The 115,343-nt window shown below is 39.6% G+C and carries 105 protein-coding genes and 1 other RNA gene (1 of these 106 running past the window's edge); 40 read left to right on the plus strand and 66 right to left on the minus strand.

The annotated features are described in order from the left end of the window. Nucleotides 1-289: 289 nt before the first annotated feature. From I6F40_RS02890 to I6F40_RS02915, 6 genes are all read left to right on the plus strand, one after another. Nucleotides 290-490, plus strand: coding sequence for a hypothetical protein (locus I6F40_RS02890; protein ID WP_166377969.1), 201 nt, complete (start codon nucleotides 290-292; stop codon nucleotides 488-490). A 14-nt stretch (nucleotides 491-504) separates the two neighbouring features. Then, nucleotides 505-813: a hypothetical protein gene (locus I6F40_RS02895; RefSeq protein ID WP_166377967.1), complete on the plus strand. Its 309-nt coding sequence runs from the start codon at nucleotides 505-507 to the stop codon at nucleotides 811-813. Between the two features lie 305 nt (nucleotides 814-1,118). Beyond that, entirely contained in the window at nucleotides 1,119-2,267 is a 1,149-nt protein-coding gene (locus I6F40_RS02900) for a hypothetical protein (protein ID WP_197192455.1), read from the plus strand. Between the two features lie 578 nt (nucleotides 2,268-2,845). Continuing rightward, a complete protein-coding gene (locus I6F40_RS02905) occupies nucleotides 2,846-3,211 on the plus strand; it encodes a DUF4124 domain-containing protein (RefSeq protein ID WP_197192456.1) in 366 nt (121 codons plus the stop codon). Between the two features lie 78 nt (nucleotides 3,212-3,289). Beyond that, a complete protein-coding gene (locus tag I6F40_RS02910) occupies nucleotides 3,290-4,336 on the plus strand; it encodes a nucleoid-associated protein (protein WP_197192457.1) in 1,047 nt (348 codons plus the stop codon). Beyond that, on the plus strand, nucleotides 4,333-5,523 hold the full coding sequence (locus I6F40_RS02915) for a hypothetical protein (protein ID WP_197192458.1): 1,191 nt from the start codon (nucleotides 4,333-4,335) through the stop codon (nucleotides 5,521-5,523). The genes I6F40_RS02910 and I6F40_RS02915 overlap by 4 nt, the downstream gene beginning before the upstream one ends. Before the next feature lie 789 nt (nucleotides 5,524-6,312). Here the strand turns inward: I6F40_RS02915 and I6F40_RS02920 are convergent. The 8 genes from I6F40_RS02920 to I6F40_RS02950 form a co-directional block, all read right to left on the minus strand. Then, nucleotides 6,313-8,571: an ankyrin repeat domain-containing protein gene (locus I6F40_RS02920; RefSeq protein WP_197192459.1), complete on the minus strand. Its 2,259-nt coding sequence runs from the start codon at nucleotides 8,569-8,571 to the stop codon at nucleotides 6,313-6,315. Next, nucleotides 8,564-8,779 carry a hypothetical protein gene (locus I6F40_RS19650; protein WP_033017078.1) on the minus strand — a complete coding sequence of 72 codons (216 nt, stop codon included), beginning with the start codon at nucleotides 8,777-8,779 and terminating at the stop codon, nucleotides 8,564-8,566. The genes I6F40_RS02920 and I6F40_RS19650 overlap by 8 nt, the downstream gene beginning before the upstream one ends. Nucleotides 8,780-8,827: 48 nt before the next feature. Then, nucleotides 8,828-8,983, minus strand: a complete 156-nt coding sequence (locus I6F40_RS02925) for a hypothetical protein (RefSeq protein WP_008166284.1) — start codon at nucleotides 8,981-8,983, stop codon at nucleotides 8,828-8,830. A gap of 641 nt (nucleotides 8,984-9,624) precedes the next feature. Next, nucleotides 9,625-9,909, minus strand: a complete 285-nt coding sequence (locus I6F40_RS02930) for an addiction module antidote protein (RefSeq protein ID WP_096793685.1) — start codon at nucleotides 9,907-9,909, stop codon at nucleotides 9,625-9,627. A 335-nt stretch (nucleotides 9,910-10,244) separates the two neighbouring features. Continuing rightward, on the minus strand, nucleotides 10,245-13,136 hold the full coding sequence (gene gcvP, locus I6F40_RS02935) for an aminomethyl-transferring glycine dehydrogenase (protein ID WP_197192460.1): 2,892 nt from the start codon (nucleotides 13,134-13,136) through the stop codon (nucleotides 10,245-10,247). Between the two features lie 161 nt (nucleotides 13,137-13,297). Then, on the minus strand, nucleotides 13,298-13,687 hold the full coding sequence (gcvH, locus tag I6F40_RS02940; RefSeq protein ID WP_024592874.1) for a glycine cleavage system protein GcvH: 390 nt from the start codon (nucleotides 13,685-13,687) through the stop codon (nucleotides 13,298-13,300). Nucleotides 13,688-13,760: 73 nt separating this feature from the next. Next, the gene (gene gcvT, locus I6F40_RS02945; protein ID WP_121955113.1) at nucleotides 13,761-14,843 is read right to left on the minus strand and encodes a glycine cleavage system aminomethyltransferase GcvT; all 1,083 of its coding nucleotides are present in this window, start codon (nucleotides 14,841-14,843) and stop codon (nucleotides 13,761-13,763) included. A gap of 117 nt (nucleotides 14,844-14,960) precedes the next feature. Next, the gene (locus I6F40_RS02950) at nucleotides 14,961-15,560 is read right to left on the minus strand and encodes a hypothetical protein (RefSeq protein WP_197159609.1); all 600 of its coding nucleotides are present in this window, start codon (nucleotides 15,558-15,560) and stop codon (nucleotides 14,961-14,963) included. 126 nt (nucleotides 15,561-15,686) lie between these two features. Between I6F40_RS02950 and I6F40_RS02955 the strand changes: the two genes are divergently transcribed. Together I6F40_RS02955 and I6F40_RS02960 are read left to right on the plus strand one after the other, a co-directional pair. Further along, the gene (locus I6F40_RS02955) at nucleotides 15,687-16,538 is read left to right on the plus strand and encodes a LysR family transcriptional regulator (RefSeq protein ID WP_007579940.1); all 852 of its coding nucleotides are present in this window, start codon (nucleotides 15,687-15,689) and stop codon (nucleotides 16,536-16,538) included. Nucleotides 16,539-16,726: 188 nt separating this feature from the next. Beyond that, nucleotides 16,727-18,883 (plus strand): TonB-dependent receptor family protein, encoded by a 2,157-nt coding sequence (locus I6F40_RS02960; RefSeq protein WP_197192461.1) that lies wholly within the window; start codon nucleotides 16,727-16,729, stop codon nucleotides 18,881-18,883. A 630-nt stretch (nucleotides 18,884-19,513) separates the two neighbouring features. Here I6F40_RS02960 and rlmB read toward each other — a convergent pair. The 5 genes from rlmB to I6F40_RS02985 all read right to left on the minus strand — a co-directional run bounded on the left by rlmB (nucleotide 19,514) and on the right by I6F40_RS02985 (nucleotide 25,869). Beyond that, nucleotides 19,514-20,257: a 23S rRNA (guanosine(2251)-2'-O)-methyltransferase RlmB gene (rlmB, locus tag I6F40_RS02965; RefSeq protein WP_007378377.1), complete on the minus strand. Its 744-nt coding sequence runs from the start codon at nucleotides 20,255-20,257 to the stop codon at nucleotides 19,514-19,516. Beyond that, nucleotides 20,254-22,749, minus strand: a complete 2,496-nt coding sequence (gene rnr / locus I6F40_RS02970) for a ribonuclease R (protein WP_197192462.1) — start codon at nucleotides 22,747-22,749, stop codon at nucleotides 20,254-20,256. The genes rlmB and rnr overlap by 4 nt, the downstream gene beginning before the upstream one ends. 405 nt (nucleotides 22,750-23,154) lie before the next feature. Then, complete coding sequence (locus I6F40_RS02975; RefSeq protein ID WP_197192463.1) at nucleotides 23,155-23,892, minus strand: enoyl-CoA hydratase/isomerase family protein; 738 nt, start codon at nucleotides 23,890-23,892, stop codon at nucleotides 23,155-23,157. A gap of 262 nt (nucleotides 23,893-24,154) precedes the next feature. Further along, on the minus strand, nucleotides 24,155-24,769 hold the full coding sequence (locus I6F40_RS02980) for a response regulator transcription factor (RefSeq protein ID WP_197192464.1): 615 nt from the start codon (nucleotides 24,767-24,769) through the stop codon (nucleotides 24,155-24,157). Further along, nucleotides 24,769-25,869 (minus strand): sensor histidine kinase, encoded by a 1,101-nt coding sequence (locus I6F40_RS02985; protein WP_197192465.1) that lies wholly within the window; start codon nucleotides 25,867-25,869, stop codon nucleotides 24,769-24,771. Before I6F40_RS02985 ends, I6F40_RS02980 begins: the two co-directional genes overlap by 1 nt. A 327-nt stretch (nucleotides 25,870-26,196) precedes the next feature. Between I6F40_RS02985 and I6F40_RS02990 the strand changes: the two genes are divergently transcribed. From I6F40_RS02990 to queG, 4 genes are all read left to right on the plus strand, one after another. Further along, nucleotides 26,197-27,063, plus strand: coding sequence for a DMT family transporter (locus I6F40_RS02990; RefSeq protein WP_197192466.1), 867 nt, complete (start codon nucleotides 26,197-26,199; stop codon nucleotides 27,061-27,063). Continuing rightward, the gene (locus I6F40_RS02995; protein ID WP_197192467.1) at nucleotides 27,060-27,764 is read left to right on the plus strand and encodes a glycerophosphodiester phosphodiesterase; all 705 of its coding nucleotides are present in this window, start codon (nucleotides 27,060-27,062) and stop codon (nucleotides 27,762-27,764) included. The genes I6F40_RS02990 and I6F40_RS02995 overlap by 4 nt, the downstream gene beginning before the upstream one ends. 45 nt (nucleotides 27,765-27,809) lie before the next feature. Then, complete coding sequence (locus I6F40_RS03000) at nucleotides 27,810-29,030, plus strand: methyl-accepting chemotaxis protein (RefSeq protein ID WP_197192468.1); 1,221 nt, start codon at nucleotides 27,810-27,812, stop codon at nucleotides 29,028-29,030. 66 nt (nucleotides 29,031-29,096) lie between these two features. Further along, a complete protein-coding gene (gene queG / locus I6F40_RS03005; protein WP_024592883.1) occupies nucleotides 29,097-30,230 on the plus strand; it encodes a tRNA epoxyqueuosine(34) reductase QueG in 1,134 nt (377 codons plus the stop codon). A 46-nt stretch (nucleotides 30,231-30,276) separates the two neighbouring features. Here queG and I6F40_RS03010 read toward each other — a convergent pair whose 3' ends face one another. The 3 genes from I6F40_RS03010 to I6F40_RS03020 form a co-directional block, all read right to left on the minus strand. Beyond that, a complete protein-coding gene (locus tag I6F40_RS03010; RefSeq protein ID WP_197192469.1) occupies nucleotides 30,277-31,404 on the minus strand; it encodes a response regulator in 1,128 nt (375 codons plus the stop codon). Nucleotides 31,405-31,458: 54 nt separating this feature from the next. Beyond that, nucleotides 31,459-33,453 (minus strand): hybrid sensor histidine kinase/response regulator, encoded by a 1,995-nt coding sequence (locus tag I6F40_RS03015; protein WP_197192470.1) that lies wholly within the window; start codon nucleotides 33,451-33,453, stop codon nucleotides 31,459-31,461. A 120-nt stretch (nucleotides 33,454-33,573) separates the two neighbouring features. Next, nucleotides 33,574-34,059, minus strand: coding sequence for a GNAT family N-acetyltransferase (locus tag I6F40_RS03020; protein WP_166376997.1), 486 nt, complete (start codon nucleotides 34,057-34,059; stop codon nucleotides 33,574-33,576). A gap of 81 nt (nucleotides 34,060-34,140) precedes the next feature. Between I6F40_RS03020 and I6F40_RS03025 the strand changes: the two genes are divergently transcribed. The 6 genes from I6F40_RS03025 to I6F40_RS03050 all read left to right on the plus strand — a co-directional run bounded on the left by I6F40_RS03025 (nucleotide 34,141) and on the right by I6F40_RS03050 (nucleotide 39,597). Then, the gene (locus tag I6F40_RS03025; protein WP_024590220.1) at nucleotides 34,141-34,716 is read left to right on the plus strand and encodes a glutathione peroxidase; all 576 of its coding nucleotides are present in this window, start codon (nucleotides 34,141-34,143) and stop codon (nucleotides 34,714-34,716) included. Nucleotides 34,717-34,802: 86 nt separating this feature from the next. Further along, on the plus strand, nucleotides 34,803-35,084 hold the full coding sequence (locus I6F40_RS03030) for a peptidylprolyl isomerase (RefSeq protein WP_002958009.1): 282 nt from the start codon (nucleotides 34,803-34,805) through the stop codon (nucleotides 35,082-35,084). 64 nt (nucleotides 35,085-35,148) lie between these two features. Beyond that, on the plus strand, nucleotides 35,149-35,727 hold the full coding sequence (locus I6F40_RS03035; RefSeq protein WP_197192471.1) for a glutathione S-transferase family protein: 579 nt from the start codon (nucleotides 35,149-35,151) through the stop codon (nucleotides 35,725-35,727). Nucleotides 35,728-35,744: 17 nt separating this feature from the next. Continuing rightward, the gene (locus tag I6F40_RS03040) at nucleotides 35,745-36,095 is read left to right on the plus strand and encodes a DUF2750 domain-containing protein (RefSeq protein ID WP_165740589.1); all 351 of its coding nucleotides are present in this window, start codon (nucleotides 35,745-35,747) and stop codon (nucleotides 36,093-36,095) included. A 99-nt stretch (nucleotides 36,096-36,194) separates the two neighbouring features. Next, nucleotides 36,195-36,875, plus strand: a complete 681-nt coding sequence (locus I6F40_RS03045; protein WP_101164452.1) for a hypothetical protein — start codon at nucleotides 36,195-36,197, stop codon at nucleotides 36,873-36,875. A gap of 148 nt (nucleotides 36,876-37,023) precedes the next feature. After that, complete coding sequence (locus tag I6F40_RS03050) at nucleotides 37,024-39,597, plus strand: M1 family metallopeptidase (RefSeq protein ID WP_197192472.1); 2,574 nt, start codon at nucleotides 37,024-37,026, stop codon at nucleotides 39,595-39,597. Between the two features lie 76 nt (nucleotides 39,598-39,673). On the opposite strand, the gene I6F40_RS03055 is transcribed toward I6F40_RS03050, so the two are convergent. Together I6F40_RS03055 and I6F40_RS03060 are read right to left on the minus strand one after the other, a co-directional pair. After that, a complete protein-coding gene (locus I6F40_RS03055; protein ID WP_024592890.1) occupies nucleotides 39,674-40,039 on the minus strand; it encodes a hypothetical protein in 366 nt (121 codons plus the stop codon). 75 nt (nucleotides 40,040-40,114) lie between these two features. After that, a complete protein-coding gene (locus I6F40_RS03060) occupies nucleotides 40,115-40,990 on the minus strand; it encodes a hypothetical protein (protein WP_197192473.1) in 876 nt (291 codons plus the stop codon). A 157-nt stretch (nucleotides 40,991-41,147) separates the two neighbouring features. Between I6F40_RS03060 and I6F40_RS03065 the strand changes: the two genes are divergently transcribed. The 3 genes from I6F40_RS03065 to yjjG all read left to right on the plus strand — a co-directional run bounded on the left by I6F40_RS03065 (nucleotide 41,148) and on the right by yjjG (nucleotide 43,347). After that, nucleotides 41,148-42,047, plus strand: a complete 900-nt coding sequence (locus I6F40_RS03065; protein WP_166377003.1) for a phosphoribulokinase — start codon at nucleotides 41,148-41,150, stop codon at nucleotides 42,045-42,047. Nucleotides 42,048-42,113: 66 nt separating this feature from the next. Continuing rightward, on the plus strand, nucleotides 42,114-42,659 hold the full coding sequence (gene yjjX, locus I6F40_RS03070; RefSeq protein ID WP_166377004.1) for an inosine/xanthosine triphosphatase: 546 nt from the start codon (nucleotides 42,114-42,116) through the stop codon (nucleotides 42,657-42,659). 13 nt (nucleotides 42,660-42,672) lie between these two features. Further along, complete coding sequence (gene yjjG / locus I6F40_RS03075) at nucleotides 42,673-43,347, plus strand: pyrimidine 5'-nucleotidase (RefSeq protein WP_166377005.1); 675 nt, start codon at nucleotides 42,673-42,675, stop codon at nucleotides 43,345-43,347. A gap of 92 nt (nucleotides 43,348-43,439) precedes the next feature. Here yjjG and lpxC read toward each other — a convergent pair whose 3' ends face one another. The 16 genes from lpxC to mraZ form a co-directional block, all read right to left on the minus strand. Further along, nucleotides 43,440-44,351 (minus strand): UDP-3-O-acyl-N-acetylglucosamine deacetylase, encoded by a 912-nt coding sequence (lpxC, locus tag I6F40_RS03080; RefSeq protein WP_007582940.1) that lies wholly within the window; start codon nucleotides 44,349-44,351, stop codon nucleotides 43,440-43,442. A 106-nt stretch (nucleotides 44,352-44,457) separates the two neighbouring features. After that, complete coding sequence (gene ftsZ / locus I6F40_RS03085; RefSeq protein WP_166377006.1) at nucleotides 44,458-45,705, minus strand: cell division protein FtsZ; 1,248 nt, start codon at nucleotides 45,703-45,705, stop codon at nucleotides 44,458-44,460. Between the two features lie 21 nt (nucleotides 45,706-45,726). Then, nucleotides 45,727-46,959: a cell division protein FtsA gene (gene ftsA, locus I6F40_RS03090; protein WP_010554299.1), complete on the minus strand. Its 1,233-nt coding sequence runs from the start codon at nucleotides 46,957-46,959 to the stop codon at nucleotides 45,727-45,729. After that, on the minus strand, nucleotides 46,956-47,735 hold the full coding sequence (locus I6F40_RS03095; protein ID WP_166377007.1) for a cell division protein FtsQ/DivIB: 780 nt from the start codon (nucleotides 47,733-47,735) through the stop codon (nucleotides 46,956-46,958). Before I6F40_RS03095 ends, ftsA begins: the two co-directional genes overlap by 4 nt. A gap of 1 nt (nucleotide 47,736) precedes the next feature. After that, nucleotides 47,737-48,657, minus strand: coding sequence for a D-alanine--D-alanine ligase (locus tag I6F40_RS03100; protein WP_166377008.1), 921 nt, complete (start codon nucleotides 48,655-48,657; stop codon nucleotides 47,737-47,739). Beyond that, entirely contained in the window at nucleotides 48,654-50,105 is a 1,452-nt protein-coding gene (murC, locus tag I6F40_RS03105; protein ID WP_197192474.1) for a UDP-N-acetylmuramate--L-alanine ligase, read from the minus strand. The genes I6F40_RS03100 and murC overlap by 4 nt, the downstream gene beginning before the upstream one ends. Continuing rightward, nucleotides 50,106-51,182: an undecaprenyldiphospho-muramoylpentapeptide beta-N-acetylglucosaminyltransferase gene (murG, locus tag I6F40_RS03110; protein WP_166377010.1), complete on the minus strand. Its 1,077-nt coding sequence runs from the start codon at nucleotides 51,180-51,182 to the stop codon at nucleotides 50,106-50,108. After that, nucleotides 51,179-52,354, minus strand: coding sequence for a cell division protein FtsW (gene ftsW / locus I6F40_RS03115; RefSeq protein WP_166377011.1), 1,176 nt, complete (start codon nucleotides 52,352-52,354; stop codon nucleotides 51,179-51,181). Before ftsW ends, murG begins: the two co-directional genes overlap by 4 nt. Continuing rightward, nucleotides 52,351-53,685 carry a UDP-N-acetylmuramoyl-L-alanine--D-glutamate ligase gene (gene murD, locus I6F40_RS03120; RefSeq protein ID WP_197192475.1) on the minus strand — a complete coding sequence of 445 codons (1,335 nt, stop codon included), beginning with the start codon at nucleotides 53,683-53,685 and terminating at the stop codon, nucleotides 52,351-52,353. Before murD ends, ftsW begins: the two co-directional genes overlap by 4 nt. Beyond that, on the minus strand, nucleotides 53,686-54,768 hold the full coding sequence (gene mraY / locus I6F40_RS03125; RefSeq protein ID WP_197192476.1) for a phospho-N-acetylmuramoyl-pentapeptide-transferase: 1,083 nt from the start codon (nucleotides 54,766-54,768) through the stop codon (nucleotides 53,686-53,688). Then, on the minus strand, nucleotides 54,768-56,150 hold the full coding sequence (locus I6F40_RS03130; protein ID WP_166377014.1) for a UDP-N-acetylmuramoyl-tripeptide--D-alanyl-D-alanine ligase: 1,383 nt from the start codon (nucleotides 56,148-56,150) through the stop codon (nucleotides 54,768-54,770). Before I6F40_RS03130 ends, mraY begins: the two co-directional genes overlap by 1 nt. Continuing rightward, nucleotides 56,147-57,625 carry a UDP-N-acetylmuramoyl-L-alanyl-D-glutamate--2,6-diaminopimelate ligase gene (murE, locus tag I6F40_RS03135; protein WP_166377015.1) on the minus strand — a complete coding sequence of 493 codons (1,479 nt, stop codon included), beginning with the start codon at nucleotides 57,623-57,625 and terminating at the stop codon, nucleotides 56,147-56,149. Before murE ends, I6F40_RS03130 begins: the two co-directional genes overlap by 4 nt. Beyond that, entirely contained in the window at nucleotides 57,618-59,435 is a 1,818-nt protein-coding gene (locus I6F40_RS03140; protein ID WP_166377016.1) for a penicillin-binding transpeptidase domain-containing protein, read from the minus strand. Before I6F40_RS03140 ends, murE begins: the two co-directional genes overlap by 8 nt. Then, nucleotides 59,432-59,758: a cell division protein FtsL gene (gene ftsL, locus I6F40_RS03145; RefSeq protein WP_007582915.1), complete on the minus strand. Its 327-nt coding sequence runs from the start codon at nucleotides 59,756-59,758 to the stop codon at nucleotides 59,432-59,434. The genes I6F40_RS03140 and ftsL overlap by 4 nt, the downstream gene beginning before the upstream one ends. Continuing rightward, nucleotides 59,755-60,693 carry a 16S rRNA (cytosine(1402)-N(4))-methyltransferase RsmH gene (gene rsmH / locus I6F40_RS03150; protein ID WP_166377017.1) on the minus strand — a complete coding sequence of 313 codons (939 nt, stop codon included), beginning with the start codon at nucleotides 60,691-60,693 and terminating at the stop codon, nucleotides 59,755-59,757. Before rsmH ends, ftsL begins: the two co-directional genes overlap by 4 nt. Before the next feature lie 28 nt (nucleotides 60,694-60,721). Further along, nucleotides 60,722-61,180, minus strand: a complete 459-nt coding sequence (gene mraZ / locus I6F40_RS03155; protein ID WP_166377018.1) for a division/cell wall cluster transcriptional repressor MraZ — start codon at nucleotides 61,178-61,180, stop codon at nucleotides 60,722-60,724. A gap of 495 nt (nucleotides 61,181-61,675) precedes the next feature. On the opposite strand from mraZ, the gene I6F40_RS03160 reads away from it, so the two are divergent. Genes I6F40_RS03160 through I6F40_RS03170 form a run of 3 tightly spaced genes read left to right on the plus strand, consistent with a single transcriptional unit; the run spans nucleotide 61,676 to nucleotide 62,720 of the window. Continuing rightward, nucleotides 61,676-62,014 carry a DUF883 domain-containing protein gene (locus I6F40_RS03160; RefSeq protein WP_166377019.1) on the plus strand — a complete coding sequence of 113 codons (339 nt, stop codon included), beginning with the start codon at nucleotides 61,676-61,678 and terminating at the stop codon, nucleotides 62,012-62,014. A gap of 6 nt (nucleotides 62,015-62,020) precedes the next feature. Beyond that, a complete protein-coding gene (locus I6F40_RS03165) occupies nucleotides 62,021-62,467 on the plus strand; it encodes a threonine/serine exporter (RefSeq protein ID WP_166377020.1) in 447 nt (148 codons plus the stop codon). A 10-nt stretch (nucleotides 62,468-62,477) separates the two neighbouring features. After that, the gene (locus tag I6F40_RS03170) at nucleotides 62,478-62,720 is read left to right on the plus strand and encodes a hypothetical protein (protein WP_166377021.1); all 243 of its coding nucleotides are present in this window, start codon (nucleotides 62,478-62,480) and stop codon (nucleotides 62,718-62,720) included. Between the two features lie 3 nt (nucleotides 62,721-62,723). On the opposite strand, the gene I6F40_RS03175 is transcribed toward I6F40_RS03170, so the two are convergent. Both I6F40_RS03175 and I6F40_RS03180 read right to left on the minus strand, forming a co-directional pair. Continuing rightward, nucleotides 62,724-63,698: a glutathione S-transferase family protein gene (locus tag I6F40_RS03175; RefSeq protein ID WP_166377022.1), complete on the minus strand. Its 975-nt coding sequence runs from the start codon at nucleotides 63,696-63,698 to the stop codon at nucleotides 62,724-62,726. A 21-nt stretch (nucleotides 63,699-63,719) separates the two neighbouring features. Beyond that, entirely contained in the window at nucleotides 63,720-64,562 is an 843-nt protein-coding gene (locus I6F40_RS03180; RefSeq protein ID WP_197192477.1) for a pirin family protein, read from the minus strand. Nucleotides 64,563-64,763: 201 nt separating this feature from the next. Between I6F40_RS03180 and I6F40_RS03185 the strand changes: the two genes are divergently transcribed. Together I6F40_RS03185 and I6F40_RS03190 are read left to right on the plus strand one after the other, a co-directional pair. Next, nucleotides 64,764-67,868 carry a bifunctional diguanylate cyclase/phosphodiesterase gene (locus tag I6F40_RS03185; protein WP_166377024.1) on the plus strand — a complete coding sequence of 1,035 codons (3,105 nt, stop codon included), beginning with the start codon at nucleotides 64,764-64,766 and terminating at the stop codon, nucleotides 67,866-67,868. 89 nt (nucleotides 67,869-67,957) lie between these two features. After that, nucleotides 67,958-68,845, plus strand: a complete 888-nt coding sequence (locus I6F40_RS03190) for a LysR family transcriptional regulator (RefSeq protein WP_166377025.1) — start codon at nucleotides 67,958-67,960, stop codon at nucleotides 68,843-68,845. An 8-nt stretch (nucleotides 68,846-68,853) separates the two neighbouring features. On the opposite strand, the gene I6F40_RS03195 is transcribed toward I6F40_RS03190, so the two are convergent. Further along, a complete protein-coding gene (locus I6F40_RS03195; protein ID WP_166377026.1) occupies nucleotides 68,854-69,807 on the minus strand; it encodes a YihY/virulence factor BrkB family protein in 954 nt (317 codons plus the stop codon). 117 nt (nucleotides 69,808-69,924) lie between these two features. On the opposite strand from I6F40_RS03195, the gene I6F40_RS03200 reads away from it, so the two are divergent. Then, nucleotides 69,925-71,004: a mechanosensitive ion channel family protein gene (locus I6F40_RS03200; protein WP_166377027.1), complete on the plus strand. Its 1,080-nt coding sequence runs from the start codon at nucleotides 69,925-69,927 to the stop codon at nucleotides 71,002-71,004. A gap of 75 nt (nucleotides 71,005-71,079) precedes the next feature. Here I6F40_RS03200 and rnpB read toward each other — a convergent pair. Both rnpB and rsmI read right to left on the minus strand, forming a co-directional pair. Then, an RNA gene (gene rnpB / locus I6F40_RS03205) (RNase P RNA component class A) lies at nucleotides 71,080-71,442 on the minus strand. 42 nt (nucleotides 71,443-71,484) lie between these two features. Beyond that, nucleotides 71,485-72,342, minus strand: a complete 858-nt coding sequence (gene rsmI / locus I6F40_RS03210; protein ID WP_024607458.1) for a 16S rRNA (cytidine(1402)-2'-O)-methyltransferase — start codon at nucleotides 72,340-72,342, stop codon at nucleotides 71,485-71,487. Between the two features lie 61 nt (nucleotides 72,343-72,403). Between rsmI and I6F40_RS03215 the strand changes: the two genes are divergently transcribed. Genes I6F40_RS03215 through dolP form a run of 4 tightly spaced genes read left to right on the plus strand, consistent with a single transcriptional unit; the run spans nucleotide 72,404 to nucleotide 75,857 of the window. Then, on the plus strand, nucleotides 72,404-74,281 hold the full coding sequence (locus tag I6F40_RS03215; protein ID WP_166377028.1) for a penicillin-binding protein activator: 1,878 nt from the start codon (nucleotides 72,404-72,406) through the stop codon (nucleotides 74,279-74,281). A 19-nt stretch (nucleotides 74,282-74,300) separates the two neighbouring features. Next, complete coding sequence (locus I6F40_RS03220; RefSeq protein ID WP_166377029.1) at nucleotides 74,301-74,672, plus strand: YraN family protein; 372 nt, start codon at nucleotides 74,301-74,303, stop codon at nucleotides 74,670-74,672. A gap of 32 nt (nucleotides 74,673-74,704) precedes the next feature. Further along, a complete protein-coding gene (locus I6F40_RS03225; protein WP_166377030.1) occupies nucleotides 74,705-75,298 on the plus strand; it encodes an SIS domain-containing protein in 594 nt (197 codons plus the stop codon). Then, nucleotides 75,291-75,857 carry a division/outer membrane stress-associated lipid-binding lipoprotein gene (dolP, locus tag I6F40_RS03230; protein ID WP_166377031.1) on the plus strand — a complete coding sequence of 189 codons (567 nt, stop codon included), beginning with the start codon at nucleotides 75,291-75,293 and terminating at the stop codon, nucleotides 75,855-75,857. Before I6F40_RS03225 ends, dolP begins: the two co-directional genes overlap by 8 nt. A 129-nt stretch (nucleotides 75,858-75,986) precedes the next feature. Here dolP and I6F40_RS03235 read toward each other — a convergent pair whose 3' ends face one another. From I6F40_RS03235 to zapE, 8 genes are all read right to left on the minus strand, one after another. Further along, nucleotides 75,987-76,424 (minus strand): ClpXP protease specificity-enhancing factor, encoded by a 438-nt coding sequence (locus tag I6F40_RS03235; RefSeq protein ID WP_024593995.1) that lies wholly within the window; start codon nucleotides 76,422-76,424, stop codon nucleotides 75,987-75,989. Beyond that, nucleotides 76,424-77,050, minus strand: coding sequence for a stringent starvation protein SspA (sspA, locus tag I6F40_RS03240; protein ID WP_002957965.1), 627 nt, complete (start codon nucleotides 77,048-77,050; stop codon nucleotides 76,424-76,426). The genes I6F40_RS03235 and sspA overlap by 1 nt, the downstream gene beginning before the upstream one ends. 80 nt (nucleotides 77,051-77,130) lie before the next feature. Beyond that, nucleotides 77,131-77,880, minus strand: a complete 750-nt coding sequence (locus tag I6F40_RS03245) for a cytochrome c1 (RefSeq protein WP_002957964.1) — start codon at nucleotides 77,878-77,880, stop codon at nucleotides 77,131-77,133. Further along, nucleotides 77,877-79,142: a cytochrome b gene (locus I6F40_RS03250; RefSeq protein ID WP_007580335.1), complete on the minus strand. Its 1,266-nt coding sequence runs from the start codon at nucleotides 79,140-79,142 to the stop codon at nucleotides 77,877-77,879. Before I6F40_RS03250 ends, I6F40_RS03245 begins: the two co-directional genes overlap by 4 nt. Continuing rightward, nucleotides 79,142-79,732, minus strand: a complete 591-nt coding sequence (petA, locus tag I6F40_RS03255; protein WP_007580333.1) for a ubiquinol-cytochrome c reductase iron-sulfur subunit — start codon at nucleotides 79,730-79,732, stop codon at nucleotides 79,142-79,144. The genes I6F40_RS03250 and petA overlap by 1 nt, the downstream gene beginning before the upstream one ends. A gap of 580 nt (nucleotides 79,733-80,312) precedes the next feature. Further along, nucleotides 80,313-80,705 carry a 30S ribosomal protein S9 gene (rpsI, locus tag I6F40_RS03260; RefSeq protein ID WP_024590200.1) on the minus strand — a complete coding sequence of 131 codons (393 nt, stop codon included), beginning with the start codon at nucleotides 80,703-80,705 and terminating at the stop codon, nucleotides 80,313-80,315. Nucleotides 80,706-80,713: 8 nt separating this feature from the next. Further along, the gene (rplM, locus tag I6F40_RS03265) at nucleotides 80,714-81,142 is read right to left on the minus strand and encodes a 50S ribosomal protein L13 (RefSeq protein WP_007378318.1); all 429 of its coding nucleotides are present in this window, start codon (nucleotides 81,140-81,142) and stop codon (nucleotides 80,714-80,716) included. A 285-nt stretch (nucleotides 81,143-81,427) separates the two neighbouring features. Beyond that, nucleotides 81,428-82,516, minus strand: a complete 1,089-nt coding sequence (gene zapE, locus I6F40_RS03270; protein WP_121953721.1) for a cell division protein ZapE — start codon at nucleotides 82,514-82,516, stop codon at nucleotides 81,428-81,430. 134 nt (nucleotides 82,517-82,650) lie between these two features. Between zapE and I6F40_RS03275 the strand changes: the two genes are divergently transcribed. The 3 genes from I6F40_RS03275 (at nucleotide 82,651) to I6F40_RS03285 (ending at nucleotide 85,768) form a co-directional block, all read left to right on the plus strand. Next, nucleotides 82,651-83,094 carry a YhcB family protein gene (locus I6F40_RS03275; protein ID WP_007580324.1) on the plus strand — a complete coding sequence of 148 codons (444 nt, stop codon included), beginning with the start codon at nucleotides 82,651-82,653 and terminating at the stop codon, nucleotides 83,092-83,094. 136 nt (nucleotides 83,095-83,230) lie between these two features. Beyond that, the gene (locus tag I6F40_RS03280; protein ID WP_166377092.1) at nucleotides 83,231-84,583 is read left to right on the plus strand and encodes a Do family serine endopeptidase; all 1,353 of its coding nucleotides are present in this window, start codon (nucleotides 83,231-83,233) and stop codon (nucleotides 84,581-84,583) included. A 102-nt stretch (nucleotides 84,584-84,685) separates the two neighbouring features. Then, complete coding sequence (locus I6F40_RS03285; RefSeq protein ID WP_166377032.1) at nucleotides 84,686-85,768, plus strand: trypsin-like peptidase domain-containing protein; 1,083 nt, start codon at nucleotides 84,686-84,688, stop codon at nucleotides 85,766-85,768. Nucleotides 85,769-86,195: 427 nt separating this feature from the next. Here the strand turns inward: I6F40_RS03285 and I6F40_RS03290 are convergent, their stop codons facing one another. From I6F40_RS03290 to I6F40_RS03305, 4 genes are all read right to left on the minus strand, one after another. After that, on the minus strand, nucleotides 86,196-88,835 hold the full coding sequence (locus I6F40_RS03290; protein ID WP_197192478.1) for a DUF2339 domain-containing protein: 2,640 nt from the start codon (nucleotides 88,833-88,835) through the stop codon (nucleotides 86,196-86,198). A 127-nt stretch (nucleotides 88,836-88,962) separates the two neighbouring features. Continuing rightward, complete coding sequence (locus tag I6F40_RS03295; RefSeq protein WP_197192479.1) at nucleotides 88,963-90,324, minus strand: hypothetical protein; 1,362 nt, start codon at nucleotides 90,322-90,324, stop codon at nucleotides 88,963-88,965. Nucleotides 90,325-90,488: 164 nt separating this feature from the next. Next, entirely contained in the window at nucleotides 90,489-91,394 is a 906-nt protein-coding gene (locus I6F40_RS03300; RefSeq protein ID WP_197192480.1) for a GGDEF domain-containing protein, read from the minus strand. A 97-nt stretch (nucleotides 91,395-91,491) separates the two neighbouring features. Further along, a complete protein-coding gene (locus tag I6F40_RS03305; RefSeq protein ID WP_010554604.1) occupies nucleotides 91,492-92,076 on the minus strand; it encodes a YqaA family protein in 585 nt (194 codons plus the stop codon). 195 nt (nucleotides 92,077-92,271) lie between these two features. On the opposite strand from I6F40_RS03305, the gene I6F40_RS03310 reads away from it, so the two are divergent. Continuing rightward, entirely contained in the window at nucleotides 92,272-93,507 is a 1,236-nt protein-coding gene (locus I6F40_RS03310; protein WP_166377036.1) for a TMEM143 family protein, read from the plus strand. Between the two features lie 85 nt (nucleotides 93,508-93,592). On the opposite strand, the gene I6F40_RS03315 is transcribed toward I6F40_RS03310, so the two are convergent. The 5 genes from I6F40_RS03315 to I6F40_RS03335 form a co-directional block, all read right to left on the minus strand. Then, nucleotides 93,593-96,739 (minus strand): efflux RND transporter permease subunit, encoded by a 3,147-nt coding sequence (locus I6F40_RS03315; protein WP_166377037.1) that lies wholly within the window; start codon nucleotides 96,737-96,739, stop codon nucleotides 93,593-93,595. 8 nt (nucleotides 96,740-96,747) lie between these two features. Then, on the minus strand, nucleotides 96,748-97,995 hold the full coding sequence (locus I6F40_RS03320) for an efflux RND transporter periplasmic adaptor subunit (protein WP_166377038.1): 1,248 nt from the start codon (nucleotides 97,993-97,995) through the stop codon (nucleotides 96,748-96,750). Further along, a complete protein-coding gene (locus I6F40_RS03325; RefSeq protein ID WP_166377039.1) occupies nucleotides 97,992-99,245 on the minus strand; it encodes a TolC family protein in 1,254 nt (417 codons plus the stop codon). Before I6F40_RS03325 ends, I6F40_RS03320 begins: the two co-directional genes overlap by 4 nt. A 150-nt stretch (nucleotides 99,246-99,395) precedes the next feature. Continuing rightward, complete coding sequence (locus I6F40_RS03330; protein ID WP_007378232.1) at nucleotides 99,396-99,716, minus strand: hypothetical protein; 321 nt, start codon at nucleotides 99,714-99,716, stop codon at nucleotides 99,396-99,398. A gap of 80 nt (nucleotides 99,717-99,796) precedes the next feature. Continuing rightward, nucleotides 99,797-100,615 carry an AraC family transcriptional regulator gene (locus tag I6F40_RS03335; protein ID WP_007587199.1) on the minus strand — a complete coding sequence of 273 codons (819 nt, stop codon included), beginning with the start codon at nucleotides 100,613-100,615 and terminating at the stop codon, nucleotides 99,797-99,799. A gap of 112 nt (nucleotides 100,616-100,727) precedes the next feature. Here I6F40_RS03335 and I6F40_RS03340 point away from each other — a divergent pair, with 112 nt between their 5' ends. After that, complete coding sequence (locus tag I6F40_RS03340) at nucleotides 100,728-103,814, plus strand: beta-galactosidase (RefSeq protein ID WP_197192481.1); 3,087 nt, start codon at nucleotides 100,728-100,730, stop codon at nucleotides 103,812-103,814. Between the two features lie 48 nt (nucleotides 103,815-103,862). Here the strand turns inward: I6F40_RS03340 and I6F40_RS03345 are convergent, their stop codons facing one another. Continuing rightward, complete coding sequence (locus I6F40_RS03345; protein ID WP_166377042.1) at nucleotides 103,863-104,324, minus strand: DoxX family protein; 462 nt, start codon at nucleotides 104,322-104,324, stop codon at nucleotides 103,863-103,865. A 217-nt stretch (nucleotides 104,325-104,541) separates the two neighbouring features. Beyond that, nucleotides 104,542-105,687 (minus strand): iron-containing alcohol dehydrogenase, encoded by a 1,146-nt coding sequence (locus I6F40_RS03350; protein ID WP_007587207.1) that lies wholly within the window; start codon nucleotides 105,685-105,687, stop codon nucleotides 104,542-104,544. A gap of 184 nt (nucleotides 105,688-105,871) precedes the next feature. On the opposite strand from I6F40_RS03350, the gene I6F40_RS03355 reads away from it, so the two are divergent. After that, nucleotides 105,872-106,756: an AraC family transcriptional regulator gene (locus I6F40_RS03355; RefSeq protein ID WP_024594102.1), complete on the plus strand. Its 885-nt coding sequence runs from the start codon at nucleotides 105,872-105,874 to the stop codon at nucleotides 106,754-106,756. A gap of 22 nt (nucleotides 106,757-106,778) precedes the next feature. Here I6F40_RS03355 and I6F40_RS03360 read toward each other — a convergent pair whose 3' ends face one another. From I6F40_RS03360 to I6F40_RS03395, 8 genes are all read right to left on the minus strand, one after another. Continuing rightward, nucleotides 106,779-107,351, minus strand: coding sequence for a hypothetical protein (locus I6F40_RS03360; protein WP_231609292.1), 573 nt, complete (start codon nucleotides 107,349-107,351; stop codon nucleotides 106,779-106,781). Between the two features lie 682 nt (nucleotides 107,352-108,033). Further along, nucleotides 108,034-109,293 (minus strand): UDP-N-acetylglucosamine 1-carboxyvinyltransferase, encoded by a 1,260-nt coding sequence (murA, locus tag I6F40_RS03365; RefSeq protein WP_166377043.1) that lies wholly within the window; start codon nucleotides 109,291-109,293, stop codon nucleotides 108,034-108,036. Between the two features lie 13 nt (nucleotides 109,294-109,306). Continuing rightward, complete coding sequence (locus I6F40_RS03370; RefSeq protein WP_002957953.1) at nucleotides 109,307-109,564, minus strand: BolA family protein; 258 nt, start codon at nucleotides 109,562-109,564, stop codon at nucleotides 109,307-109,309. Between the two features lie 5 nt (nucleotides 109,565-109,569). After that, nucleotides 109,570-109,863, minus strand: coding sequence for an STAS domain-containing protein (locus I6F40_RS03375; RefSeq protein ID WP_024599262.1), 294 nt, complete (start codon nucleotides 109,861-109,863; stop codon nucleotides 109,570-109,572). Further along, entirely contained in the window at nucleotides 109,856-110,536 is a 681-nt protein-coding gene (locus I6F40_RS03380; RefSeq protein WP_166377044.1) for an MlaC/ttg2D family ABC transporter substrate-binding protein, read from the minus strand. Before I6F40_RS03380 ends, I6F40_RS03375 begins: the two co-directional genes overlap by 8 nt. 5 nt (nucleotides 110,537-110,541) lie before the next feature. Then, nucleotides 110,542-111,090, minus strand: a complete 549-nt coding sequence (gene mlaD, locus I6F40_RS03385; RefSeq protein ID WP_002957950.1) for an outer membrane lipid asymmetry maintenance protein MlaD — start codon at nucleotides 111,088-111,090, stop codon at nucleotides 110,542-110,544. Between the two features lie 13 nt (nucleotides 111,091-111,103). Continuing rightward, nucleotides 111,104-111,883 (minus strand): lipid asymmetry maintenance ABC transporter permease subunit MlaE, encoded by a 780-nt coding sequence (mlaE, locus tag I6F40_RS03390; protein WP_002957949.1) that lies wholly within the window; start codon nucleotides 111,881-111,883, stop codon nucleotides 111,104-111,106. After that, complete coding sequence (locus I6F40_RS03395; protein WP_076915496.1) at nucleotides 111,883-112,698, minus strand: ATP-binding cassette domain-containing protein; 816 nt, start codon at nucleotides 112,696-112,698, stop codon at nucleotides 111,883-111,885. Before I6F40_RS03395 ends, mlaE begins: the two co-directional genes overlap by 1 nt. 255 nt (nucleotides 112,699-112,953) lie before the next feature. Here I6F40_RS03395 and I6F40_RS03400 point away from each other — a divergent pair, with 255 nt between their 5' ends. The 3 genes in view from I6F40_RS03400 to kdsC are tightly spaced (at most 3 nt apart) and all read left to right on the plus strand, a layout consistent with a single transcriptional unit that may run on beyond the window. Next, entirely contained in the window at nucleotides 112,954-113,922 is a 969-nt protein-coding gene (locus I6F40_RS03400; RefSeq protein ID WP_024607453.1) for a calcium/sodium antiporter, read from the plus strand. Nucleotides 113,923-113,925: 3 nt separating this feature from the next. Then, nucleotides 113,926-114,897 carry a KpsF/GutQ family sugar-phosphate isomerase gene (locus I6F40_RS03405; protein ID WP_166377045.1) on the plus strand — a complete coding sequence of 324 codons (972 nt, stop codon included), beginning with the start codon at nucleotides 113,926-113,928 and terminating at the stop codon, nucleotides 114,895-114,897. After that, nucleotides 114,898-115,343, plus strand: partial view of a 3-deoxy-manno-octulosonate-8-phosphatase KdsC gene (gene kdsC / locus I6F40_RS03410; protein WP_166377046.1) — the 5' portion only. It continues 106 nt past the right edge of the window; the window shows 446 of its 552 coding nt (coding positions 1-446); the start codon lies at nucleotides 114,898-114,900; the stop codon falls past the right edge of the window.

Genomic DNA, 115,343 nt, shown 5'->3' on the forward strand with positions numbered 1-115,343 from the left:
ACTCAGTAGTAAGGTGTAATTCTTTAATAAATTCAGACATAAAAATAGGCCACAACTTCTGTTGTAGCCTATTATGAGCCCTTTGAAAGATCGTTCAATTAGCTTAAACGATCTGCATTATCCCTATTGATACCTCTTATAAGTATTAAACGTAATACGGTGAGGCTCAAAAGGCGGCTTGCGACAGCTACTTCTGTGTTGTCGCAAGCAACTTAAAAAACCTCAAACAAGGTTATTTAATTATAGAGTTAAAACACGTTAATATTAATGTCCAAATTAAGGCCCTGTGATGAAGTTTGAAATGTCGGATGGCACGGCTGCGCAGCTTATCCGACCTACGCAAATTAGAAAAGCCAAAGGCGCCTTCCAACATCACCTCCAGATTTTAAGCAGATACACTCTATTAAGTATTAACTCCCTTTCAAAGTTGTTGCCTGCCTACAAGCTTGCGTATAATGCACGCATTCCGGCTGCATTTTTTAGCCGCTAACTTGGATTTTAATAATGAAAAAACTCTCTGCAGTGCAAATAAAGCAGCAAGCACTTGTACTTAATACTGCTGAAAAATTAGAAGAACAAGGCCGCGCTGAGCTCCCAGGCATGCTGCAATGCTGGTTTGATGTTCAATATCACTTATTTCCAAGTACACTACTGCTGTGCTTTCAGTTTGAAAACGAGCAAGCATTAAAAGCCGCAGAGCCTGATTTATTAAAATGGCAAAAGCGTTTAAGCGGCGCAATGCTTAAAAAAGGCGTTATTTTAAAAGATATGCGTAAACATTTAAAATTTACGCTCAAAGGGCCTGATGATTAATTAGAAAGGTTTAAAACTATATTTTAGCTTACGCTCGTATTACCGAAGCGCATAAAACCACAACGGAAAGCCGCTGCATTACTGCAACGGCTTTTTACTTTTTATTAGGACCGAAAGTAGAACCCATAAAGGTCAATTTCGACTCAGGGGTTTTTATTAGCCGATAATGCTAATTGGCCTGTTAAACAAAACGAATGCTCGGCAAAAGCAAATTTCAGTCGATTCAACGTTAATTGGTTGCCCTAAGTTAGCAATAGTAGGATAGTAAATTACATATAAAACAATAGCCTTATATTAGGAATATTATGATCAAAGTATTATTAGCGACCAGCTTAATTGCCTCTTCATTCGCTGCTTTAAGTAATCCTTTAACTGTTGAAGAACAGCGCATCAACAAAGCCCAATCGACAATGCCAAATGTTTTAAATGCATTTACCCCACAAGTATCAAGTTTTGAGCAACAATTTAAAGAATTAAACGACTTTAAAAGTGCAAAAATATTAGTACAAAGCTTTAGCTTTGAACTGTGGGAAAACGCAAAGCAACGCATAGTAAAAACCAATAATTACGACGACCGCGAGCTCTACTGGGCACGCCTGCTTTCAAGCAAAGTAATACGCACAACATCGCCTAAATTTTCAATTACGCAGGCTCAACTAAATACTTTACTAACCCTACTTGAGGAAGGCAGCAGAGGCCGTACCGACCTCACTTTTTCATCAGGCAGCACTAAAAAAATATTACTTACGGGCTTTGACCCATTTTTACTCGATAGAAACATAAACCAAAGTAACCCCTCAGGTGTTGCGGCGTTATTACTCGACGGCCAAGTTATTAATTACAACGGCGTGAGCGCAGAAATTAATACCGTTATGGTGCCGGTGCGCTACGAAGACTTCGATCAAGGCATAATAGAGTCACTACTTGCCCCCTACTACGCACTTAATAATGTAGACATGGTAGTAACTGTAAGTATGGGCAGAACAGAATTTGATTTAGAGCATTTCCCGGGTAAACGTCGCAGTGTAACCGCCCCCGATAATGCCAATATTGTGTTTGGCGGAACGCAAACAAGCCCAGTGATACCAAAACTTAATGGCCGACCACTTCCAGGCAACGAGTTTGTAAAATTTAGCTTGCCTGTAAGTTACATGCAAAACGCCAAAGGCCCTTATAAAATTATCGACAATCATGAAGTCACCACGCTTGAAAAAACCTATAAAGCAGGTTCGTACGGCGAGCTTAAAAATAATATTGCGGTTAATGGCGGCGGTGGTGGTTACCTATCTAACGAAATATCGTACCGAAGTATTCGCCTGCGCGATGCGCTTAATTCAAGTATACCTACAGGGCATATTCACACCCCACGTATACAACAATTCGAACCTGAAACAGAAGCTAAAATAGTAAAACAAATAAAGGCAATGCTAGAGCAAAGCTTAGTAGCGCTATAGTTTATAAAAACAAGTTTAAGCGCATAATAAAGGGCAATAATATTGCCCTTTATTTTCTCATGCTATAAAAATAATTAACCCCTCGCAGGGCGCTGAGCTTACGGATAGCGGGAGGGGTGTTGTTGATGTCAATAATAGAGATTAAAAGTATAATTTCAAGATATTTATAGTTTGGGCTGATATTGGTACTAAGCGACGACTGAGGCGAAAGCAGAGGTGCATATTGATACAAATCGACGTGATTACTACTTGGCCTTTTCGAATAAAGAGTTCAAGAAAACACAGCCGTCTGCTTAACCGTAACTTTCTATTGGGCGACCTCATTGGTTTTTTCTAATGGGTGCCCTACAGGTATTTTTAAAATGACATTTATGTTATAGACTTAGCTAGTTACCTACTGGTAAAGCGCCTACAAAAAAATTTAAAGGCGGTATTAAATACTGTCAGACAACCCAATCTACGAGGCTCAACTCGTACCACAAGAAAGCTTAGAACAACTACACATAGTTGGCCGAGTTGTGTGGATGGGGGAATATTTGTAATACTGATTTATAAACAACTATTTAAAAGGATTTTAAGTGAAACGGATTTTATTATTTGCACTAATAATGAGTGCCCAACTCAACGCAGCACAAGTATACAAATACACTGTAAACGATGTAATCACATTCAGTGTTCAGCCTTGTAGTGCTGATGTCCAAATAGTCAAACTACAATCGGGCAAAAGTAATGCTACAGCGAACCCCTGCCAACTAGTTAACCAATGCTTAAAGCAAGTAAAACAAACTAGGTCATGGAAAGATCCCGAATCTGTTAAGGTTGTTAACCACTTTAAGCACTGGGAACAGTACGACAGCGGCACTAGGAAGCTTTTATTTTTAGAATTAAAAGCTAAAAATAGCTATGTGCCTATGATGGTACAACCTTCTCTGAGTGCTTTTTAGACCATATCAGTACTGGACTCAGTACTGTTCAATATTTCATAAGAAAATAAATCTAATAAAAATAAATAAGGTATAACAATGGCAATCAAAAACGTAATTATTCATCAAGTTAGACGTGACAAGACAGGTGAGAAACTAACAGTTCAACTTCGAGATACCGAGAATAACATTGACGGGCTGGCGGCTGTATTAACTGAGGATTTGCTAGACCTATTTAGCAATGCAAGTCTCAGTATCGGTGAATTTCAAGTACTTGATGATAAAGAAGCTCAGCCTGTTTTTGAGCAAAAATTAAAAAAATATTATGATGATGATGCCGAATGTGCTGATTTTGCAGGTCTTACTAAAGAACTATCAAAACGCTTTGAAAGCATTCTAGTAAGTAAGCAATTAACTTCAGTAAAAGGTGGCTTTTTGGTTTTTTATCAATATGAAACAAGAGGTAATAACTGGCTTGCTGTAGCTATATTAAATAAAACAGACGGTATTGATGTTTCAAAAAAACTAGATGTTATTGCTAGCCAAGTACTAGACTTAAAAAAACTGCACTTAGGGGCAGCGATTAACCTTACTCAATGGCAAACAGAAATGAATTCAAGGTACATTCGATTCAGAACTGGTTTAGCCGTTGAAGTACGAGATTACTTTGAGGAATTTATTGGCTGTCAACGAGACAAAGAAGCTGCTAAGCATGAAACCAAAGAACTAAAAAAAGCTATACGTACTTTTGCAACAAATAATTATGAATTTACTGAAGATCAAATATCTGGAAAAGTTAATACTGCACACGACTTTATTACTGAACAGCAAAAAGAAGGTAATCAAATATTATTGAGCCAAATTGCGAATAGAGTTTTTCCTGATCAGCCTGAAGAGTTTGTAAAAGAGGCACGAGAGAACTTCAATTTACCTGAAGATATTGCAATTCATAAAGCAAGTTTAAGAGCATATAAAAAGATATCAGGCCGTGGTAACGGTATCGCTATTAGTTTTGATAGTGATATGCTCGGCAGAGAAGTTGAATACAAAGACGGAGTTCTTTCTATAAAAGAAATTCCAATATCTCTAAAAACAGCTCTTGAAGAAGAGCTTGCTGCCAGAAAGAAAGATCTAGATAAAGAATGAGCTCAAAAATAACAGAAACATACAGTAAGATATTCAGTCAGCTAGAAGATTTACAAGCTGATAGTAATTCTATTGAAGGCTTTCTTCATTTAACAGATGAGATCGTTGAAGACTTACGTCGATTAGAAAATGCTGGACTAACTTCTGGAACATATGAGTTTTTAAAAGGTAATAAGCCTATCGGTCCGCAAGATTTAGATTCAATTAATGAAAAATTTCTTGCAGATGATGTTTTGTGTAACGTTGATTTAGAAACAAAAAAAATTCATTCTAACTTTGTGGTTTGTCTGGATTGGGACGATTTACTTTCATATGAAGACTCAGTGAAAGCACCCGTTGAGAGCGTGTTCTTTACCGCAACTGGTGAGTGTATTTCTGACAACTCAAGTTCAGACAAATTTACCAATTATCAAAATATAAGCAAAGTTTTTCAATTAATACAAAAACTAGCTAATGAAACTGAAGGTGGCGAACGAACTATATTTTATGAAAGAGCCTTAACTTTTGATTTTACACTCTCAGAATCAGACTTAGAGCACGCTATTGATCTTGAGGTATTAAATAAAATACTAAATAAAGATTTACATAAGGAAGCAATTACTTGTTTACTTTGCAAGGAATTGGTGAGCTTCTTAAAAGATGTTGATGTTAAAAAACGTTTTAGTTATTTGATACAACATTTGAGTTCGTTAATATTTAATGTCCAACTGAGCTACCAAGGTTATGTTGAAAACTATACCTTTGATAAGGTTAGAAAAGAATATCAAGAAAAACGTTCTGAATATATCAATAAAGTATATGATAAATTTGATAATGTTGCGACGAAACTGTTATCTCTACCTGCTGGTATTTGGTTTGCAACAACACAGATTGAACCAAGTACCTTTGGTAGTATGGAGTTTGCAAAAAATGTGACTGTGTTAGTCACAGTGGCTTCTCTTGTCGTGATCTTAGTATTCAGCCTATACAGCCAGTACTCAAACCTAGAAATACTTAAAAAAGAATATGTTAGTGTATTTGATCAACTAGCAGTAAATTTTGAAGATGAAGCTGCTGATATTCGCAAAGCAAAAGAAGAGATTTTAAGTGCAGAAACAAAAGTGCTATTAAAATTAGGCTTTTCTATATTTATTGCACTTGTTTTATTTGGCTTAACTTTTTGGTTGTTCTGTAAAGCATATAACTAAATTTTTAATCCAGTTTAAAATTCACTCCTTCTAAAACTTGGCACTCTGGCGCAAACCTTAACAGGGTTGAGAAAAATAAAGAGATCAAATACAGAGGGTCAGGTCTTGTTTCTTGCTAAGACCGAACACTAACCTCACGTTTAAAACCCTTCCCCGTCATCACGCCCTGAAAATAAGTAATTGATGAGTAATGTCGCGCATGGATGCGCGATAAGGCGAAACTAGGCCATGGATGGCCTATCTTTGCCGTTTACGTTCACATCAATTGTGGTTTGAAGGATTAAGCGTGATGCTCGGGTGCGCTGAGAGTGTCCAGAGAGGGACCAGCGGCAGCCCCTCTTTGGCTGCCGTCGCCAGCGCGACAAAACCTTGAATAAGGTTTCTAATTTCTAGAAGTGCCAAACGTATTCGCGTTACCTGTAATAGTAATTCCAAGCACCTATTCAAATACTTATTCGGGCTGCCGCCCGCGCGTCAGCAAGCTAAACGCCTACAATAAATAACACATACTCTTGGCTTTTGAGCGAGTAAGTATATTTGTGATTTGTTGGGCTTCGTTTCACTCTTCCCAACCTACGTACATATAATTTATGACTTATCACCACACACAAAAAAGCCGTTGCATTGCTGCAACGGCTTTTATAATTTTGATACATCACCACTCTACAATGGAAATTTTTCGGGTTAGCGGTAATAGAAATTGTGACTAGAGCGGCTAAATTTTAAAGCTAATTTTTACACTGATCTTTAATAAAGTTTGTGATCAATAAATCGATATTACGTTTATGCTCATTTCTGTTGTAAAACTAAGTACCTTAATACTTTATTTGATTGATGAGCAAAAGCAATATGCTTACAATCTAATGGCCTCCCTGTTTCAGGATGCTCAGCAGTTATTAGTGGATCTCCGTTTTTCTGAATCATAGCTTCAAATAATTCAACTTCATCTAGCTCAGCTGCCAGCATCAAAGGTGTAAACCCATTAATCCTAGTTTTATGACCGGCATTAGCGTCAGATCCTGCATTTATGAGCAATTGGGCTATTTTTCTCATGCCATCTAATGTCATAAACTCTTTAACTCTATCTGCCATCAAGTTATGCCCTGAATCTGTGATTTTTTGAAAGTTTGGATCTTGTAATTGTTTCTCATAATTTCTTTTAACTTCATCCAGAGTAGCCCCCATTAGGCCGTTAGAATGTCGCTTTAAAGTGTCTAGTAATTCATCGTTCAGAGGATGATTTTTTATCAAGTCCTTCCAAACCTCTGGTCTTTTTATAATTCCGATTTTACATAAAGTTGCGAAGAGTGCTGATTGTTTATCAGTATTCCCTCTAAAGTTAACGTTTGCTCCCATTTCTATGACCTTGGCTACGACTTCTGGCCTGCCTGTATCAACGGCACATACTAGAGGTAATAATTCTTTTTTGGATGTTTTCGTATTAACAACACCTTCACGATGTTTAATAGAGCTTATTAACTTAAATAACCTATCGTCCATGCTTGAACCATGATCCAGTACATCCATTTGCAAGATAGAAAAAAGTAATGCAGATTCATCGGAATCAGATAGTGCATTTACATTTACACCTTTATTAATCAACTGAGACACTGTTTCCACGCAATTCATCCATGAAAAGTAGACTATTTGAGGCATCTGCTTACCCCAGGTATCCCCAACCACTATTTTTTTATTTGGGCTTCGGAAGTTTGGCTTAATGCTTTGCTCAAAAAAACTAAGTAATGGTCCTATCCGTTGTGCCTCAGTTGAGGAACTGACATTAAACTGTAAAGCCGGTGGAAAATGCTTATGAAATGTTGCTGCATATAATTTTAATTCCCAATCTTCAACAACACTATCAAAGCGATTAGCTTTTAATTGGTTTTTATTTTCCTTATGCAAAGGTATCTCAATACCAAATAGGATTGCAGAGTTTTTCAACCTTTTAATGAAAGCTTTATCTGGTGTAGGTTTAAGGCTAGAAGCAATACTAAGGGCTTCTTTAATAATTTCAGGTATCGATGGCCCAGCAAAAAATAAAGCTTGTTCAAACGTTGCTTTAAAATGGCTATTTGCTTCTTTAAGCTCCCCATTCAGAGCATGCCATCGAGCGCGATACCAGCTCAGCCAATATCCCATATTAAATTTGGGGTGCTTAAAAGTTGAGACTTCAAGCTCGTCAATCAACGTTTTTGAGCACTGTTTTCGATCTGCATCAGAAAGTTCTTTATTTTCACCCTTTTTATAAAAAATGTAATCTATCTCTAGCCCTTGCTCCCCTAGCAATTTGAGCCAAACTTGATTGCTACTCTTTAAATGCCATATATATTGTTCAACTTGACTTAAGCTCAGTACATCAACATTGACTAATTGCTCTGGGTAAATATCGGCATAATTTCGCTGTAAATTATCGATAAAACGGGCTGCTAAAATAACAACTTTAATCTTTTCCCATTCATACCCCTCTACTTCAGAATTAGGAAGGTAATCTGAAATATTTGTTATATTAATTAGCTTTGGCAGTTCATCATTACTTTTCCAAAGCTTGAAGCGATGACGCTTTTCTTTTGGAATAAATTTAAGAAAGCTATCCCACCACTCAATATTTGAAGATAACCAATCAAACGCCTGGGTTATCCCATTAGGATGAGGGTTATTTCTCATTAAATAATTTGGTCCCTCAATTACTTTTCCCATAAAAAGATTGAATTCAACAGCAATTGTATCGAGGATCCACCGGGTAAGAATTGCTTCAGTCTCTACTCTGGTTATACCGTCCATAGAAGTTGAGTTTACCAATTCAATATATTCCCGCATCATTGATTCAAATTTAGCTTCTAATTTTTTAGAAAAGCCTTTATTGATGAACTTAGATAGAGGAACTGAAATAGATTCCTTGAATAAATTTGAAGCTAAGGTGTAGGGCTGGTCATATTTGAAAGCAAAAGTGTCTAGCTGTTTATTCGATGCTTTAACTCCTATTGCACTCGCGATAATGCGTACTATTTCAACAGGTGTCATAAATGGTTGGCGCTTTTCTTTAAGCATAATCAACTTCCATTGTCATAATTCTTTTAAGGTTTCGTTTAAAGTTAAGATGTGAGCGTCTATCACTCGGCGTACAAGGAACTGCAATGCGACCACCTTTAGGCGCATATATCAAGCCGTGCTTCTTTCCTTGTTTGAACACCCAACCAGATTTAATTAAGTGTTTTACCAACTTACTAATTTCTTTATCTTTACTATATGCAGACATAATCAAAATAAAGGACTAGGAAGTCAACAACTTCCTAGTCCTGACTCCTTAATCGTTTTTGTTATTATTAGCGGCAGCACGAGCTGCTCTTGCAGCAAAGCCTTTTGATGAAACTTGGCCGCCATTTGCTTTTGCCTCACCACTTTGAATACGAGCAACAGCTTTTGTGGTCATAGGTGCTTGATTAGATTTTGACTTAGACATAATTTTCTCCGAAATGAATTAACCCTGTATTGGGTGACAAGTAATTTACAAAGAAAATGACTAACCGTCAGTTATGTAACTCGCTGAGAAATTTTTATTTTTGTATTGGCGTATTTTTATTAATATATTTCATTGGAATTAAAAAGGGGTTAAATCTCGACTTCATACATTAAGGTGTTAGCTGATAAATCTTGTATTTATCTAAGACCAAACACCAACCTCACGTTTAACACCCTCCCCCGGTCATCACGCCCTGAAAATAAGTAATTGATTAGTAATTTATTTCATGGATGAAATGAAAGCCATGCTTGCACATGGATGTGCTTTCATGGCGTTTACGTTCACATCAATTAATTATTTGAAGGAAATAGCGTGATGCTCGGGTGCGCTGAGAGTGTCCAGAGAGGGACCAGCGGCAGCCCCTCTTTGGCTGCCGTCGCCAGTGCGACAAAACCTTGAATAAGGTTTCTAATTTATAGAAATGCCCAACGTATTCGCGTTATCGGTAAATTCAAATACTTATTCGGGCTATCGCCCGCGCGTCAGCAAGCTGTACGCCTACAACTAATAACATATACTCTTGGTTTGTGAGCGAGTAAGTATAGTTGTGATTTGTTGGACTTCGTTTCACTCTACCCAGCCTATGCAACTTGTGTTGTAAGGCGAAAGTTAAGTGCTTTCATCACTTTAAAAATAGTTTCCCAACGTGGCTTGGTTTTACCGTTAACTGCTTTATATAAGCTTTCACGGTTTAACCCCGTTGCTTTAGCAATATCACTCACGCCATGTTTTTTAACTAATAAGCCAAGTGCTTCAATAAAGGTATTTGGATCGTCATCAGCTAAACACTCTTCTAAAAATGTATTAATTTCTTGCTGTGTTTCCATATAGTCAAACGGATTAAAATCTGATGTTTGTAGCGTCATAGTAATTACTCCAATTTATTCAACTTACTGACCAAATGTAGCCCAAAGGCTACAGTCGCACAATGTTATTTATAACTTTAAGGCTGCCGCCCGCGCGTCAGCAAGCTAAACGCCTACGATAAATAACACATACTCTTGGCTTTTAAGCGAGTAAGTATATTTGTGATTCGTTGGGTTTCGTTTCACTCTACCCAACCTACGCCCATATTATTTATGGGGAATCACCACACAAAAAAAAGCCGTTGCATTGCTGCAACGGCTTTTATAATTTTGATAAATTCCCAAACTATAACGGGACTTACTACCCATTAAAGGTCAAAAATCAGTCTCTGCTATTAGTCGCGGTAAGTATCAACCGGTGGGCAAGCACACACTAAGTTACGGTCGCCGTATACGTCGTCTATACGTGTAACGGTTGGCCAAAACTTGTTTTTAGCTACTGCAGGCACTGGGAATGCAGCGTAAAAACGATCGTATGCGCGGTCCCATTCGTTACCTAACACGTCGCCTTGTGTATGCGGTGCAAACACTAGCGGGTTGTTTTCGATTGACCATTCGCCAGAGATTACTTTTTCAATTTCGCCTTTAATTGACACCATTGCTTCGATAAAGCGGTCAATCTCACCTTTTGATTCAGACTCAGTTGGCTCAATCATTAATGTACCAGCTACTGGAAACGACATAGTAGGTGAATGGAAGCCGTAGTCTTGCAAGCGCTTAGCTACGTCCATTTCAGTAATGCCTGATTGCTCTTTAAGCGGGCGTAGGTCAACAATACATTCGTGAGCAACACGGTTGTTACGACCACGGTATAAAATTGGGAAGTGCTTGCTTAGCTCATGCGTTAAGTAGTTAGCATTAACGATTGCCATTTCAGTGGCTTGTTTTAAGCCCTCGCTGCCCATCATGGTGATGTAAGCCCATGAAATAGGTAAAATAGCGGCTGAGCCGTAAGGCGCTGCCGATACCGCACCGTTACCAATGTTAGTACCTGGTACGTTAATTACGCTATGGTTTGGCATAAATGGCGCAAGATGCGATTTAACACCAATTGGGCCAACACCTGGACCACCGCCACCGTGTGGAATACAAAATGTTTTATGCAAGTTTAAGTGCGATACGTCTGAGCCAATAAAGCCTGGGCTTGTTACGCCAACTTGCGCGTTCATGTTTGCGCCGTCCATGTAAACTTGGCCGCCGTGCTCATGAATAATGTCACAAATTTCGCGAATTGTTTCTTCGTATACGCCATGCGTAGACGGGTATGTGATCATGATACACGATAAGTTTTCAGACACTTCCTCAGCTTTCGCTTTAAGGTCAACCATGTCTACGTTACCGTTTTTGTCGCAGTTAACTACCACAATTTTCATGCTTGCCATTTGCGCTGATGCAGGGTTAGTACCGTGCGCAGAGCTTGGGATTAAACATACATTACGGTGTGCATCGCCGCGTGACTCGTGGTATTTACGAATCGCGATTAAGCCTGCGTATTCACCTTGTGCGCCAGAGTTTGGCTGTAGTGATACTGCATCGTAACCGGTAATGTTTACTAGCCAGTCGTGTAGCTCGCCAATCATTATTTGGTAACCTTCTGCTTGGTCTAGCGGGCAGAATGGGTGAAGGTTTGCAAACTCAGGCCACGTAATTGGGATCATCTCGGCGGTCGCGTTTAGTTTCATGGTACATGAGCCTAACGAGATCATTGAGTGATTAAGCGATAAGTCTTTGCTTTCTAGTCGCTTAATGTAGCGAAGCATGTCTGTTTCGCTGTGGTAGCTGTTAAAGTTTGGATGCGTTAGTACTTCGTCATCACGTACTAAACTTGCAGGAATTGACTCACTGCCATTTGTTTCAACGTCGGCTGCAATAGTGTCAACACTTAGGCCATGGCCTTCGCCTAAAATAATATCGAATAACTCAGCTACATCGGCACGTGTTGTTGTCTCTGATACCGAAATTGAGTACTCGCCTTCGTGGTTTGTAGCAAAGTTTACGCCTTTTGCAATTGCACGTGCTGTTACGTCGTTTTTGCTGTCGCTTACTACTGTTAGCGTATCAAACCACGTGCTGTGCTTAAGTGCGATGCCTTTAGCTTTAAGACCACTTGCTAAAATATCAGCAAAGCGATGTATACGCTGCGCGATAGTTTTTAAGCCTTGTGGGCCGTGGTACACCGCGTAAAACGCTGCCATGTTGGCAAGTAATACCTGCGCTGTACAAATGTTTGAGTTGGCTTTGTCGCGGCGAATATGTTGTTCGCGCGTTTGCATTGCCATACGTAGTGCGTCGTTACCTAAACGGTCTTTAGATACACCAATAATACGACCTGGTAATGAACGTTTGTATGCGTCACGTGTTGCAAAAAATGCAGCGTGTGGACCGCCGTAACCCATAGGTACGCCAAAACGTTGAGCCGAACCAAGTACTACGTCTGCGCCTAGTTTACCCGGTGCTTTTAATAGTAATAAACTCATTATGTCGGCAGCAACACAGGCAATGGCCTTCTTGCTTTGTACGCCAGCAATTAGGTCTGTTATGTCTACCACTTCGCCTGATGTAGTTGGGTATTGGAACAATGCGCCAAAAATATCAAAGTTAACGGCATCTTCTGCTTTACCTACAATTATTTCAAAACCAAACTGCTCGGCACGCGTTGTTACTACGTCGATTGTTTGTGTGTGTACGTCGTCTGCAATAAAAAAGGCATTGGCTTTTTTAGCTTTTGATACGCGTTTTGCAAGGCCCATAGCCTCTGCAGCGGCTGTTGATTCGTCAAGTAGTGATGCGCTTGCTAAATCAAGACCGGTTAAATCTAGGGTCATAGTTTGGAAGTTTAATAATGATTCTAAACGCCCTTGAGCAATCTCTGGCTGATACGGTGTGTACGCTGTATACCAACCTGGATTTTCTAGTACGTTACGTAAAATTACGTGCGGTACGTTAGTTGGGTGGTAGCCTTGGCCAATGTACGATTTGAAAACTTTATTTTTGCTGGCTACTGATTTTAGGTAGCTTAGTGTTTCAACTTCAGTACGGCTTTCGCCAACTGTTAGCGGTTGTTCTAGACGAATGCTAGCCGGTACAGTTTGGTCAATGAGCTCTTGCACACTCGATACTTCTAAAGCACTTAGCATATCGCTTACTTGTGCTGGGCTTGGCCCAATATGGCGGCGAATAAAATCTTGCTTTTGCTCTAGTTCTTCAAGAGATTTGGCGTTTGACATGAATCCAGATTCCTATGATCCTAAATGCTAATGGGTAACTAGCATTAATTAAAATATTTGACGATTTAACAGTTCACTCAGTATGGGGTGGTGAGCTGTAAAATCATAAAAGCCCCATTTTTATACATTAAACGGGGCTTTTAGTTATCTTCAAAAAATGATTATTCTTCGTCGATAGTGTGCGAGTAACCTTCAGCGTCTAATAAGTTGTCTAGCTCAGACTCGTCAGATGCTTTAATACGGAATAACCAACCGTCGCCGTAAGAGTCACTATTTACCGTTTCTGGTGAATCTTCAAGCTCTTCGTTAATAGCAACAATTTCGCCACTGATAGGTGCGTAAATGTCTGATGCTGCTTTAACTGACTCTGCTACTGCACAGTCTTCGCCAGCGTCTACTTCGTCGCCAACTTCTGGTAATTCAACAAATACCATGTCGCCAAGAAGTTCTTGTGCATGCTCAGAAATACCAACAGTAAATGTACCGTCGCCTTCACTGCGAACCCACTCGTGTGAAGGTGCGTATTTTAACTCGCTAGGAATGTTGCTCATTTTATTTGTCCTTTGGTTTATATTGGGAGGATACCAATCACAATAATTATTGTGATTGGTATAACCAAATTATTTAAATTATTGATTTACCGTTACGTACAAAGCTAGGCTTTACTACTTTAACGTTTACTAATTTTTTACGCATTTCTACTTGAGCTGTATCGCCTGTTGAACGTGGTACACGTGCAAGGGCTACACTAAAACCAAGTGTTGGTGAAAAAGTACCTGATGTAATAATACCTATCCCACCGTCAACAATTACTTTAGAACCGCTACGCAAAACGCCTTTTTCTTCAAACACTAAGCCAACTAGTTTGTCAGTGCTTTTTTCTGCGCGTTGCTTAACAAGTACGTCACGGCCAATAAAGTCGCGATCTTCTGGTTCCCATGCAATGGTCCATGCCATGTTAGCTGCAAGTGGTGATACGCTTTCGTCCATATCTAGGCCGTAAAGGTTCATACCTGCTTCTAAACGTAGCGTGTCGCGTGCACCTAAACCAGCAGGCTTAACACCTGCGTCTAGCAGTTGTTGCCATAAATCGGCTGCTTGGTCGTTCGGTACTACTATTTCGTAACCGTCTTCGCCAGTATAACCCGTTGTGGCAATAAATAAATCACCTACTTGAACACCAAAAAACGGCTTCATACCTTCAACAGCTGCTTGTTGCTCAGCATTTAAAAGAGTGGCTGTTTTTGCTTTAGCGTTAGGGCCTTGTACTGCAATCATTGCAAACTCAGGGCGCTCTGTAACCGTTACGTCAAAGTCGCTCGATACGTTAGCTAAATGCGCTAGGTCTTTTTCACGCGTTGCTGAGTTAACAACTAGGCGGTAAAAGGTTTCGCTAAAGAAATAAATAATTAAGTCGTCTATTACACCGCCTTGCTCGTTAAGCATGCCTGTGTAAAGCGCTTTACCTGGTACGGTTAATTTTGCAACGTCGTTAGCTACTAGCTTACGTAAAAATGCTTGTGCTTGAGGCCCTTCAATATCAACAATAGTCATGTGTGATACGTCAAACATACCTGCGTCGGTACGCACGCTATTGTGTTCTTCTATTTGTGAGCCGTAGTTGATTGGCATTTCCCAGCCATGAAAATCAACCATTTTAGCGCCCGCTTCTAGGTGCTTAGCATGTAGTACAGTTTTAGAAGTCATAACATTCCTTCACGTTTAAATTAACCCTGTTTAGGGCGTGGCTTAAATAGACTTTAATTGCTTAATCGCAATTAAAAACAGGTAAACATTGTTATGTTCACCTGTTGTTTGTATTCGTTATGCGGCTTCACTATGCATAAGTGCAAAACCTTGCGCTTGCATGTAGCTTTGCCATTTTTGTAGCTCTGGCGTTTTTGCTATAAGCACAAAGTGTTGTTCGTCGTTTTTATCAATGGCGGTAATAAATACATCACCACTTTGCGCACCGTAGCATAGTTGCGCGTCAGAAAGGCGCAAACCTGGTGTTAATTTAAAAGCATTTACTAGAGTATCAAACGCGTTGTCGCCACTTAAAATAAAGCTTGCTAGGTCGGTGCGTACTACATAATCAATATCAAAACGTAGCTGTTGCTCGTTTATAAGTGCTTGTAGTTGAAGGCTTGCGTTGTGTGGCAGTACGAATCTAAAGGCGGTTTCGCTAAAGTAATAAACAGCAAAGCTGTAGTCAGAATTATAGTCGCCATCAAGCGTGCCCTTTAAGCCTAAACCGCTGGCGGTAAGCTTAGTTAAATCAAGGCCTAAAATAGTGCTTAAAAATACACTGGTTTCGGTGCCACTAAAATCCATTACAACGTGATTGTTGTTAGTTTGCAAAGCGTTAGTAACCGCACTACTTGCGTTGCTGTGGCGGGCAAACATTATTGGGTTAAAAGTCATAACAAACACCTGTGTATTTTCGATTATAAAAGTATATTGCCCACGCCGACCAACAACAAATTGTAATTTTTTATCAATTGATAAATAATACTTATATATATAGCCATATAAATTGTAATTTTAAATATGAAAAACATATCAACCGACGGTTTACGTACTTTTGTGATGGTAGTTGAAATAGGTGGCTTTGCTAAAGCAGGCGATTTACTTGGCCTGTCGCAACCTGCAGTCAGTTTGCAAATAAAGCGCCTAGAAGACGTGCTTGGCTATAAACTATTTAAAAAACAAGGACAGCGCCAAGTATTAAATCAGTACGGCGAGCTATTATTGCCAATGGCAAAACAAATGATGCAACACAACGATGCTATTTTGCAGCAGTTCACCTCAGAGAACATTGCAGGTAAAGTGCGCTTGGGCATTCCGAGCGAATTTGCAGCGCGTATTTTACCTTCTATTATTGGCGACTTTGTGGCGCTCTATCCTGAGGTGTCGTTAGAAGTTAAATCGCGTTTAAGTAAGCATTTGCTTTCGGCCTCAAGGCAAGATCAGTTCGATTTAGTACTTGCACTAAATGAGCGGCTCAACTCTGATAAGTTTCCTATTTTTATGCAAGACGAATTAGTGTGGGTGGGCGACCTATCACTTGCGCAAAACGATGTGGTTACGCTAGTTACCGCACCAGAGGGGTGTATTTATCGTCGCCGTGCAATTGATGCATTAAAAAGTGCGGGCATAAAATACCGTATCGTATACAGCAACGCCGATTTAACCGGCCTTATTGCGGCATTAAAAGAAGGCTTAGGCATTACGGTACTTGCTAAAAGCACAGTACCTAGCGAGCTTAATTATCAAGTTCAAACCAAACATTTACCCACTCTTGGCAATATTGGTATTAGTTTAATTAAAAGCTCGGGCGAATCTGACCATGCTGTAGATAAACTCGCGGAGTTTATAGCGCTACGTTTAGGTTATAGCTAATCAAAAATTTATAACGAGTAAAGCAATTACAAACTAATACAAAAGAAACGATTTAGTTAACAAAGTTGCATAAGTAGGTGTTTTTAATTCTATTAAACTGAATAATTAAATACTTAATAACATTGATTCGTATTCGTTAACGTGTTCAAATTACGCCAATTAAGATAATTGACATGATTAGGAACACAATGAACCCTAAGTTTTTAGTATTTACCCTGGCAACTGCGGTTGCTTTGTCTTTTAGTGCTACTGCAATAGCAAAAGACACCAGCAATAAAGAACAACGCTTTGAACAAATTACCGTTATTGGCTCAGAACAAGCAATTAACGATATTCCTGGTTCGGCTACGTTTATTTCTGATGAAGAACTTCAAAAATTCAAATTTACTGATATTTCTCGCGTTTTAGCGTCTGTTCCTGGCGTTTACGTGCAAGAAGAAGACGGCTACGGCCTTCGCCCTAATATTGGTATGCGCGGCACAGGTACTGGTCGTAACGATAAAATATCAGTAATGGAAGACGGTGTATTAGTTGCACCAGCACCATACTCAGCACCATCTGCTTACTACTTCCCTACTACGGGTCGTATGGAGTCTATTGAAGTATTAAAAGGCGCGGCATCAGTTAAGTACGGCCCGCGTACTACGGGCGGTGTTTTAAACTTACTTTCGCGCAGCTTACCTACTGAGCCAAATAGCTCAAAAGGTATGGTAGATGCAGCCCTTGGTGGTGATGGTTACTACAAAGGTCACGCTTACTTCGGTAAAGAAAAAAACAACACAGCAGGCTTAATTGAAGTATTTACTTACGGCGCAGACGGCTTTAAAGAGCTGCCAGTAGGTAATGACAACACCGGCTTTGAAAAAACAGATTTACTATTAAAATTTGGCCATACGTTTGGTCAAAACGATGCGCATAATCTTGAGCTAAAAATTAAGTACTCTGACGAAACATCAGACGAAACATACATGGGCTTAACTGACGAAGACTATCAAGAAAGTCCTTACCGTCGTTATGCTGCATCGCAAAACGATGAAATGAATACTCGCCACAACGCATACCAACTTAACTACGCGTACCGTTTTGGTGATGGCTATGAATTTTTAGCTACGGCTTACTTAAACGATTTTCATCGTAACTGGTATAAAGCCAGCAAAGTAAGCGAAAGCTACCTTGAGCAATACAGTGAATTTGAAGCAAACCCTACAAGCGAAGGTATTGAAGGTATTGGTATTAAAGCTAATAACCGCGATTACCAAGCTAAAGGTATTCAGTCTGAATTACATATTCCTGCAGGCGACCACTATGTGACTGTTGGCGTACGTTACCACGAAGACGAAATGGATCGTTTTCAGTGGGAAGACACATACACACTTAATCAAGATCTAAGCTTAACGCTTACAGAGCAAGGCGTTCCGGGCTCTGACAGCAACCGTGTAGATAGCGCAGAAGCAAGTACCTTGTTTATTCAAGACGAGTGGACAATTGATGCATTAGTAGTAAGTGCAGGCCTTCGTTATGAAGACATTACTATTACGCGTGAAGAGTGGTCTAAATCAGATCTAACACGCAGCAACGGTTTAACTAAAGATGTGTCGAACGACACTGAAATTTTAGTTCCATCACTAGGTGCTACTTACACACTTAACGAAAACGTAACGCTACTTGCGGGCATTCAAAAAGGGTATGCACCAGCAGCACCTGGTAATGCTGACCAAGAAGAAGAAGAAAGTGTAAATATTGAGTTTGGCTCTCGCTTTAATATGGATGGCTTTAGCGGTGAAGTAATTGGCTTTTACTCTGACTACAGCAACATGCACGGTAACTGTACTGCAGCGGTTGGCTGTAGCGACGACAACATTGGCGACCAATACAACTACGGTGAAGTAGAAGTAGCGGGCTTTGAATTTAGTGCAGGCCGTACTTTTGCAACTGATACAGCTATGTTCCCAGTTAAATTAACATACACCTACACAGACTCTGAGTTTAAAAACGATTTTGATTCAGAAATTTGGGGCACGGTAGAAAAAGGCGATGCAATGCCTTACGTACCAGAAAACCAAGTAGCGTTATCGTTAGGTGCTGAGTTTTCTGCGTTTGTAGTTAACAGCCAAATACGTTACGTATCTGATGCGCATGCTAACTTAACGCAGTCGGGCTTAAACGCAATTGATAGCCGCGTAGTATGGGATTTAGCTGCTAAATACTTAATCGATGAAAATCAAAAAGTATACCTAAGCGTTGATAACTTGTTTGATAAAACATACGTTGCTAACCGTTCAAACGGTGGCATTCAACCAGGTAAGCCGCGTACTGTACAGATGGGCTACACTTACTCATTCTAAATTGAAAGCTGGTTAAACGTTTCACTAACAGCGTTAATAATTTTTTATGTAAGAACACTACACATCTAAATTATTGCCTTGTTATTAAACCGTTTACCTGCGCTTTGTATGAGATAAACGGTTCACTAACAGCGTTAATAATTTTTTATGTAAGAACACTACACATCTAAATTATTGCCTTGTTATTAAACCGTTTACCTGCGCTTTGTATAGGGTAAGTGGTTCACTAACTACGTTAATAATTTTTTATGTAAGAACACTACACATCTAAATTATTGCCTTGTTATTAAACCGTTTACCTGCGCTTTGTATAGGAGAAATGGTTCACTAACAGCGTTAATAATTTTTTATGTAAAAGCACTACACATCTAAATTATTGCCTTGTTATTAAACCGTTTACCTGCGCTTTATATAGGATAAGCGGTTTATTAGCTGCTTTAAATAACTCATATAAGAACAACTATATTTCGTTATTTTTGCCTTGCTATAGAGCTATTTTCCTATCGCTATAATAGAGCACTAATTCAACATAATTGGTGTAAAGTTAAAAGCATAAATTACAGATACAAAAAAGCCGAGATTGAATTTCAATCTCGGCTTTTTAATACATAAAACTTATCGTTTTATATATTAGTTATTTGCGTTACGTTGGCGTAATACTTCAAACAAACAAATACCCGTGGCTACCGATACGTTTAAGCTTGAAACAGTACCCGCCATTGGGATTTTAACAAGCATATCGCAATGCTCACGCGTTAAGCGTCGCATGCCCTCGCCTTCTGCGCCCATAACAATCGCCATTGGGCCCGTTAAGCTTGCATCAAATACGTGGTTATCAGTTTCGCCAGCGGTGCCTACAACCCATACGCCTGCATCTTTAATTTCGCGAAGCGTACGTGCAAGGTTAGTCACTTGAATAAGCGGTACTGTTTCGGCTGCACCACAAGCAACTTTACGTGCTGTGCCGTTAAGCTTGGCAGAGCGATCTTTAGGTACAATTATAGCGTGAACACCAGCAGCGTCTGCACTACGTAGGCATGCGCCTAAGTTATGCGGATCGGTAATACCATCAAGCACAAGTAAAAACGGTGTGTCTTCACGAGCGATGATCGCATCAAGATCTTTTTCGTTAAACGTTGGCGCTGCTTTTACGTTGGCAATAATACCTTGATGCTGCTCACCCTTTGATTTGCTATCAAGGGCTTTACGCTGCATAAACTGTACTGAAATACCAAACTTACGTGCTTCATCAATAATCGGAGTTGAGCGTTTGTCGTCACGACCTTTAAGGGCGTAAATTTCTACAAAGCGCTCTGGCTCGCTTTCTAAAATTGCTTCAACAGAGTGAAAGCCAAAAATTAATTCATTACTCACGTATTATCTGCTCCTGGGCTAGTACTTTTACGGGCATTTTTGCCAGCTCTTTTAGGCTTTTTAACTGCCTTCTTCTTAGGCTTTTTCTTTACGGCAGTGTCTGCTGCTTTTTTATCTGCGGGTTTAGTTGCAGACTTATTTGCAGGCTTGCCTTTATCTTTATTTGCTGGCTTTTTTTTACCTTTTGGTTTGTCATCGCTGTGCGACTTTTTACCCGGTACTTTGCCTGCTTTTAATTGCGAACGCACACTTGCTGGCGCATGCTCAGATTTACCTGAACCTTTTTTTGGCGCACGACGACGTGAGTATCTGTCTTGTGCCACATCGCCTTTAAGCGTTAAGTTGATACGGCGATCGTCTAAACTAACCGACGCAACTTTTACTGTTACTTTATCGCCAAGGCGATAAACTTTGTGAGAGTGCTCACCTATTAGGGTGTGTTTTGCAGCATCATGCGCAAAAAACTCATCGCCTAAATTAGTAACATGAATAAGCCCATCAATTTGTAAATCGTCTAAACGAATAAACAAACCAAAGTTAGTGACCGATGAAATAACACCGTCAAACTCGTCACCTACGTGATCTTGCATAAACTCACATTTAAGCCAATCGGCTACTTCGCGAGTTGCATCATCGGCGCGGCGCTCTGTGGTAGAACACTGCTCACCTAGTTGATCAACTTCGTCGTCGGTATAAGCGTATTCGCCAGACGTTTGCTGACCTTGTGCTTTTATAACTGCTTTAATAGCACGATGTACTACTAAATCTGGATAACGACGTATTGGCGATGTAAAGTGCGCGTAAGCCGATAACGCTAAACCAAAGTGACCAATGTTATCTGGCTGATATACAGCTTGTTTCATTGAACGCAGTAGCATAGTTTGAATAAGCTCGGCTTCTGGGCGGTCACCTAGTCGCGCTAATACTTGGGTTATTTCTTTTGGTGTTGGCTCGTCGCTTAATGTGCTTTCGATACCTAACTCGCCTAAAAACTTAGTAAAGTTACCTAGCTTTTCGCTGTCTGGTTCGTCATGCACACGATAAAGCGCGCTTGCTTCGTGCTTTTCAAGAATTTTAGCCGCCGATACGTTGGCTAAAATCATACATTCTTCAATGAGTTTGTGCGCATCGTTACGAATAACAGGCACTATTGATTCTATTTTACGCTGAGCGTTAAATACAAAACGTGTTTCTAGGGTTTCAAACTCAATGGCACCACGCTCTTGACGTGCGGCTTTAAGTGCCATGTACATTTGCTGTAAATCAGTTAAATGTGGCACTACGGCTGAGTATTCTTCGCGTAGTTTTTCGTCGTTTTGTAAAATGGCATTTACTTTGGTGTAAGTTAAACGTGCATGCGAGTTCATTATCGCTTCGTAAAACTTATAACCCGAAAGTTTACCCGCGCTCGATACGGTCATTTCGGCAACCATACATAAGCGATCTACTTTTGGATTAAGCGAACATAGCCCGTTAGAAAGCACTTTTGGTAGCATCGGAATTACTTGCTCAGGGAAATACACTGAGTTACCACGCAAAATGGCTTCTTTGTTAAGCGGCGTGTTCATTCCTACATAATGCGATACGTCGGCAATGGCAACCCATAAGCGCCAGCCACCTGATTTTTTAGGTTCACAATATACGGCGTCATCAAAGTCGCGAGCGTCTTCGCCATCAATGGTTACTAGTGGTAAGTCACGTAAATCTACGCGGCCTTGTTTGTCAGCGTCTTCAACAAATTCACCTAGGTGGGCAACTTGTGCTTCAACTTCTTCTGGCCATACATGTGGAATATCGTGATTGCGCAGTGCGACTTCAATTTCCATGCCTGGGGCTAAATGCTCACCAAGTACATCAATAATTTTACCTACCGCGTTCATATTGCGGCTTGGATTTTGTGTGACTTTAACTTGCACCATTTGGTTATGGCGGGCACCGTTTTCGTTGCCTGGTAAAATCATTATGTCTTGCGTTATGCGCGGATCTTCAGCGACCACAACGGCAACACCATGCTCTACAAAGTAGCGGCCAACAATTGGCGCGCGCTCGTTAGTAAGCACTTTTATAATACGTGCATCGCATTTTGAGCCAGAGCCACGCTTTGTGCCTTTAGCTAGTACAATGTCGCCATGTAGCACCATGTTCATTTGGTGCTTAGCAATAAACCAATCTTTACTCTCGCCTTCAACTTCTAAAAAGCCAAAACCGTCTCTGTGGCCTATTACTTTGCCTTTGGTTAAACCGGCTTCGTCAATTAGGGCATAGCATTTAAATTTATTAAAATACAGCTGTCCGTCACGCTCCATAGCGCGAAGGCGGCGTTTAAATGCTATTTGGCGTTCGTCATCGTTTACTGCTAGTTCTTCACATAATTGCGCGTAGTTAGCAGGCTTTGAACGCTCTTGAAGGTGAGTAAGTATAAACTCACGACTAGGGACTGGGTTTTCGTACTTTTCTTGTTCTCGACTGAGATTTGGATCTTGGTTTGACATTCACTATCTTGTTAGTTGGTTATGTAGGTATTTTAACCCATATAGTTATAATGAGACAGGTAAAAGCGATTAAACTTTTAAGAAAGCACTTTTACCTTGCTGTTTATCTTTCTGTATAGTTTAAAAATCTAGCGCAATGGGGCTTAACGACCCCTTAACTGCAAAGTATTTAGTCATATCGTAGCAACGCTAAAACCCTTTCGCGCTATTATAACCTGAGCTCTGGATAATAAATCTATCTCGAGCAGCTATTTTCAGCGCTAACAGCGTTGAATATAGCTGCAATAGGCCAGCTATTGACGCGTAAATTCGCCTTGTTTTCACTAAAAATCTCTGGCTAGAGAAAATAAATTTAAATATCACCATGATTCAATACGTTAGTAAATCTCTTAACCAGAGTTCATGTTATTTATTTTTTTGTAGGTTTTTCCACAGCAGTTTGCTTATATTATCAATAAAGCTTGGGTCTTCCTCTTTCATTGTAAGCAAAATTTGCTTATTCATTTGTGATTTATTTTGAGCGTAAATCCAGCGGTTTTTATTAAACTGCTGGGCAAACTCAAGTGCACCCGCTTGTAGTTCATCGTTATTTGCAAACACAGCTTCAACCACTTTATTGTCTAGCAACTGCTGTGCACCAACACGCTCTCCTGACATAGCTAGGCGATTAAAGAATGTTTGCGAAATTGCTTTATTAATTATAGGAAACATCGACGGTACAAAAGGCACCATTACATCAACTTCAGGAAAACAAAAAAAGCCTTTGTCTGACTTCATAAATCTAAAATCACACGCACATGCAAGCACAGAACCATTGCCATAGGTATGCCCGTTTAACGCAGCAATTATAGGCATAGGAAAAGTAACTATGCGCTTAAACAAGTCACTTATTTGAATCATAAAGTCAGAAATTGCAGCAGGTAAAATACTGGGGTTAGACATCCATTGAAGGTCGATGCCCAATGACCAGTTTTTGTCACTCGCAGACGTTAAAATAACTGACTTAATATTTTGATCTGCTTCAATATGGTCAAGGTGTAAATTAAACTCAGCCAAAAACGCTGGATTGTGACGATTTTCAGCGGTATTCATAGTGAGTATTGCAGTACTATTTTTAGTTGTTAGTTCTATTAAATTCGCCATTAAACCCTCTTTTAACGCTTTTTAAGCTAACTTTAAGCGCTGTTCGTTACTTTTATAAGTAATACCAACCTGCATAAATCTTTGATCAATTTAACGAATTAAATTTCACTATAACGTCGTTAAAAAATTTTTATTTAGAACAACTAGATACAAAAATTTTTGCCTAGTTCTAGCGTAATTTTCTTAACGTTAAATAGACCCCATATATAAGCAGATTGGTATAACATAGTAATACTTTGCTTATAATTTATAAACCCACTATTTAAAGCCATCCTTTTTGTTTAGCTATACGCGCAGCATCTATGCGGTTAGTGGCGTTTAATTTTGCAATGGCGTCTGATAGGTAGTTACGCGTAGTCCCTTCGCTTATAAATAACTGCTTGGCTATTTCGCTTGTTTTAAGGCCATCGCTTGCAAGTTTTAGTGCTTTGCGCTCTTTATCTGTAAGTGGATCTGCGTCGTCTAATGCATTGATAGCAAGCTCTGGGTCTATCACTTTTTGTCCCTGCATTACTTTTTTAAGCGCATTTATTAGCTCTTCACTGGGTGCTTCTTTTAAAATAAAACCTTTAACGCCTGCCGTAAGCGCTCGCCTAATATAACCCGCACGAGAAAATGTGGTCATAATAACCATTTTTATAGCGGGGAACTTAGCGGCTATTTTTTCACTCAGCTCTATACCATTCATGGTTGGCATTTCTATATCGGTTAAAATTATATCGGGATGTAAATCACTATCAAGCGCCTCAATTGCATTAAGTGCATCTTGCCCGTTACTTGCTTGCCCAATAATCTCAATATTAAAATCGAGTCCTAACAATGCTGCTACTGCGTCGCGTACAAGCGCTTGATCTTCCACTAAATACACTCTGATCATTATAAATCCTTAGCTGAAACTGGTAGCATTACATTTAAAGTAAAAATATCGCCACAGGTAAATGTTGCACTGCCATTGAGTTGCTCTGCTCGCTCTTTAATACCATTTAGGCCATTGCCCGAATTTAATGTGGAGCACGGTGCACGATCAATAACGGTAATGAGTAGCTTCTGTGCTGTTTGTTCTATATTTATTTCGCAATTTTTTGTGCTGCTATGGCGTAGCAAGTTGGTAACGGCTTCTTTAATTATAAGGCCTGCGATGCCCTCTACTTTAGCGGGTAGAGTATTTAAAACTACATTAAATGAAACGTTAAAGTCTTGTTCTATTAATTTTTGTTTTAACTGTGCTACTTGGCTAACAAGGTTAAGCTGTTTTAAATCACTAACGGCGCTTCTTACATCACTGAGTAACTGCCTTGCCAGATCGGCCACTTGTGCAATTTCGCTATTTGCTTGAGCGTAACGCTCACCTTGGTTTAATTTATTTGCAAGCTCAGCTTTTAAAGCAATAGATGACAGTGAATGGCCTAAAATATCATGCAAGTCGCGGGCTATCCGTTCACGCTCAGCAATTGCTGCTAATTGCTCTAATTGGTTAGCGCTTTCTTGCTCACGTTTTTTGTACAGGCTCTCTCTTTTAGCTGCAATACCGTAACTAAATAAGGCTGCACATAAAATCAAAGCAACGGCTAAAAAGTATTGAACCTTCCCTATATCACCAATATATGCGCTTAATAAAACCGTAGATATAATCGCGAGTGCAGCATAAATTCTTTGATGGTAGTTGTATGCATAGCCTGCTACGTAGGCTGCAAAGCCAAATAAAGTAGGAGTACCTGTGGTGTAAAAAGTAGCGCAAAAACAAATTAATAGCATGGCTACAAACAACTTGGTCACCCCTGCACTTTTGCAGTTTATTGCTTTTACATATAAAAGAATAAAAGCAACATAAAAGGCTAAAGACATCGTTATTTGGTTAGCAGTAAAGCTCGCAAAATTAATTATTAATGGGAGTAAATAAAAGCCTGTAAAAATTAAATGCCCATATTTCCAAAAACCTTTATCACTTTGTTGAGAAAAGGAGTTAAGCGAGCTCATACAAATACCTCTGGCATATTATTTTTACTTATAGGACTATTTTTATTAATAAATATAAATAACATAAAAATGCATGCCAGCATAAAGCAATCTGCGTACGTAATCGTAAAACTTAATGCCTCTAGCACTTCATTAATAGTTAAGCTGATTAAAATTAAAGAATTCATAATTATCCCCTGTTGAGTAAGGTAACTATGCCAGCGTACAAAAATAATAAGAGTGTGAAGTGTCATCAACTTTTATGACATTTGTCATGCGATAAAAAAATTCATCTTAAGAATTTTTAAGCAATGTTAATATGTTCAAAAAGTACAACAAGGAAACTAAATGCAACCTCAGCAGCAAAGTTTAATTTATTTGCACATAGCGGTATTACTTTTTGGCGGAACCGCTTTATTTGCCAAGCTTATTGGTTTAAATGCTTTAGATATTACCGTTTACAGAACTGCAATTGCAGGAATGGCTATTTTAGCCATGCTGTATTTTCAAAAAAAACAAATTAAACTAAACAAGCCTAAAGACTACCTTATTGCATTATTTTTAGGTGTTGCGGTGGGTATTCACTGGGTAACCTATTTTGCTGGTATGCAAATGGCCGGTATAACAATTGGGATGTTGGCATTTTTTAGCTACCCCGTAATGACGGTATTTTTAGAGCCCTTATTTAATAAAAGCAGGCCAAAAGCAAAAGATATAATAAGTGCGGCGGTGGTTGTTTTAGGGATTTACCTGTTAGTACCAAGTGCAAACTTGGGCGACGATGTAACCTTAGGTGTAATAACAGGTGTGATATCGGCATTGTTTTTTTCAATCAGAAACATTACCCATAAGCGCTACTTTAGCCAATATGGTGGCCCGCAAACGATGTTTTATCAAACCTTAGTGGCAAGCATTATGCTGTGCGCATTTATAGAAGTGCCGGTATATGAGGTTAGTCATCACGACCTAATTTTAATTGCCATAGCGGGTGTTATTTTTACAGCTACACCGCACTCGTTATTTGCAGCAAGTTTAAAGCATTTATCAGCGGCAACTGCGGGGTTAATTTCTTGCTTACAACCACTTTATGGCACCATACTGGCTATAGTAATTATTCATGAACGTCCTACTGTTATGACGTTAGTTGGTGGAGCACTTATTGTTAGTGCCGCTTGTTTTGAAACGTGGTCAATCACTAAAAAGGCTCGACAATGAAAGTATTTGCACACCGTGGTGCCAGTGGGGATTTTCCTGAAAACACCAAAAGCGCTATTTTAGAAGCGTTAAAAGTAGGTGTTGATGGTATTGAAGTAGATATTCAAAGTTCCTTAGATGATTACATGGTAATACACGACTCATGGCTCGATAGAACCACCACCGGTAAAGGTAGGGTGAGTAACTTTACGGCACATGAACTCTCTAAACTTGATGCTGGAAATGGTGAAAAAATTCCCACTCTTCAGCAGCTGTTTGATTGGAATAACAATAAATCTTTATTAAATATTGAGCTTAAACATACGTTTGAACTAGAAAGGTTTGTGGCTCAACTAGAACAAAACATTGAAGCTAAAAAAATATCAAAAGCGAATATTTTAGTATCATCGTTTGATCATCATCAACTACAGTGGCTTAAAAGTAGACTACCATGGCTTAAAATAGGTGCCCTTACTTCTTCTATTCCAATTAACTATGCAAAGTTTGCAAGTGATTTAAACGCTTTTAGTGTGCATGTAGATAAAACCTTTATAAATAAGGCTTTTGCAGATGATGCAAAAAAAAGAGGTCTAAAGATTTATGCTTATACGGTCGATAGAGAACAAGATATAGCGCTAATGCTTGAGTATGGCATAGACGGACTTTTTACAAATTACCCAGCGCGAACCAAAGCTTACTTGTTATCGTTACAAAAAAGCTAACTTACATCTCCCTAACTAAAATAAAAATCGTAGGGTTTAAACATAATGAGTAGTTTTATGAAAATTTATAACTATATAGAGCAAACATTCTTTTTTACGTTAACGCGTAAAATAGTCGGTAATTTGAGTTTTGTATTATTGTTCCAAGCAATTACGTTATTTTGGCTGCATCAGAGTTTAAGCGAACAACAGCAAAGTACAGGGCTATTTTGGCTACTTACGCTTGTTATTATATCTGGTTTTATTTTTACTCTTTTTTATATGCGTTTTTTAATTGTTCGCCCTGTTACCGCTATGCGCGATACTTTGATAAAAATAAACCAACAAGATGCAAATTTAGCAGCAAAACTTCCCCACTTTTCGTATGACGAATTTAAAGATTTAAGTTCACAATATAATATATTTACTGCCCATTTAAGTGAGTTACTCAGCACAACATATAACAGTGCTCAAGCTAGTGCACACAGTAATACACAAGTGGCACAGTCAATGAAAAATACTGAGCAATCAAGTGAGCAACAAATACAGTTAAGCCACAGTATTATTAATGGCAGCATGCAAATAACCCAAAGCTTACAAAACATAGTAAATAATACAGATAGCGTGCATAACGTTAATAATGAACACCTTAACTTTGTAAAGCTATCTGCATCAGAGCTCGCTGCTTTAGTAAAGCAGGTTAAACTTATTACTAATATGCTGGGTAGCTTTTCAAATACAATTGCGGGACTAAAAGAAAATAGTGAAAACATTCGTAGTATTTTAAAAATGGTTGAAGAGTTTTCCGATCAAACTAATTTGTTAGCCCTTAATGCCGCAATAGAAGCAGCTAGAGCGGGTGAAGCTGGTAGAGGGTTTGCCGTAGTTGCAGACGAAGTACGTACGCTTTCAATAAAGGTAAGTGGCGCAACCAGGCAAATTAGTGACTTTATTACTCAAATGAATGAGTTAGTAAACGAGACAAATAATGAGTCAGAGCAATTAATGACTCACTCCAATAATGCACAAAGTTCAATTAGTGCAACCTGTGATGGTTTTACAAAAATGCTTAGTGAGTTTGAGCACAACCAACAGCAACTACAACAAATAGCCAGTGCTGTACATATGCTTGAGGGCACTCAAACTAATACTCACCAATCGGTAGAGCAAATAGTAGCTTTAGGTGAGCAAGCTAAACAGCAAATAGATACGGCATTAGCCGATAGCGAGCAATCTCAACAGTTAAGCTTACAAACCCAACAACAGTTAAAGCGCTTTGTGCGCTAAGAAGCGTTTTCGGGCTCAGAGAAATATGGTAAATTACGCAGCTATTAATTTAAGTGTGTGAAGTGTGTGAGCAACCCTACCCCAGACTATGAAAAATTAGCCCTGCAAATAAAAACCTGGGGACAAGAGCTTGGCTTTAGCGAAGTGGGCATTACTGATATTGACCTATCTAAGCACGAAGCCCAATTGCAACGTTGGCTTGATGCTGGCTACCACGGCTCGATGGATTATATGGCTGCTCACGGTATGAAACGCGCCCGCCCTGCTGAATTAATCCCTGGTACACAGCGTGTTATATCCGTAAAAATGAATTATCTCCCTCCCGATGCTGGCTTTGCAAAAACCTTAAAAAATAAAGAAAAAGCATACATAAGTCGTTATGCACTGGGTCGTGATTACCATAAATTAATGCGTAATCGTTTAAAAAAACTCGGCCAAAAAATAGAGCAAGAAATTGGCGAATATGGCTTTAGGCCCTTTGTAGATTCAGCTCCTGTACTTGAGCGTCAACTCGCCGAAAAAGCCGGTTTAGGGTGGCGTGGTAAGCATTCGTTGTTAATTAATCAAGAGGCAGGATCGTGGTTTTTTTTAGGTGAGCTATTTATTGATTTACCCCTACCAATAGATGCAGAGAACACGTTTGAAGGCTGCGGTAAATGTGTTGCTTGTATTACTCTTTGCCCAACAGGTGCAATTGTAGAGCCTTACGTTGTTGATGCACGTAAATGCATATCGTACTTAACGATAGAACACCAAGGCCCCATCCCCGAACAATACCGAACTTTATTAGGCAACCGTATTTATGGCTGCGATGATTGCCAGTTAGTATGCCCTTGGAATCGTTATGGACAAATAACAGATGAAAATGATTTTCATCCCCGTACTCAATTAAAAAATAAAGATTTACTTGAGCTATTTGCTTGGGATGAGCCTACATTTTTAAAAAATACCGAAGGCAGCCCTATTCGCCGCATAGGTCACGAACGTTGGTTACGTAATATAGCGGTCGGTTTAGGTAATGCAGAGTTTAGCCCGGCTATTATTCATGCCTTACAAGATAAAAGCCAAATATGCAGCGAGCTTGTTTTAGAACATATTGAATGGGCGCTTGCTCAACAAAACGATAAACAACGATTACAAATTCGTAAAACGGCTAGGTTAATCAGAATCGTAGAAAAAGGCTTACCCAGAGATGCATAATGCAGTTGGAGTAAGCCTTAAAGTAACATTATTTAATTAAGTATATTTAGCTCTTTAAAAGCAATGACAGGTCTTGCTCAATTTCAGCAAAAGCTGCTTTTACCTGTTTAACAGACTTCTCTGAGGCCACTGAGTTTTGGAAAGTTTCATCTACTTTTTTATAAATAAACACTTCCTGATCTTCATCTAATCCCATTGATGGGATACGTTCTTCGAGCTCTTCTTGTAACTGTTTAAACACTTTTTCGTTGTTTTGACGATTGTCATTCAATAAGCTAATTAAGCCATTAAACTTACTATGAACTGTACTTGCTACGGCATTAAGTTTTGCGTGTTGTGATTCAAGCATTTTCTTAGTCATGATGGCGCGTAGCTGCTGCTCGGTAACACTGACAATAAAACATACATGGTCACGGATACGCCCATGTTTGTCTGGGTCGTGATCTGGCATATTTAAAATAAGTAAGCTGATCAATTCATAGTTAACTAAAATTCGGTGCGAAAATTCATGTAAGCGCCCTTTATTTTTAAGCATCTCAAATAACTCCACCACAATAGGTGAACACACGCCATTTAATGCAAAGTGGCTTATTTGATCATTATCTCTAAACTCAATATTACTTTGTAAATCGAAAGACTGTAGGCAATCTATAAGCGCTTTACCTAGCTCTTGAGGGTCGTTAATAAAACCTATATTTTCGACGTAGTTAACTATTTTCCCCATTTCACTACTATTAGCCATTGCATTAAATGCAGTTGATGTAGCATCTTCAACTTGTTTTTCAAGACTTTGCTTTTCAACGAGTACTTGGTTTAAATTTTTAAGCTTTGACTTAAGTTCGTCATGGCCAAAAGGTTTTACAATATAATCTTCTGCACCAACCGAGTAGCCTTCCATACGCTCTTCAACTGTGCCTCGAGCAGACACAAACATAACAATAATGTGTGCCGTATTTGGATTTGCTTTAAGTGCTTTACATACTTCATAGCCATTCATTTGCGGCATACTTACGTCGAGCAATATAACCTGAGGCATATAGCCTTCAACCATGTTTAAACACTCAGGACCACTTGTTGCTACTTGTAATTCAAAATCAAGCTCCTCTAAAATTTCATCAATAATTTCAAGGTTAAAGGGTTCATCATCAACGGCAAGTATTTTAGTTAAGGCCATAATTTATCATCCATTCAAATTCTCAAAAAAGTTACTTGGCTTGCCAAAAAACAATTAATTACTGTGTTGTATTAATTGCTCTTCAGCCAAATGATCATCTAGATTTATTTCTAATGGCACCTGTATAGATATAGTTGCACCACCATTTTCGTTGTTACGTGCAGTGATCTCACCTTGATGTAAAGACACAAACTCTCTACACAATGCAAGGCCCAATCCGGTACCACCGGCACCGCTATTTGTTTTGCTGCTTTGTACAAACTTAGTAAAAATATGTTCCAGCTCATCTTCTGGTATACCGACCCCATTATCGGTAACCTCTATAGTAGCAAATCGACTATCTGACTCTAAATTTATCTGTATTTTACTTTTTGGTTCACTAAATTTGAGTGCATTACCTAATACGTTTCGAAGTAACTGGTTTATTTGCTCTTCATCACACTGCGAAATTACAGGTAGCGGCTGCTCGGTAAATACAATCTCAATTTCTTTCTCCATTGCCGTACCAGATACATCATCAATACTTGTTTTAATGATGTTAGCTAGATTATACGGACGAGGATTAAATGGAAACTTACCCACATCTAACTTAGATAGATCGAGTAAATTATTCAGTAATGACAGTAAACGCTCACCACTACTCTCTATTCGCGATAGGTATTTAATGAGTTTTTCTTTTGCAAAATCTCCAGCATCTAATTTGCTTAAACCAAAACGTGAAAAACTTAAAATCGAATGCATTGGTGTGCGAAGTTCATGTGACATATTTGCTAAAAATTCTGATTTACTTAAATTTGCAGCTTCAGCAATATTTTTTGCATGTTCAAGCTGTGAGGTACGCGCTCTTACTTGCTCTTCAAGGATATCTTTTGCTTCAAGTAGTAAATCTTCTTTTTGCTTAAGGTGGGTTACATTTTTAAATATTACGGCAAGTGCTATTTCTCCGTGATGATCTATCTCATTAAAAGATCCCACTAGCGGTATATAGCCCCCTGCTGTTTTAGATAAACGTAAGTCGCAACTAAATTGGCGATTACTATTTAATGTCGATATTTTATTTTTAATACCTAATGTTGAATCATCATCTAAAAAGCTAAATACTGATTTCCCTTCGAGTTCGTTAAACGGTAAGTTAAATAGTTTTAAACAGGCATCATTAGCTTCTATCACTCTACCGCATTTCTCAAACAACATAATTGCATCGGGCGTATGCTTATAAATAACCTGAAGTAGGCTGTCTTTTTCAATCAGGGCATCAACCGTATCTTGTAGCCTTTCGACAAGTTCTGCGTTATGGCGTTTTAATAACTCTGTTTGCCACAGTTTATGTATTGATTGTAATAATGAGCTGTCGTTCAATGGCTTAATAAGTACGTCTTCTACACCTTGACGAATAGCTTCAATCATTGAAACTTGATCGGGACGTGAGGTAAATAATAAGCAACGGCAATGTGGTTGCATTATTTTTAAGTTTGAAAAAATTTCTAGACCAGTTCCGTCATCTAAAACAAAATCACTTATCAGTATATCGATTTGCTTTTCTTTAGTAATTTCTAAAGCTTCTGCAGAGGTGGTTGCTGTATGGGTCTCGATATGAGCACCGATCAAGCTGTTTTTCATTTTTTCGAGGCGCTCAGGAACATGATCGACGAGTAAAATAGCGGGTAATTGCAAAATATGATTGGAGCCTAATTCTAGTAGGCTCTCTAAAAGAGAAGTAATTTCTTTATTAGAAAAAAACGGGTAGATCACGGTTGCGTCAGGCGCAACATGATTGAGCTCACTAAACGCAGTTAGTTGCTCACCGCTTTGTGCTTTTGGAGCAAGCAGCATAAAACGCTCTTGCGCTACTTGACTAACAAGCGGTTTTATAGAATCAACAGGCACACCATGGGCAACAACAACTAAGTCGTAGTCGCCTATATTGGTATACATGTCTAGCATGCTGAAATGAATTAATTCGACTTCACATCCTATTAATTCTAAAAGCACTTTCACACGCATTGCGATGACACTGCTACTATCAACAATTAATATTTTTCGAATCATCAAGCTACACTTAAAATTAATAAACTTAATATGTTAATAGCGTAGTCTATTTTTACTTGATTAGCATAAATCCTTATATTTATTTTGTAAAAAAACATAAGGAGTTTTTACTATAATTTATTAGAGGTGTTTTCCAAAAATAGTAAGGCTGTACGCCTTATCATCCATTATGGCAACGCTTGGCAACTCCCCCCATATTTCAAAATTAAAATGTTTAAACAGATTAACGCTGGGTGTGTTATGACTAAAAATAAAGCCCAGTAATACTTTCATATTTAACTGCTTAGCTTGTGTTTGAGCAAATATCATTAGCTTTTTACCAAGCCCTTTACCTTGCGCTTTACTGGTAATGTAAATGCTCATTTCTACTGTACCATCATAAGCAGGGCGCCCATAAAACGACTTATAACTTACCCAAGCAAGTACTTGGTTATTTTCGCAGTAAACATAAATAGGCCTTTTATCGTTGTGGCTATTAAACCAGTCACGCTTTTCATCAACGCTCACTTCTTGCGTATCTGCTGTTACCATTCGCCCTGCAATGGTTTCGTTATAAATTGCTACAATTTCATTAAGATCATTAATAGTTGCTAAACGGATTGTCATAGGTCATTAGAGTGTTGATCAATTTGTTCCATATTAGCGTATGATTATCCATTCAAACAATCGTAAAGTTTAGGTAATGTAATGCTTAAAATAATTATAATAGGTTTAACGGCTTTACTTATTAATGCTCCCCTTCAAGCTCAAACACCATCAATCATAAATAAAACCTCTACACAGGACTGCCAAGATTTTACCAATGTAGATATACGAAAGCTTCGCTCAAAAGAATCTATTAACTTGTGCCAATTTAAAAATAAACCTTTGTTAATAGTAAACACGGCAAGTAATTGTGGTTTTACATATCAATTTAAAGGCCTTGAAGCGCTATATCAACAATACAAAGAGCAAGGTTTAGTCGTATTAGGGTTCCCCTCTGATGACTTTTTTCAAGAAGAAGACAATGAAAAAGAAACAGCGAAAGTATGCTTTGTAAATTATGGTGTAACTTTTCCCATGTTTGCCACCAGCAAAGTTCGTGGTAGCGAAGCAAATCCAATTTTTAAATATTTGAATGAGCAAACTAGCTCTCCAAATTGGAACTTTTATAAATACTTAGTGTCTGCTGATCGTAAAACAGTTTTACGGTTTAACAGCAAAGTGGCACCTAATTCAGAGCAAATGATTACTGCAATTGAAACTGCGTTTTCTGATAAATAAGTTTATACTGGTACAATTAGTTGAAACTAACTAGAATGACACTTCAATTCGGTTAAAAAAACACCACACTATACTCGGGAGATTTTATGACAGTAGCAAGCGCACGACATATACTTGTAGACAGTGAAGCACAATGCTTAGACTTAAAAACAAAAATTGAGCAAGGCGAAGACTTTGCTGAACTAGCAAAAGCACATTCTAATTGTCCTTCAGGTCAGGATGGCGGTGCTCTTGGTGAGTTTGGCCCTGGTATGATGGTTCCAGAGTTTGATAAAGTTGTGTTTTCTGCGCCAATTAATCAAGTACAAGGCCCTGTGCAAACTCAATTTGGTTATCATTTACTTGAAGTTACTAGCCGTTCAGAATAAATTTAACTGTACTGTAAGTAACATTTGATAAAAGCCGCTTATGCGGCTTTTTTATGGAGTAATTATGCAATTAATTGGTTCTGTACCTTCACCTTACGTGCGCCGCATTAGAATTTGGGCACAACAAAACAGCTGCAAACTAGAGCTTGTAAGTCTCGATATATTTTCTGAGCAAGATCGCCCTACTATGGCCAGTAAAAATCCAGCTCGAAAAATCCCAATCCTGGTAGATGGCGACTTAACACTTAGTGACTCTAATTCTATATTGCGTTATTTACTTGAAAAAACAGCTCAGCCAAAACTAACGTGGCCTCAAGAGCACTTACTTACGACTATAAATGCCTGTAACGATTCGTTAGTAGAAATGGTGTTATGTAAACGTTCTGGATTTGACACTAAAAGTGATAAATTATTTTTTAACCTGCAAAACGAACGTATTGAACAAACATTAAGCTTTTTAAATACCCATTTAAGCGATGAAGAATTTAAAAGCTGTGAATACCTCAACATCAGTTTATACTGCCTGCTTGATTGGATTTGCTTTCGTGAATTAGCTGACTTTAGTCAGCATTCAGCGCTTGTTGCTTTTCATAAGCAATATGACGAGCGCCAAGCAGCAATAGATACCAATCCTCGTCACTAATTTAAAAGGGTAAATACATGAGCGATATCGAAATTGAATCACAACTAGTTAACTTCGTAGAAAAAGTACGTATTAGCGAAGTAATTTGGGCACTTGGTGCAGAAGATAATGGCTTTGTAGTGTGCGATTCTAACCAATTTGATGAAACTGACGTATTACTGCTTTGGGAAAGTGAAGCAGCAGCTAAAGCACAATGTAAAGAAGAATGGAAAGACTACAGCCCAGTAGAAATCAATCTTGATGAGTTTTTAGATGCATGGGTTGAAGACTTAAACGAAGACAACGCACTTGTTGGCATTAACTGGAATGATGACCAAGTATGCACAGAAATTGAGCCTACAGGTTTAGCTCGTGCATTGAGTGAATAATACTTTATACGCTTTACGTTAAAAGCGAATAAAACCCGACTAGCATCTACTGCTAGTTGGGTATAAAATAAAACACATCATTATTTTCAAGGTATTACGTTGAAAACCCATCTTGGTCGCCGGCCCTTTTCAGCCATGGAACTGCACACTCTTTATAATGGATATATATACGGTGATTTTAAAGTTGCACGAGAGCAACCAAAACACTGGCATTTTTGGCTCCCTTTAATTGCATATTATAGCGGTGCTTATAGCGATGAGATTGGTTACTTAACGCTTGATGATCTGTCCCTTGAAAAAAACGTCTTATGTTTTAATTTTCATACCCACGGTAAAATAAAACCTCGCCTAGTTCCTGTACATCAAGCACTTATAAATGCTGGATTTAATGAATATATAACGTTCATCAAATCGCAAAACCAACACCGATTAATGTTCGACTTACCGGCTAAAACTGGCAGGTACAGTGAAAAAGTCCGCATTTGGTTTTCAGGGGAAGGTGAGCGAGCCGGTTACCTGCAAAAATGTGATATACCAAACGTAGATCAACTCGGCATGAAAACAGCAATAAGCAGTCTTCGTCTTAACTTTGAGCAACAAATGCGCATATACGCCCTGCAAGCTAACTCTAAAGACACATTTAATTATTTAATGGGCTTTAACGAGTATCCACAGGATGTGTTTAGCGATACCCACTTATTAAATACCGTTGTCCAACAAATACGTATTATTAACTCACACCTGCATTGGCAGCGTTTTATAACACGCGAAAGCCACTGACAAACTTTGTTACTATTTCCCCTTAAAGTCACCGTTATAATCAATTACTCTATTTAAAAAAACTGTTAGGATATCTAACCCCCTAATTATATGAGCATAAAAAAGCCTATTTAGGGTAGTTTCTAACAACAACAATCTAGGGATCACTATGTTTCTTAAAAGCCTCTTAACAGTGAGCGTTACTTTAGCAATGGGTGCTGCAAACGCTAACGAATTCGTTATTGAAAAACTCGCAAAACCAAGTTCACAACAGGTGTCGTTAACACTCGACCCGAGCCAAGATACATTCACAGGGATGACTGAGATTTCCCTAGAAGTACTAAAACCAACAAAATACATTGAGTTAAATGGCGTAGCTTACGCTGTTAAAATGGCGCAACTGCTTGGCGACGAAAACTGTGATTTAAACAACGAAATGCTTAAAACAGGTAAAGTAAAATTTAGCTGTGATGAGCAAATTCAACCAGGTAAATATACACTTAAAGTTGATTTTTCAGCGCCATATAACCGTCAAAGTGTTGGTTTATACAAAACATTAGACCAAGGCACTCCTTACTTATTTACTCAATTTGAAATGAGTGATGCACGCCGTGCATTTCCTGTTTTTGACGAGCCAAGTTACAAAATTCCATTTCAGTTAACGATTACTGCGCCTACATCACAAAAAGTATATTCAAATACGCCAGAGTTAAAAACAACAGTTAATGGCGATATGACCACACACTTTTTTGATAAAACACCGCCAATCCCTTCATACCTAGTAGCAATGGCTGTTGGCCCGTTTGAAGAATTAGAAATTAAAGGTATGCCAATTCCTGGTCGTGTAATTACCCCTCAAGGTAAAATTCACTTAGCCCAATACGCAAAAGAAAACATGCCAAAAGTACTGGGCGCACTTGAAGCGTATTTTGGTATTCCTTACGTTTACAAAAAATTAGACTCAGTAGCGGTACCAGAGTTTCCATTTGGCGCAATGGAAAACTCAGGCTTAGTAACCTACCGAGAAGATATTTTATTGGTTGATTTAGCTGCCGCAACACGCAGTAAAAAACAACGTAATGTATCAATTATTGCTCACGAACTTGCTCACCAATGGTACGGTAACTTAGTAACCATGAAATGGTGGAACGACTTATGGTTAAACGAAGCGTTTGCTAGCTGGATGGCTGCAAAAATTACTAAGCAGCTTAACCCTGAGTTTGAATCGCACTTAGACCTGCCACAAAACAACGTAATGGCACTTGATGCACGCCTAAGCACCAAGCCTATTCGTAAGCCAATTAAAACCGAAGCTGACATTATGGATGGTTTAGGTCTTGCTTACAGTAAAGGCAGCTCGGTACTTGCTATGGTTGAAAACTGGATTGGCGAAGATGCATTTCAAAAAGGTATTCAAAGCTACTTAAAAGAGTTTTCATATAAAAATGCAGAAGCGGCCGACCTGTGGGAAGCACTTGGTAAAGCATCAAATAAAGACGTAGCGAGTGTTTTAAAATCGTTTATTGAACAGTCTTCTTTCCCGTTAGTTAAAGTAACTCAACAAGGCAGCAAAGTAACTATTTCACAAAGCCGCTTTGTAAATGCAGGCGTTGATGCGCCAGAGCAGTTATGGAATGTACCGGTTGCAATTAAATATGGTGCTGGCGATAAAGTAAAAACAGCAAATGTATTACTTAATAAACAAAGCCAAACACTAGACTTAGACTTTGAACCAGAATGGATTTATCCAGATCAGGGTGCACTAGGCTACTACCGCTGGGTAATGGATGACGCACAATTTAGCGCACTTGTTAAAAAGGCGCCAAGCGTACTGAGTGACCGTGAACGCTTAGCGTTGTTATCGGCTACTGATGCACTACTTGACGCTGGTGTTATATCTGCTGCTAAGTTAATGCAAACACTTGAAGTGTTCGTAAGCGATAGCCACCCTCGCGTAGCAAATACCGCACTAGGTTACTTAGTATCGCAACAACGTACTTTTAAAGACGATAGCAATAAAGACCTATGGCCTGAATTTATTCGCGGTGCAGTAACGCCTGCAGCTAAAAAATATGGTTTAGAAGCTAAAACGGGAGAAGACGGAGCTATTGCACAACTTCGTGCGGCCGTAGTATCACGCTTAGGTTTTGATGGTGAAGATCAAAACGTCATTAATAAAGCGAAAGAACAAACACAAGTTTATTTAAATGATCCACAAAAAGTAGATCCTTACTTAGCCGGTACGTACTTAACTCTTGCTGCTTTTCATGGTGACAAAGCGCTGCTTGATCAATTCATGACAACGTTTAAAACAACGAAAGATCCACAAGTACGCACTAACATGCTTGCTGCAATGGGCTTTTTTGGTAAACCTGAATTACAAAAAGCGGTATTAGCTTATAGCTTAACGGATGAAGTAACTGCATCTGACATGCGTACTATTTTGTCAGGTCAAAGTTATACTGATGAGCGCCAAGCGTTATTTATTGACTGGGTTTACAGTAACTACGATAAAGTAACAGCAAGCTTACCGCCTTTCTTTATTCCTAACTTACCGTACTTTACAACGGCGAGTTGTAATGCAGAAAGCTTAGCTAAAACAAAGACCTTTTTTAACGAAAAAGTAGCTGATGTAGCCGGTTACGCTCGTACATTAAGTAAGCTTGAAGAAAGCACAAACGATTGTATCGCGCTTAAAACACGTGAACTAGAATCGGTTAATAGCTTCTTAAAAAGTAAGTAACCCTTAGGTTTATTAAGCTATAAAAACACAAAAGCCGCTGAATATAAATTCAGCGGCTTTTTACGTTTATGTTTTATTAGTTACCAATAATCATAGTTAGCTTGGCTATAAAGTCTTTTGCTGCTTGCTCAGAGTTTATTTTAAATGCCACACCGTAGTGAATAGGCTGAGTACTTTTAAAAATACGTGTAGGAAAGCGTGTCATCTCGCTACTATGAAAGTAGCCTTGCGCACGCGTTACGCCATCAATATCACTAAAGTCATCGCTAAACACCTCAAATGCTGGGCGAATTACTATTTTACCCTTACCGCTTTCGCTGTGGGTATAAAATGCTTCTTTAGAGTTTACTAACATGTACTCTGCAATATTTTTAATCTTAAAATTACTTCTACACTGTAATTTAATGAGCTGTTCTGTCAGCTCGTCTGCACTATAAGCCACGTGTAATCCCTATTAGTTAATTTGCGTATTAGATTAACGCATACACACAATAAAATCTGAATTTATTTGTCTGCTTTACTGCGTTATATCACATACAAAAGCGAGTTTTTCATTGTTGTAACTCATTCTTGTTATATTTGTTTCGCAGTAGGTGCTTAAATTAAGCCATTGCGATACTTCATTACTTCCATCAAGTTTACGCTGATAAACGCGGTTTTTAATAGCATAAGCGATAGTTGCATCATCTTTCAAAATAAAATCTTGAACTTGAGCAGGTAACCTTAGTAGGTCTTCAACTTGTTTATCTTGTGGATTAAAACTCGCTAAAATATGTTGCTCGTTTTTAGTGTAACTAAATAAAAATGCAGCCGTAGAGTTGTTATAAATAAGCGTTCGGCCAATATTACTGGCAGCTATTTTCCCCTTCGCTTGTGCAACAGAAGTATATTGAAGAGTATGAGGCTTTCCTAAAATAAACATCACTAAATCATTTTGAACACCCCATGCATGGTACCCAACAGGTTCAATCCAATCAAAAATACGACTTGGCGCATCTTCGCTTTTGAGTGGGTATTGCCACAGTTTTTGCTTACCATCTGCCTCTACAACAATCGCTGATACTGCATCACCACTTGGCATAACCGTTGGTGAATATTCGCTTACGGGAGAGTTACTGATATTAATAACTTTTTTTGATGTTAAATCGTAATAAGCAATATCGGTTTGGCTTTGCTCACCTGCAATCACCTCATGAGTAAAGTATAAACCTGTACTTGTTAAGTGCGGTTGGTTGTTATAACTGTTTTTATCACTCACTATACTAACTTGCACCCCATAAGGCGTATTTAAATAAGCAAGTAATACTTGGCTTTTTGGCATGCTAGCCTGCGCCATAATTGGGCTAATCGCTGCTATAGAAAATATCCCAAGTAATGGTTTAATAAGTTTCATGCTTTCTCTCGTTTTAATTTTAAGCACCTCATGATAACGTTATTTGCTGATGACGTCACTTGAGCTAAGTCAGTCAACTCTTAAGATACCCAAACGGCTTAAAATAATGTTAAGTTTAGTCTGGTTATAAAACCTGGTCCTAAAAAAGAGAATTAACATGTCAGCTAAAAATCCTATTATTGCGATTACGGGTTCGTCTGGTGCGGGTACAACCACCACAACCAATGCAATTAAACATATTTTCCGTAGCCTTAATATTGAAGCGGCTTTTATCGAAGGAGATAGCTTTCATCGTTACACTCGCCCTGAAATGGATAAAAAAGTACGTGAAGCACAACAAGAAAATAAACACATTAGTTACTTTGGCCGAGAAGCAAATGACTTTGGTGCTTTAGAAGCGTTGTTTGAAAACTATAGTGAAACAGGCCAAGGTAAGTTACGCCGATACTTACACACCTTTGATGAAGCCGTCCCATACAATCAATTACCGGGTACATTTACTCCTTGGCAAGACCTTGATAGTAATACTGATATTTTGTTTTATGAAGGGTTACACGGTGGTGTAGTTGATCAAGATGTAAACGTTGCAAAGCATGTCGATTTATTAATAGGCATGGTACCTATTATTAACCTTGAATGGATTCAAAAATTAATACGCGATACATCCGAACGAGGCCACTCCCGCGAAGCGGTTATGGGCTCTATTGTACGCAGTATGGATGATTATATTAATCATATAACCCCTCAGTTTTCTCGCACCCATATTAATTTTCAACGTGTGCCGACCGTTGATACCTCAAATCCATTTAGTGCCAAAGATATTCCATCGCTAGATGAAAGCTTTGTCGTTATTCGCTTTAGAGGGATTGATGATGTTGATTTTCCTTATTATTTACGCATGATCGAAGGCAGTTTTATGTCTCGTATTAATACGCTTGTAGTACCAGGCGGCAAAATGGGCTTGGCTATGGAGCTTGTGCTTACCCCATTAATTAAAGATATTATTTTGAAAAAGCGTGCACTGGAAAACCTAGCACCACTCGATTTACCTATTTGATTACCGACTCTTTTTTGTTAAAGCTAACTCACGTACACTGCTGATTTTGCTCAAGGTGAGATCAGCATGTCACAACAATTAAAAATTATTGTCGGTTCTAAAAATCCTGTAAAAATAAATGCCGCTAAACATATTTTTACTATGTATTTTCCAGAATGTATCATTGACTGTGAAGGTGTGAATGCTCCCTCAGACGTGCCCGATCAGCCTATTGGCGAAGACGAAACACGTATTGGCGCGCAAAACCGTGTTAATTATTGTAAAGAGCACCACCAAGCTCACTATTACGTTGCAATGGAAGGCGGTGCAGAACAATTTAGCTATGGTGCAGCAACCTTTGCTTACGTTGTTATTGATAATGCCTTAAATCAAGTTGTAGGGCGTAGCAGCAACCTTCCTCTACCCCAAGTACTTTATAATGCATTACTTAAAGGTGAAGAACTTGGCGATGTAATGGACAAAGCATTTAATACCACCAACGTTAAACAAAAAGGTGGCGCTATTGGTCTACTTACCAACAATCATGCCACGCGCGAAAGTACCTATACACAAGCACTCACTTTAGCTATGGCGCCTTTTTTACACCCTGAGCTATACAGCCAAACAAATTAATTTAGGAAGTTTAATGAAGTACAACTATATATTGTTTGATGCAGACGAAACCTTATTTAGGTTTGATATTTTAGCGGGCATGACTCGCATGTTTAAAGCTTACAACGTAGATTTTAGCCAAGACGATTATATTCATTATCAAAAAACCAATAAGCAGCTGTGGGTTGATTATCAAAATGGCACTATTAGCGCAGATTACTTACAAGTAACACGCTTTAATGAGTGGGCTTCAAAACTTAATGTGCCAGCAAAAGAGCTAAACGATGCTTTTTTAGATTCTATGGCGCAAATTTGCGAGCCATTACCTGGTGCTATTGAGCTTTTAAATAAACTTAAACCAAATACTAGATTAGGTATTATTACTAACGGATTTGCCCGCTTACAAACCGTACGCCTTGAGCATACTGGCTTAAAAGATATGTTTGAATGGTTAGTTATATCTGAACTTGTAGGTATAGCAAAACCGAATAAAGCGATTTTCGAGCACACATTTGAGCTAATGGGTAACCCAGATAAAAGCGAGATACTTATGGTGGGTGATACTGCTGCAAGTGACATACTTGGCGGCAACAATGTTGGTATTGATACTTGCTGGTTACAGCACCCTGGTGAGCAATTAGCCGACGGAATAAAGCCAACCTATACCGTAGCTAGTTTAAATCAGTTACAAGCTCTTTTGGAGTTATAATAAATTATAGAGCTATTAAATTTCACGCAAAAAAATGACGCTAATTAGCGTCATTTTTTATAACTGTTTTTCGAGCTGCTCTTTTACTGCTTTTAGGCTGGAGCTAACTCAAGACCGGGTGCAGGCATCGTCACAGGCGTTTCAAATGTTGCCCACTCCCATGCTGACTCTGTAGCCATAATTTTACGAAGTAATTTATTATTTAAATCATGACCCGATTTAAATGCAGTTACTTTACCTAAAAGATTATGGCCTGTCATAAACATGTCACCAACACAGTCTAATATCTTATGCTTAACAAACTCGTCGCTATAACGTAAACCGTTAGGATTTAAAACTTTGAACTCATCAAGTACCACAGCACTATCCATGCTACCACCTAGCGCTAGGTTGTTTGCATGCATGTATTCAATATCTTTCATAAATCCAAAAGTACGCGCACGGCTAATTTCTTCAATAAAGCTTTGCGTTGTTATATCCAACCCAATACGTTGGCGACTTTCATTGATAGCTGGGTGGTTAAATGCAATCTCAAAGTCGATATGAAAACCATCATATGGTTCAACTTCAGCCCACTTATCACCTTCTTCAATGCGTACTTTTTCTTTAATACGGATAAAGCGTTTAGCAACGTTTTGCTCTTCAATTCCGCCTTTTTGTAACAGATATATGAATGGTAATGCACTACCATCCATAATCGGCACTTCTGAGCTATCTAATTCTACAATTAGATTATCAATCCCCATTGCAGCCACGGCTGCAATAAGATGCTCAGTAGTTGATAAGCGAACACCATCTTTGTTAATTAAACAGGTACACAACTGCGTATCACCAACGGCTTCAGGTGTTGTTTCAAAATCAACAACCGGATCAAGGTCGACACGACGAAATACAATCCCAGTATTTGCGCTCGCAGGTCGGAGAGTTATTGTGACCTTCTCACCTTTATGAAGTCCAATTCCTATGGCTTTGACTACTTCTGCAATCGTACGCTGTTTAATCATAGGTATGCTCACTTTTAAATCAGTTACAGTTAGACGACGGAGTTTAACATAAATCCTTTTGCCTTTCAATATTTGTACGTACATCAAACAAAAGTATGATTAAATATTAATCAGCCTGCTTGCGTAAGAAAGCGGGAATATCAAAATAATCACCGCCTTCTGATTTATCTACTTTCTTACTGTTTTGCGCTGAAGAACTTGATGCACTGCTTGAACTAGTTGAAGGCGCTTTTTCTTTGCTTTGCGTTTGCGCTTTATCAGTGCTTTCTTCAGCATTTGTATCTTGGCTTGCAAAGCTTGGTACGTACATGCTGCTCGTTTGGTTTGATGTGCTTGCAACATCAGAACCTGATGCTTTTTTAAAGCCGTTATCAACAATACCAAACTGTGGACGACGATCGCCGCCTAAGCCAGTTGCAACAACCGTTACACGTAGCTCATCAGTCATTTCTGGGTCGATTACCGCACCAACAACAACCGTTGCGTTTTCTGACGCAAGTGCTTTAACGTGATTACCAACAATTTCAAATTCTTCAATCGCAATGTCCATACCTGCGGTGATATTAACTAAGATACCTTTAGCACCTGTTAAATCAACGTCTTCTAGTAGTGGGCTTGAGATAGCCGCTTCTGCTGCTTCTTGTGCACGATCAGGACCTGACGCAGACGCCGTTCCCATCATTGCAGTACCCATTGCAGACATTACAGTTCTAACATCGGCGAAATCCACGTTAATTAAACCAGAACGTGTAATTAGCTCTGCTATACCTTGTACCGCACCAAATAATACGTCATTAGCTTTAGCGAAGGCATCTAGAAGTGTAGTCCCTTTTCCTAAAACTTTAAGCAATTTATTGTTCGGAATTGTAATAAGTGAATCTACAATTTCTGACAATTCATTAATGCCTTGTTCAGCGGCTGCTGCACGTTTTTTACCTTCAAAATCAAAAGGACGTGTTACAACTGCAACGGTTAAAATACCGAGTTCTTTAGCAATTTTAGCAACTACTGGTGCTGCACCAGTACCTGTACCACCGCCCATACCGGCTGCAATAAATACCATATCGGCGCCTTCAAGACTGGCACGAATTGTATCTGCATCTTCTTCAGCCGACTTACGGCCTACTTCAGGGTTTGCGCCCGCACCCAACCCAGAGGTTATTTGCGTGCCTAGCTGAACTGTAATATCGGCAGCAGAGTTACGTAATGCTTGCGCATCCGTATTAGCGGCTATAAAACGCACGCCTTCTATTTGTTGTTTAACCATGTGCTCAACAGCGTTACCGCCACCACCGCCCACGCCGATTACTTTTATTACAGCTTCTTCGCTGTGTTGTTCCATTATATCAAACATGTTTACTCTCCGACTTGAGTCTTAAAACTCGCCTTGGAACCATTTAGTAATGCGGTTCCACCAATTATTGTTATCCTCTGCTTTCGACTTTTGTGCATTCATCGATTGCATGGTACGCCCGTATTGTAACAAACCAACAGCGGTTGCGTACGAAGGATCATCTACATAGTCTGTCAAACCAACCATCCCGATTGGCTTGCCTATTCTTACTGGCATTTGGAAGATATCTTCTGCCACTTCCATCGCGCCAGTCATTTTAGCAGTTCCGCCTGTTATAACGAGACCTGCCGCAATTTGGTCTTCTAAGCCTGAACGACGAATTTCTTCCATCGCAAGCTCAAATAATTCTCTAAAACGAGGCTCTACCACCTCAGATAATGTATGGCGCGACATTAACCTTGCTGGTCGCCCGCCCACACTTGGTACTTCAATTGTGTCTTCGCTACTTGCCATTTGGCTACTGGCACATGCGTATTGTACTTTGAGTGACTCTGCATGTGATATAGGTGTGCGAAATATTTTTGCAATATCACCAGTAACTTGGTTACCCGCCACTGGAATAACCGCAGAGTGACGCAATGCACCATTAATATAAATGGTGATATCCATAGTACCGCCCCCTATATCAAGTACTGCAACACCAAGCTCTTTTTCATCTGGCGTAAGCACTGAATAACATGATGCTAAAGCAGTAAAGATAAGTTGATCAACTTCAAGACCACAGCGCTCTACGCATTTCTCGATATTTTTTGCCATATCGTTTGAACACGTAATAATATGTGCACGCGCTTCCATACGAACACCACTCATACCAAGTGGGTTTTTAATGCCCTCTTGCATGTCGATACTGTATTCTTGCGGCAATGCATGCAGCATTTTACGCTCTGCCGAAATAGGCACAGAGCGCGCAATATGAATTACATTTTCAATGTCTTCGTCAGTGACTTCAGTGTTGTTAATTGCCACCACGCCACTTTCGTTTTGACACTGTATATGTTTGCCAGAAATACCCAAATACACAGAGCTAATACGACAATCAGCCATTAGCTCGGCTTCATCTATTGCTCGGCGAATAGACTCAGACACTAAGTTTAAATCGTTAACGCCGCCTTTATCCATACCATGAGATACTTGGCTGCCCACACCAACAATGCTGAGCTTGTTATCTGCGGTGATTTCGCCTACCGTGGCAACCACTTTCGAGGTGCCAACGTCTAACCCTATTACTAGGTTTCTTTCTGCTGACTTAGTCATGCCTTACTCTTATTTTGTAATTGTTCTTCTTGCACTGGCTTAAAGCTGACTGCAAGGCCGGTATCATACCGTAAATCTATTGTATCTACTTGTGCATCTGCACGTTGTTCCATTCGTGGATAAACGTCTATAAAACGTTGTACACGCTTGGCTTTATCTTTACGTCCTAAATTCAAACGTATTCCGTTATCTAACCATAGTTGCCACGAAAAGCGCTCCGACAATGCCAAACTTGTTAACGTTAAGCCGTTAACTTTTAGCATTTCATCAAATTGCTTAAAAGCAATCCACGCTTCCTCTTCGCTGCCTTCTGGGCCGTATAACTGCGGTAAGTTATCATCTAACTTATCGCTGTTGGCTTGAAATGCTTGACCACTTTGGTTGAGCAATAAGTCGCTATTCCAATGTGCTACTACTTCATGTTCAACAACATATACTTGTATAGTATCAGGCCATTGTTTACGTACCGAAGCGGTAGCAACCCAGGGCAAGTCTTGTACTAGCTGCTGCACATGCTTAACATCAAGTTCAAAAAAACTACTTAAATCGGCTTTTTTAATCGCTTTTATAATTGCCGTTTCATCTGTGTATTTAGGCTGCCCTTGCACTGTAAGGTGCTTAATTTGAGCATCCTTGTTTTCAACTAACCAATCCGATACACCTGTCGTAATTTGCACTAAGCCAATTACAACAATCAGAAAAAAGCTCACACCAAAAATCAAAGACCAATTAAGTTTCAGTTTGATTTCCTGAGCTTTTTCTAAAAGGGGATGCATATTAAAGCGTTTGCTCTAAAATGCGAACAACTAATTGTTCAAAAGTTGCCCCATTCGCTTTTGCCGCCATTGGCACTAACGACTTTTCAGTCATGCCTGGTACTGTATTTACTTCAAGCAGGTAAAAATTACCTTGCTCGTCTTGCATCGCATCAACACGACCCCAACCACTTGCGCCCACTAAATCAAATGCATCTAGCGATATAGCTTGTAAGTACTTAGTATCTTGCTCTGATAAATCTGCAGGGCAATGATACTGCGTTGTATTTGATTGATACTTAGCTTGGTAATCGTAAAAACCATTTGGCGTAGTCATTTCAATGACTGGTTGTACTTCATCGCCAAGCACTGTAACTGTGAATTCACGTCCCGTGATCCACTGCTCTACAAGCACTTGATTATCAAACTTAAATGCATTAGCTAGTGCGTCTTCAAGTTCTTGTGCTGTACTTGCTTGCGCCATACCTATGCTTGAGCCTTCGTGCGATGGCTTAACCATTACCTTTTTAAACTCACCCATAATAGCTGCAGCGTCAAAGCCTTTTTTAGCGTCAACTACGGTATAAGGTGCAGTGCTTAAACCCGCTGATTTAAATAAGTGCTTACAACGTACTTTATCCATTGCAAGTGCTGAACCCAGTACATTACTGCCCGTGTAAGGCAGGTTCATAAATTCAAGAGCACCTTGTACAGTTCCGTCTTCGCCACCACGACCATGCAAAGCAATAAAAACGCGCTCTACATTTAATTCTTTTAACTCCCACAAAGAACGACTTTGTGGGTCAAATGCAATTGCATCAATGCCACTATTTTGCAGCGCATTTAAAACAGCCTGACCCGATCGTAAAGACACTTCACGTTCTGCTGATTTACCACCTAGCAGTACCGCTACTTTACCAAACTGTGTGTTTACCTGAGTCATACTTCACCTTGCTTAAGTTTTTCTATCGACATACCCGTCGCAGCTAATGTTTTAACTAACTGACCTATATTACCAGCGCCTTGGGTTAATACTAAATCATTATTTTGTAAATTTGCGGCCAAAACGCCTGCAAGCTCTGCATTTGTTGCCACATGCAGCGGCTCTTTGCCACGTTGACGAAGGCTACGGCATAAGCTTTTGCTGTCTGCGCCCACAATAGGATCTTCACCAGCGCTATACACATCAAGCAGTAGCAACTGATCTACATCAGCAAGTACTTTTACAAAATCTTCGTATAAGTCGCGTGTACGGGAAAATCTATGAGGTTGATATACCATTACTAAACGCTTATCAGGCCAACCTTCACGTACTGCTGCAATTGTTGCTGCAACTTCTGAAGGATGATGCCCGTAATCATCAACTAACATCACATTGCCACGCTCGTTTTCAAATTCACCATAGTGTTGAAAACGACGACCAATACCTTCAAACTTCTGCAGCGCTTCTAAAATTGCATGATTCGTAATGTTTTGATCTTTTGCCACAGCAATCGCAGCGGTTGCATTAAGTGCGTTGTGTCTACCTGGCATATTCAACGTGGCAGTTAAACACTCACCTTGCTTGTTAGTTACTGTAAATCTGCATGTATTAGCTGATTGGCTAAAGTCGCTCATGCGGTAATCAGCATCCTTCGATTCGCCATACGTGATAACTGGGCGACCAAAACGCGGGATAAGTTCAGCAGCAACTTCAGAATCAATACATACAACAGCTAAACCATAAAACGGCAAGTTATGGATGAAATCTACATACGTGTCTTTCATTTTTTCAAGACTGCCGCCATAAGTATCCATGTGATCTTCTTCAATATTTGTGATCACCGATACCATTGGCTGTAAGTGTAAAAACGACGCATCGCTTTCATCAGCTTCTGCAATTAAAAAATCACTTTTGCCTACTTTTGCGTTACTACCTGCGCTATTTAACAAGCCACCAATAATAAAGGTTGGATCAAGCCCTGCTTGTCCATAAATACTCGCAATTAAGCTTGTTGTCGTTGTTTTACCATGCGTCCCCGCAATCGCTATACCGTGGCGAAAACGCATTAATTCAGCCAACATTTCTGCGCGGCGCACAACGGGAACTCTTGCGGCTTTAGCTGCAATAATTTCAGGATTTGTTTCATCAATCGCACTTGAAACAACGACTACATTGGCATCTTTCACGTTATTTTCATGATGGCCAATAAATACCTCAGCACCGGCTTTAATTAAACGATCTGTCATAGCGCTATGGGCAATGTCAGAACCTGTAATACGGTAGCCTTCAAAAGCGAGTACTTCAGCAATACCGCCCATACCTGCTCCACCAATACCAATAAAGTGAATGGTTTCTATTCGGCGCATTGCAGGGCGTGTGTGTTTTTCTTGTACTGACGTTTCTTTCACTTATTTTCTCTTATTTGTTACTTGCTCACAGTGCGTTGCTACGCTTGCTGTGGCATCTAAAATGGCTTGTTTTTTTGCATTTGTAGCCATTTCAGTAATTAATGAAGGTTGGGCTAAATACGGGCTTAATAGTTCAACAATTGATTGTTTATTAAACTGCCCTTGTGGCATTAATAATGCGCCATTAGCCATCACTAAATATTGTGCGTTAGCTGTTTGATGGTCGTCCACGGCATGTGGAAACGGAACAAAAACGGCCATTTTACCTGCCGCTGCAATTTCGCTAACAGTTAACGCACCAGCACGGCAAACAACAATGTCAGCCCAGTTATATGCTGCGTCCATATCATCAATAAATTCAGCTATTTTTGTATTACTGCCTGTAAAAGCATACATTTTATAAGCGGCTTCTACGGTAGTTAAATGACCCTTACCTGTTTGATGCCATACACTTATTGGAGCTGTATTATTTAGTACTTTAAATGCTTCTGGTAATGTTTGATTAAGCACTTGTGCACCAAGCGAGCCGCCCACTACTAAAATATTAATAGGGCTTGATACATCGCGTTTGGCTATATTCATAACGCTTTGGCGAACTGGGTTACCTACTAGCTCGGCTTGACCCTGTGCAAAAGCACTTGGAAATGCAGCTAATACTCGTGTAGCCACCTTAGCTAGCAGTTTATTGCTCATACCCGCTACAGCGTTTTGCTCGTGAATAACCAGCGGGATACCTAAACTTTTTGCGGCAATTCCCGTTGGACCCGTAACATAACCGCCCATTGCAAGTACTACATCAGGACGCTGTTCTTTCAATACCTTACGCGCCTGCAATACTGCATTAATTACCATGAATGGGGCTTTAATAAGACGCTTTAATCCGTTACCACGAACACCTTTAACATTAATAAAATTAATATCTATATTGTGCTTAGGTACAACGCTCGCTTCCATTCGATCTGGTGTGCCGATCCAGCTAACTTGCCAGCCCTGCTGTTTTAAATAATCGGCCACTGCAATACCGGGAAAAATGTGTCCGCCAGTTCCACCAGCCACTACTACTAATTTTTTACTCATCGCTTACCTCCGCGTGAGGTGGCTTGTTTGGTTGCCATTTTGGTTTCAAAATCTACGCGTAATAAAATACCCGTGGCAATCGTCATAATTAATAAGCTTGAGCCGCCATAAGAAATAAACGGCAGGGTTAAACCCTTCGTCGGTAAAATACCCGCGCTCGCACCTACATTCACCATGGTTTGAAATGCAAACCAAATACCAATGGCAAATGAAAAGTAGCCTTCGTATTCCTTGCCGCACTTAAGGGCTTGTTGGCCTATTAATAAGGCTCTAAATACTAAAGTAGCTAATACCGTTAAAATACTTACAACGCCTATTAAGCCAAGTTCTTCACCTATAACGGCAAAAATAAAATCGTTATGTGCTTCAGGTAAATATTGTAGCTTTTGTACACTGTTACCTAAGCCTTGACCAAACCAACCACCCTGGCTATAAGCCATTAGCGATTGCACCAACTGATAACCCTTGCCAAAAGGATCATCCCAAGGGTCTAAAAAGCCAACAACACGTGCCATACGATATGGTTCAACAATAATAAGTAATACAACCAGACCAACGCCCGTTAAAATAAGTACAAAAAACTGCCATAACTTAGCACCAGCTAAAAACAATAAACCAACCGTTGTTACAAACATAACAACCACTGTGCCTAAATCTGGCTGCAGCAAAATAAGCAGTGCATACACTGCAAATACAGCAATTGGCTTTGCAAAGCCTTTAATATTTTCTTGTACTTCTTCGCGTTTTCTTACCAAATAACCCGCAATATAACTAAAAAAGTACAACTTAGCGGCCTCAGCCACCTGAAAACCAACAGGTCCAATAGGTATCCATCGTTTAGCGCCGTTTACTTCACGCCCAATAATCAATACCGCTATTAATAGCACCATGCCTAGTATTAATAGATAAGGGTTTGATCGTTTCCACCACTCCATTGGCACACAAACGCTTATCCAAAAAAGAACAAAAGCCATTGCCAAAAACATGCTGTGGCGAATGGTAATATGGTATGGGTCATCAAATAACCGCTCTGCGGTAGGCATTGATGCGCTGGTCACCATTATGAAACCAACACCAATTAGCATGATTACGCAGTACAACAGCGGTACGTCGTACAGTTGATTAGAAGGTTTAGGTGTTAGTGCATCTCTTATATCGGCAAAAGCAATCATAATTGCCCTTCCGTTACGCACTGAACAAAGTCATCGCCGCGTTGCATATAATTGTTATACATATCAATACTGGCACATGCCGGTGCTAACAAAACAATATTGCCAGTACTACTAAGTACTTTGGCTAGAGTAACGGCCTCTTCCATGTTGTTAGTTAAATAGCTCTTATTGGTAATCGCAGCTAAGTCACTTGCATCTTTACCAAAACAAATTAATGCTTTTACATGCTGCTCTATGTAAGGTTTAAGCGCATTTAAATCAGCGCCTTTGGCATCGCCACCAGCAATAACAATAAGATTTTCACCGCCACTAGCTAAACTATCTATTGCAGCTATAGTTGCTCCAACATTGGTAGCCTTTGAATCGTTAAAATACTTTACACCGTTAAGCTCAGCTATAAACTGGCAACGATGAGCCAACCCATTAAATTGACCTAGTGCGTTTTTATATTGCTCTTTGCTTACTTCAAACGGACTTAAGAGCGCCATTACTGCAAGCGTATTTAAATAATTGTGCTTACCCACTACCGCAAGCGTATCAACAGGTAAAAAGGCATCGCCTTTAACCATAAAGTGAGTTTCGCCATTGTGCTGCGCTAAATGGTAATCACCTTGTTGAGCACCAAAGCTAATTAAAGGGGTTGTACCGCGCTCAACTGGATGTGTTTGACTATCGTCTGCGTTGACAACAATAAGCTCTGCGAAATTATAAATACTTAGCTTTGAGTCTATATAAGCTTGGTAACTGTCGTAGCGGTCAAGGTGATCTTCTGACACATTTAATACCGTTGCACTTACTGGTTTTAAACTCGTTGTGGTATCTAGCTGAAAACTCGATAACTCAAGTACATACACATCAAAATCATCATTGAGTAAATCAAGTACCGCTGTGCCAATATTCCCACCCAATGCAACTTTATAGCCGGCTTCTTTTAACACCTCATAAGCGAGCGTCACCACGGTTGATTTACCGTTAGAGCCCGTTACTGCAACAACAGGTTTTGTATTAATACGTGCAAATAACTCAACGTCGCCAATCACTTCAACACCTGCGTTAATTGCATCTTCAACAGCTGGTATTTTTAAGCTAAGCCCTGGGCTTATGATAATCATATCGCTTGAACAAAGCTCTGCGTCATCCAAATTACCGAAGTGGGTATCTAGAGTTGGCGCGTACTCTTTTAACCAATCAACCCCAGGCGGCGTTACTCGGCTATCAACGACCTTTGGTGTGAGACCATGAGATAATAGAAAACGCACAATGCCCAGACCGGTTACACCGAGTCCGAGCACTGTTATTTGTTTGTTTTTTATCTCGTTTAAGTACTGCATTTATCGAATCTTTAAAGTAGCTAAGCCAGTAAGCACTAGCACAACAGAAATAATCCAAAAGCGCACAATAACGCGAGGCTCTGGCCAACCTTTTAATTCATAATGATGATGAATCGGCGCCATTCTAAAAATGCGTTGTCCGCGTAATTTATACGACCCCACTTGTAATATTACCGATAGCGCTTCCATTACAAATACACCGCCCATAATAATAAGCAGTAATTCTTGGCGTACTAAAACAGCAATAATACCTAATGCGCCACCAAGTGCTAATGAGCCAACATCGCCCATAAATACTTGTGCTGGGTAAGTGTTAAACCATAAAAAGCCAAGCCCTGCGCCCACTATGGCGGTACACACAACCACAAGCTCACTCGCCAGCGGTAAATGCGGAATATGTAAGTAAGCCGAAAAGTTAATATTACCTGTTAAGTACGCAATAATTGCTAATGCGGCAGCCACTAAAATAACTGGCACAATGGCTAAGCCATCTAATCCATCGGTCAAGTTTACCGCGTTTGAAGTACCTACAATCGCAAAATACGTAAGTACGATATAAAACAAACCTAATTGCGGTAATACATCTTTAAAAAATGGAACAACAAGTGATGTTTCAGACGCTTGTGCGCTGGTAAAGTACAGAGCAGTAGCTACGACTAATGCAATTACCGATTGCCAAAAGTACTTCCATTTAGCAATTAGACCTTTTGGATCTTTGCGAATAACTTTACGATAATCATCAACAAAGCCAACAATACCTAACGAGCCAATTACAAACAGCGTTGCCCATACATATTTATTCGATAAATCAGCCCATAGGAGCGTGCTGGTAAAAATAGCTGCTAAAATAAGTAAGCCACCCATGGTAGGTGTGCCCGATTTTGACAAATGTGACTGCGGACCATCGTCTCGAACTGTTTGACCTATTTGCATACGTTGCAAACTACGGATTAATTTAGGCCCTAAATAAAGAGACATAATTAGCGCAGTTAAAATACCTAAAATGGCACGTAGCGTTAAATACGAAAAAACATGAAAACCACTAAAATACTGTGTTAAATACTCTGCCAGCCAAACTAACATTATGATACTCCATTGATGGCTTGTTGCTGGCCATTAACTAAATCGGTTACTAATAATTCCATGCGAGAACTGCGCGACCCTTTCACTACTATTGTTGTTTTAGTATTCACTTTATTAATACTTTCTTGAATTTTTTGCTGCATCTGTTCGCGACTCGAAAAGTGGCGATTAGGTAGTTCAAACACATCACTTGCGTATTTACTTAATACACCTAATGTAAATAGCTCATCAATCCCTTGCTCAAGTGCGTACTCACCAACTTCTTGATGGTACTTACGTGCATCTTCACCTAGCTCACCCATGTCCCCTAACGCTAAAATGCGGTGACCTTGCATGTCACTTAATAAGTCAATCGCAGCTTTTACCGACTTAACATTGGCATTATAGGTATCATCAACCACGGTGAGTAAATCAGACACTTCAATTAAATTAACGCGCCCTTTTACATCCCCCATTGTGGCAAGTGCATTGGCTATTTCTTCAAGGGTTACATTAAATTCACTAGTCAGTGCAGCAGCGATAAGTGCATTACTAATATTGTGCTTACCCGGAAGTGCCAAAGTAACAGGTACTTGCTTGTTTTTAGTGCAAAGCGTAAAGCTTGCACGCGCATTGGCATCAAGCGTGATGTTCTCTGCCCAAATATCTAGTTTTTTAGTTGTAGAAAAACGTTTAACATTACGCCCTTCAAGCTTATCTAACCAATATTGGCTAAATTCACTATCGCAGTTAACAATCGCAACACCGTCATCTTTAAGGCCATCAAAAATCTCACCTTTAGCTTTTGCGACGCCCATTAAACTACCAAAACCTTCTAAATGGGCTGCAGCTACATTACATACTACCGCCACATCTGGTTTTGTCATTGCTGTGGTGTAGGCAATTTCACCTAAGTGGTTTGCGCCAAGCTCAATAACAGCAAAGCGATGTTGTGGCTCTAAGCGTAACAATGTTAGTGGCACGCCAATATCGTTATTAAAATTACCTTTAGTAGCTAATACATCACCGTGAACCGACAAAATTGCCGCACACATTTCTTTTACGGTGGTTTTGCCTACACTCCCTGTAATTGCAATTGTTTTAGGCGCCACTTGTGCCATAACAGCGGTGCCAATTGCACCTAGTGCAATACGTGTATCGCTTACTATAAATTGTGGAATATCTACATCAACTTTGTGCTGAACAATAACGCCAATAGCGCCCTTTTGTTTAGCCTCAGCTATAAATTTATGACCATCAAAATTTGGCCCTTTCAGTGCTAAAAACACTTCACCATCGCACACTGTACGAGTATCAGTATTTATATTAAGCACGTGTTGATTATCACCTTGATAATCGGTTGTTAGCACATTAGCTAACCAATCAAAATCCATTGGGATCATTGTGTTATCCCTCTTACTGCTTTTTTTAGTTGTTCTTGTACATACCGGCGATCGCAAAAGTCGATTCGCTTATCGCCTATAATTTGATAATCTTCGTGGCCTTTACCTGCAATCAAAATAACGTCATCAGCTGTAGCATTTTCTATAGCAAAACGAATTGCAGTTGCTCTATCAGCCTCTAAATGTGCATTTCGAGGATGGGTTAAACCGCCTGCTACATCTGCAATAATGTCATCAGGGTTTTCTGAGCGAGGGTTATCACTGGTAATAATAACTTTATTAGCGTTTTGCTCTGCAGCTTGCGCCATCAATGCACGCTTTCCTTTGTCTCTGTCACCACCGCAACCAAATACACAACTTACACCACCTGGCACATGCAGCTGCAATGCTTGTAATGCAAGTGCAAGTGCATCGGGTGTATGTGCGTAATCAACAACACACGTCGGCATGCCTGCTTGGCTAAATGCTTGCATTCGCCCTGCTACTGGCTGTAACTGCGCACAACCTGCAACTAATTGCTCAAGCGGATAATCAAGCCCTAGTAATGTAGCGATCGCGGCCGTTAAGTTATATAAATTAAATTCGCCAAACAGAGGCGATTTAATCGATATATCACCCCAACTAGTCGATAACTGAGCCGAAATACCTTCACTTGAATATTCAACATCAGAAAAATAAACGTACTGAGCATTCTTAGGGGCTAAGTTTTTGCGGCCATAACAGATTAGGTTATTGAAATCATACTTTTCAAGCCATTGCTCAGCTTGAGAATCATCTTGATTAAGCACTACAACTTGCGGCTCAAAATCACGGAAAAGCATTAGTTTCGCATCACCGTAACTTGCCATATCACCATGGTAATCTAAGTGATCGCGCGAAAGATTAGTAAACACAGCCGCTTTAAACGCGCATTTAGCAACACGCTGCTGCACTAATCCATGAGATGACACTTCCATGGCTACCAGCTTTTTATGCTGCGAATTTAAATCACTCAAAATATGTTGTAAATCAACCGTTGAAGGTGTGGTATTAATCAGTGGAATTAAGTTATCCGGATGACCATAACCTAAAGTGCCAATAATAGCCGAATCAGTACTGCAAAATTGCGCTAAGTGGGCAATCATTGCTGTGGTGGTTGATTTACCATTTGTACCTGTTACACCAATTAAATCAAGGGCCTGACTTGGCTGGCTATAAAATCGACTTGCTAATTCTGGAAGCCTTTTATCAAGCTCAGAGACTAAATATAGTGGCTCAAAACTTGTTTCAAATTCACATAATCTGTCAGCAATAATAGCTGTTGCGCCATTTTCAATTGCTTTATTAATAAATTGACCGCCATCAAGTGCATGGCCTTTAATAGCAACAAATACATCACCTGGCGTTACTTCACGGCTATCAAGGCGTAAATGTTTTACCAGTTGCGAGGGCGCATTTATTTCGATGTATTTTAAAATATCCTTTAAATCACGCATCGTTATCCTTACCTTGTATGTATGCAACCTCTTCCTTGTCTGGCGCTACGTTTAATATTCTCAATGCGTTAGAGATGATTTCTGCAAATGCAGGGCCTGCGGTGGCACCTCCATAGTACACATCACCACCTGGTTCATTAATCATAACTACCACGGCTAAACGAGGATTACTTGCCGGCGCTACACCTGCAAAGTAACCTACATATTCATCACCATAACCACCTGCTACGGCTTTTTTAGATGTACCTGTTTTACCAGCAGCACGATACCCATCAACTTTTATGTTGCGAGCAGTACCGTCTTTTTCAAATACACTTTCCATCATGTGCACTACGGCTTCTACGTCTTTTTGTTTAAAAATACGTTCGCCTTCAGGTACATTATCTTGCTTTAAAATAGTTAGAGGTCGGTTAACTCCACCAGCGCCTAACATGGCGTAAAAACGTGCCATTTGTGCAGTACTTACCGAAATCGCATAACCGAACGATAAAGTGGCAATTTCAAAGTCAGACCAACGGCGATTAGGATAAAACAAACCGCTGCTTTCACCCACCATGCCAGTACCTGTGTCACTGCCAAATCCTACTTTTTGGTATAAACCAACAAGGTAATCTTTAGGTACTAATTGCGTTACTTTAGCAACCCCCATATTTGAAGAGTACTTTAATATTTCACGCAGTGTTAGTTCACCGTGATTTCGGGTATCTCTAACTAAACTACCACCTAAACGCATCCAACCTGGGTAGGTATCAATCGTATCATCTGCCTGAATGGCGCCGTAGTCTAGCCCAGCCAAAATGGCTAGAGGCTTAACAGTTGAGCCTGGTTCAAACAAATCGGTAATTGCGCGGTTACGACGCTTATGAGGTGCAGCATCGCTTAAGTTATTTGGATTAAATGAAGGGCTATTTACCATTGCCAGTACTTCACCGGTTTTAACATCAACTACCATAGCTGAGCCCGATGTGGCTTTGTAAGTCAGTACTGCTGATTTAACAGCTTTGTACGCAATAGCTTGAATACGTTGGTCAATGCTTAGCTCTATGCTTTCAGGCTCTACACGTTCACGTTCGTCAAGTACTGCTACTTCGCGCCCTTGGGCGTCTTTACGAATAGTACGGCGGCCTTCCTCGCCCGTTAAAGCGTTTTCATATAGCTTTTCAATGCCTTCAATGCCTTTACCATCGATATTGGTAAAACCAATAACATGCGCGGTAACTTCACCTGCGGGGTAGTAACGTTTAGATTCATCTAGTAAATGGATACCAGGCAGGCGTAAATCGCCAATATAATTTGCTACAGCAGGGGTAACTTGGCGCTTTAAATACACAAAACGACGTGAAGGATCGTTTAAAAGGCGAGAATTAATCTTTTTAGGATCAATACGCAGTACATCTGCAAGCTCACGCCAGCGTAAGTCATTTTTATAATAAAGTGCAGTACGTTTATCAAGTTCAGCAGTGTTTTCTGCTAATGATAAATGGTCTTCACCGTTTTTATGCGCTTGTTTGGTCACTTTGGAGACAAGTGATTTATGTAATGCTTTAGGATCTGCATATACACTTACCACAGGCACACTTACCGCTAACTCTTTACCGTTACGGTCAAAAATCATTCCGCGTTGTACATGGAGCTTTTCAACGCGTACTGTACGTTTATCACTTTCTGAACGTGCTTTATCAGGTTCTATCACTTGCAGATAAGCGGCGCGAGATACGAGTGTTACAAACACCATAAACACAACTGTACACACCAGCATAAAGCGCCATGTGATTAAATTAGTGACTGGTTTTTTGCCTCTATTTCTCATTGTACTATTATTACCTGCTCATCTTGACTCGTAGGTCGTTTCATTTTTAATTGTGATATGGCGACTTCTTCAATGCGTGCATGTTGCGAATAAAATTCTTCCTCAACAAGTAAGTAGCGCCACTCTAAATCGAGTTCATCACGTTCTTGTAATAATTGGTCTTGCTTTATAAGTTGGCCACGAGCTAAGTGTGTTGTTTGCACAACAGCTAAACTAGAAGCGAATATCACAACCAACAAGGCCGAGGTTAGCTTGTTAGCTCCTAGGCCTTTTAATATTTCAAAGAATAAATTAGGTTGCCGATAGCTCGCTTTTTTACTCATCCCAACCTCTGTGCAATCCTAAGTACAGAACTACGAGAACGTGGATTACGTTCTACTTCAACAGTACTTGGCTTAATAGCCTTACCCACTGCTTTTAACGTCAAATTTTTATTTATTTGTGCGTCAGTTAAAGGCAGACCTCTGGGTAACACTTCTCCCCGACTCTGTTTTCTAATAAACTGTTTTACAATGCGATCCTCTAGTGAATGAAACGAAATCACCACTAAACGTCCGCCTGGTTTTAGCACTTTAACAGCTGACTGTAGCGCAGTTTGAATCTCTTCAAGTTCACTATTAATGTAAATACGAATAGCCTGAAAAGTACGTGTTGCAGGGTGCTTAAACTTATCTTTTACCGGTACTGCTTCATCGACAAGGTCAGCAAGTTGCTTGGTAGTTGTGATTGGCGTGTGCTCACGAACTTCAAGCACTTTGTGCGCAATGCGTTTACCAAACTTTTCTTCACCCAACTTTTTAATTACGTGGGTAATATCATCTAACTCGGCCTCTGCTAACCACTGTGCGGCACTACGACCTGTTGTAGGGTCCATACGCATATCAAGTGGACCATCTTTCATAAAACTAAAACCACGCGCAGCGTCATCAAGTTGTGGCGACGAAACACCAATGTCTAATAAAATGCCATCCACTTTACCAATCAGATCGTTTTGCTCTGCTACTTCGTATAAGTTTGAGAAACGAGTATGTGCAATTGCAAAGCGTGGATCGTCAGCAAATTTTTCGGCTGATTGTATCGCTTGTGGATCTTGGTCAATAGCTTGCAAACGCCCCTTATCACCAAGGCGTGCTAATATTTGTCCAGAGTGGCCGCCACGTCCAAACGTACCGTCCATGTATATACCGTCTGGCTTAATTGCGAGGGCATCGATGGTTTCGTCCATTAATACGGATACGTGTTCAAATTGCGCTGTCATTAGCTGTTGTTTGCCTTTTCTTGTGCAGTTAGAGTGTAAAATTATCTAAATCTTGGTTAGGTTCAAAATCGCCGAGCCTTTCAAGCTCAGTATCTTGGTGCATCTGCTCGTGCCAACGCGCCTCATCCCAAATTTCAAATTTATTCATCAAACCAACTAGCATGATTTTTTTGCCAAGTGATGCATGAGCCCGCAGTGACGGTGCAAGCAAAATTCGACCATTTTTATCAAGTTGATATTCAGTGGCATTCCCGAGCAACATACGTTGCATTCGCCGAGCTCGTGGATTCATGTTAGATATTTTCGCTAAACGGCTTTCTATTTCAAGCCATTCAGCAAGCGGATACAACCATAAACACGGCTCATTTAATGCGACGGTACAAATAACTGTTCCCTGCTCTTCAGACAATAGAGATTCTCGGTACTTGGTCGGTACCGCAAAACGCCCCTTATCATCCAAACTCAGTGAACTCGCGCCACGAAACATAAAAAACCTACTTTAAAATTGTTTTATTCAACTTTTGTTTATTTTTACCCAGTGTGACCCACTAAAAACCACTTTTTACCACAGTGCTCCAGTTTAGGGCTTGACAAGCCATTTTGTCAAGTAAGCTGACCAGCTTTAGTGACTACCAAAGCTAGAAAAAATAAGGGCTCAAGTGAAACGTTTGAATTACGAGGGAAAAGTGGAATTATGATGAAAAAAAATATCGATTCTGCTTTTATCACTTTTACTTCACACGCTTGATTTACTGAATAACCAATGAATATTTACAATTTTTAAAGTACTTCACTTTTTTGTAAAATTTACTTAGCCGTGTGGTAATAGTTACTGTTTTCTTCAAATTACAAGTTATAAAAAACAAATAGAAAATAGGTTAAATACTTTATATTCAATATGTTAAATTAAAAATTAAATTTGGTTTAATCATTGCATAATCTAAATCACTATTTAAATTTTTTAACTTATTAAGGATTGATTATGGCTACTACAACAAATACGAAACCAAACACAACTTCAGATATTAAGCCTGACGTTAAACTAACAAATACTGAATCTCCTCTTACAGAGAAGGCAACATCAGCGGCGCACGATGCTGTAGATGCACTTTCGAGCAAAGCAGCAACAGCTGAAAGCAGTGTTCGTAAAGGCGCTTCTAGCTCAGCAGATGCACTAAGCGAAAAACAACTTATTGCACGTGAAAAGTTAAGTGAATGTACAGCTAAAACACGTGCATTTGCTTCTGAAAATCCATTAGCAACCGCGGGTATTGCTTTTGCTGCGGGTATGCTGATTACATCACTATTTCGTCGTAAGTAATCAGTGATGAATAACCCACAAACAAGCGCAGCCAAGGATGGTGAAGCGCAAAACCAAACTACTGAGCAGCAGAGCCAAAAGGACGATTGGCAAGATCATGTAGCAAAGCTTTTAGAGTACTCTAAGCAGCTCAAGGATGATTACCAAACTCAAGGAAAGATCACCCATCAGCTTGCTAAAGCTGAATGGCGGTTATCGCTTAGATCGCTTGCATTGATCACTATATTTTTAGGCTGTTTTGCCAGTGGTTTGGTTTTGTTGTGGGCAGGATTTCTAGGTGCTGTTGGATACGGTGTATATGATCTTTTTGGGTCAGTATGGCTAAGTATTGCAACAGCTACTTTGCTGCAAGTTGCTTGTTTAGCATGGCTTTGGAAAAATACGGTTTACCTAAGCAATAAAATTGGCTTTAGTAAAACACTTAAAAGCTTAAAACAACTGTTTAACTTATAAGGAAATTACTATGTTAGTTAACTACTTAATTAAAGCACCTAATGAAAACGTTGATGCTCTGAGTAATCAAATGGACACGCGCAGTGAGCTGAAACGCCAACATCATGCAGCGTTTCAATATAGACTAAAGCGTTTTGCCGCAACTAAAGTGGGACTAACAAGTGCCTTTTTAGCCGGTGCAGCTGTACAAGCGGGGAAAGGCGAAACCAGCTTGGTAAGAAAATACGGTTGGCTTGTTAGGCTTTTTGCTTAAACGTTAAACATTTCTACCATGATCAGATAAGTAATCAATACTTGGGCCACTTGGCACAATTTGTGTTGGATTAATCATTGTATGACTAAAATAGTAATGACGTTTAATGTGGTAAAAATCAACTGTCTCTGCTACTCCCTTAACCTGATATAACTCTCTAAGGTATCCGCTCAAAGCAGGGTAGCTTTCAATTGTGCGTAAATTACATTTAAAGTGGCCAACATACACACTATCAAACCGAATGAGCGTGGTGAATAATCGCCAATCAGCCTCTGTGAGTTCATTTGTGGCTAAATAACGCTGCTTGCTCAGTATCCTCTCTACTGTATCGAGTGCTTTAAATACATCACTAAATGCCTCTTCATACGCATCCTGAGTTGTAGCGAACCCCGTACGATAAACACCATTATTTATGTTTGGATAAATCAGTGCATTTAATTCGTCAATTTTTGGTTGCAGTGCCTCAGGATAGTAATCATCTTTATTACCTGTTAATTCATTAAACGCACTATTGAACATACGTATAATATCGGCAGACTCATTACTAACAATTTTATTCAGCTTTTTATCCCACAATACGGGAACCGTTACTCGCCCAGAATACTCAGGGTTATTTTTTGTATACACTTGATGTAAGTAATTACTATTAAATAATGCATCGCCAGTACTGTGGTTTTGCGTATCAAACTCCCAACCACTATTAAGCATATCAGGACTAACAACCGACACAGTAATTAAATCTTGTAACCCTTTTAACGCTCTAAATATAAGCGTTCGGTGAGCCCAAGGACACGCGAGTGATACATATAAATGATACCTGTTAGCTTGTGCTTTAAAACCGGCCTCGCCCGTTATTCCAGCGCTACCATCAACAGTTATCCAGTGACGTAACTGCGCCGCCTCGCGCTCAAACTTACCATTACTTGAATCAGTGTCGTACCATTTATCTTGCCATTGGCCGTTAACTAATAATCCCATAAAACTCTCCTAAAAATACCGTTAAATTTTGCCAAACTCGCCGTTTTGATAATCACGCACTGCTTGCTGTACTTCAGCTTGCGTCGTCATTACAAACGGCCCCATATGAGCAATCGGCTGATTAAGTGGATCGCCGGCTAAAACCAGAACACCAGCGCCGCGCTCAGAGCTAATATTAATGTCACTGTCTGGTTCCAAAATAAGTAACTTACCCGCTGGTATTGTTTGGTTGTCGCTCATTATTAGTGAGCCGCTATGAATATAAAGCATTACTTTTTGTTGGCTAAGACGCTCTAAATCCATGCTTTTACCAGCAGGTAATGTAATATCAGCGAGCGCTGCATTAGCAGCTAAACTTTGCAAAGCGCTTGTAAGCGTTTCACTTTCGAACTGCCACGATCCCGCAAGTGCTTTTAACGTCACACCTTGCGTATTTGTAAAACTCGGAGCTGGGTTTTTAGTAGTATCTCGATAACGTGAATCACGCATTTTTTCTGCACTTGGCATGTTGATCCAAATTTGAAAGCCATGCAAACCGTTAACAGTATCAGCGAGTGGCATTTCACTATGCATGACGCCGCGCCCGGTACTCATCCATTGCACATCACCTGCTTTAATTGCTTTTCTGTTACCCATTTGGTCACGATGCTCAAAGCCACCTTTTAGAATATAAGTAAACGTTTCAATACCTCGGTGCGGATGCTCAGGAAAGCCTCCCATATAATCTTTTTTGTCGTCTGACTTAAGTTCATCAATCATTAAAAAGGGATCTAAATATTTACCATCAAACCCAGGTATACGGCTAATGCTAATGCCATCGCCATCTTGAGTTGCATAAGCTGTAAGTATTTTTGATATTTTCATTTTTTAATTCACTCTAAAAAATAAGTTTATGAGGCTATTAAATCATTCATTAAACAAAACAACTATGTCTTTAAATCGACCTTAACATTCCAAAAAATAGAACTATAATGATTCATTGGTTACATTTTCAACCTTATAATTACTATGGTTATTTGGAGTGAATTTGGCTACAATTGTTATTGCAAAATACAAAACTAAGGAATGGTTATTTTTACTTATTCTCTCAAACATCAGCTTTATCGTTTGCTTATATTGCTAAGTATTCCGGGCATCGCTGTAATTATTTTTACACTGCTGCTTGAACGCAATCACTCTATTGAGCAAAGTAAAAAAGAAGTAGAAAATATCGCTAAGCAATTAATTTCACAGCAAAAGCACTTAGTCGATGATATTGACCGTTTAGCACGTTACTTGGCTAAAGAGGAAAGTAAGAAAGAAAATATAGCAACAACCTGCCCTAATTATTTTAATCAATTTAAATCTATTTACGCGCATGTTGCCAATATCGGGATCATAAATCCAAATGGCATTGCCATATGTGCAACAAGTGGGTTAACCAGAACGATAAATATTGCCGATCGTGCATATTTTCAGAACGCCTTAAAAAGTAACCAACTGTCAGTAGGTTATTTTCAGCATGACCGAAGCCTGCAAAAAAACACTCTTAATTTTGCGTTACCTATTATTAATAAAAAAAATGTAACTCAAGGTGTTGTAGTAATCGTTGTTGCGCTTGACTGGTGGAACAATGCTTTTAATGACATTGAACTTCCGTCAGGCTCTATTGCTGCAATTGCTGATTCTAACGGAAAAATTTTAGCGCGTTACCCGCCTACAACGGCCGCGCTAGGCGATAATATTGCACAGACTTTATTAGCAACTGATTCTTCTATTGATAATGAGGCATCAACAAAAATAAAATCGATTGAGGGTGAAGATCGAATACTTCATCACTCTGTTATTTATAGCGATCCGAGTAATAACAGCTTAAATATACATATTGCACTTCCTGTCACGCATGCTTTAAAGCAAATTAATAATAATTTTTTTATAGCGATTGGTGTATTTATTTTATCGCTGTTAGTACTGTCTTTAATTGCACGTAAGCTACTTAAAACCAGTATTATTGATCCAATTAATAATCTAACAAGCGCAACAAATGTGTTAGCTAAGGGCGAGATGCCAGCACAAAGAATACAACCCAATAATCCAGAGCTAAATACTCTCTATCAGCGTTTTAAATCAATGACGCAAACTCGGTTAACAGCTGAGGCTAATTTAAAAAACAAGCATGATGAGCTTACTAGCTTGCTTAATACTCTGCCCGATAGTTACGTTAGAATTAACATTCATGGCGATATTCTCAACATAACAGGGCAATTTAAGCATCAAGTAGACCCAAACAACAATGCAGTACCCCATTTATCATCAATACTTTCACACAGTAATGTTCAGCTTTTATTGGCACAATTACCTAAACTTAATATTTCGAGCAATTTAGAAATCACACTCGAAAAATCAGATCCTAAGCGCAGCTTTGAAGCACGTATTAGCAAAATGCAAAGCAAAAATGAATACGTTGTAGTACTACGCGATATAACCCAGCGAAAAATTAATGCAGAAGCACTCCACCTTGCCTCGTTAGTTTATAACAACAGTAGTGAAGGCATGGCAATCACCGATCCAACGGGTGTTATATTTGATGTAAACCCTGCGTTTTGCAAAACGACTTTATATAATAAAGAAGAAGTTATTGGGCAGTCGTCTGCCATTCTTTCATCAGGAAAACATGATAAGAATTTTTACAATAAAATGTGGTCCGAATTACAGCAAACTGGCCGTTGGCAAGGCGAAGTAATCAATCGTAAAAAAAATGGGATTCTGTATGCTGAGTGGCTCACAATCGATACTGTTTATGATAAAAATAATGCACCTGTTAGTCGTATCGCGATATTCACAGACCTCACAGAAAAAAAACAAGCTGATGAAACTATTTGGCGACAAGCTCATTTTGATCACCTAACTGACTTACCAAATCGCTTAGAGTTAAAGGAGCGGTTAAATCAACGATTTTCAAATGTTGTTACTTCAGATAATCAATTAGTTGTTATGCTTTTAGATATAGATCACTTTAAAGATATTAATGACACATTAGGCCATCACTATGGCGATAACTTATTAAAACTCGTATCGCAACGTATAGTGCAGTCGGCAAAAAATGCTGAGTTTGTGGCACGAATTGGGGGAGATGAGTTTGTTATTGTATTTAATCACATTAAAAGTACGCGCCATATTAATCAAATTGCGAGTAATATTTTACTTAGCTTATCGTCAGCTTTGCATCTTGAACACGAAGAGTTATTTATTAGTGCAAGCATAGGCATTGCTTGCGCTCCTAATGATGGTGAAAATACTGAACAGCTTTTAAAGGCAGCCGATCAGGCTATGTATAAAGCAAAAAGTAATGGTCGTAACTGTTTTGAGTTTTTCTCTACTGACATGCGCGAATATGCACACGCGCGCATGGTGCTATTAAAAGACTTACGAAGTGCCATAGAACTTGAACAATTTGAGTTATTTTATCAGCCCATAGTTGCTTTAAATGATTTACATATTCATAAAGCTGAAGCGCTTATTCGTTGGCAACATCCCGAAAAAGGCCTAATCAGCCCTATCGCATTTATCCCACTTGCTGAAGAAACCAGGCAAATAAATGCAATTGGCCAATTTGTATTTGCCCAAGCTTTGCAAACACTTAACGATATAAAAACACTAACCGATGATACTTTTCAAATAAGTGTAAACGTATCGCCAGTGCAATTATCCACGCCAGAGAGTGGCATAGATGAATGGTACGATATGCTAAAAGCAGCAAAACTGCCTGCTTCGTCAATTGTCGCAGAAATAACTGAAGGCTTAATGGTTAACCCTGAAGCACTTACGCAAAGACGCCTAAAAGAAATAGTAAAATCAGGTATGCAGCTTGCTCTTGATGATTTTGGTACCGGGTATTCGTCGCTCGCTTACTTACAAGAAATGGACACCGACTATTTAAAAATAGATAAACGTTTTGTTGATAATATTCAAATAGGTAGCCAAGAACTTGCATTGTGTGAAGCCATCATTGTTATGGCGCATCAGTTGGGCTTAAAAGTAATCGCCGAAGGAATTGAAACTAAATTACAAATGCAGCTACTACTTGAAGCAGGATGCGATTACGGTCAAGGTTATTTATTTTCAAGACCTTTAAATAAAAGCAGTTTTATGGCACTTCTAGCTGATAAAAAAGTAGCTTTGTTAAAATAAACAGACAAAAAATCACTGTTACGCAATAAATAATGCGTCTGCGCGGTCAAGTTAAGCAATCAGATATAAAGTAGTAACAGGATTTAAAAATGGCAAAAGCAACATTAGAGCAATGGCGAATGTTTAAAGCGGTAGTGGATCATGGCGGGTTTGCAGGCGCAAGCGCAGCTGTACATAAAAGTCAGTCAACCGTACACCATGCTGTGCAAAAACTTGAAGCCGCCTTGCAAATTAAGTTGCTTGAAGTAAAAGGCCGTAAAGCATTTTTAACCGATAGCGGTAAGCTGATTTTACGCAGAGCCGAGTTTTTAATTGAGGAAGCGACTAAAATAGAATCGGTAGCAAGTACACTAAGCGAAGGCGTGGAAAGCACATTAAAAATAGCTGTTGATGAGGTTTTTCCACACGCTATTTTATATCAAGCACTTGCTAAAACGAGTGAGCTTTACCCTCTTTTAAAAATTGATTTAGTAGAAAGCGTGCTAACCGGTGCAAACGAATTATTACATAACTCAGTGGTTGATTTAGCTATTTCGTCAATTCCTATCTATGGAATTAGTTGCAGTACGTTATGCGATATAGAGTTTATAGCGGTTGCGCATAAAGACCATGTATTACAACAATATACTGAACAACTCAACTTTCGCGATTTAAAGCTACACCGGCAAATAGTAGTTCGCGACTCAGCAACCCACACCAGTCACAATGAAGGCTGGCTAGGTGCAGATATGCGCTGGACAGTAAGCCACTTACGCAACTCTATTGATATGGTTAGTCAAAATTTAGGTTACGCTTGGCTGCCAAAAACACAAATTGCACACTTAATTGAAGATCAAACCCTCATCGCACTTAATTTAGATCAAGGTACAACCCGTACTCTTAATTTATATTTAATGTGCAACGACAACGACAGGCTTGGTCCTGCAGCACAAGAATTTAAAGATCAAATTACTGCACTTATTAACTTAGCTAACTAATCTGCAATTTATTCGTTTTTTACATCGAGGTGATCTGCTACATAGGCGCCTCGCTGCCCACGCTCTTTAGCCGGCCCTACAGTGCTATCTTTACCTGTTTGCTGCTCAGTAGCTGCATTAATTACAGCACCTAATGTGATTATGTAAGCGCTGATATACAACCACATCAGCATGATCACTACACCACCTAGTGAGCCGTAAGTTTCGTTGTAACTAGAAAAACGCGATACATAAAATGAAAAACCTATAGATGCCAAAATCCACAGCACGGTAGCAATAGACGACCCCATTGTGATCCAACGCCATTTAGCAGGTTTACGATGTGGGGCATAACGATATAAAAGTACCAATGCAAAATTAAAGGTAAAAGCCAATAATGGCCAAGAAATGAGTTTAATTAATAAATCTATGCTTTCTTTTAGTCCCACTAAATTAAGTACAATAGGTAAAATACCAATAATTAATAGTGCAAAAATTGCGACTACAATCGCTCCTACCGAAAATAGAATACGGACTAATTGAGCCTGAAAAAAAGAGCGTTTTTCATATTCACGATAACTAATATTACACGCAGTAATAAGTGCTTGGCTGCCTTTAGAACTACTCCAAATTGTAAGTATAAGCGTACCAATTGCACTTAAGCTCAAGCTTGCACTTGATGTTTTAGCAAGGCTAGAAACCTGAGATAAAATCAGTTCGCTGGTGCTTGGTGGAAGCAAAGTAACTATTTTACTTAAGTGCTCACTAATATCTGTTGGGGATGAAAAGTACGCATACACTGATACCAACGCCGCAATGGCTGGAAAAATAGCAAGCAGTGCATAAAATGCCACACCGGCAGCCACTATAGATAAGTTATCTTCACTCATTTGCTTAAAAATACGTTTAACAATATCCCACCAACCTATAAAAGGGATATGTGCAGGCTGCTCTGCTTGCTGTCCTCGTTTAGCTTCTTTCATTCTAAACCTCAATATTTGTATTACGTTACTACAGCAAAATATTTGCCAAGTTATAAGCGTTTGGTACCAAACTTGCTAATATTTATCTATAAATGACTATAACACGGAAGATGAGCCATGCTCGGTACCCTAAAAAGCAGTGTAGCGCTAAATAATACAACACCAATAACTGACGTGATCAAAGTTGATACACTTTCGTGGAATTTCTTTTATGGGCAAGGCGTGCAATTACTTCACGTAACAGCGCAAATATTACCCACTCTTTTACTCGGCATAATGCTTTTAGTACTCAGTTACTTAATTTCAGGACCACTTTCTAGATTACTAATCAAACCCATTGACTATATGACTGACAGCAAGCTTGTTCACCTAGTCATAAGGCGCAGCATAAGCACCCTGATAATTTTATTTGGGGTGTATTTATTTTTACGTTTAGCAGGGCTTACTCAGTTTGCTGTTGCTATTATGAGTGGGACTGGGTTGATAGGTTTAATACTCGGCTTTGCTTTTAGAGACATAGCAGAGAACTTTATTGCTAGTTTATTACTGAGCGTACAAAGACCTTTTAAAATTGACGATGTAATTGAAGTGGATGGCCGATTAGGTATTGTTAAAAAAGTAACAGCAAGAGCAACCACACTTGTTGATTACGATGGCAATCATATTCAAATACCTAATGCGACTGTATATAAAAATACCATTAAAAACCTGACTGCCAATCCAAAAATGCGCGGCAAAGTAGAAATTGGTATTGGCTATGATAACGATATACGCAGCGCACAAACCCTCGCCCTAGATATTGCCAATCAACAAAATGCAGTACTTAGCGACCCACCCGCACAGGTTTTAATAAAAAACTTAGGCTCATCTACTATTAACTTCGTTTTGTATTTTTGGGTTAATAGCGAGCAGCACAGTCCATTAAAAGTAGCCTCCCAACTTATGCGCGAATTAGTCAATGAGTTCACAAAACAAAAAATCAGCATGCCTGATGACGCACGAGAGAGAATTATACTCACCGACCCTAATGAAAGTGTTTCTAGTTTAGAGGAAGAACAACCATCGCAAATACAAAGCGAAAAAAATGAAACTGTCGAGCAAACTAAAACACTTGATGATGTAAGCAGTGATACTGACGAAATACGTGAACAAGCAGAGCAATCTCGCGATCCAGAACAAGGGAAAAATATTATTTAATAATACTTAAATTTTATTAACTAAAATTTAAACACAAAAAAGCCCGCAGCGTTAACTACGGGCTTTTTATTGAATGAGTGAGTCAGCCGTATAAGCCGGGTTTTGTCCTTTCCGAAGAAAGTGATAATCATTCGTCTAGGCCATAAATCGCTCTATGGCTCAAGCAACCTACCCGGTTCCAACGTGGGCCACGCCATAAGGAACCCTATTTGGTCTTGCTCCGAGTGGAGTTTACCTTGCAACCGACTATTACTAGCGGCCCGGTGCGCTCTTACCGCACCCTTTCACCCTTACCAATCGAGATTGGCGGTCTCCTCTCTGCTGCACTTGTCGTGGGCTCACGCCCCCCAGCCGTTAGCTGGCACTCTGCCCTATGGAGCCCGGACTTTCCTCCCCCTGATCATTTTCGTCACAGGCAGCGATCATCTTGGCTGACTCGGCGCGCAGTATACATGAGGCTAATACCAAGCGCAGTAAAATTTACTCTTTTTCTTCAATAATTGTTTTATATAAAGCGTTTTTCTTCATACCAAAGTATTCTGCAACCACACCACAGGCTTTTTTCATTGGCATTTCACTTTCAAGAAGTGCCAGCATTTTGCGCGCTTCAGGCGGAACATCGTCTATTTGCTTTGGTTTGCCCGGAAGCATAAGCACTATTTCGCCGCGCTGCTTGGTAGGATCATCAGTTAAAAACTGTTTAAGCTCACTTACACTACCATTAAAAAATGTTTCAAAGGTTTTGGTTAGCTCTTTAGCAAACACAACTTGCTGCTCATCACCAAGGGCTAGTGCTAAATCATCAAGGCTTGCCATAATACGGTGCGTACTTTCGTACATTATGCTGGTAATGCCTGAGTTAACAGCTTCGATAAAAAAGTCTTGGCGAGCTTTGCTTTTAGCTGGCGTAAAACCAATAAACTGAAAGCGGTCGGTTGGTAAGCCTGAACAACATACGGCTGTAATTGCAGCACATGCACCTGGAACAGGTGTAACATGGGCGCCTTGTTCGCGGCATAGATTTACAACAGCGTAGCCTGGATCACTAATTAGTGGCGTACCAGCGTCAGATACTAAAGCAATATTTAAACCTTGATTAAGTTGATCAATAATTTGTTGTGCTTTTTGCTTTTCGTTGTGGTCGTGTAATGCAAACGTTTTTGCCTTAATACCAAAGTGGCTAAGTAGCTTGCCGGTATGGCGAGTGTCTTCAGCAGCTATTAAGTCAACTTGCGATAATGTCGCAATGGCACGGTGACTTAAGTCGTCATAATTGCCAATTGGGGTGGCAACAATGTAAAGAGTGCCAATTTTCTGTGAATTCTCCTCATTTAACATTGAGGTCTCCTGCGTCAGTCAGTAATATAAGCAAATCGCGTTAACGTATTGGGAAATCATTGTGCGACTTAAACTAGTTAGTCTATTAATTATATTGTCAGGGTTATCGGCGTGTAGCACAACCGAAAAACCAACTAAAAACAGCGATAACGTAAGTAACCGCACTAATGCACTGCAAAATCAGGCAACCAGTGCGCAATCTATCTATCAATTGGCGCAAAACCGCCAAGGTGCCGATAAAATACAGTTATTGTATAGCGCCCGTGATGCAGCAATTAGTGAGCAAAACTGGCCTTTATTAGAGATAATTGGGAATGAGCTTGAATTAACCGCAAGTGTTGATCAAATCCAGAACCGTCTTTATATTGCATTTGCACAAAAACAACAGAATAAAAATGATCGAGCTTTGGTTATTTTACAGTCGCTAGACGGACAACTGACTCAACCTGAGCATTTTGCTTGGCATCAGTTTTTAACGGCCAGCATTTACGCATCGCAAAATTTTCCTAAAAAAGCTGCACCCTACTTTTTTAGAGCCTCTGAAACAGCAACAAAAAATAATATAGAAATCCCTCAACTTAATCAAAATTTGTGGGATAACTTAAAGCAACTTTCTTCTTACGCGCTTGAACGCTTTAACCGTGGTTCGGTTATTCAGCAAGGGTGGGCTAACCTAGCGTTATATCATCAAGTATATGCAAGTAGTGGCGTAGAGTTAGATCAAGCGATCAACAATTGGCGCAGACGCTATATTGGGCATCCGGCTTTTACTATATTACCTGAACAAGGTGAAATGCTTACTGAGCTTGCTCCTATCAATATAGAGCGCTTAGTTGTACTGTTTCCACAATCAGGCCCTAACGAGCGTTTAGGTGATGCCCTTAAAGCTGGCGTATTAGCTGCACTTGATACACAAAATATCAACGACACTATTTTTATTGATGAAAACCTAAGTACAGAAGAAATTGCAGCGCAACTTGAAGAAATAAAGCCTGATTTTGTAATTGGTCCTCTACTTAAAGCAAATATTGATAAACTTGCTAATGCACAAACTCTTATTGATACTCCGGTACTACATTTAAACACCTTTGATGGTGAGCGAATTTCGCTTCAGCATTATTACTTTGCACTTAACCCTGAGCACGAAGTACAACAAGCCTTAGAACACTTTTTAACTAAGGGCTATCAAAAACCTATGTTGCTTGCACCAAATAACGCAAATGGCCAACGCTTGGTTGATTACTTTAACTTACAGTGGCAACGCTATAGCGAAACCAAGCCGCAAATAGGTTTTTATAACGATAAAAAAGATATGCCAAATACAATTACCAGCTTGTTAGAAGTTGATAAATCAAAAGAGCGCATAAAAACGATTAAAGCACTATTTAAACAGGAAGTAGAAAACGAAACCCGTTCGCGTAGTGATATAGACGTTATTTATATTTTGGGTGATGCAATAGAAACACGCTTAATTAAACCTTACCTTGATGTAAACGTAAGTACATTTGCAGATCGTATTCCACTTTATGCCAGCTCTAAAAGTCATAGTAAACAAATTGACAGTACTGACAAAGGCGACTTAGACGGCCTATACTTTACTGAATTACCTTGGATGCTTGATTCGCAAATTAAACAACATAATTTACGCCAGCAATACAATTCTTTATGGCCAGAGCAAGTAGATATTAGCCAACGCTTATTTGCAATGGCCTACGATGCTGTATCAATATTACATGACATCAGGCAGTTAAGCGTAATGCCAGGCAATCAATATAGTGGTTTAAGCGGTAAGTTATCTGTTAATACCAACGGCCATATAGAACGTATGCTCGACTGGGCTCAATATACAAACCGTCGCATTAAGCCTGTGCAATTAGAAACACAACGCCCTGTACCATTGTTTATGCAATCAGCAGGTGACATACAAACTATAAATTAAACTTAATTAAGGGGGCGGCATGTCGTGGTTTAAAGAGCTGTGGCACAATAGTCGCGAAAAAGGCCAGTATTATGAGCTTGAAGCGCAAAAATACTTAACTACTCAAGGGTTAACACCCATTGAACGTAATTATTACTGCCCCTTTGGTGAGCTTGATGTCATTATGAAAGAAGGCGATACCCTTGTATTCGTTGAGGTTAAGTTTCGTAAAAATAATGCCCGTGGCGGTGCCAACTATGCGCTTAGCCCGCAAAAACAAGCTCGATTAAAACGTAGTATTTATCATTACTTAGCAGCTAAAAATTTAACTAACCAAGCACTAAGAATTGATTATGTAGCCATTACAGGAGAAGCATCTCCTAATATTAATTGGCTTAAAAATGTATTTTAAACGCAAATACAAAGATAAATTATTGGTAGGCTATGCAAGACACAATTAAAGAAATTTTTACAGAAAGCATTCAAGTTCAAATCGCTGCTGGTGAAGTGCTACCTAGTGCGCTTGAGTCAGCTGCATTTACTATTGCACAAAGTCTGATCAACGGAAATAAACTCATTTGCTGCGGTACTGCAAATTGCCACATGCTAGCTCAGCATATAGCGGGTGTATTGGTTAATCATTATGAAACCGAACGTCCCTGCTTACCTGCAATTGCTCTATCGCAAGAAAACGTTAATCTTGGACAAAGTACTCAAGTAGACGATCACGATACATTTGCTCGCCAAGTCCGCGCTTTTGCCCAGCAAGGTGATTTACTGCTTGTACTGGCTATAAACGGTAACGAAAAACATGTTATTTCTGCCGTTGAAGCTGCACTAACTAAAGATATGAAGGTCATAGTTATGGTTGGTGATGATGGTGGCGAGTTAGTAGGCCTACTTGGACCTAACGATGTTGAAATTAGATCGCCATCTAAACGCCCTAGCCGCATTATCGAATCCCATTTAGTTAACTTACATTGTTTAAGCGAACTTGTTGATTTAACGCTTTTCCCTCAGGATGAAAATTATGTTTAAACGCTCTCTTATTGTTTTAGGTACTGTTGTATTACTGCAAGGCTGCGCAGCCGCTGTTATTGCAGGTACAGCCAGTGCAGTAACTGCAGCGAACGACCGTCGTACCATTGGCTCTCAAATTGACGATAACAATATTGAAATAAAAGCCAGTATTGCACTTAGCGAAGTAGAACGCCTTGAAAAGTTTGCCAACGTAAGCGCTGTAAGCGTTAATGGTATTGTTTTACTTGTTGGCCAAGTGGCAAATGAAGAAATGAGAAACGAAGCACAGCGTACCATTGAAGGCGTTTCAGGTATTCGTAAAATACATAACCAAATTCGTATTGGCTCAAATATTGGCATTACTACACAAACTCATGACTCTTGGCTAACTTCTAAAGTAAAAGCCCAGCTACTAACAGCAAAAGACATTAGCAGTAATAACATTAAAGTAGTGACAGAAAATGCTGAAGTTTTTTTAATGGGTTTAGTGTCTGACTCTGAGTCAACTCAAGCTGTAAATATTACCCGTAATGTATCTGGCGTAGAGCGTGTGATTAAAGTATTTGAATATATGTAACCTCACCAACTCTGGTGATAATTTATAGTTAAGAAGATTAATTTTCTAATTCAATGACTATAAAATTTAATGAGTTATTACAGACATAAAAAAACCGCTTATTCAGCGGTTTTTTTTGGCATTTACTTATTATTTAATAACGCGTAAATGAGAGCCCTTTTTCTTCTCAGGCTTTTCTGGTGGTGTTTCATCAATATACTCAGCTGATGAATCAACACTTTCAAGCTCTGGCACAAAATCGTCTTCGTCCTCTAAAAACTCATCTGCGGTAAAGACTGTTCCTTCGCCATTTTCACGCGCGTATATTGCAAGCACAGCACCTAGAGGTACATACACTTGCATTGGCTGACCACCAAAGCGCGCACTGAAGCTAAGTTGGGTTAAGTCTAACGAAAACTGTGTGACCGCTGATGGACTTATGTTTAAAACAATTTGTCCGTCTTGAACAAATTGTGTTGGCACTTGTACATTTGCAAATCCAGCGTCTACCACTAAATGCGGTGTACACTCGTTATCGACTATCCAATCAAAAAAAGCACGTAATAAATAAGGACGATTAGGCGTCATTATAAACGGATCTCACGCTCAGCTTCAGTTAAAGAGGCTTGGAATGACTCACGTTCAAATAAACGGATCATGTACTCTTTAAGCTCTTTAGAACCTGCACCATTAAGCTCAATACCAAACTCTGGTAAACGCCATAATAGTGGAGCTAAATAACAGTCTACTAAGCTAAACTCTTCACTCATAAAGTAAGGTGCTTCGCTAAAAATAGGTGCTACAGCAAGCAATGCTTCTGTTAGCTCTTTACGAGCTTGAGCAGCATCAGACGTGTTGTTACTGATTTTGTCAGCTAGGCTGTACCAATCAGTATCAATACGGTGCATCATTAAGCGGCTACGACCACGCATTACCGGGTAAACAGGCATTAGTGGAGGATGAGGAAAACGTTCATCAAGGTATTCCATGATGATGTTTGCCTGGTATAAACCAAGCTCACGGTCAATCAGTGTTGGCACTGTACCGTAAGGGTTAATTTCGTGAAGTGCTTCTGGCAAGTTATCTTTTTCAGCCAAATGAATATCTACACTTACACCTTTTTCCGCAAGTACAATACGTACTTGGTGGCTATACATACAGTTAGCACCAGAAAAAAGGGTCATTACAGGGCGCTTATTGGCAGCTACGGCCATGCCTATACCTCCATTAAATAACTAAAACAGCAAAAGGGGCTTAAGCCCCTATTGCAAAATTACCTTTAAAAATGTTCAACCTAATGAACATCTCTCCAGTATTCTTTCTTAAGCATAAATGCCAAGATAAACAGGATAATTAAAAATCCTATTACCTTAATACCTAGCGCTTCCGATTCAAGACGTGAAGGTTCACCCACGTACTCAAGGAAGTTTGTTAAATCACGAGCCGCTTGGTCGTATTCATCTACGCTTAATTCGCCCGTACCATCTGTTTCAGTAGCAATAACTTTAGTCACAGTGTGACCATGCTCTTCTACTTCTTTAGTGATAGGTGTTGGTAAACCTTGTAGTTCTTGAAGAACGTGAGGCATACCTACCGATGGGAAAACAATGTTGTTAACCCCAAACGGGCGAGATTCATCTTTATAAAACGATTTTAAGTACGTGTAAATATAATCTGGTGATTTTACACGAGCAATTAGAGTTAAATCCGGCGGAGCCGCACCAAACCATTTCGCTGCATCGTCTTTTGTAATCGCGTTAGTAATATGACTACCTACTTTAGAACCGTCAAAAATCAACTGCTCTAAACCAACCTCTGTTGGGATACCGATATCACGAAAAGTACGTTCATAACGTTGATACTGCATTTGGTGACAACCAAGACAGTAGTTCATGAACAACTTTGCACCGCGTTGTAAAGATGGTTGATCAGTAAGGTCGTTGTTCGCTTCCATTAAAGGAACCGATGGACCCGCTGCCATAACCATGTTCGGTAACAAGTTTACTGATAAAGCAAATAAACCAATAATAAGCTTCTTCATCATTTCGTTAACCTCTCTGGCAATGGCTTAGTTTTTTCGTTCTTACTGTATACAAACAACAGTACGAAGAACATAAAGTAAGTCACAGTACAGATTTGAGAAATAATCGTTTTCATATCAGTTTGCGGAGTTGCACCCACCCAACCTAGAAGAACGAAAGTTACAACAAAACCTGCAATGTTCCATTTATGGAAACCACAACGGTAACGAACCGATTTAACTCTACCACGGTCTACCCAAGGTAGTAACGCAAGTACCACAATCGATGCACCCATCGCCGCAACACCAATTAACTTATCAGGGATTGCACGTAAGATTGCATAGAATGGCGTAAAGTACCAAACCGGGAAAATATGCTCAGGTGTTTTAAGTGGGTTAGCTGCCTCGAAGTTTGGACCTTCTAAAAAGAAGCCATTCATCGCTGGCATAAAGAACACAACCCAACAGAACAATATTAAGAAACCAACCACACCCACAATATCTTTAACTGTGTAGTAAGGGTGGAACGGTATCGCATCAACAATATCTTTCTTGTCAGTGTAATACTCATGAAATTTAAATTTAGGCTTATCTTCTTCAGCTACTGAGCCTTTCTTACGTTTAATCTCAATACCTTCAGGGTTATTTGAACCCACTTCGTGTAGAGCAACAATGTGTAAGAAAACTAAGATTACAATAACCAGTGGTAGTGCAATTACATGTAATGCAAAGAAGCGGTTAAGCGTTGCACCTGATATTACATAGTCACCACGGATCCAAAGTGTTAAGTCATCACCAATAACCGGAATAGCCCCGAATAAGGAGATGATTACCTGTGCACCCCAGAACGACATTTGCCCCCATGGTAATAAATACCCCATGAATGCTTCAGCCATTAGCGCTAAGAAAATAAACATACCAAATAACCACAATAACTCACGTGGTTTTTGATAAGAACCGTAGATCATGCCACGGAACATATGCATATATACAACGATGAAAAACGCTGATGCACCGGTTGAGTGCAAGTAACGTAATAACCAGCCATATTCTACATCACGCATGATGTATTCTACTGAAGCGAATGCGCCTTCAGAAGACGGAACAAAGTTCATCGTTAACCAAATACCCGTTAGGATTTGGTTTACTAGTACCAACATGGCTAATGAGCCAAAAAAGTACCAGAAGTTAAAGTTTTTAGGTGCTGGATACTGTGCAATATGCATGTTCCAAACACGTGTCATTGGGATACGGTCGTCTATCCAACCAATAATCTTACCAAACATTAGGCTGCCCCTTTTTCTTCGCCCACTAAAATAGTGGTCTCATCAAGAAAAGTATAAGGTGGTATCTCTAAGTTTAATGGAGCAGGTACCGATTGAAATACACGGCCAGCCATATCAAATTTAGAACCATGACATGGGCAATAGAAGCCATCATCGGTTCCTTCAACTTTCTCACTAAAGTTACCTTGGAAAAAGCCCGGTGAACACCCTAAATGCGTACAAATACCTACAGCCAGAAAGATTTCTGGACGTAATGAACGGTAATCATTTGTTGATGATTCTAATTGTTGTGGCTCTTGCGAATGCGGATCACGAAGTTGACCTTCATGTTCTTTCATTTGCTCAAGCATTTTTGGGGTCCGTGATACAACCCATACAGGTTTACCACGCCACTCGACACGTATTAATTGTCCCGGTTCAAGTTTGCTGATATCTACTTCTACAGGCGCACCCGCAGATTTAGCTCGCTCACTTGGATTCCAAGACGCAATAAAAGGAACAGCAGCCCCAGCCGCACCAACACCACCTACAACAGAGGTAGCTATGGTTAAAAAGCGACGTCGGCCATTGTCTACAGGCGCATTGCTCATCCACTTATCTCCACTATGATTCTCAACACTTGCTATATTGAGAACATCAGTTACAGCAGGTTAATTATTCGAATTTTTAAAATAGAAGCGATCATAATTAAAACCCTTGATTAAAACAAGGTTATTCAAAGCCCTATGCTCGAATAAAACTAACTTGATCAAAATTTGATTAAGTAAGCTCGAGAATAAAGCCGAACGACTATAATAACGCTTCTGTAAAAACAATATACTGACCAAGATCAACACCACTAAGAGGAAACAGTAAAAACTGTACATAGTGCGGTTAAACTCACTCATTTTACTTCAATGCCAATTGTAGCAAAAAATTCCACCAATTAACTGATGGATTTAAACTAATTACGATAATTATTTAACTTTTTTGCAGCTATCTGAGTGTTTTTTAACTTTCGTTTGATTAATACGCAGTTATTAATCAATTTGATCATCATTAATTGCTGCAATCACCCAGTATCACCGTCGATATAAATAACTTTATATTAAGTTGCAAATGTAAACATTTTGATTTGAAAACAAAAAACCCAGCATAAGCTGGGTTTTTGAATTCTTGATAACGTATAGATTAACGTTTTGAGAACTGTGGACGCTTACGCGCTTTCTTAAGACCCACTTTCTTACGTTCAACTTTACGTGCATCACGTGTAACAAAACCTGCTTTACGAAGTTGTGAACGTAATGATTCGTCAAACTCCATAAGTGCACGAGTGATACCATGACGGATAGCACCAGCTTGACCAGTTGTACCACCACCAGAAACGGTGATGTAAAGGTCAAATTTTTCAGTCATATCAACTAGCTCAAGAGCTTGATGAACAACCATGCGTGCTGTTTCGCGACCAAAATACTCTTCTAGAGAGCGTTTGTTGATTACGATGTTACCAGTGCCTGGGCGTAAGAATACGCGAGCACTTGAACTTTTACGACGACCTGTACCGTAGTATTGATTTGCCATGATGGTGCTCCTTAAATGTCTAGAACCTGAGGCTGTTGTGCAGCATGGTTGTGCTCAGTACCTGTGTAAACTTTAAGTTTACGGTACATAGCGCGGCCTAAAGGACCACGTGGCAACATGCCCTTAACAGCCTTCTCGATGATCATTTCAGGCTTTGCAGCTTGAAGTTTATCAAAAGTAGTAGACTTAAGACCACCTGGAAAACCAGAGTGTGAATAGTACACTTTGTTTTTGAATTTGTTACCAGTTACAGTAACTTTTTCAGCGTTGATAACGATGATATAATCACCAGTATCTACGTGCGGTGTATATTCAACTTTATGCTTACCGCGTAGGCGATGAGCGATTTCAGTAGCGATGCGACCTAAAGTTTTACCTTCAGCGTCAACTACGTACCAGTCACGTTTTACTGTTTCTGGTTTAGCAACAAACGTTTTCATTTATAAAAATCCAATGTTTTTCAATTAAAACCACAAGTAGTTAATATTAACTACTGCTCTAAGTTTGCTATAACCCCTTCGAGTTTTAGACTTTTGCGCCGCTCACAAGTGGCTAGACTATATGAGGGCATAGAACGCAACGTGGCAGACGCGGGAGTATACCAGCACTTAAAACACATTGCTACTCGCCGGTTGTTTTTTCCACAAGAAATTTTAGAAATAAGAAGTACTATATATGCACCTCTTATTTTTAATGGCTAACCTATTACACTTTTACCTACTTATTTAAACCAAATGCTCTCTAGCTAAATACTCTAGAGACTGCATTTCTTGCAAACGGCTTATACAGCGCTTAAATTCAAAGTTTAAATTACCTTGGGTATAAAGTTCGGTAATAGGTTTTTCAGCCGATATAATTAAAGTTACATGGCGCTCGTAAAATTCATCCACTAAAGCAATAAAGCGTCTAGCGGCATCATCATTAGTTTGCCCAAGCTGTTTTACGTTAGAAATAATCACCGTATTATATAAACGGCTAATCTCCATGTAATCAACCTGACTACGCGCTGTTTCGCACAATTCACTAAACTCAAACATCACCACGCATTTAGCTACTTTTCGCGTTTTGATTTTTCGCCCTTCTATTTCTATCGGCTCATCTAATTGTCCAGGCTCTGACGATAGCTTATCGAAGTATTCAAATAGGTTTTTATCTGCATCTTCATCTAACGGACTATGAAAAATTTCGGCTTGCTCTAAAGTGCGTAACCGGTAATCAATACCTGAGTCTACATTAACTATTTCTGTATTGAGCTTAACCAGTTCTATAGCAGGGACAAAGCGTGCACGCTGCAGGCCATTTCTGTAAAGCTCATCAGGCACTATATTAGATGTAGCAACAAGTACTATACCCCGTGCAAATAGCGCTTCCATTAAGCCACCTAGCAACATAGCATCGGTAATGTCTTGAACAAAAAACTCATCAAAACAAATTATGTCTGTTTCAGCTTTGAAAGTGTCGGCTATTTTTTCTAATGGATTAGCCGTATTGTTTAGTTTTTTAAGCTCATTATGCACTCGGTGCATAAATCGATGAAAGTGCACGCGCATTTTACGTGTGCCCGGTAGTGATTCGTAAAAAGTGTCAACTAAATAAGTTTTACCACGCCCTACTCCACCCCAAAAGTACAAACCTTTTATAGGCGCAGGTTCATCTTTACTAAATAACTTAGCAAAAAAACCTTTTTGTTTTGGCTTTGCCTGAGTTAGGTCATCGTATAGACGTTGTAAATGGCGCACAGCATTTTCTTGTGCTGCGTCGTGTACAAAGTCATCTCGCTTTAAGTCTTGTTGGTATGTTTGCCAAGGAGTCATATCTATTTACAGTTAAAACACAGTTTAATTTGCAAAGCATATTAACACGCATCATAACTCGGGGTATATTACACTTAGTATGATTTATAATTGAATCGGCATTCGTTAGTTATTTTCCCAAAGGGGTAGTTTTTATGGGCACAGTTATGTGGGTAGGTTTAATTGTTATTGCTGCTGTTGTAGCATTTTTTATTGGCGCATTTGTTACTAAAAAACAATTCAAACAAGATGAATTAAAAGAGCAGGCAGAGCAAGCTGAAAATGCGTTAGAGCAGTATCGTCAAGATGTAGCTGATCATTTAGCGAATACTGGCAAGCTCGTAAATAAAATGAAAGAAAACTATGATCAACTGCTTAGTCACGTTGAAGAAACAAACCAACTTCTTCTAGAAGATAGAAATAAAGCACCAGCAGAACCTTATTTTTCTAAAGAAACAACAGAACAGCTACAAGCGTCTTTAAAAGAGCGTCGTTCAGATCGTTCTTCAGCCGCAGCACAACCAGCTGATTATGTATCGGGTGAATCTGGTTTATTTGCTGGTCAAAATAAAGTTTCAGAACATTCTAAAGTATCTTGATGAACTTTTTTTAGACCCCATAGTCTTTAGATATAACAGCTTTGTTGTTTTATCTTAATAAACCAAAAAGGGCTGCTTTTAAAGTAGCCCTTTTTGTTTTTGCTTTTCTTAAGTGGAGTTACCCCTGACTATGAAAATGAAAATGAAATTATCACTTATCAGCGCAGCTATTTTATCTACAAGCTTATTAATGAACCCTGTAGCGTCTTATGCAAAAATGCCAATTGCAGTAAATGGTCAACAACTACCCACTCTTGCCCCCATGCTAGAGAAAATATCTCCTGGTGTTGTAAGTATCCAAGTTTCAGGCTCTAAAGAAGTACGCCGCCGTGCAGATCCTCTCGAATACTTTTTTGGACAGCAACAGCCTCGCAGTCAAAAACGCCAATTTAGTGGATTAGGCTCAGGGGTCATTATTGATGCTGATGAGGGCTATGTAGTGACTAATAACCACGTAATCCAAGACGCCGAAAAAATGGTAGTTACTCTCGAAGATGGCCGTGAATTTGAAGCTACTAAAATTGGTACTGACACAGAATCAGACATCGCTCTTTTACAAATAGACGCTGATGACTTAACTGAAATCAAACTCGCAAACTCAGATAATTTACGAGTGGGTGACTTTGCTGTCGCTATTGGTAACCCATTTGGCCTTAGCCACACAGTTACATCAGGTATTGTTAGTGCCCTTGGTCGAAGTGGTTTAAACATTGAGGGCTACGAAGATTTCATTCAAACCGACGCAGCTATTAACCAAGGTAATTCTGGCGGTGCCTTAGTTAACCTTAATGGTGAGTTGATTGGTATTAATACCGCTATTTTAGGTGCTTCTGGCGGCAACGTGGGTATTGGTTTTGCGATTCCATCTAATATGATGAAAAATCTAGTCGATCAAATTATTGAACATGGTGAAGTGCGTCGAGGCTCGTTAGGCATTTCTGGTCGTCCACTTGATGCAGGACTTGCAAAAGCACAGCAACTTGATGTCAAACAAGGTGCTTATGTAATGCAAGTAATGGACGACACTGCTGCAAGTAAAGCAGGTATAAAAGCAGGTGACGTTATTGTTAGCATTAACGGTGGTGACATTAGTGGCTTTCATGAACTACGCAGCAAAATTGCTACGCTAGGTGAAGGCCGTGAGATAAAACTAGGCATTTACCGCGATGGTAAAATTAAAACAGTGAAAGTAACCCTTGATGGTGCATCAGGTGTTACAGCGACCGGTGAAGAACTCCATCCTGCATTCCAAGGCGCGACACTTGAAAATGTACAAAAAAACAGTAATAAAGGTGTTGAAGTTACTTCTGTAGATCCTCGTTCACCTTCTGCCCGTGTTGGCCTTGAAGAAGGCGATATTGTTATGCAAGTGAATCGTCAACGAGTAGAAACAATTCGCGACATGAATAAAATCATCGACAGTACAAAAGGTAATATAGTACTTGGCGTGCAACGTGGTCGTGAGTCTATATTTATTTTAATTCAGTAATAAATAGCACTATTAATGTAATAAAAATAACAGTGGCACTTGCCGCTGTTATTTTTTTTATGTCATCATAAAGAGATTGCTCACTTACATAATAAGAAAATCGTGCTGAAACTAATAAAATTTATTCTTCCCCCTTTATTTGCAGGCCTAAGTATTGCTTTTTTAGTGGTTTTTTTCAGCCCTAATATGCGAGCGGCTTTACTTCCAAATGTTCCCTTGCCAAGCGCAATGAGTTCGAGTCACCTGAGTTTTTCTGATGCAGTTAAACGAGCAGCGCCTTCTGTGGTTACTATTTTTTCAGAAAGTATTTCCAAAGAACCTCGTTATAAAAGAAAAAACACGGTACAAGAGCTTGGCTCTGGCGTCATCATGTCGCAAGACGGTTACATTCTTACCAACTACCATGTTGTTAATAATGCAGATCAAATTATGGTTATTCTAACCGATGGCAGACGCTTTTTTGATGTACAGCTAATTGGTTTTGATACTATTACTGATTTAGCCTTACTTAAAATCAATGCAGATCACCTCCCGGTAATTCCTGTAAATGATAGCTATGTATCCAGTGTAGGCGATGTTGTACTTGCCATAGGTAACCCGCTTAATTTAGGCCAAACAATCACGCAAGGCATTATTAGCGCAACGGGTAAGCAAAAAATTACAGACAGTCCGTACAATAACTTATTGCAAATGGATGCGGCTATTAATGTGGGCAACTCTGGCGGCGCATTAGTTAACTCCAATGGTGATTTAGTCGGCATTACTTCTGCGCAGTTTAAAACGCGTGAGAACTTGAATATTCAAGGAATATTCTTTGCAGTCCCTTACTCACTTGCTAAAAAAGTAATGGGTAAGCTCATTCGTCATGGTCGTGTTGTGCGCGGCTATTTAGGCTTTGAAGGCACAGCAGTAGATAGTACCGGTAAAGAAGTAAACGACAGCCTAACCCCAGTTACTGGCATGCGTATTACTAATTTAGACCCTTTGGGACCAGCATGGCAAGCGGGTATTGAAGAGCAAGATATTGTTATTAAAATTGCAGGGCTTTCGGTAGCAAATCCACAAAAAGTGCTGGAAGAAATAGGTAATACAGAGCCCGGTAAAGAAATAGAATTTGAGCTTTACAGAGATGGGAAAATAGAAAAAATAATGGTGGTGGTAGCTGAACTTGAAACAAAGCTATAAAGATAGTTCCCCCTACTAGTACTGCTAATTCTTACTGGAACGTTACTCCATCTGAAATAGGTTAACGGTTTTAATATAAGGCCAGATTATCTTCGCTTCTGGCCTTATTTAAGCTTATGGTTCTGACCAGTACTCTTAAGTTTAAACAATTATTTATTGATTCAACGCAGAGCTTTACTTTGCCTTTAAAAATACAACTCGTTAATCATAGAAATAAACCACCTTTGCCATCAAGATACTTTAGCCCAAGTTTATAGCACGCATTTTAAATTTAACGATTGCGTAATAAACTCGATATTGAGTATAGGCCAAATAGCTTGCTCCGTAAGAAAACAGCGCTGCAGAAAATGCTTTACCTACTCGTTGAACTGCTTTTTAGAAAATACAGCAGCAAAAATCGGCTCTACAAGAGGCATAAAAGCTACACCTAATTTACTCGGCTTCTAAGCTTTTGGAACAACCAACTTAACCCCACCAACGAAAGTCCTAATCCAATAAACGAAAGCGCTTTAAGTAAGCCCTCCAAGTTAGCCATATCAATTAAAAACACTTTAACAATAACTGCAGCTAGTAAGCCTAAGCCTACTTTTTGTATTAATAACTGGTTTTTTAAATGACCAAAAATAACAGTACCCGCCCCTATTACTAACCAAATAACAGAGTAGCTATAAAGCTCTGCATTACTTGCGCCTTTTGATAAGTAAATGTAAGGACCTTGCCAGTATTGGCGAATAAAGCTGTTTATTGCCAACAATATAAAGCCACCAGCAACGGCCAATATAAATGGTGTAGCTTTAGCATTTATTGGTTTTACAAGCTTGGCCAGCCAAAGCGTTAATCCTGCGGGTACTAACCACAATAGTAATAACCAGTTAAATATTGGCAGCTCACCTATGTAAAGTGATTCAAATAATGGGTTATCGTCAAGCAGTGTTTTAATAGCAAAAAGCCCTGCTAACCCTGCAAGTGCAAAGCCCGCCACTTGGTATAACTTAGCTAAAGTACCGGCAAGTTTTGCTCTGTGTAAATACACACACCCTAATGCCAGCCAGTTACAGGTAAGGAGTATTTGTTCATAAAAATTAAGTGAATCAAATTGCGGATAATGCCCTACTAACTGATAACTTGTTTCGGTGGTAATAAAAAGTGCTAAACAATGAAGCGCCGCACCTTCTAACCATATTTTAAGTTTTGATGAGTCAAAGCACCTAGCTGCGGCAAAAAATAACGCAATACATAACGGATAAACCACAATACTCCAATGCAAACCAAATACCGTTAGCGCATCGTAGCTTGGCGTCCAAAGCGCAAGCGTAAGGCGCAGTAATAACGCAGCAACCAAGGTTTTTATAGGCCAATGCGGCATAGGCACGTTATAGCGTTTAATAAGTACGCTTATAAGTAATACTTGTACAGCAAGTGCAATGGTTAGGCCGCTGTCACTTAGTAGCATGGTAATTGCTAACGTAATATTGGCGTTAGCACCTACCCAATAAGTAAAACGCTGAAATAGCGTTGTATTATGCTGCGCACACTTTATTAAAATAGCCGCCACTATAAATAATACAACAGCCCAAAGCGGATATGCAGTACTTAACGCAGAATTAGGAATAAGCGTATATAAAGTCGCTATCATTACAAATACACTAAATGCCCCAGTAATATGAAACGCTAAACGCTTAATCTGTTTTTTACCGTAATAAAGCCCAAAAGCGGTAAGTAACAATCCGAGTAATAAACCCAAACCGTATTCATTTTTGAATATAAAGAGCGCATTATCAAATAGGTTTGGCGAAAGGTGCGTGCGTTCAGCACTTATAACCAATAGCGCTGCACTTGCTAATGCTACTGCTTGCCAAATATCCCAGCGGCTATTTTTAAGGACTAAAAATAACATTAGTACAATACTCAACACACCGATTGTTTGCCACTGCATATCAAAGTGACTTATTAGCATTGTAAATATTAAGGGTGCTATAAAGGCGAGTAATAATGCATGATCTGGAAGCACGTTAATTAAGCGTTTTAAACTGTGCGGGCGATGTTCAGTAACATTCAGTTTTAGACCTAAGCGCGGTATAGCAATTAACCCAATAATACTCAGTAGAGCAAACGTTCCCATTAACCAAACTGTATTAATTTTAAGTAATGTAAAACCAACTAAATACCAACCAATATGCCCTGCCCATAATAAATACCACAACCAAGCTCGCTGTACTTTATGTGCAACTAACGCGGCTGACAAACTTACAAAGCCAACATACATAAATAATGCAAACAAGTTACCACTGCCAGTGCTAACCCATATTGGTACACTATAAGCGCCAATAATACCTAATACCGCTAATAATGGGCCTAACCTAAGCGCCATAGCACTTGCGCTAATTGCAATAACTGCCAGTGCAAAAAATGCCACGGTAGGGCTAAGCATATCGTAGCTACTGTAAGCTAAAAGCGTTAAAGCAAAACAAGTAATAAACCCGCCACTTGCAAGCGCTGCGGGTATGTAATTATTGAAGCCTTCAAATACAATGCGTTTATGGTGTAAATAAGCTGCGGCTGCAATTAAGCTAAGCCCAAATAATCCACCTAAACTCAGCCTCATTACAGGTGATAGTAATCCCGCTTCTAGGCTGTATTTAGCTAAAAATATGCCCCCAAGCGCAAGCGCTATTGCGCCTATCCAGGTCATCCAGTTTTGCTCAAACCCTGCGCGCAATTTATTAAATAGTAATTCTATGGCTGATGCTTCAGCTGGTTTGGTTTTTTTAGGAGGCGCTGATGGCTGATTTATTACAGGTGGCGACGCGTTTTGGGACGTTAAGTTTGACTGTGCTTTATGAGCAATAGGCTCTGATCTTGAAAGCGCTGCCTGAGCCGTAGATGCTTCACTTTGAGGTTCACTTTGCGATATCGATTTATGTGTTTGTAGATGTGTTATTTTGGCCCTTAAAACAGCAACTTCTTGTTTTAATCTATTTAACTGCACTTGCGCTATTAAGCCGCAAATAGCACCGGCAACTACAACCAGTATTACTATGACGGCTAACCCAACTAAATCATCCATGGCACACTCTTATTAATTATTATGCCCTGAGTGTACCTAATTATTAATGAGTAGGTAAATTTTGTTCAATAAAAAAGCCTAAGCACTCAAAGTGCTTAGGCTTTATGCTACTTAAATATGTTTAGATTTATTCAACACTATCGGTAATAGTGCGCTCTAGGGTCATTTTATAACCTGAGCTTGTTGTTTCATCATGCTCTAAAATCAATATGTAGTTACCCTCTTGTGTAAAGTCCATATCGCTTTGTTGAATAAGCACAATTTGCTGACCATTATCTTCATATACAACATAAACCGTGTAAATTTCGTTATCTACAACCTGTTCTTCTTGGTCATACTTATCTAGGCCATCGACTACGTTACTGGTGTCGTCTACTGTTTCGCCGTTAAGTGTAAAGTACACATCAACATCTGAAACCGATTGCCCTGCGTAGCTTTCAATTAGGTTTACAACCGATACCATATGGCTGTAACTACTTGGTGTTAGGTTTTCTTCAACGCTCATCATACGTAAACCGTTATCAACGTCGTTATAAAAAATACCCACCGCACTTTGCTCACGCTCTAGCGTCATTAAAAAGTTATCAGCTAGTTTTGTACCTTCTTCGTCGTACATCGCTACGCTGTAACTATTGGGCGAAAGTTCAACATAATCGGTATAAGAGTCACTAGCAACTGTATTTGTTGTGTTTACAGTTGTACCGCGTGTAGCAGAAAAGCTTACTGGCGAGTAGTCATCAACCGTATTTATAAAACGTAATTGCCCCAGGGCAGATTGATGTTTAAGCTCAGTAACGTAGTTATTATCGGTTACTACATCAAGCGTAATACCGCCTTCTTCTGTAGCATAACTTGGGCGGATCATTGCTACATAGCTTGCTTCATCGTATAAATAAACAGATGACGACTCGTACACAACATCACTGCTGCCCGCTTCGGTTATGTAAATAGTGTAATAACCTTCATCAACGCTTTGTAGATCTAACTCACTTAAATATTGAGCCGATGAAAAAAGTGTCGCGCTTTCAAATACGCCATCATCAGTTGCTAAGTAAATATCGTAGTTAGTATCCTCCCCTGCAATATTATAAAACCCTAAGTTAAACTCACCCGTATCGCTTGTGATAGGTACGCTAAGCTCTGTAAATGTAGGCTCATCAAAGTTGCCGCTCATTACTACTAACTGTGTTTTGTCACCTTTAATAGAAATTTCTTGGTCGCTAATTGTTATATAGCTGTCGTTAGCATCTAGGTATTCAAAACTTACATCATAAGTGCCTGTGCTGTAGTTATGGCGAGTAGTTACATCAGCAAAATCAGCGCCTGAACGTTCTGTTTCTTCAACAAACAAACGCGTGTATGGGCTATTGTAAGAGCCGTTATACAATTGGATGTAACCTGTAGAGCTTGAGCTATCATCAGAGCCGCAGCCCGACAAAATAGTAATTAGACTTAAGGGTAATGCAGCTTTTAAAAGGGAGTTGGTCATTAAGGTTATTCCTTATTATTAATATCCCCATTATGACCCAAACATTCTATTTTAATTTCATGATTTACAAAGCATTACCCTCACTGACATTTCCTTACGAAAACGTTAAAAAGTGTAGTAAATGTGCAAACAATAAGGACGTGTTTTTATATAGTTAAAAACGCTTACGGGGCAATTTCAAAACGATCTCGGCCACTCTTCTTAGCTAAATATAAAGCTTGATCAGCGCGCTTCACTACTTTATCTAAAGGCTCATTAGGCGTTTGCATTGCAACACCTATACTTACTGTTAAGTGGCGAGAATTTTGAACATTTATGGTGTGCGCAAGGTCAATTAATTGCTGCGAAAAATCACATGCTTGCGTCATATTATTTGTAGGCAAGTAGCCACCAAATTCTTCACCACCGAGGCGAGCAAATTTGTTTTGGTGCGTAAAAGCATTGTCGTATTTAGTTGCTAGTTCTTTAAGCACTACATCACCAACATCATGACCAAATTCATCATTAATTGCTTTAAAGTGGTCTATATCGATAATTAAAATAACGTAAGGTGAGTGCTGAGCATCTTTAGCGTGCTGATAAAAATAACGTCTGTTATGTACCTTGGTTAAATCGTCAATAATTAGCTCACGCGCTAATCGATTATTAATACTTTGTATAAAGCGCATCGTTTTAAATAAACCATAGGAAGTTAAAAGCATGCCGCTGGTTCTGCATGAATCTTCAAAATAAATACTTACCCAGTAAGGCTGTATCACTATCTCATCGATTAAATCAGCTGTATTACCCATGGACCAAAGCATTAATCCGAGAGTCGAAAATGTATATGCAAGCTTTGAAAGTTTGGAGTACTGAACCATCCAAAATAAAAAAATAAGAACAATTAAATTAATAAAATCAGTTGTAAAACCGTAAACATTATTTTGAACTTGTAAGGGAGGAAAGTTAGTTAGGGAGTAGGCTGAAAAAATAACAATATAAGCTAATAAAAATAGGCTTACAGTTTTATTTTTCCAGCTCATTTTAAAAAAATTAGAAAGCCTGATAGTGAGTTTTACCGTTTCAATCATATTAACCCTAAGCTTTTCGATACTATATTAAAAAACTATAGCACATTACCAAAAAGGCTTATTAGAATAAGGTGGTTAATAACCTTTAATAATGAGCTTAAATCACCAAGCTTAATCCCCAAACCCCTAACACAAGTAACGTTATTAAAACCATTGCCTTAGTTTTGTGTTTACTAATGATTCGCTCAGCTTCATTACCTGCATAATAAACAATAATAGCCAGACCAAAGTAACGAATAGAACGCGCAATACCTGAGGCCAACAAAAACAGCCAAATAGAGTACTTAGTCGCGCCTGCTGCAAGCATCGCTATTTGAAACGGAATAGGCACTATGCCTAGTGTTATTACAAACCAAAAACCTTGATCTTGCATTTGCTGTTTAACGTTTTCAAATTGCTCAGGGCTCGAAAACGTATTAATAATCCAATCGCCAACCGCATCAAATAAATAATAACCCAACGCATAACCAAACAATGCGCCTACAATACAGCCTAATGTCGCCATTAACGCGATAAGCCATAGCTTCTCTCTACGTGCTTGCATTAGCGGCACTAATACAGCCTCAAGTGGAATAGGAACTATGGTTGACTCTAAAAACGACGCCACTGTAATACCGCTAAGCATATGCTTAGAGTCAATAAAATTACGCGTTTTTTCTTTTAGTTTTTTTTGAATGGCCATAGTAAATCCTTTTCACTTATCAGTAAGAACAAGAGTATTCAATAAGCCAATAATTACACATTTAGGTTAATACACGCTGAAAACAGTGTACTAAATTTATCACGCCCTACTGCATTAACAAATTAGTAATATCCATAAGAATATTTTATTATGTGCCCATGCAGTTAGATTCCCTATCACGGTAGTTATTAATTTATGCAAAGTGCGCGTTTTATTCCCTTTAGAAAGCAAGATATTGTTGATATGTGTAGCGAAGAGCTTAAAAGCAGTACACAAAAAACATCGTTTAAACAATTTTGCGATTTACTAGCAAGCCTTATTCATTACGATTACCACTCAACACTTGAGTCACTTAAAAACAACTACGCCCCCTTTGATCCCAATAGTGACACGCGATCGTTAGCGCCAGTATCGGCGGATCAAAAAGCGCAGTGCCAACATGAGTTTGCTAAAGATTTTGCTAAGGTGCTTAATGCCGCTAATTTTGAAGTGATCACCAATGAAGACTTACAAGATGCATTAAACGAAGAGTCACTATTTAAGGTGCGCCTTGAAGTTGAATTTGACGACTTTGAAGAAGTGGTTTTTTATCGCCGTGGCGAGTCGCAACTCACTGAAACCATTACCAGCTTTTGGGGCTTGCGTAAAAAGCCGCTGCACTTTACTAATTACGACCGTGTTGCCGTGTTTATTCGCTTTAAAGACAGCGCTTATTTTGAAACTAAAAATAAAACGCCAATGGGATTTGAGCCAAGCTCAACCATAGTAAAGCTGTTTCAAAATGTGCCAAAGGCCGATCTCGAAATGCTATTTCCTAATAGCGAAGTACGCATGCGCCCTATTGATAAAGCAATTATTGGCTCATCGGCTTTAGTTGGCGGTGCGGTGGTGCTTATAACTAAGTTAGGCGCATCAATCGTATTATTGCTTGCTCTGTTTGCTTTTTGGGGTGGTTTTAGAAGTGAAGCTGTAGAAATGACCCAACAACATTTTATTACCTTTGCTATTGGTATGGGGGTTTTTGGCAGCTTTATTTTTAAAGAATGGAGTAAGTTTAAAAACCGCAAAATAAAATTTATGAAAGCCCTAAGCGATAACCTCTACTTTAAAAATCTCGATAACAACGCGGGCGTATTTCACACGCTTATAGATGCCGCCGAAGAAGAAGACATAAAAGAAGCCCTGCTTGCGTATACCTTTTTACTAAAATCAGAAAGTGGCTTAAGCGCACAAATGCTTGATGAGCAAATAGAGCTTTGGTTTAAAAGCAAATACCAGTGCGATCTCGATTTTGAAATTACTGACGCGCTTGAAAAACTGGTGCGTATGCGCTTAGTAACGTGCATTAATGGTGTGTATAGCGCAATAAATTTAGATCACGCAAAAACCATACTGGATGAGCGCTGGGATAATCTTTTTCAATATAATTAATGTAGTATTTTTGCTAAATAATACCTAAATAAAAAAGCAGCTGTAAGTACAGCTGCTTTTTTGATTAGCTTAAAATCGATAATATTTAGATTAACTCAGCCTCTTTTTGCTTATTAAACTTTGCATGCACTAATTTATAAAGTGCGGGCAAAATTAACAGCGTGAGTAAAGTGGATGAAATAATTCCGCCAACCACTACTGTTGCTAAAGGTTTTTGCACTTCAGAACCCGTCCCCGTATTAAGTGCCATGGGTATAAAGCCTAAGCTCGCCACTAGTGCTGTCATCAATACTGGGCGCAGGCGCTGTAATGCGCCGCTGTGTATTGCTTCAAACAAACTCAAACCGTCGCTTCGTAATTGCTTAATAAACGAAAGCATAACCACGCCATTTAATACGGCTACGCCACTTAGGGCTATAAAGCCAACACCTGCTGAAATTGAAAGCGGCATATCGCGCAGCAATAATGCAAACACACCACCAGTCAACGCCAAAGGCACGCCACTAAATATAATTAACGAATCTCGCAACGATCCAAAGGCGCTATAAAGTAAGCCAAATATAAGCAATAAAGTGACCGGCACAACCAAGGATAACCGCTTACTTGCCGATTGCAATTGCTCAAATGTGCCACCGTATTCAAGCCAATAGCCACTTGGTAAGTTAAGTGATTCATTCATACTTGCTTGCGCATCACTTACAAAACTTGCTAAATCGCGCCCTTCTACATTGGCAGTTACCACTACGTTGCGCTTACCACTTTCGCGGTTTATTTGGTTAGGACCTTTTTCAATGCTGATAGTCGCCACTTCACCTAGCGGTACAAACGCAAGTTCCGGGTTGCTATCTTTAGGTAAAGCAACTGGCAAACGGGAAAGTGCTGATACATCGCTAGACCAACGCTTATCAAGGCGCACTAATAACGAAAAGCGTTTATCACCCTCGTAAATTAGCCCGGTTTGCACACCACCAACAGCGGCGGCAAGTGTTTGTTGAATGTCGTTTACACTTAAGCCTAATAACGCCATGTGGTCGCGCATTGGTGTTACCGAAAGTGTTGGCAACCCTTCCATTTGCTCCAAACGTACATCGGTAGCGCCTGCAATATTACGCATTAAGCCTGTCGCTTTTTCGCCAAACGCTTTAAGTACGCTTAAGTCGTCACCATAAATACGCAGTGCCACATCGGCGCGCACGCCAGCAATTAACTCGTTAAAGCGCATTTCTATTGGTTGTGTAAATTCGTAATTATTACCAGGGACATCGTTAACACGGGTACGAATTTGCTGAACCAATTCTGCTTTAGTAAGTGCTGGATTAGGCCACTCATCTTGCGGTTTGAGTATTAAAAAAGTATCGGCAACATTAGGCGGCATAGGATCGCTTGCTACATCGGCAGTACCAATTTTTGAAAATACGTTAGCAACCTCAGGCTGATCTAATATGGCTTGCTCAAGTTCTTTTTGCATTTGCACAGATTGCTCAATACCAGTGCCGGTAATGCGCAGCGCGTGCATAGCAATATCGCCTTCATCAAGTTTCGGTAAAAATTCTGCGCCCATGTTTTTAACTTTAAAACCAAGCACCAATACTAATGCCGTGGCTATACCCACCATCAGCCACGGTAATTTAAGCGATATACCAAGTAATGGCTTATACACTTTTTTAACGCCGCGCATGACTGCGTTTTCGGTTTCATCAACCTTACCGCGAACAAACACTGCAATAGCAGCCGGTACAAATGTAACGCCAAATATAAGCGCGCCAATTAACGCCGCAACTACAGTAAACGCCATTGGCTGAAACATTTTGCCTTCAACGCCGCTTAGTGCAAATAAAGGTAAGTAAACCAGCATAATAATAACAATGCCAAATACAGCCGGTGTAAATACTTCTTTGGTGGCTGCGGTCACTACATTTAAACGCTCGTTTAAGGTAAGTAGCCTGCCATGTTTATGCTGAGCTACACCGAGTTGGCGCAGGCAGTTTTCAACAACAATTACAGCGCCATCAACAATTAAACCAAAGTCGATTGCACCTAGGCTCATTAGGTTACCCGATACGCGATTACCCACCATACCTGTAACGGCAAACAACATACTCAACGGAATAACCATTGCCGTAATAAGCGCGCCCGTTACATTACCCAGCAGTAATAGCAAAATAACTATCACTAAAACGGCACCTTCAAATAAGTTGGTTTGCACGGTTGCTATGGTTTTATCAACAAGAGTTGTACGGTCGTAAACTGCCTCAACAATAACGCCAGCGGGTAAGCTTTTTTGCACATCAATTAACTTATCAGCCATGGCTTTTGCCACTATGCGGCTGTTTTCGCCAATTAGCATCATGGCGGTGCCGAGCACGGTTTCCTCGCCGTTATAAGTGGCCGCGCCGGTTCTAAGCTCTTTGCCTAAAAGCACGTTAGCCACATCTTTAATGCGTACAGGCGCATCGTCGCGCTTAGCTATAACGGTATTGGCTATGTCTTCTAGTGTTTTAAGCTGCCCAGGCGAGCGTACTAAATATTGCCCGTCAAAGCGCTCAATATAGCCTGCGCCTCGGTTACTGTTATTAACCTCAAGTGCACTAATTACATCGCTAATAGTAAGCTTATAGGCAATGAGTTTTTCGGGCACTGGCGCTACTTGGTATTGGCGCTCAAAACCACCTTGGCTGTTTATTTCGGTAACGCCTTTTACTTTTAAAAGCTGCGGGCGAATAACCCAATCTTGCAAAGTGCGCAAGTCTTCGGCGTTGTAAGCAGTGCCGTCTTCTTTTAACGCATTAGGCGCGGCGTGCACACTATAAGTAAATATTTCGCCTAAACCACTGGCAATAGGACCCAAGTTTGGCTCTACGTTATTAGGTAAGTCGGAGCGAATACTTTGAATACGCTCACCAATTTGCTGACGCGCCCAATAAATATCGGTGCCTTCATTAAAAATAACCGTTACTTGCGAAAGCCCATAACGCGAAAGCGAACGGGTATAATCAAGCTTAGGTATGCCCGCCATGGCGGTTTCTACCAAATAGGTAATGCGTTGCTCTACCTCTAATGGCGTAAAACCCTGCGCTTTGGTATTAATTTGCACTTGTACGTTAGTTATATCGGGTACTGCGTCTACTGCTAAATTTTGAATGTTGTATACACCAAATCCAGCAAATAAAAATGTAAGCGCAAGCACCAGCATGCGGCGTTTAACCGCAAAAGAAACTATCCAATTAATCATGGTGCCTCCTAGTGAGCGTGGCTTGCGCCGCTTTTTAAAATATCAGCTTTAATGACATAACTATTGTCTGTTACGTATTCGCTACCCGCGTTTAAGCCTGTAAGTACTTCTACCCACTCACTATTTTTTGCACCTAAGGTAACGGGGCGTACTTCAAATACATTATTTTTACGAACAAACACACTGGGTTGACCGTTAAACTCTTGAATAGCTTGTGGCTTTACACGCACGCTGGCATTTATTTTAGCCACACTTACATCGCTATTTATATGCATGCCTGGGCGCCAATGCCCGTCTGGGTTATTAAGCTCTATACGGGCACGCGCTATGTGCCCGCCTGTCATCATTGGGGCTATAAAAAACACTTTGCCTTGCGTATTTAAATGATGATGTAAGTCGTATACCTTAGCGCTTTGACCAATGGCTAGTTTTTCAATGTTTTCAGGAAAAGCCGACAGCTCAACCCACACTTTATCAAGGTTAACTACCTGCATAAGTGCGCTGGTGCTTGCAAGCTCGCCACGCTTTAAGTATTGCTCGGTTACAACACCGCTAATTGGGCTTTTAATGGGGTAATTTTGCAGTGTTTCACGGTTGGTTACGCTGGCAAGTACTTCGCCTTTTTTAACGTTTTGACCAATGCTTACAAAAATATCACTGATCAATCCTGTATACGGTGCCATTACTTCTACCGTGCCGTGCTGCGTTGGGGCAATAACGCCAAAAAGCGTATCGGTAATATCCACTTCACCACTTTGCGCTATCTCGGTTTTAATGCCTGCGCGCTCAATAGCTCGCTCTGTTAACGTGGTTTGCCCTTCGTGTTGATCGTACTCATAGCTAATGCTCTCACCGTTATAATTAGCAGTAACGGTAAGTGCAAACGAATGCGGTTCGTTAATTGATTGCGTGCTCACAAGGTAGTCGCCCTCAGCTGTAAACTGTATATTTTGCGGGGCTTCAACTAAACGTTTTAAACTCATTGTTATGTTTAAGTCGTTTATATTAATTGGCTTATTTTGTTTATAGCCGTATACACGTAGCTCAACATTACCTGCAAATTCTTGCAATTTAAGCTCAAGTGTTAATTTAGGGTCAGTTAATAAAAAGCCGCCGTGTGGACCTTGTTTTTTCTCGTGTTGCTCTGTTTCTTTATGACCTGACTCGCCATGCTCAGCAGAGGCAAATACACCTGTGCTTACAAAGCTGCTGGCAAACGAAAGTGATACTAATAATGCGATTATATTTTTATTCATGATTGATGAGTCTCAATTAAAGATTGGCCTGTTAAACGCTCAAGAGTAAGTAGCACTTGGTACAGCTCTGCGTGAGTGGTAATAAGTGTGCGTTTAGAATCAAAAAGTGCTTGTTGAGCATCAAGCAATTGCAACACCGAAATTTGTCCGCGTTGATAACTTTTTAGGCTTTGCTCAATCAATGTTTGTGCCTGAGGAATAATTTGATCAGATAATAGCTTTGCCTGATTAGCTCTACCTTGATAATAAGCGTACAAAGTACGTACTTGCTGGCGTAGCTGGATGCGCAATTGCCCTTGCTGCTCATTTAAAAGCATGAGCTGACTATTTGCAGCTGCAATATTGCCGCTATTAGAATTGCTTAATTGCAGTGGCATAGAAAACGAAAACACTAACGAGCTGGAGTCATTTTGCTGGTTATAGCGCACGCCTCCCCCTACGTTAATATCGGTTTGTCCGTTTGCTTTTTGTAGTGTTAAGTTGGCTGTTTGCTGTAAATATTGCTGCTGTAATAATGCAAATTCAGGAGCTTGGTTAACCGCATCTAAAAGTGCTTGTGCTGATTTAAGCGCAGTAATTACATTAATATTGCCAGCAAAAGTATCGTAGGGTTGCTCCTCACTCCACAGCTCGTTAAGCGATAAACTTGCTCGCTCAAATTCACTATTAAGCATGGCTTTATCAAGCTCTACTTGGCTAAGTGCATAACTCATGCGCGTTACATCAGCTTGCGACGCAGCACCTGCATTAGCTCTTTGTTCAATCGCTTTAAGTGCTTGGGTAACTACCTGTTTACGCTCGTTGTTCAAACTTAATAATGTTTGAAATTTAAGCCCTTGGTAGTATCGCTCAGCAGTGGTTGCTAATAAGGCTAAACGGGTATTTTGATACTGTATTGCTTGGGCTTTTATATTGGCGGTTGCGTAATTAATACGGCTTTGGCGCTTATCGCCCAGCTCTATTAGTTGGCTAAGCCCAAGCGTTATTTCAGCGCCTTGAATGCCACGCGCCTTGTTTGTGCCCAGTAAGTTTTCAGCTTCAACATTCAATACAGGATTAGGCGAAAGAGCAGCTTGAGATTTAAGCGCACTCAATATTTTTTGATGATAAGGGTAGCGTTTTAATACCAGATTTTGTTGTTCGGTATTACTCAGTGCCTGCTTAAGGGTTAATGTTTTAACATTCGCCAAAGTACTAAAAGCAGGTAGCGCGCACATTAGCGCCACCAGCATAATTGGTTTTTTATTCATATAGCGTGTCCGTTTTTTAACAAACAGAGTTAACTTAATCACTACGCCTATTTTAAAAACAAGCGCGATCAAGCAACCTAAATATGTAAATAGCTAGCCTAATAGCGCACAAGCGCAGGCAGTTTTTTACAAAGTATTTAAAATTAAAAGCTAACTAAGTGAATTGGGTGGCGGTACATCTGGCGGGTAATTTAACCCGTTATAGCAAGCAGGCGAAGTTGCTTTACTTTGCTCTGGGCTTATTGAGTGGCTAGAAGTGCTGTTGTAGCCACAGTGGCAATGTTGGTGGGCATGAATCTCGGTAGTTGATGTTTTATCGCTTTGGTTATCATCGGCCGTGGAGTCGCCTTGCGATAACGAACTGGTTACGTGATCAACGTCTTCTTGCAAATGATACGCAGCGCCATCACAGCTAATAAAGCTATGTACAAGCACTAATAATATCACTATTAAAAAACGGTTTGAGCGCATTACCTACCTAAAACTCTAAAATGCAATTTAAGAAATCGCATAATACCTTAAATTTATTCAAATGTAGAGAGCCGCTAACGTTATTTTCTAAATTCGCTTGGCGACACACCTACCGACTTCTTAAAACGTTTGGAAAAATTAAAAATATTAGAGTACCCCACATAACTTGCCACATGCGAAATTGGCCAAGCCGTGTTTAACAGTAAGTTTTTAGCTCGCTCAATGCGTAAATAAATAAGTTGTTGTATTGGACTTTTACCAAATTGCGCTTGGCATAAACGATGCAAATGCGGCGATGAGTAATGCACATGTTCGCACATTGCCTCTATTGTCCAATCAAACTGCAAGCGCTTATCTACCTCTTCAAACAGACTAATTAAACGATTATGCGCCGCACCCTGAGAGTTATTTTGCAGCGTAGCATTTAAGTAATGACTTAAAATAGGCGTTACGCTTTCGCGTAAATTAGCATTGGGCTCGCTGTATAAAAGCTCCATAGCAAGGTGTAACGGCTCAAGTTTTTGCTCGGTTAATACCAATGCTTGCGCTAAGTTTAAATGCTGCCAACGTTTAGTATTTGCAAGGTTTAACCAAATAACATCCCAATGTTCAGCATCAATTTTCACTTCAAAGCTTTGCTTTGCTGGTAGCACAATAAGTGTATTGGCATTAAGTGTGTACTGCTCATTTTGTGTTGTTAATTTACCCTGCCCTGCAAGCGTATAAAAAAGTGTATGTTCTAGCGGTGCTGAGCGTGCTACGCAATAACGACCCGATAGGTTTGAGCAACCCGCAAGTGCTATTTCAAGGTTTGGCATTTGCGCGAGCGTTTGTGAATCAATAAAGCGTTCTATACAACGCGGACCAATATCGAGTATGTCTTTAATGTTATAGCGCATAATTACAATGATAGTTTTGGATAAATAAAGGAGAGCTTTAAGCATAACCCCTGCGATTATTTTTAGCTATATTTAGCGCATTATAATTGCCCGCTTATGCAATAGGATAAACATGACCTCTTTACAGCACATAATTAATCGCCGAGATTGGGAAAACCCAATTTCAGTACAAGTTAATCAAGTAAAAGCGCACAGCCCACTCAATGGATTTAAAAGCATTGACCATGCCCGTACTAACACGCTATCGCAAAAACAAAGTTTAAACGGTCAGTGGGACTTTAAATTATTTGATAAACCCGAAGCGGTTGATGAATCGTTGCTAAGTGAAACACTAAACAGCAACTGGCAAAGTATTACAGTGCCTTCTAACTGGCAATTACACGGCTTTGATAAACCTATTTACTGTAATGTTAAGTACCCATTTGCAGTTAACCCGCCTTTTGTACCAAGCGATAACCCTACAGGCTGTTACCGCACTGAATTTAATATAAGCGAAAGTCAGCTAACTCAGCGTAATCATATTATTTTTGAAGGCGTTAACTCGGCGTTTCACCTTTGGTGTAACGGACAGTGGGTGGGTTATTCACAAGATAGCCGTTTACCGAGCGAGTTTGATTTAAGCGAACTGTTAGTTGCAGGCACTAACCGTATTGCCGTTATGGTTATTCGTTGGAGCGATGGCAGTTATTTAGAAGATCAGGACATGTGGTGGCTAAGCGGTATTTTTCGCGATGTTAACTTACTTACAAAACCACAAAACCAAATACGTGATGTGTTTATAACCCCCGATTTAGACGCTTGCTATCGCGATGCAACGCTACATATAAAAACGGCGATTAATGCGCCAAATAACTATCAAATAGCAGTGCAAGTTTTTGATGGCGAACAGGCGCTATGTGAGCCACAAATTCAAAGTACTAACAATAAACGTGTTGATGAAAAAGGTGGCTGGAGCGATGTTGTATTTCAAACAATTGATATACAAAGCCCTAAAAAATGGACCGCCGAAACCCCGTACTTATACCGCTGCGTTGTAAGTCTGCTTGATGAGCAAGGCAATACCGTCGATGTTGAAGCCTACGACATTGGCTTTAGAAAAGTAGAAATGCTTAACGGGCAACTGTGTTTAAACGGCAAGCCGCTACTTATTCGCGGTGTTAACCGCCACGAACACCACCCAGAAAACGGCCATACAGTTACTACCGCCGATATGATTGAAGATATTAAGCTGATGAAGCAAAATAACTTTAATGCCGTGCGTACTGCTCACTACCCTAACCACCCTCGTTTTTACGAACTGTGTGACGAGCTAGGTTTATACGTAGTTGATGAAGCAAATATAGAAACCCATGGCATGTTTCCTATGGGGCGTTTAGCTAGCGATCCGCAGTGGGCTGGTGCATTTATGTCGCGTTATACGCAAATGGTTGAGCGCGATAAAAACCACGCCTCAATTATTATTTGGTCACTAGGAAACGAATGCGGACACGGCGCAAATCATGATGCCATGTACGGCTGGTCAAAAAGCTTTGACCCCTCTCGCCCAGTGCAATACGAAGGCGGCGGCGCAAATACAACGGCTACCGACATTATTTGTCCAATGTACGCCCGTGTAGATGCCGATATTAAAGACGATGCGGTACCTAAATACTCTATTAAAAAGTGGCTAAGCTTACCAGGTGAAACTCGCCCGCTTATTTTATGTGAATACGCCCATGCAATGGGTAACAGCCTAGGTAGCTTTGACGATTACTGGCAAGCATTTAGAGAATACCCACGCCTGCAAGGCGGCTTTATTTGGGATTGGGTAGACCAAGGTTTATCTAAAACAGACGAAAACGGCAAGCATTATTGGGCTTACGGCGGCGACTTTGGTGATGAACTAAATGACCGTCAATTTTGTATAAACGGGTTATTGTTCCCAGACCGTACGCCGCACCCTAGCCTGTTTGAAGCTAAATACAGCCAGCAACATTTACAATTTACATTGCGTGAGCAAAATCAAAACCAATACACCATTGATGTATTTAGCGATTACGTATTTAGACATACCGATAACGAAAAACTGGTTTGGCAATTAATGCAAAATGGCATCTGTGTTGAGCAAGGCGAGCATGTACTTAATATTGCTCCGCAAAGTACGCACACGTTAACTATTAAAACTAAAACAGCGTTTGAGCAAGGTGCGCAATATTACCTTAATTTAGATGTAGCATTAGTTAACGACTCACACTTTGCAAACGCTAATCACGTTATGGATTCAGAGCAGTTTAAGCTTATAAATAGTAACAATTTAAGCAGTAAGTCATTTGCATCATCATCTGAGCAAAACGCTATAAGTGTTAGCGAAACCGACTCCCACCTATGTATTGAAAACGATAAATTTAAACTGATTTTTAATCAACAATCAGGGCTTATAGAGCAGTGGTTACAAAACGATACTCAGGTTATTAGTAGCCCACTGGTTGATAACTTTTATCGTGCCCCACTTGATAACGACATTGGTGTAAGCGAAGTAGACAATCTAGACCCCAATGCATGGGAAGCTCGTTGGTTGCGTGCAGGTATAGGGCAATGGCAGCGCACATGCAGCTCAATTCACGCAGTGCAATCAAGCGTTGATGTACGTATTACTTGTGTATTTAATTACGAATTTAATGGCGTGCTACAGGCTCAAACACAGTGGCTATATACACTAAATAATACCGGCAATATTAGCTTAAATATTGACGTGCACTTAAACGACACTCTGCCGCCAATGCCGCGTATAGGGCTAAGTACAACACTTAACAAGCAAAGCGATACAAAAATAAACTGGCTAGGTTTAGGGCCTTTTGAAAACTACCCAGATCGTAAAGCCGCAGCACGTTTAGGTTATTACAGCTTGAGCTTAAATGAGCTACATACACCGTATATATTCCCAACTGATAATGGCCTGCGTAGCGATTGCCAATTGCTGAGTATTAATAACTTAACTGTAACTGGCGCGTTTTTGTTTGCCGCCAGTGAGTATTCGCAAAGTACGCTAACGCAAGCAAAACACACTAACGAACTCATTGCTGATGATTGCGTACATGTACACATTGATCATCAACATATGGGTGTAGGTGGCGATGATTCATGGAGCCCAAGTACTCATAAAGAGTATTTACTTGAGCAAAAGCAGTACAGTTATTCTTTAACTTTTTCAGCTAAATAATTTAGTAGTTAACCTACAAAAACAGCGGCCAAATTGGCCGCTATTTTTCTAATTTAAAAACTCTATTTTTTTAGCTAGCTTTTTAACTAATACGTTATCAAGCGAAAAGCTTCCCGCTCCTTGAATTGCTAAAACTACAGTTACTACAAGTAACGTTAATGCGTATTCATAGCCATTGTTTGCCATAAATAAGCCATTACTAATATGTACGCTAAAAATAGCAATCAGCATAGTAAAGCCGGCAACTACAGCAGCTGGGCGAGTTAACAAACCAATTGCTAATGCAATGCCACCAAAAAACTCAGCGCTACCTGCCATCATTGCTAACCAATAGCCAGGCTCTAAACCAATACTCGCCATCCATTGACCTGTACCTTCAAGCCCGTAACCGCCAAACCAAGCAAATAGTTTTTGTGCACCATGCGCCGCTAAAATAAGGCCAACTGGTACTCGTAAAATTAATGCTGCTACGCCTGCTTTTGAGCTAAGTAATGTGTTTAGTAATTTCATGAGTTTAGTCCTGTTTTAATTTATTTAATCGTTAGATTTTTTCTAACCGTTGAGCACAGTTTACTATCATCATTAAAAAACATTAATACAGACTTTATTGGTTAATTAGCAACGCAGTATTTATAATAAACCATAAAAAAACCGCCAACCTAAAGGTTGACGGTTTTTTATTAACGCTAAAACTTAGTATATTTAAGTAAGCGCTTAGCTTTGAAAATTAAGCAACTGCTTGCTCTAAAATTTCGCGACTTTCTTTAAGCGTAATAGCTTGGTTTTCACCAAGTGCCAGCATGCCGTGTGCTTCAAGTTTGCCAATAATATTGTCAATAGCAGCGGCTTTATCATCGCCATGCTCAGTAAGCTGGGTCGCTACGTCAAGGCTGTGGTAAAACGCTTCGATTGCTAAAATTGTTTTCTCAGCTAAATCGTCAGATTGCTCAAGACCAAATACGTTTTTACCCATTTGCTCTAGTTTTGCTTTTTTAACTGCAAATTGGTTGCGTAGTAAAGAAGGCTGAACAATAGCAAGTGAACGAGCATGATCAACGCCGTAAGCAGCTGTAAGCTCGTGGCCAATCATGTGTGTTGCCCAATCTTGCGATACACCAGAACCAATTAAACCATTAAGTGCTTGGTTAGCTGCCCACATAAGGTTTGCACGCCATGCATCGTCTTGGTTTTCAAAGTTATCGCCCAGTGTTTTAAGCGTTCTTAAAAGTGCCTCTGCGTAACCTTCTTGAACCAATGCTGTTTCAGGGAATGTTAGGTACTGCTCACAGGTATGTACCCATGCATCTACTAATCCATTCACAAGTTGGCGCTGTGGTAATGTTTTCATTACATCAGGGTCCATAATCGCAAATTTAGGAAGTACTTCTGGTGATGCAAACGGTAGTTTTTGCTTTGTTGCTTCTTTGCTCACAACTGAGTTTTGGTTAGACTCTGAACCCGTTGCAGGCAATGTTAATATTGCACCAATTGGTAATGCGCTAGTAATAGTGTGCTTACCAGTAGGAATATCCCAACCTTCTCCATCATAAACTGCAGATGCTGCAATGTATTTAACGCCGTCGATTACTGAACCGCCGCCTACACCTAGTACAAAGTCGATGCCTTGTTCTTTACAAATTTTTACTGCTTGGTCTAGTACTTCTATAGTTGGGTTAGCGCCAACGCCCGAGAATTCAACCCAATCAAAGCCTTCAAGTGCTGCTGCAACTTGGTCGTACACGCCGTTCTTTTTAATTGAACCGCCGCCGTACACTACAAGTACTTTTTGATCCTTTGCGATCAAATCAGTTAGTGAGGCAATTTGTTCTTGGCCGAACTGGATAAGTGTTGGGTTTACGTAGCTAAATTTCATTATTTTGCTCCTAGGTGACGGTTAAATACTAAATATAATGCTTAGTTACTAACTAAGCTAAACTTCAATGAGTGCATATTAGTGGCAAAATAAACATAAAAAAAGCCCAATAACTCGCAAAAGCTTGCCTAAAACTGTCAAGATTGATATTTTACGCAAAATTCGTACGATAGTAGAAGTTTTAATGTCCTCAATAGCCAACATGATGCAAAAATTTGCAGAGCACAATAATTTACTTAACTTTGAAGGCAACATGGAAACCATTATTCCAGGTGTGTATTTTCATCGTGCAAGTAAAAGCTCGCCGCGCCAGCCACTTATATATAACTCAGGTATTATTATTGTTGGGCAAGGACATAAGATAATTCATTTCCCTGATCATCAAATAAAATATGGTGAAGGCGACTACCTTGTTTTAGGTGTACCAGTGCCACTTGAATGCGAAGCTTTTACCGATAACAACCAGCCTGTTATGGGTATTGTTATAGATATAAACCCGGTAATGTTACATAAATTAGTAAACCAAATTGGTACACATAAGCCATTCACCACTGGGCAAATGAGTGGCGTTCAATCGGCTAAAATAGATGGCGCAATGGAGCAAGTAACCCACCGTTTACTTAGCGTGCTTAATAACCCCATTGAAGCTGACGTTTTTGGCGAAGATATAGTAAAAGAATTGGTATATCGTGTACTTTGTGGTCCACAAGGACATACTTTAATAGGGCTTGCTATGCATGATGGGCATTATGCGCGTATCGCCCGTACGCTCTCAACTATGCACAGTAGTTATGCCAATCAAATTACAGTTGAGGGGTTGGCTGAAGATGTAAACATGAGCGTATCGTCGTTCCATCGTGCTTTTAGGCAAGTAACATTTGAGTCACCTTTGCAGTATTTAAAAAAAGTACGCTTAGCTAAAGCTAAAGAGCTTATAACCAGTAGTGGAAGCAAAGCCAACGAAGCTGCATTAAAGGTTGGCTATACCAGCCCATCGCAATTTAGCCGCGAATTTAAACGCCACTTTAATAAAACCCCCAGTGAAATGTTAATTCAACTACATAACTAGGTAATGGCTTTAGATATGTAAGTTAACCGAGCGAGTCAATCTTAAGCACTGCTTTTTTGGTGTTTAGCATAACTTGCTTGGTAAATTGGCGATTAATAAATTGGCTAAAAATAATAGTAAATAACGTTGAGAAAATGGCAGCTGTTGCGTACACCTGCCAAATCATAAAGTTATGTTTTAACATAAACGCAATCACCGCAAAAAATACACATCCACCTAATGAACCAATAATACCGCCATTAAGAATTTTAAACGTTGAGGCTTGTTTGTCACTAAAATGGGCAACACTGCCCATTACCGCCAAAATAACCGGAAAGGTAGATATTAACCCGCTCCACGCAGACCCTATATGCTGTGATATAAACGTAACAAGCACGATAAAGCTCGTCACTAATATCATTTTTACCGGAAGCTCCCAGCGGGCATTTAATGGTTTTGCATCAACTGATATATTTAGCTTTGTAGAGATAATAGTTAAACCAAGTAAAATACAAAGTGAAACCACACTCGCTACAATAATATTCACGGGTAAAAATAAAGTAATAACGCTAAATACACACCAAATACTCAACGCTGTAAAAAGCGATTTAAGCATTCCAAACCTTCGTGATACAACCAAGTAACTAAAACAAAATAAGCCTATACCGCTCATACCATAAAGAGAGGCCACCGCTGAGTTAGCTGCAAATAATTTACCTTGCTCTAATGCTATAAAATAAGAAATAGGCCCAGAGGTAATAGGCAGCCAGGAATTATGCCGCTAACAAAACTACCAAAGCGTTTTTGGGCGAATCTTATTAGTAAAATAAGTAAAGGTGCAATTATGAGTTTAAGCAGCATAAATAACAGTAAAGTATGAGATTTTAAATTAAATCTACGTGTCTATACCTACATTGTAGAATGAATAAAAATCATGCATGTAGTGTGATTTTTTCCCTTGTAAATGTTAGGCGATTTTTCAACATATTATTACGTTTGTCAGTTCTAAATGTGTAATACCAATCTGCTTATATATGGGGTCTATTTAACGTTAAGAAAATCACGCTAGAACTAGGAATTTTTTTATCTAGTTGTTCTAAATAAAAATTTTAACGACATTATAGTAAAATTTAATTCGTTAAGTTGCTCAAAGGTTTATGCAGGTTGATATAAACACTTATTAGAACTATATGTAAGACACAAATAAGGCGTAGTTAAAAACTACGCCTTATTCTTTTGCTAAAGTAGTCAATTAAGTTAAATCGCTCAAAACATAAAATCCTGAGCAAAGCTCACTATTAACTACTTCTACGTTTAATGTTTGCGCCTAATGCACTTAGTTTATCTTCAATGCGCTGGTAACCTCTATCAACGTGATAAATACGGTCAACAACCGTTTCACCCTGTGCCACTATACCCGTTAAAATTAAACTAGCTGAAGCGCGTAGATCGGTTGCCATCACTTGCGCACCCGTTAAGCTTTCAGTCTCACCACAAATTGCGGTATGCCCTTCTAAACGAATATTAGCGCCCATACGCTGTAACTCTGGTACATGCATAAAACGGTTTTCAAAAATCGTTTCCGTAATAGTCGCACTACCATTTGCTACTACATTCAATGCTGTAAACTGAGCTTGCATATCCGTAGGGAAACCTGGATGTGGAGCTGTTTTAATATTCACGGCTCTAAGTTCTCGGCCGCGCATATCAAGATAAATACTGTCGTTATGCACCTCTAGGTGTGCATTCGTTGCGCGTAGTTTTTCAATCACAGGCTCAAGAGAATGAAAGTCAGTGTTTTTACAAAGTACTTCACCACCGGCCATTGCTGCAGCGACTAAAAACGTACCTGTTTCTATTCTGTCTGGTAAAATGCTGTGCTCGCATCCTGCTAAACGCTCAACGCCTTCAACTTCAATGCGGCTAGTGCCTGCACCCGTAATTTTAGCGCCCATAGCAATTAAGCAGTTAGCTAAATCAATTATTTCGGGCTCGCGTGCAGCATTATCAAGTATGGTTTTACCATCAGCGAGGGCTGCTGCCATCAATAGATTTTCGGTAGCGCCTACGCTTACCATTTCCATAAAGATTTCAGCACCTTTTAAGCGACCGTTTACCTTGGCATTAATATAACCATTTTCAACGTTAATTACCGCGCCCATGCGCTCCAAACCCTGAATATGAATATCAACTGGGCGAGCACCAATAGCGCACCCACCAGGCAAAGACACTTGAGCTTCACCAAAACGTGCAACCAAAGGTCCCAACGCAAGCACTGAGGCACGCATTTGCTTAACTAAGTCGTATGGCGCTAATGTTTTATTAACCGTTGCGCCGTCAATCACTAGCGTATCGCCGTGCCAATTAACATCAGCACCTAGAGTTTTTAATAATGCTTCAGTAGTCACTATATCGCGAAGGCGCGGTACATTAGAAAATGTACTTTTTCCATCAGCTAATAATGAAGCAAACAAAATAGGAAGTGCGGCATTTTTAGCGCCAGAAATAGTCACTTCACCAGCAAGTGAAGTACCACCTTGAATTACAAATTGATCCATTAAGAGGCCCTATTTATTGCGGTAAAATAAATTTTTGTTCACGCTTCCACTCTACAGGAGTAAATGCACGAATAGATACTGCGTGAATTGTGCCATCTGAAATTGTATTCATTAATGGGCCATAAACTAGCTGCTGCTTTTTAACTCGGCTTAAACCGTCAAAGCATTCACCTACTGCAACAACTTCATAATGACTACCATTGGCTTTTACATGCACTTCAGCTAATTGAAGTTCTTCGCGTAATAATGTTTCGACTTGGCTAGTTTCCATAACTCTCACTCAAATAGGGTTGTAACCTGACCCAATTGCATTAAATTTTGCAATTGCTCAGGTAGGTTTTGCAATTCAAGGCGAATGCCTTGCTGCTTTAATTCTGCAAAAGAGTGAATTAACCAAGCTAAGCCCGCTGTGTCAACCCTAGATACACCACTTAGGTCGAAATAGATGATTTTATGCTTGGTTAATAGCTTGTTGTTCAGAAGCTGTTCATCGCCAATTGAATTTCGAGTAAGCTCACCGCTTACTCGAAAATGTTGTCCATCAACTTGGCTTATTGCCAATTTAGTCATTCGAGTTACTGCCTCTAAACTGAACTGGTAGCTGACTCTTTTGCTCTAAAAGGTTACTTACATTATCAATACCTTGCTGACGCAAAATACCTTGTAGTTCACTTTGTTTTGCATCTAGTAAACTAATGCCTTCAGCAATCATATCGTACGCGCGCCATTCACCATCACGGTCTTCACGTACTTTAAAATCGATTCTGATATCAGGTTTACCGTCTTCAATAATTTTAGTCTTAACGACAACGACATCTTTACCTTTAAATGCTTGCTCGGCACCAAACTCAACTTTTTGGTTTGTATATTGAGTAAACACACCGGCATAAGTAGCTACTAAGTACTCTCTGAATACACCAATAAAGCGCTGAATTTCTTTAATTGCTTTGGCTTTTTCAGCTTCGTCGGTAATTGCACGTACTTTAGATACTTCACTACCTAGTACGCGAAGTGCTGCATATTTGTAGTCGATATAAGGCATTAATTCTTCTTCAACGATTACGCGAAGATGCTCTTGATCTTTAACAATTAATGGCTGGTCTTTTTTAATACGTGCAAATGTATTATCGGCAACTTGGCGTACCATTTTGTTCGGATCGATTAATTTTACATCTGCTGCACTTACGCTTTGAGTTAGCGTCATTGTGCTAATTGCTACAATAGCTAAAAACTTTTTCAACATAATAATTACTCACTACCTTGGTTGAATAAAAACTGCCCGATTAATTCTTCAAGTACAATGGCAGACTTAGTATCAGTAATTGAATCGCCATCACCTAGTGCTTTGCTTTCCACACCAAATAAATCGTCAATTGCTTCATCTTGCTTGTTTTCAGTCACTGTTTCGCCTAAACAACGTTGCTTAGCAGAATCTGGAGAAATTACAGGGTGAATACCTAAGTACTGCTCACCTAAAATACCCGACGTTAAAATAGAGATTGAGCTTGTGTCTGAAAAGCGACATAAGTACTGTGCATCAATAGTCATATTAACGACTGGTAAAAATTCTTGTGGGTGAACATAAATTGATTCAACACGACCAATTACAACACCACCTACTTTTACTGGTGCACGTGCTTTTAATGAGCCAATGTTTTCAAACTTGGCATTAAGCGTATATGTTTCGCCAGAGCCACTAATACCTGAATTGGCAACTTTAAGTGCGAGCATCGCAAAAGCTAAAATGCCAAGTGCTACAAAAAAACCAACTAAAATTTCTAATTTCCGTGAATTCATTATCTATACCCTATTAGCTGGTAAACATTACCGCTGTCAAAATAAAGTCAAAACCTAAAACTGCTAATGACGAATGAACAACCGTTTCGGTGGTTGCTTTGCTGATCCCTTCTGAGGTCGGCACACAGTCATATCCTTTATAAAGCGCAATCCAGGTCACCACTATGGCAAATACAAAACTCTTAATAATACCGTTTAGTATGTCTTGCTGAAACGACACTTGTGATTGCATGATTGACCAAAAACTACCTGTATCAACCCCCAGCCAATCTACACCCACTAAATGAGCGCCTATGATTGCTACGGCTGAAAATATCAATGCAAGCAATGGCATGCTTATAAAACCCGCCCAAAAGCGCGGTGCAATAATACGTTTTAGCGGATCGATTGCCATCATCTCAAGTGATGAAAGTTGCTCTGTTGCTTTCATTAAGCCAATTTCAGCAGTCAATGCGCTACCTGCGCGTCCTGCAAATAGTAATGCAGTAACAACCGGGCCCAGTTCTCGCAATAAACTCAGAGCCACTAACGGTCCTAAACTATCCTCAGCGCCATAACCAACTAATACGGTGTAACCTTGTAGAGCCAACACCATGCCGATAAACAAACCCGACACCATAATAATGAGTAACGATTGCGAACCAACCATATAGAGCTGGCGAACAAGTAACGGTGTGCCTTTTTTAAAATTAGGAACATGCGCTAATGCACTAAACAGCATATAAGCCGAACGGCCAAGAGCCGCAAAACGTCCTAGCGTTTTATGCCCTAGCTTTTGAAATAAATCCAACATTATGCTTTTTCTCCAAGCAGTTCATCTGCATAAGCTTGAGCCGGAAAATGAAATGGTACTGGACCATCCGACAAGCCTTTTAAAAACTGTTGAACTAAAGGAGATTCATGATTGCGCATTTCATCAGGAGTACCACAACCAATTACACCTTGATCGGCGATAATTATAACGTGATCGGCAATACTCATTACCTCTGTCACATCGTGTGTCACAATTAAAGACGATAAACCCAATACTTCGTTAAGCGACTTAATTAGCTTAACCAATACGCCCATCGAAATAGGGTCTTGTCCTGCAAATGGTTCATCGTACATGATTAGCTCTGGATCAAGTGCTATAGCGCGCGCAAGTGCAGCACGTCTTGCCATACCGCCCGATAACTCAGAGGGCATTAAATCTTTAGCGCCACGTAGCCCAACCGCTTGTAATTTCATTAATACAACTAATCGAATAAGGTCTTCACTCAGCTTTGTGTGCTCTCTTATAGGAAACGCAATATTGTCAAATACCGACATATCAGTAAACAGCGCACCACTTTGAAAAAGCATGCTCATTTTAGTACGTGCTTCGTATAACTCTTTACGAGACATTTTAGGAATGCTGCCACCTTCAAATAAAATATCACCTGAATCTGGTTTAAGCTGACCACCAATTAAACGCAACATAGTGGTTTTGCCAATTCCGCTTGGCCCCATGATCGCAGTAATTTTACCTTTAGGAACGCTAAAACTCATATTTTTATATATAGTTCTATTGCCTCTCGAAAAGCTAACATCCTTGACTTCTACTATTGATTGCGACAAGTCGCTCTCCATAAAAATGTTCACTAGTGCACCTATTTTAAAGCTTTTTTGTCAAAGATGGAAAAAACAATTCGTAAGATTTTGTAATACATCCATGAAAAGGATTATAAGACTCGCTTAAAACAGCTTAACCCCGGCTTAAATTTTTAAATTAGCTGTTTAAAAGCAGCATTGTTACGTAGTTGACCTTACTCTTTTATTTATACTTTCATCTTGGCTTTTGTTACTATTCGCGCCATCCGTATTTTGTATAACTGGCTTAACACAATGGTTACCTCGTTTGTTATTTTAATTCTTGGTTTTGCAGCTCTTGTTTGGAGTGCAGACAGGTTTGTTTATGGCGCTGCGGCTCTTGCTAAAAACTTTGGTGTACCTACACTTATTGTTGGTTTAACCGTGGTAGCTATGGGCTCTTCAGCACCCGAAATGATGGTTTCAGCCTCTGCCGCTCTGGCTAACAAAACCGACACAGCGGTTGGCAATGCTGTTGGCTCTAATATTACAAACATTTTACTTGTGTTAGGTATCACTGCTCTATTTCGCCCTCTTTCAGTTTCATCAAGTACATTAAAACGTGAAATGCCATTAGTGATGCTCGTATCTTTAGCTACTTGGTATGTGTTCTCAGATAACTACTTTTCATTTAATGAAGGTGTTGCACTTTTGGTTGGCTTTATCGTATTCATCGGTGGGTTAATTATTGTATCTATGCGTGCAAAAAACCAAGATGACCCATTTGTCTCAGAAGCCTGCGACGACGTCCCTAACGATGTACCTACGAAAAAAGCGGTATTTTGGTTAGTTGTCGGCATGATACTCCTACCTGTTAGCTCTCATTTTTTAATAGGTTCGGCTGTAGATATTGCTAAATACTTCGGCTTAAGCGACTTAGTCATTGGCTTAACAATTATTGCCATCGGTACTAGTTTGCCTGAACTTGCCGCTTCGGTTGCAGGTGTACTTAAAAATGAAGATGATTTAGCACTAGGTAATATTGTTGGCTCAAACATATTTAATATTCTAGCGGTATTACCACTTGCCGGTATTATTAACCCTTCTGCCATTGACCCATCATTAGTAAGCCGAGACGTATTAATTATGATTGGCGCAACACTTGCTCTTATTATTATGTCATTGAACTTTAGAGGCACCCAACGTATCAATAGAGTAGAAGGCGGCTTATTGCTAATAGCGTTTTTGGGTTACCAAGGGTATATTTTTAGTCAAGTAGGGTAAATAATGGCAACGCTAAATTTTATTGAACAAGGCCTTCGCGTTTTAGATGTTGAACGCCAAGCACTTAGTGATATTGCACAATATGTAGATGAGAATTTTCATAACGCATGCCAATTAATGTACGACTGTGAAGGCCGTATTATTGTCATTGGTATGGGTAAATCAGGTCATATTGGCAATAAAATAGCAGCAACCCTTGCAAGCACTGGCAGTCCTGCATTTTTTGTTCACCCTGGTGAAGCAAGTCATGGTGATTTAGGTATGATCACTAAAAATGACGTGGTTATGCTTATTTCTAATTCAGGTGAGACCAGCGAAGTTTTAAATATCATTCCCGTTTTAAAACGACTTGGTGCCAAAATGATATCGATGACTGGCAATACGCAATCAACCATGGCGACCCTTGCTAATGTGCATGTGTGCATTAAAGTAGAAAAAGAAGCCTGCTCATTGGGACTAGCTCCTACATCAAGTACCACTGCAACACTTGCGATGGGCGATGCCATGGCAGTTGCATTATTAGAAGCTCGCGGCTTTACTGCTGATGACTTCGCGTTATCTCACCCAGGTGGTAGTTTAGGTAAGCGCTTATTACTCACTTTAAAAGATGTTATGCACGGCGGCGTAAATACACCTATTATTAGCGTTTCACAAACAGTTAAAGACGCCCTTATTGAAATGTCTGCTAAAGGGTTAGGCATGACAGCCATTGTTGATGATAATCAGCAATTAGTAGGCCTATTTACCGATGGCGATTTACGTCGTATTTTAGAGCAAAGAATTGATATTCATACAACACAAATAGATGTTGTTATGACTAAGTCATGTACTACGGCTACGCAAGATATTTTAGCCGCTGAAGCGCTTAATATTATGGAACACAAACGTATAAATGGCTTAATCGTTGTCAATGAGCTAAATCAGCCTATTGGCGCATTGAACATGCAAGACCTATTAAAAGCAGGAGTGTTATAAATGCAATTTGAAGAACTCTATCAACCGCTGAGCGATGATGCAAAAGCACGCGCTAAAAAAGTAAAGCTACTTATATGCGATATTGATGGTGTATTTTCTGATGGCCGTATTTATCTTGGTAATCAAGGTGAAGAGCTAAAAGCATTTAATACAAAAGATGGTTTTGGCATTAAAGCGCTTATAAACAGTGGCTTTGAAGTTGCTGTAATTACTGGTCGTCATTCACAAATAGTGCAACAACGTATGAGCAGCTTAACCGTACAGCATATTTATCAAGGCCAAGAAAATAAGCTCATTGCCTATCAAGAGCTAAAAGATAAACTCAACCTTAGTGATGAACAAATTGCTTATATCGGTGATGATGGTCCTGACATGCCCGTTATGGAATTCGTCGGCTTTGCTGTTGCAGTAAATGATGCCCATCCACTTATTAAACGTTTATCACA

Source organism: Pseudoalteromonas sp. SWXJ133 (assembly GCF_015864365.1).
In the GTDB taxonomy this organism is placed as follows: Bacteria; Pseudomonadota; Gammaproteobacteria; order Enterobacterales; family Alteromonadaceae; genus Pseudoalteromonas; species Pseudoalteromonas arctica.

Coding starts and splice junctions, on each gene's coding strand:
- I6F40_RS03345 (WP_166377042.1), bottom strand. CDS start 104,324: ATGAAATTACTAAACACATTACTTAGCTCAAAAGCAGGCGTAGCAGCA.
- I6F40_RS03405 (WP_166377045.1), top strand. CDS start 113,926: ATGGCAACGCTAAATTTTATTGAACAAGGCCTTCGCGTTTTAGATGTT.
- I6F40_RS03300 (WP_197192480.1), bottom strand. CDS start 91,394: ATGATTGAAACGGTAAAACTCACTATCAGGCTTTCTAATTTTTTTAAA.
- I6F40_RS03065 (WP_166377003.1), top strand. CDS start 41,148: ATGTCAGCTAAAAATCCTATTATTGCGATTACGGGTTCGTCTGGTGCG.
- mlaD (WP_002957950.1), bottom strand. CDS start 111,090: ATGAATTCACGGAAATTAGAAATTTTAGTTGGTTTTTTTGTAGCACTT.
- I6F40_RS03325 (WP_166377039.1), bottom strand. CDS start 99,245: ATGAATAAAAAACCAATTATGCTGGTGGCGCTAATGTGCGCGCTACCT.
- I6F40_RS03060 (WP_197192473.1), bottom strand. CDS start 40,990: ATGAAACTTATTAAACCATTACTTGGGATATTTTCTATAGCAGCGATT.
- I6F40_RS03340 (WP_197192481.1), top strand. CDS start 100,728: ATGACCTCTTTACAGCACATAATTAATCGCCGAGATTGGGAAAACCCA.
- dolP (WP_166377031.1), top strand. CDS start 75,291: ATGTTTAAACGCTCTCTTATTGTTTTAGGTACTGTTGTATTACTGCAA.
- I6F40_RS03335 (WP_007587199.1), bottom strand. CDS start 100,615: ATGCGCTATAACATTAAAGACATACTCGATATTGGTCCGCGTTGTATA.
- yjjX (WP_166377004.1), top strand. CDS start 42,114: ATGTCACAACAATTAAAAATTATTGTCGGTTCTAAAAATCCTGTAAAA.
- gcvT (WP_121955113.1), bottom strand. CDS start 14,843: ATGACTTCTAAAACTGTACTACATGCTAAGCACCTAGAAGCGGGCGCT.
- murD (WP_197192475.1), bottom strand. CDS start 53,685: ATGCAGTACTTAAACGAGATAAAAAACAAACAAATAACAGTGCTCGGA.
- I6F40_RS03360 (WP_231609292.1), bottom strand. CDS start 107,351: ATGCTTAAATCGCTTTTTACAGCGTTGAGTATTTGGTGTGTATTTAGC.
- I6F40_RS02990 (WP_197192466.1), top strand. CDS start 26,197: ATGCAACCTCAGCAGCAAAGTTTAATTTATTTGCACATAGCGGTATTA.
- sspA (WP_002957965.1), bottom strand. CDS start 77,050: ATGGCCGTAGCTGCCAATAAGCGCCCTGTAATGACCCTTTTTTCTGGT.
- I6F40_RS03165 (WP_166377020.1), top strand. CDS start 62,021: ATGAATAACCCACAAACAAGCGCAGCCAAGGATGGTGAAGCGCAAAAC.
- I6F40_RS03175 (WP_166377022.1), bottom strand. CDS start 63,698: ATGGGATTATTAGTTAACGGCCAATGGCAAGATAAATGGTACGACACT.
- I6F40_RS02950 (WP_197159609.1), bottom strand. CDS start 15,560: ATGACTTTTAACCCAATAATGTTTGCCCGCCACAGCAACGCAAGTAGT.
- mlaE (WP_002957949.1), bottom strand. CDS start 111,883: ATGTTGGATTTATTTCAAAAGCTAGGGCATAAAACGCTAGGACGTTTT.
- I6F40_RS03100 (WP_166377008.1), bottom strand. CDS start 48,657: ATGACTCAGGTAAACACACAGTTTGGTAAAGTAGCGGTACTGCTAGGT.
- I6F40_RS03290 (WP_197192478.1), bottom strand. CDS start 88,835: ATGGATGATTTAGTTGGGTTAGCCGTCATAGTAATACTGGTTGTAGTT.
- I6F40_RS02995 (WP_197192467.1), top strand. CDS start 27,060: ATGAAAGTATTTGCACACCGTGGTGCCAGTGGGGATTTTCCTGAAAAC.
- I6F40_RS02930 (WP_096793685.1), bottom strand. CDS start 9,909: ATGACGCTACAAACATCAGATTTTAATCCGTTTGACTATATGGAAACA.
- ftsW (WP_166377011.1), bottom strand. CDS start 52,354: ATGATTGCTTTTGCCGATATAAGAGATGCACTAACACCTAAACCTTCT.
- I6F40_RS03180 (WP_197192477.1), bottom strand. CDS start 64,562: ATGAAAATATCAAAAATACTTACAGCTTATGCAACTCAAGATGGCGAT.
- I6F40_RS03040 (WP_165740589.1), top strand. CDS start 35,745: ATGAGCGATATCGAAATTGAATCACAACTAGTTAACTTCGTAGAAAAA.
- I6F40_RS03185 (WP_166377024.1), top strand. CDS start 64,764: ATGGTTATTTTTACTTATTCTCTCAAACATCAGCTTTATCGTTTGCTT.
- murG (WP_166377010.1), bottom strand. CDS start 51,182: ATGAGTAAAAAATTAGTAGTAGTGGCTGGTGGAACTGGCGGACACATT.
- I6F40_RS03160 (WP_166377019.1), top strand. CDS start 61,676: ATGGCTACTACAACAAATACGAAACCAAACACAACTTCAGATATTAAG.
- I6F40_RS19650 (WP_033017078.1), bottom strand. CDS start 8,779: ATGTCTGCATATAGTAAAGATAAAGAAATTAGTAAGTTGGTAAAACAC.
- I6F40_RS03220 (WP_166377029.1), top strand. CDS start 74,301: ATGTCGTGGTTTAAAGAGCTGTGGCACAATAGTCGCGAAAAAGGCCAG.
- I6F40_RS03320 (WP_166377038.1), bottom strand. CDS start 97,995: ATGAATAAAAATATAATCGCATTATTAGTATCACTTTCGTTTGCCAGC.
- rsmH (WP_166377017.1), bottom strand. CDS start 60,693: ATGACAGCGCAATTTGAACACGTATCCGTATTAATGGACGAAACCATC.
- I6F40_RS02925 (WP_008166284.1), bottom strand. CDS start 8,983: ATGTCTAAGTCAAAATCTAATCAAGCACCTATGACCACAAAAGCTGTT.
- I6F40_RS02890 (WP_166377969.1), top strand. CDS start 290: ATGAAGTTTGAAATGTCGGATGGCACGGCTGCGCAGCTTATCCGACCT.
- mraY (WP_197192476.1), bottom strand. CDS start 54,768: ATGTTAGTTTGGCTGGCAGAGTATTTAACACAGTATTTTAGTGGTTTT.
- I6F40_RS03050 (WP_197192472.1), top strand. CDS start 37,024: ATGTTTCTTAAAAGCCTCTTAACAGTGAGCGTTACTTTAGCAATGGGT.
- I6F40_RS03200 (WP_166377027.1), top strand. CDS start 69,925: ATGCTCGGTACCCTAAAAAGCAGTGTAGCGCTAAATAATACAACACCA.
- I6F40_RS03000 (WP_197192468.1), top strand. CDS start 27,810: ATGAGTAGTTTTATGAAAATTTATAACTATATAGAGCAAACATTCTTT.
- mraZ (WP_166377018.1), bottom strand. CDS start 61,180: ATGTTTCGTGGCGCGAGTTCACTGAGTTTGGATGATAAGGGGCGTTTT.
- I6F40_RS03010 (WP_197192469.1), bottom strand. CDS start 31,404: ATGGCCTTAACTAAAATACTTGCCGTTGATGATGAACCCTTTAACCTT.
- ftsZ (WP_166377006.1), bottom strand. CDS start 45,705: ATGTTTGATATAATGGAACAACACAGCGAAGAAGCTGTAATAAAAGTA.
- I6F40_RS02985 (WP_197192465.1), bottom strand. CDS start 25,869: ATGAGCTCGCTTAACTCCTTTTCTCAACAAAGTGATAAAGGTTTTTGG.
- I6F40_RS03140 (WP_166377016.1), bottom strand. CDS start 59,435: ATGAGAAATAGAGGCAAAAAACCAGTCACTAATTTAATCACATGGCGC.
- I6F40_RS02975 (WP_197192463.1), bottom strand. CDS start 23,892: ATGGCGAATTTAATAGAACTAACAACTAAAAATAGTACTGCAATACTC.
- I6F40_RS03190 (WP_166377025.1), top strand. CDS start 67,958: ATGGCAAAAGCAACATTAGAGCAATGGCGAATGTTTAAAGCGGTAGTG.
- rsmI (WP_024607458.1), bottom strand. CDS start 72,342: ATGTTAAATGAGGAGAATTCACAGAAAATTGGCACTCTTTACATTGTT.
- petA (WP_007580333.1), bottom strand. CDS start 79,732: ATGAGCAATGCGCCTGTAGACAATGGCCGACGTCGCTTTTTAACCATA.
- I6F40_RS03280 (WP_166377092.1), top strand. CDS start 83,231: ATGAAAATGAAATTATCACTTATCAGCGCAGCTATTTTATCTACAAGC.
- I6F40_RS02955 (WP_007579940.1), top strand. CDS start 15,687: ATGAAAAACATATCAACCGACGGTTTACGTACTTTTGTGATGGTAGTT.
- I6F40_RS03020 (WP_166376997.1), bottom strand. CDS start 34,059: ATGACAATCCGTTTAGCAACTATTAATGATCTTAATGAAATTGTAGCA.
- I6F40_RS03380 (WP_166377044.1), bottom strand. CDS start 110,536: ATGTTGAAAAAGTTTTTAGCTATTGTAGCAATTAGCACAATGACGCTA.
- I6F40_RS03025 (WP_024590220.1), top strand. CDS start 34,141: ATGCTTAAAATAATTATAATAGGTTTAACGGCTTTACTTATTAATGCT.
- I6F40_RS02900 (WP_197192455.1), top strand. CDS start 1,119: ATGATCAAAGTATTATTAGCGACCAGCTTAATTGCCTCTTCATTCGCT.
- I6F40_RS03400 (WP_024607453.1), top strand. CDS start 112,954: ATGGTTACCTCGTTTGTTATTTTAATTCTTGGTTTTGCAGCTCTTGTT.
- I6F40_RS03195 (WP_166377026.1), bottom strand. CDS start 69,807: ATGAAAGAAGCTAAACGAGGACAGCAAGCAGAGCAGCCTGCACATATC.
- rplM (WP_007378318.1), bottom strand. CDS start 81,142: ATGAAAACGTTTGTTGCTAAACCAGAAACAGTAAAACGTGACTGGTAC.
- I6F40_RS03235 (WP_024593995.1), bottom strand. CDS start 76,424: ATGACGCCTAATCGTCCTTATTTATTACGTGCTTTTTTTGATTGGATA.
- lpxC (WP_007582940.1), bottom strand. CDS start 44,351: ATGATTAAACAGCGTACGATTGCAGAAGTAGTCAAAGCCATAGGAATT.
- I6F40_RS03030 (WP_002958009.1), top strand. CDS start 34,803: ATGACAGTAGCAAGCGCACGACATATACTTGTAGACAGTGAAGCACAA.
- I6F40_RS03330 (WP_007378232.1), bottom strand. CDS start 99,716: ATGCGCTCAAACCGTTTTTTAATAGTGATATTATTAGTGCTTGTACAT.
- gcvH (WP_024592874.1), bottom strand. CDS start 13,687: ATGAGCAACATTCCTAGCGAGTTAAAATACGCACCTTCACACGAGTGG.
- I6F40_RS03035 (WP_197192471.1), top strand. CDS start 35,149: ATGCAATTAATTGGTTCTGTACCTTCACCTTACGTGCGCCGCATTAGA.
- I6F40_RS02920 (WP_197192459.1), bottom strand. CDS start 8,571: ATGCTTAAAGAAAAGCGCCAACCATTTATGACACCTGTTGAAATAGTA.
- yjjG (WP_166377005.1), top strand. CDS start 42,673: ATGAAGTACAACTATATATTGTTTGATGCAGACGAAACCTTATTTAGG.
- rnr (WP_197192462.1), bottom strand. CDS start 22,749: ATGTCAAACCAAGATCCAAATCTCAGTCGAGAACAAGAAAAGTACGAA.
- ftsL (WP_007582915.1), bottom strand. CDS start 59,758: ATGAGTAAAAAAGCGAGCTATCGGCAACCTAATTTATTCTTTGAAATA.
- I6F40_RS03225 (WP_166377030.1), top strand. CDS start 74,705: ATGCAAGACACAATTAAAGAAATTTTTACAGAAAGCATTCAAGTTCAA.
- I6F40_RS03310 (WP_166377036.1), top strand. CDS start 92,272: ATGCAAAGTGCGCGTTTTATTCCCTTTAGAAAGCAAGATATTGTTGAT.
- gcvP (WP_197192460.1), bottom strand. CDS start 13,136: ATGTCAAACGCCAAATCTCTTGAAGAACTAGAGCAAAAGCAAGATTTT.
- I6F40_RS03350 (WP_007587207.1), bottom strand. CDS start 105,687: ATGAAATTTAGCTACGTAAACCCAACACTTATCCAGTTCGGCCAAGAA.
- I6F40_RS03315 (WP_166377037.1), bottom strand. CDS start 96,739: ATGATTAATTGGATAGTTTCTTTTGCGGTTAAACGCCGCATGCTGGTG.
- I6F40_RS03305 (WP_010554604.1), bottom strand. CDS start 92,076: ATGGCCATTCAAAAAAAACTAAAAGAAAAAACGCGTAATTTTATTGAC.
- I6F40_RS03250 (WP_007580335.1), bottom strand. CDS start 79,142: ATGTTTGGTAAGATTATTGGTTGGATAGACGACCGTATCCCAATGACA.
- murE (WP_166377015.1), bottom strand. CDS start 57,625: ATGCGTGATTTAAAGGATATTTTAAAATACATCGAAATAAATGCGCCC.
- I6F40_RS03370 (WP_002957953.1), bottom strand. CDS start 109,564: ATGGAAACTAGCCAAGTCGAAACATTATTACGCGAAGAACTTCAATTA.
- I6F40_RS03245 (WP_002957964.1), bottom strand. CDS start 77,880: ATGATGAAGAAGCTTATTATTGGTTTATTTGCTTTATCAGTAAACTTG.
- I6F40_RS03295 (WP_197192479.1), bottom strand. CDS start 90,324: ATGACCAACTCCCTTTTAAAAGCTGCATTACCCTTAAGTCTAATTACT.
- I6F40_RS03375 (WP_024599262.1), bottom strand. CDS start 109,863: ATGACTAAATTGGCAATAAGCCAAGTTGATGGACAACATTTTCGAGTA.
- I6F40_RS02980 (WP_197192464.1), bottom strand. CDS start 24,769: ATGATCAGAGTGTATTTAGTGGAAGATCAAGCGCTTGTACGCGACGCA.
- I6F40_RS03275 (WP_007580324.1), top strand. CDS start 82,651: ATGGGCACAGTTATGTGGGTAGGTTTAATTGTTATTGCTGCTGTTGTA.
- zapE (WP_121953721.1), bottom strand. CDS start 82,516: ATGACTCCTTGGCAAACATACCAACAAGACTTAAAGCGAGATGACTTT.
- I6F40_RS02910 (WP_197192457.1), top strand. CDS start 3,290: ATGGCAATCAAAAACGTAATTATTCATCAAGTTAGACGTGACAAGACA.
- I6F40_RS03095 (WP_166377007.1), bottom strand. CDS start 47,735: ATGCATCCCCTTTTAGAAAAAGCTCAGGAAATCAAACTGAAACTTAAT.
- murA (WP_166377043.1), bottom strand. CDS start 109,293: ATGGATCAATTTGTAATTCAAGGTGGTACTTCACTTGCTGGTGAAGTG.
- I6F40_RS03395 (WP_076915496.1), bottom strand. CDS start 112,698: ATGGAGAGCGACTTGTCGCAATCAATAGTAGAAGTCAAGGATGTTAGC.
- ftsA (WP_010554299.1), bottom strand. CDS start 46,959: ATGACTAAGTCAGCAGAAAGAAACCTAGTAATAGGGTTAGACGTTGGC.
- I6F40_RS03015 (WP_197192470.1), bottom strand. CDS start 33,453: ATGATTCGAAAAATATTAATTGTTGATAGTAGCAGTGTCATCGCAATG.
- I6F40_RS03355 (WP_024594102.1), top strand. CDS start 105,872: ATGTCCTCAATAGCCAACATGATGCAAAAATTTGCAGAGCACAATAAT.
- I6F40_RS03170 (WP_166377021.1), top strand. CDS start 62,478: ATGTTAGTTAACTACTTAATTAAAGCACCTAATGAAAACGTTGATGCT.
- I6F40_RS03130 (WP_166377014.1), bottom strand. CDS start 56,150: ATGATCCCAATGGATTTTGATTGGTTAGCTAATGTGCTAACAACCGAT.
- I6F40_RS02895 (WP_166377967.1), top strand. CDS start 505: ATGAAAAAACTCTCTGCAGTGCAAATAAAGCAGCAAGCACTTGTACTT.
- I6F40_RS02915 (WP_197192458.1), top strand. CDS start 4,333: ATGAGCTCAAAAATAACAGAAACATACAGTAAGATATTCAGTCAGCTA.
- I6F40_RS02960 (WP_197192461.1), top strand. CDS start 16,727: ATGAACCCTAAGTTTTTAGTATTTACCCTGGCAACTGCGGTTGCTTTG.